The organism is Kribbella sp. NPDC023855, from assembly GCF_040639475.1.
Taxonomy (GTDB): domain Bacteria; phylum Actinomycetota; class Actinomycetes; order Propionibacteriales; family Kribbellaceae; genus Kribbella.
This window is the reverse complement of sequence record NZ_JBFAAA010000012.1, coordinates 56,416-169,156: the sequence shown is the minus strand read 5'-3', so window position 1 is coordinate 169,156 and position 112,741 is coordinate 56,416. Positions and strand designations below refer to the sequence as shown.

107 protein-coding genes, 1 tRNA gene and 1 pseudogene (2 of these 109 running past the window's edge) are annotated in these 112,741 nt (G+C 68.6%); 41 read left to right on the top strand and 68 right to left on the bottom strand.

Annotation, left to right across the window (positions count from 1 at the left end):
• The 4 genes in view from AB0F51_RS32360 to AB0F51_RS32345 are tightly spaced (at most 55 nt apart) and all read right to left on the bottom strand, a layout consistent with a single transcriptional unit that may run on beyond the window.
• Positions 1-189 carry the beginning of a MogA/MoaB family molybdenum cofactor biosynthesis protein gene (locus AB0F51_RS32360; protein WP_360285968.1) on the bottom strand. Its footprint begins 300 nt before the window's first position, so 189 of the gene's 489 nt are visible here — the first part of the coding sequence; the start codon lies at positions 187-189; its stop codon lies off the left edge, out of view.
• On the bottom strand, positions 186-668 hold the full coding sequence (moaC, locus tag AB0F51_RS32355) for a cyclic pyranopterin monophosphate synthase MoaC (RefSeq protein WP_360285967.1): 483 nt from the start codon (positions 666-668) through the stop codon (positions 186-188). Before moaC ends, AB0F51_RS32360 begins: the two co-directional genes overlap by 4 nt.
• A complete protein-coding gene (gene glp, locus AB0F51_RS32350; protein WP_360285965.1) occupies positions 665-1,891 on the bottom strand; it encodes a gephyrin-like molybdotransferase Glp in 1,227 nt (408 codons plus the stop codon). Before glp ends, moaC begins: the two co-directional genes overlap by 4 nt.
• Positions 1,892-1,946: 55 nt before the next feature.
• Complete coding sequence (locus AB0F51_RS32345) at positions 1,947-3,347, bottom strand: alpha/beta fold hydrolase (protein WP_360285963.1); 1,401 nt, start codon at positions 3,345-3,347, stop codon at positions 1,947-1,949.
• Positions 3,348-3,457: 110 nt separating this feature from the next.
• Between AB0F51_RS32345 and AB0F51_RS32340 the strand changes: the two genes are divergently transcribed.
• Entirely contained in the window at positions 3,458-4,528 is a 1,071-nt protein-coding gene (locus AB0F51_RS32340) for an ArsR family transcriptional regulator (RefSeq protein WP_360285962.1), read from the top strand.
• On the opposite strand, the gene AB0F51_RS32335 is transcribed toward AB0F51_RS32340, so the two are convergent.
• Both AB0F51_RS32335 and AB0F51_RS32330 read right to left on the bottom strand, forming a co-directional pair.
• The gene (locus AB0F51_RS32335) at positions 4,488-4,958 is read right to left on the bottom strand and encodes a GNAT family N-acetyltransferase (protein ID WP_360285960.1); all 471 of its coding nucleotides are present in this window, start codon (positions 4,956-4,958) and stop codon (positions 4,488-4,490) included. The two genes, AB0F51_RS32340 and AB0F51_RS32335, sit on opposite strands and share 41 nt — an antisense overlap.
• Positions 4,951-6,339 (bottom strand): UTP--glucose-1-phosphate uridylyltransferase, encoded by a 1,389-nt coding sequence (locus AB0F51_RS32330; protein ID WP_360285959.1) that lies wholly within the window; start codon positions 6,337-6,339, stop codon positions 4,951-4,953. Before AB0F51_RS32330 ends, AB0F51_RS32335 begins: the two co-directional genes overlap by 8 nt.
• A 125-nt stretch (positions 6,340-6,464) precedes the next feature.
• On the opposite strand from AB0F51_RS32330, the gene AB0F51_RS32325 reads away from it, so the two are divergent.
• Positions 6,465-7,022, top strand: a complete 558-nt coding sequence (locus AB0F51_RS32325; protein ID WP_360285957.1) for a 5-formyltetrahydrofolate cyclo-ligase — start codon at positions 6,465-6,467, stop codon at positions 7,020-7,022.
• 25 nt (positions 7,023-7,047) lie between these two features.
• Positions 7,048-8,121: a serine hydrolase domain-containing protein gene (locus AB0F51_RS32320; RefSeq protein ID WP_360285955.1), complete on the top strand. Its 1,074-nt coding sequence runs from the start codon at positions 7,048-7,050 to the stop codon at positions 8,119-8,121.
• A 47-nt stretch (positions 8,122-8,168) separates the two neighbouring features.
• Here AB0F51_RS32320 and AB0F51_RS32315 read toward each other — a convergent pair whose 3' ends face one another.
• The gene (locus AB0F51_RS32315) at positions 8,169-10,712 is read right to left on the bottom strand and encodes a penicillin acylase family protein (RefSeq protein ID WP_360285954.1); all 2,544 of its coding nucleotides are present in this window, start codon (positions 10,710-10,712) and stop codon (positions 8,169-8,171) included.
• A 98-nt stretch (positions 10,713-10,810) separates the two neighbouring features.
• Here AB0F51_RS32315 and AB0F51_RS32310 point away from each other — a divergent pair, with 98 nt between their 5' ends.
• The 4 genes from AB0F51_RS32310 to mscL all read left to right on the top strand — a co-directional run bounded on the left by AB0F51_RS32310 (position 10,811) and on the right by mscL (position 12,954).
• Positions 10,811-11,278, top strand: a complete 468-nt coding sequence (locus AB0F51_RS32310) for a DUF1203 domain-containing protein (protein ID WP_360285953.1) — start codon at positions 10,811-10,813, stop codon at positions 11,276-11,278.
• 98 nt (positions 11,279-11,376) lie between these two features.
• Entirely contained in the window at positions 11,377-11,724 is a 348-nt protein-coding gene (locus AB0F51_RS32305; RefSeq protein ID WP_360285951.1) for an FmdB family zinc ribbon protein, read from the top strand.
• 64 nt (positions 11,725-11,788) lie between these two features.
• Positions 11,789-12,412, top strand: coding sequence for an RcpC/CpaB family pilus assembly protein (locus tag AB0F51_RS32300; RefSeq protein ID WP_360285949.1), 624 nt, complete (start codon positions 11,789-11,791; stop codon positions 12,410-12,412).
• A gap of 137 nt (positions 12,413-12,549) precedes the next feature.
• Positions 12,550-12,954, top strand: coding sequence for a large conductance mechanosensitive channel protein MscL (mscL, locus tag AB0F51_RS32295; RefSeq protein WP_360285948.1), 405 nt, complete (start codon positions 12,550-12,552; stop codon positions 12,952-12,954).
• Between the two features lie 168 nt (positions 12,955-13,122).
• On the opposite strand, the gene AB0F51_RS32290 is transcribed toward mscL, so the two are convergent.
• The 4 genes from AB0F51_RS32290 to AB0F51_RS32275 form a co-directional block, all read right to left on the bottom strand.
• Positions 13,123-13,605, bottom strand: coding sequence for a GNAT family N-acetyltransferase (locus tag AB0F51_RS32290; protein WP_360285947.1), 483 nt, complete (start codon positions 13,603-13,605; stop codon positions 13,123-13,125).
• A gap of 408 nt (positions 13,606-14,013) precedes the next feature.
• Positions 14,014-14,331: a hypothetical protein gene (locus tag AB0F51_RS32285; RefSeq protein ID WP_360285946.1), complete on the bottom strand. Its 318-nt coding sequence runs from the start codon at positions 14,329-14,331 to the stop codon at positions 14,014-14,016.
• Positions 14,332-14,363: 32 nt separating this feature from the next.
• On the bottom strand, positions 14,364-14,498 hold the full coding sequence (locus AB0F51_RS32280; protein ID WP_360285945.1) for a hypothetical protein: 135 nt from the start codon (positions 14,496-14,498) through the stop codon (positions 14,364-14,366).
• 141 nt (positions 14,499-14,639) lie between these two features.
• The gene (locus AB0F51_RS32275) at positions 14,640-15,320 is read right to left on the bottom strand and encodes a hypothetical protein (protein WP_360285944.1); all 681 of its coding nucleotides are present in this window, start codon (positions 15,318-15,320) and stop codon (positions 14,640-14,642) included.
• Positions 15,321-15,545: 225 nt separating this feature from the next.
• On the opposite strand from AB0F51_RS32275, the gene AB0F51_RS32270 reads away from it, so the two are divergent.
• The 7 genes from AB0F51_RS32270 to smpB all read left to right on the top strand — a co-directional run bounded on the left by AB0F51_RS32270 (position 15,546) and on the right by smpB (position 21,296).
• Positions 15,546-16,151, top strand: coding sequence for a hypothetical protein (locus tag AB0F51_RS32270; RefSeq protein ID WP_360285943.1), 606 nt, complete (start codon positions 15,546-15,548; stop codon positions 16,149-16,151).
• Positions 16,152-16,736: 585 nt separating this feature from the next.
• Entirely contained in the window at positions 16,737-17,231 is a 495-nt protein-coding gene (locus tag AB0F51_RS32265) for a SigE family RNA polymerase sigma factor (RefSeq protein ID WP_360285942.1), read from the top strand.
• Entirely contained in the window at positions 17,228-17,830 is a 603-nt protein-coding gene (locus tag AB0F51_RS32260) for an META domain-containing protein (RefSeq protein WP_360285940.1), read from the top strand. The genes AB0F51_RS32265 and AB0F51_RS32260 overlap by 4 nt, the downstream gene beginning before the upstream one ends.
• Positions 17,831-17,973: 143 nt before the next feature.
• Positions 17,974-19,230 (top strand): S1 family peptidase, encoded by a 1,257-nt coding sequence (locus AB0F51_RS32255; protein WP_360285938.1) that lies wholly within the window; start codon positions 17,974-17,976, stop codon positions 19,228-19,230.
• 32 nt (positions 19,231-19,262) lie between these two features.
• Positions 19,263-19,335, top strand: a tRNA-Arg gene (locus tag AB0F51_RS32250).
• A 287-nt stretch (positions 19,336-19,622) separates the two neighbouring features.
• On the top strand, positions 19,623-20,426 hold the full coding sequence (locus AB0F51_RS32245) for a helix-turn-helix transcriptional regulator (RefSeq protein WP_360285937.1): 804 nt from the start codon (positions 19,623-19,625) through the stop codon (positions 20,424-20,426).
• A gap of 390 nt (positions 20,427-20,816) precedes the next feature.
• Positions 20,817-21,296: an SsrA-binding protein SmpB gene (smpB, locus tag AB0F51_RS32240; RefSeq protein WP_360285935.1), complete on the top strand. Its 480-nt coding sequence runs from the start codon at positions 20,817-20,819 to the stop codon at positions 21,294-21,296.
• Positions 21,297-21,365: 69 nt separating this feature from the next.
• Here smpB and AB0F51_RS32235 read toward each other — a convergent pair whose 3' ends face one another.
• The gene (locus AB0F51_RS32235) at positions 21,366-23,459 is read right to left on the bottom strand and encodes a hypothetical protein (protein WP_360285934.1); all 2,094 of its coding nucleotides are present in this window, start codon (positions 23,457-23,459) and stop codon (positions 21,366-21,368) included.
• A 159-nt stretch (positions 23,460-23,618) separates the two neighbouring features.
• On the opposite strand from AB0F51_RS32235, the gene AB0F51_RS32230 reads away from it, so the two are divergent.
• Positions 23,619-25,631, top strand: coding sequence for an AAA family ATPase (locus AB0F51_RS32230; protein ID WP_360285932.1), 2,013 nt, complete (start codon positions 23,619-23,621; stop codon positions 25,629-25,631).
• A gap of 59 nt (positions 25,632-25,690) precedes the next feature.
• Here the strand turns inward: AB0F51_RS32230 and AB0F51_RS32225 are convergent, their stop codons facing one another.
• On the bottom strand, positions 25,691-26,083 hold the full coding sequence (locus AB0F51_RS32225) for a hypothetical protein (protein WP_360285930.1): 393 nt from the start codon (positions 26,081-26,083) through the stop codon (positions 25,691-25,693).
• Positions 26,084-26,242: 159 nt separating this feature from the next.
• Here AB0F51_RS32225 and AB0F51_RS32220 point away from each other — a divergent pair, with 159 nt between their 5' ends.
• From AB0F51_RS32220 to AB0F51_RS32210, 3 genes are read left to right on the top strand one after another with little or no spacing between them, the layout of a single operon-like run.
• Positions 26,243-26,929 carry a PadR family transcriptional regulator gene (locus tag AB0F51_RS32220; RefSeq protein WP_360285929.1) on the top strand — a complete coding sequence of 229 codons (687 nt, stop codon included), beginning with the start codon at positions 26,243-26,245 and terminating at the stop codon, positions 26,927-26,929.
• Positions 26,926-27,381 (top strand): DUF1707 domain-containing protein, encoded by a 456-nt coding sequence (locus tag AB0F51_RS32215; protein ID WP_360285927.1) that lies wholly within the window; start codon positions 26,926-26,928, stop codon positions 27,379-27,381. Before AB0F51_RS32220 ends, AB0F51_RS32215 begins: the two co-directional genes overlap by 4 nt.
• Before the next feature lie 25 nt (positions 27,382-27,406).
• Positions 27,407-28,135 carry a DUF2993 domain-containing protein gene (locus tag AB0F51_RS32210; RefSeq protein ID WP_360285925.1) on the top strand — a complete coding sequence of 243 codons (729 nt, stop codon included), beginning with the start codon at positions 27,407-27,409 and terminating at the stop codon, positions 28,133-28,135.
• 10 nt (positions 28,136-28,145) lie between these two features.
• Here AB0F51_RS32210 and AB0F51_RS32205 read toward each other — a convergent pair whose 3' ends face one another.
• Positions 28,146-29,087, bottom strand: coding sequence for an alpha/beta hydrolase (locus tag AB0F51_RS32205; RefSeq protein ID WP_360285924.1), 942 nt, complete (start codon positions 29,085-29,087; stop codon positions 28,146-28,148).
• A gap of 79 nt (positions 29,088-29,166) precedes the next feature.
• Between AB0F51_RS32205 and AB0F51_RS32200 the strand changes: the two genes are divergently transcribed.
• Both AB0F51_RS32200 and AB0F51_RS32195 read left to right on the top strand, forming a co-directional pair.
• On the top strand, positions 29,167-31,860 hold the full coding sequence (locus tag AB0F51_RS32200) for an AAA family ATPase (RefSeq protein WP_360285922.1): 2,694 nt from the start codon (positions 29,167-29,169) through the stop codon (positions 31,858-31,860).
• A gap of 61 nt (positions 31,861-31,921) precedes the next feature.
• On the top strand, positions 31,922-32,200 hold the full coding sequence (locus AB0F51_RS32195; RefSeq protein WP_360285920.1) for a hypothetical protein: 279 nt from the start codon (positions 31,922-31,924) through the stop codon (positions 32,198-32,200).
• Here AB0F51_RS32195 and AB0F51_RS32190 read toward each other — a convergent pair.
• The 4 genes from AB0F51_RS32190 to AB0F51_RS32175 all read right to left on the bottom strand — a co-directional run bounded on the left by AB0F51_RS32190 (position 32,188) and on the right by AB0F51_RS32175 (position 38,831).
• Positions 32,188-32,946, bottom strand: coding sequence for an SDR family oxidoreductase (locus tag AB0F51_RS32190; RefSeq protein ID WP_360285919.1), 759 nt, complete (start codon positions 32,944-32,946; stop codon positions 32,188-32,190). The two genes, AB0F51_RS32195 and AB0F51_RS32190, sit on opposite strands and share 13 nt — an antisense overlap.
• A 104-nt stretch (positions 32,947-33,050) precedes the next feature.
• Positions 33,051-36,650: a CARDB domain-containing protein gene (locus AB0F51_RS32185; RefSeq protein ID WP_360285917.1), complete on the bottom strand. Its 3,600-nt coding sequence runs from the start codon at positions 36,648-36,650 to the stop codon at positions 33,051-33,053.
• A gap of 98 nt (positions 36,651-36,748) precedes the next feature.
• Positions 36,749-37,735, bottom strand: coding sequence for a hypothetical protein (locus tag AB0F51_RS32180; RefSeq protein WP_360285916.1), 987 nt, complete (start codon positions 37,733-37,735; stop codon positions 36,749-36,751).
• 268 nt (positions 37,736-38,003) lie between these two features.
• Positions 38,004-38,831: an SAM-dependent methyltransferase gene (locus AB0F51_RS32175; RefSeq protein ID WP_360285915.1), complete on the bottom strand. Its 828-nt coding sequence runs from the start codon at positions 38,829-38,831 to the stop codon at positions 38,004-38,006.
• A 267-nt stretch (positions 38,832-39,098) separates the two neighbouring features.
• On the opposite strand from AB0F51_RS32175, the gene AB0F51_RS32170 reads away from it, so the two are divergent.
• The 3 genes from AB0F51_RS32170 to AB0F51_RS32160 all read left to right on the top strand — a co-directional run bounded on the left by AB0F51_RS32170 (position 39,099) and on the right by AB0F51_RS32160 (position 41,179).
• Complete coding sequence (locus AB0F51_RS32170) at positions 39,099-39,671, top strand: RNA polymerase sigma factor (protein WP_360285913.1); 573 nt, start codon at positions 39,099-39,101, stop codon at positions 39,669-39,671.
• Complete coding sequence (locus AB0F51_RS32165; protein ID WP_360285911.1) at positions 39,668-40,573, top strand: hypothetical protein; 906 nt, start codon at positions 39,668-39,670, stop codon at positions 40,571-40,573. Before AB0F51_RS32170 ends, AB0F51_RS32165 begins: the two co-directional genes overlap by 4 nt.
• A gap of 66 nt (positions 40,574-40,639) precedes the next feature.
• The gene (locus tag AB0F51_RS32160) at positions 40,640-41,179 is read left to right on the top strand and encodes a dihydrofolate reductase family protein (protein WP_360285910.1); all 540 of its coding nucleotides are present in this window, start codon (positions 40,640-40,642) and stop codon (positions 41,177-41,179) included.
• A gap of 3 nt (positions 41,180-41,182) precedes the next feature.
• Here AB0F51_RS32160 and AB0F51_RS32155 read toward each other — a convergent pair whose 3' ends face one another.
• A complete protein-coding gene (locus tag AB0F51_RS32155; protein WP_360285909.1) occupies positions 41,183-41,551 on the bottom strand; it encodes a YciI family protein in 369 nt (122 codons plus the stop codon).
• Positions 41,552-41,636: 85 nt separating this feature from the next.
• Between AB0F51_RS32155 and AB0F51_RS32150 the strand changes: the two genes are divergently transcribed.
• Entirely contained in the window at positions 41,637-42,176 is a 540-nt protein-coding gene (locus AB0F51_RS32150; protein ID WP_360285908.1) for a GNAT family protein, read from the top strand.
• Here AB0F51_RS32150 and AB0F51_RS32145 read toward each other — a convergent pair.
• The gene (locus AB0F51_RS32145; RefSeq protein ID WP_360285907.1) at positions 42,156-42,929 is read right to left on the bottom strand and encodes a class I SAM-dependent methyltransferase; all 774 of its coding nucleotides are present in this window, start codon (positions 42,927-42,929) and stop codon (positions 42,156-42,158) included. The two genes, AB0F51_RS32150 and AB0F51_RS32145, sit on opposite strands and share 21 nt — an antisense overlap.
• 27 nt (positions 42,930-42,956) lie before the next feature.
• Entirely contained in the window at positions 42,957-44,396 is a 1,440-nt protein-coding gene (locus AB0F51_RS32140; protein WP_360285906.1) for an MFS transporter, read from the bottom strand.
• A gap of 106 nt (positions 44,397-44,502) precedes the next feature.
• Here AB0F51_RS32140 and AB0F51_RS32135 point away from each other — a divergent pair, with 106 nt between their 5' ends.
• The gene (locus AB0F51_RS32135; RefSeq protein ID WP_360285904.1) at positions 44,503-44,856 is read left to right on the top strand and encodes a helix-turn-helix transcriptional regulator; all 354 of its coding nucleotides are present in this window, start codon (positions 44,503-44,505) and stop codon (positions 44,854-44,856) included.
• A gap of 60 nt (positions 44,857-44,916) precedes the next feature.
• Here the strand turns inward: AB0F51_RS32135 and AB0F51_RS32130 are convergent, their stop codons facing one another.
• The 5 genes from AB0F51_RS32130 to AB0F51_RS32110 all read right to left on the bottom strand — a co-directional run bounded on the left by AB0F51_RS32130 (position 44,917) and on the right by AB0F51_RS32110 (position 53,130).
• Positions 44,917-45,393: a GNAT family N-acetyltransferase gene (locus AB0F51_RS32130; protein WP_360285902.1), complete on the bottom strand. Its 477-nt coding sequence runs from the start codon at positions 45,391-45,393 to the stop codon at positions 44,917-44,919.
• 50 nt (positions 45,394-45,443) lie between these two features.
• Positions 45,444-46,232, bottom strand: a complete 789-nt coding sequence (locus AB0F51_RS32125; protein ID WP_360285900.1) for a hypothetical protein — start codon at positions 46,230-46,232, stop codon at positions 45,444-45,446.
• Between the two features lie 110 nt (positions 46,233-46,342).
• On the bottom strand, positions 46,343-49,951 hold the full coding sequence (gene metH / locus AB0F51_RS32120; RefSeq protein WP_360285898.1) for a methionine synthase: 3,609 nt from the start codon (positions 49,949-49,951) through the stop codon (positions 46,343-46,345).
• A gap of 271 nt (positions 49,952-50,222) precedes the next feature.
• Complete coding sequence (locus AB0F51_RS32115) at positions 50,223-51,608, bottom strand: trypsin-like peptidase domain-containing protein (RefSeq protein ID WP_360285896.1); 1,386 nt, start codon at positions 51,606-51,608, stop codon at positions 50,223-50,225.
• A 112-nt stretch (positions 51,609-51,720) separates the two neighbouring features.
• The gene (locus AB0F51_RS32110; protein ID WP_360285894.1) at positions 51,721-53,130 is read right to left on the bottom strand and encodes a PLP-dependent aminotransferase family protein; all 1,410 of its coding nucleotides are present in this window, start codon (positions 53,128-53,130) and stop codon (positions 51,721-51,723) included.
• A gap of 75 nt (positions 53,131-53,205) precedes the next feature.
• Here AB0F51_RS32110 and AB0F51_RS32105 point away from each other — a divergent pair, with 75 nt between their 5' ends.
• Positions 53,206-54,492 carry an FAD-binding oxidoreductase gene (locus AB0F51_RS32105; RefSeq protein WP_360285892.1) on the top strand — a complete coding sequence of 429 codons (1,287 nt, stop codon included), beginning with the start codon at positions 53,206-53,208 and terminating at the stop codon, positions 54,490-54,492.
• On the opposite strand, the gene AB0F51_RS32100 is transcribed toward AB0F51_RS32105, so the two are convergent.
• Positions 54,476-55,030 carry a PadR family transcriptional regulator gene (locus AB0F51_RS32100; protein ID WP_360285890.1) on the bottom strand — a complete coding sequence of 185 codons (555 nt, stop codon included), beginning with the start codon at positions 55,028-55,030 and terminating at the stop codon, positions 54,476-54,478. The two genes, AB0F51_RS32105 and AB0F51_RS32100, sit on opposite strands and share 17 nt — an antisense overlap.
• Positions 55,031-55,132: 102 nt before the next feature.
• On the opposite strand from AB0F51_RS32100, the gene AB0F51_RS32095 reads away from it, so the two are divergent.
• On the top strand, positions 55,133-56,596 hold the full coding sequence (locus AB0F51_RS32095; protein ID WP_360285888.1) for an FAD-dependent oxidoreductase: 1,464 nt from the start codon (positions 55,133-55,135) through the stop codon (positions 56,594-56,596).
• On the opposite strand, the gene AB0F51_RS32090 is transcribed toward AB0F51_RS32095, so the two are convergent.
• Positions 56,547-57,515: a YafY family protein gene (locus AB0F51_RS32090; RefSeq protein ID WP_360285886.1), complete on the bottom strand. Its 969-nt coding sequence runs from the start codon at positions 57,513-57,515 to the stop codon at positions 56,547-56,549. The genes AB0F51_RS32095 and AB0F51_RS32090 overlap by 50 nt on opposite strands.
• Before the next feature lie 63 nt (positions 57,516-57,578).
• Here AB0F51_RS32090 and AB0F51_RS32085 point away from each other — a divergent pair, with 63 nt between their 5' ends.
• On the top strand, positions 57,579-58,721 hold the full coding sequence (locus AB0F51_RS32085; protein WP_360285884.1) for an epoxide hydrolase family protein: 1,143 nt from the start codon (positions 57,579-57,581) through the stop codon (positions 58,719-58,721).
• 47 nt (positions 58,722-58,768) lie between these two features.
• On the opposite strand, the gene AB0F51_RS32080 is transcribed toward AB0F51_RS32085, so the two are convergent.
• The 3 genes from AB0F51_RS32080 to AB0F51_RS32070 form a co-directional block, all read right to left on the bottom strand.
• Positions 58,769-59,176 (bottom strand): nitroreductase family deazaflavin-dependent oxidoreductase, encoded by a 408-nt coding sequence (locus AB0F51_RS32080; RefSeq protein WP_360285882.1) that lies wholly within the window; start codon positions 59,174-59,176, stop codon positions 58,769-58,771.
• An 87-nt stretch (positions 59,177-59,263) separates the two neighbouring features.
• Positions 59,264-60,172 carry a ribonuclease Z gene (locus AB0F51_RS32075; protein ID WP_360285880.1) on the bottom strand — a complete coding sequence of 303 codons (909 nt, stop codon included), beginning with the start codon at positions 60,170-60,172 and terminating at the stop codon, positions 59,264-59,266.
• Between the two features lie 4 nt (positions 60,173-60,176).
• Positions 60,177-61,169: a threonine/serine dehydratase gene (locus AB0F51_RS32070; RefSeq protein ID WP_360285878.1), complete on the bottom strand. Its 993-nt coding sequence runs from the start codon at positions 61,167-61,169 to the stop codon at positions 60,177-60,179.
• Positions 61,170-61,263: 94 nt separating this feature from the next.
• Here AB0F51_RS32070 and AB0F51_RS32065 point away from each other — a divergent pair, with 94 nt between their 5' ends.
• Together AB0F51_RS32065 and AB0F51_RS32060 are read left to right on the top strand one after the other, a co-directional pair.
• The gene (locus tag AB0F51_RS32065; RefSeq protein WP_360285876.1) at positions 61,264-62,133 is read left to right on the top strand and encodes an LLM class flavin-dependent oxidoreductase; all 870 of its coding nucleotides are present in this window, start codon (positions 61,264-61,266) and stop codon (positions 62,131-62,133) included.
• Positions 62,134-62,153: 20 nt separating this feature from the next.
• On the top strand, positions 62,154-63,260 hold the full coding sequence (locus tag AB0F51_RS32060; protein WP_360285874.1) for a GDSL-type esterase/lipase family protein: 1,107 nt from the start codon (positions 62,154-62,156) through the stop codon (positions 63,258-63,260).
• Here AB0F51_RS32060 and AB0F51_RS32055 read toward each other — a convergent pair.
• Both AB0F51_RS32055 and AB0F51_RS32050 read right to left on the bottom strand, forming a co-directional pair.
• Entirely contained in the window at positions 63,243-64,706 is a 1,464-nt protein-coding gene (locus AB0F51_RS32055) for a HAMP domain-containing sensor histidine kinase (protein WP_360285872.1), read from the bottom strand. The genes AB0F51_RS32060 and AB0F51_RS32055 overlap by 18 nt on opposite strands.
• A 28-nt stretch (positions 64,707-64,734) precedes the next feature.
• Positions 64,735-65,409, bottom strand: coding sequence for a response regulator transcription factor (locus AB0F51_RS32050; RefSeq protein WP_360285870.1), 675 nt, complete (start codon positions 65,407-65,409; stop codon positions 64,735-64,737).
• A 140-nt stretch (positions 65,410-65,549) separates the two neighbouring features.
• On the opposite strand from AB0F51_RS32050, the gene AB0F51_RS32045 reads away from it, so the two are divergent.
• Positions 65,550-66,896 (top strand): DUF2079 domain-containing protein, encoded by a 1,347-nt coding sequence (locus AB0F51_RS32045; RefSeq protein ID WP_360285868.1) that lies wholly within the window; start codon positions 65,550-65,552, stop codon positions 66,894-66,896.
• Here AB0F51_RS32045 and AB0F51_RS32040 read toward each other — a convergent pair.
• From AB0F51_RS32040 to AB0F51_RS32030, 3 genes are all read right to left on the bottom strand, one after another.
• Entirely contained in the window at positions 66,893-67,843 is a 951-nt protein-coding gene (locus tag AB0F51_RS32040) for a BtrH N-terminal domain-containing protein (protein WP_360285866.1), read from the bottom strand. The genes AB0F51_RS32045 and AB0F51_RS32040 overlap by 4 nt on opposite strands.
• Before the next feature lie 64 nt (positions 67,844-67,907).
• Positions 67,908-70,895, bottom strand: coding sequence for a glycine--tRNA ligase (locus AB0F51_RS32035; protein ID WP_360286078.1), 2,988 nt, complete (start codon positions 70,893-70,895; stop codon positions 67,908-67,910).
• Between the two features lie 56 nt (positions 70,896-70,951).
• Positions 70,952-71,488 carry a helix-turn-helix domain-containing protein gene (locus AB0F51_RS32030; RefSeq protein WP_360285864.1) on the bottom strand — a complete coding sequence of 179 codons (537 nt, stop codon included), beginning with the start codon at positions 71,486-71,488 and terminating at the stop codon, positions 70,952-70,954.
• Positions 71,489-71,577: 89 nt separating this feature from the next.
• Between AB0F51_RS32030 and AB0F51_RS32025 the strand changes: the two genes are divergently transcribed.
• The gene (locus tag AB0F51_RS32025; protein WP_360285863.1) at positions 71,578-72,477 is read left to right on the top strand and encodes a TIGR03564 family F420-dependent LLM class oxidoreductase; all 900 of its coding nucleotides are present in this window, start codon (positions 71,578-71,580) and stop codon (positions 72,475-72,477) included.
• Between the two features lie 121 nt (positions 72,478-72,598).
• The gene (locus tag AB0F51_RS32020; RefSeq protein ID WP_360285861.1) at positions 72,599-73,615 is read left to right on the top strand and encodes a class I SAM-dependent methyltransferase; all 1,017 of its coding nucleotides are present in this window, start codon (positions 72,599-72,601) and stop codon (positions 73,613-73,615) included.
• Here AB0F51_RS32020 and AB0F51_RS32015 read toward each other — a convergent pair.
• Positions 73,602-74,549 carry a LysR family transcriptional regulator gene (locus AB0F51_RS32015; RefSeq protein ID WP_360285859.1) on the bottom strand — a complete coding sequence of 316 codons (948 nt, stop codon included), beginning with the start codon at positions 74,547-74,549 and terminating at the stop codon, positions 73,602-73,604. The genes AB0F51_RS32020 and AB0F51_RS32015 overlap by 14 nt on opposite strands.
• Positions 74,550-74,633: 84 nt before the next feature.
• Here AB0F51_RS32015 and AB0F51_RS32010 point away from each other — a divergent pair, with 84 nt between their 5' ends.
• From AB0F51_RS32010 to AB0F51_RS32000, 3 genes are all read left to right on the top strand, one after another.
• Complete coding sequence (locus AB0F51_RS32010) at positions 74,634-75,809, top strand: MFS transporter (RefSeq protein ID WP_360285858.1); 1,176 nt, start codon at positions 74,634-74,636, stop codon at positions 75,807-75,809.
• A gap of 117 nt (positions 75,810-75,926) precedes the next feature.
• Positions 75,927-76,781: an alpha/beta hydrolase gene (locus AB0F51_RS32005; protein WP_360285856.1), complete on the top strand. Its 855-nt coding sequence runs from the start codon at positions 75,927-75,929 to the stop codon at positions 76,779-76,781.
• A 327-nt stretch (positions 76,782-77,108) separates the two neighbouring features.
• A complete protein-coding gene (locus AB0F51_RS32000) occupies positions 77,109-77,738 on the top strand; it encodes a superoxide dismutase (RefSeq protein ID WP_020390045.1) in 630 nt (209 codons plus the stop codon).
• A 1,035-nt stretch (positions 77,739-78,773) separates the two neighbouring features.
• Here the strand turns inward: AB0F51_RS32000 and AB0F51_RS31995 are convergent.
• From AB0F51_RS31995 to AB0F51_RS31970, 6 genes are all read right to left on the bottom strand, one after another.
• Entirely contained in the window at positions 78,774-79,220 is a 447-nt protein-coding gene (locus AB0F51_RS31995; protein ID WP_360285855.1) for a YdeI/OmpD-associated family protein, read from the bottom strand.
• A 1-nt stretch (position 79,221) separates the two neighbouring features.
• On the bottom strand, positions 79,222-80,013 hold the full coding sequence (locus AB0F51_RS31990; protein ID WP_360285853.1) for an alpha/beta hydrolase: 792 nt from the start codon (positions 80,011-80,013) through the stop codon (positions 79,222-79,224).
• Positions 80,010-80,786, bottom strand: a complete 777-nt coding sequence (locus tag AB0F51_RS31985) for an alpha/beta hydrolase (RefSeq protein WP_360285852.1) — start codon at positions 80,784-80,786, stop codon at positions 80,010-80,012. Before AB0F51_RS31985 ends, AB0F51_RS31990 begins: the two co-directional genes overlap by 4 nt.
• 94 nt (positions 80,787-80,880) lie before the next feature.
• The gene (locus tag AB0F51_RS31980) at positions 80,881-82,137 is read right to left on the bottom strand and encodes an RNA polymerase sigma factor (RefSeq protein WP_360285851.1); all 1,257 of its coding nucleotides are present in this window, start codon (positions 82,135-82,137) and stop codon (positions 80,881-80,883) included.
• A gap of 92 nt (positions 82,138-82,229) precedes the next feature.
• A complete protein-coding gene (locus tag AB0F51_RS31975; protein ID WP_360285849.1) occupies positions 82,230-82,607 on the bottom strand; it encodes a YciI family protein in 378 nt (125 codons plus the stop codon).
• A gap of 89 nt (positions 82,608-82,696) precedes the next feature.
• A complete protein-coding gene (locus AB0F51_RS31970; protein WP_360285848.1) occupies positions 82,697-83,527 on the bottom strand; it encodes an SDR family NAD(P)-dependent oxidoreductase in 831 nt (276 codons plus the stop codon).
• Between the two features lie 75 nt (positions 83,528-83,602).
• On the opposite strand from AB0F51_RS31970, the gene AB0F51_RS31965 reads away from it, so the two are divergent.
• Positions 83,603-84,229, top strand: a complete 627-nt coding sequence (locus tag AB0F51_RS31965; RefSeq protein ID WP_360285846.1) for a TetR family transcriptional regulator — start codon at positions 83,603-83,605, stop codon at positions 84,227-84,229.
• Between the two features lie 13 nt (positions 84,230-84,242).
• Here the strand turns inward: AB0F51_RS31965 and AB0F51_RS31960 are convergent, their stop codons facing one another.
• From AB0F51_RS31960 to AB0F51_RS31925, 8 genes and pseudogenes are all read right to left on the bottom strand, one after another.
• Positions 84,243-85,703 carry an LCP family protein gene (locus AB0F51_RS31960; RefSeq protein WP_360285845.1) on the bottom strand — a complete coding sequence of 487 codons (1,461 nt, stop codon included), beginning with the start codon at positions 85,701-85,703 and terminating at the stop codon, positions 84,243-84,245.
• Between the two features lie 17 nt (positions 85,704-85,720).
• Complete coding sequence (locus AB0F51_RS31955) at positions 85,721-86,005, bottom strand: hypothetical protein (RefSeq protein WP_360285844.1); 285 nt, start codon at positions 86,003-86,005, stop codon at positions 85,721-85,723.
• A 30-nt stretch (positions 86,006-86,035) separates the two neighbouring features.
• Positions 86,036-86,242: a hypothetical protein gene (locus tag AB0F51_RS31950; protein ID WP_360285843.1), complete on the bottom strand. Its 207-nt coding sequence runs from the start codon at positions 86,240-86,242 to the stop codon at positions 86,036-86,038.
• A gap of 211 nt (positions 86,243-86,453) precedes the next feature.
• Positions 86,454-86,720 (bottom strand): hypothetical protein, encoded by a 267-nt coding sequence (locus AB0F51_RS31945; RefSeq protein WP_360285841.1) that lies wholly within the window; start codon positions 86,718-86,720, stop codon positions 86,454-86,456.
• 38 nt (positions 86,721-86,758) lie between these two features.
• Positions 86,759-87,433: an SDR family oxidoreductase gene (locus tag AB0F51_RS31940; protein WP_360285840.1), complete on the bottom strand. Its 675-nt coding sequence runs from the start codon at positions 87,431-87,433 to the stop codon at positions 86,759-86,761.
• 25 nt (positions 87,434-87,458) lie between these two features.
• On the bottom strand, positions 87,459-88,340 hold the full coding sequence (locus AB0F51_RS31935) for a hypothetical protein (protein WP_360285839.1): 882 nt from the start codon (positions 88,338-88,340) through the stop codon (positions 87,459-87,461).
• A gap of 29 nt (positions 88,341-88,369) precedes the next feature.
• The gene (locus tag AB0F51_RS31930; RefSeq protein WP_360286077.1) at positions 88,370-89,044 is read right to left on the bottom strand and encodes a TetR/AcrR family transcriptional regulator; all 675 of its coding nucleotides are present in this window, start codon (positions 89,042-89,044) and stop codon (positions 88,370-88,372) included.
• Between the two features lie 492 nt (positions 89,045-89,536).
• Positions 89,537-89,632, bottom strand: a pseudogene (locus AB0F51_RS31925) (GntR family transcriptional regulator); the annotation flags it as partial.
• Between the two features lie 145 nt (positions 89,633-89,777).
• Between AB0F51_RS31925 and AB0F51_RS31920 the strand changes: the two are divergent.
• On the top strand, positions 89,778-90,974 hold the full coding sequence (locus tag AB0F51_RS31920; RefSeq protein WP_360285837.1) for an FAD-dependent monooxygenase: 1,197 nt from the start codon (positions 89,778-89,780) through the stop codon (positions 90,972-90,974).
• Here AB0F51_RS31920 and AB0F51_RS31915 read toward each other — a convergent pair.
• On the bottom strand, positions 90,943-91,575 hold the full coding sequence (locus AB0F51_RS31915; protein WP_360285836.1) for an HD domain-containing protein: 633 nt from the start codon (positions 91,573-91,575) through the stop codon (positions 90,943-90,945). The genes AB0F51_RS31920 and AB0F51_RS31915 overlap by 32 nt on opposite strands.
• A gap of 137 nt (positions 91,576-91,712) precedes the next feature.
• Between AB0F51_RS31915 and AB0F51_RS31910 the strand changes: the two genes are divergently transcribed.
• Positions 91,713-92,669, top strand: a complete 957-nt coding sequence (locus AB0F51_RS31910; protein ID WP_360285835.1) for a DJ-1/PfpI family protein — start codon at positions 91,713-91,715, stop codon at positions 92,667-92,669.
• Here the strand turns inward: AB0F51_RS31910 and AB0F51_RS31905 are convergent.
• The 3 genes from AB0F51_RS31905 to AB0F51_RS31895 all read right to left on the bottom strand — a co-directional run bounded on the left by AB0F51_RS31905 (position 92,666) and on the right by AB0F51_RS31895 (position 95,512).
• The gene (locus AB0F51_RS31905) at positions 92,666-93,253 is read right to left on the bottom strand and encodes a TetR/AcrR family transcriptional regulator (protein ID WP_360285834.1); all 588 of its coding nucleotides are present in this window, start codon (positions 93,251-93,253) and stop codon (positions 92,666-92,668) included. The genes AB0F51_RS31910 and AB0F51_RS31905 overlap by 4 nt on opposite strands.
• Complete coding sequence (locus AB0F51_RS31900) at positions 93,250-94,854, bottom strand: FAD-binding oxidoreductase (RefSeq protein ID WP_360285832.1); 1,605 nt, start codon at positions 94,852-94,854, stop codon at positions 93,250-93,252. Before AB0F51_RS31900 ends, AB0F51_RS31905 begins: the two co-directional genes overlap by 4 nt.
• A 67-nt stretch (positions 94,855-94,921) precedes the next feature.
• Positions 94,922-95,512: a TIGR03086 family metal-binding protein gene (locus AB0F51_RS31895; RefSeq protein ID WP_360285831.1), complete on the bottom strand. Its 591-nt coding sequence runs from the start codon at positions 95,510-95,512 to the stop codon at positions 94,922-94,924.
• Between the two features lie 130 nt (positions 95,513-95,642).
• On the opposite strand from AB0F51_RS31895, the gene AB0F51_RS31890 reads away from it, so the two are divergent.
• Positions 95,643-96,212 (top strand): HhH-GPD-type base excision DNA repair protein, encoded by a 570-nt coding sequence (locus AB0F51_RS31890; RefSeq protein ID WP_360285830.1) that lies wholly within the window; start codon positions 95,643-95,645, stop codon positions 96,210-96,212.
• Positions 96,213-97,034: 822 nt separating this feature from the next.
• On the opposite strand, the gene AB0F51_RS31885 is transcribed toward AB0F51_RS31890, so the two are convergent.
• The 13 genes from AB0F51_RS31885 to AB0F51_RS31825 all read right to left on the bottom strand — a co-directional run bounded on the left by AB0F51_RS31885 (position 97,035) and on the right by AB0F51_RS31825 (position 111,853).
• Positions 97,035-98,303, bottom strand: a complete 1,269-nt coding sequence (locus AB0F51_RS31885; RefSeq protein ID WP_360285829.1) for a YibE/F family protein — start codon at positions 98,301-98,303, stop codon at positions 97,035-97,037.
• A gap of 4 nt (positions 98,304-98,307) precedes the next feature.
• Entirely contained in the window at positions 98,308-99,231 is a 924-nt protein-coding gene (locus AB0F51_RS31880) for a hypothetical protein (RefSeq protein WP_360285827.1), read from the bottom strand.
• Positions 99,228-100,466 carry an MFS transporter gene (locus AB0F51_RS31875; protein WP_360285826.1) on the bottom strand — a complete coding sequence of 413 codons (1,239 nt, stop codon included), beginning with the start codon at positions 100,464-100,466 and terminating at the stop codon, positions 99,228-99,230. The genes AB0F51_RS31880 and AB0F51_RS31875 overlap by 4 nt, the downstream gene beginning before the upstream one ends.
• Positions 100,467-100,480: 14 nt before the next feature.
• Positions 100,481-101,767, bottom strand: coding sequence for a metallophosphoesterase (locus tag AB0F51_RS31870; RefSeq protein WP_360285825.1), 1,287 nt, complete (start codon positions 101,765-101,767; stop codon positions 100,481-100,483).
• 155 nt (positions 101,768-101,922) lie between these two features.
• Entirely contained in the window at positions 101,923-104,019 is a 2,097-nt protein-coding gene (locus tag AB0F51_RS31865) for an iron ABC transporter permease (protein ID WP_360285824.1), read from the bottom strand.
• Positions 104,016-104,990 (bottom strand): iron-siderophore ABC transporter substrate-binding protein, encoded by a 975-nt coding sequence (locus AB0F51_RS31860; protein ID WP_360285822.1) that lies wholly within the window; start codon positions 104,988-104,990, stop codon positions 104,016-104,018. Before AB0F51_RS31860 ends, AB0F51_RS31865 begins: the two co-directional genes overlap by 4 nt.
• Positions 104,991-105,010: 20 nt before the next feature.
• Complete coding sequence (locus AB0F51_RS31855) at positions 105,011-105,832, bottom strand: ABC transporter ATP-binding protein (protein WP_360285820.1); 822 nt, start codon at positions 105,830-105,832, stop codon at positions 105,011-105,013.
• 90 nt (positions 105,833-105,922) lie between these two features.
• Complete coding sequence (locus AB0F51_RS31850) at positions 105,923-107,932, bottom strand: NADPH-dependent 2,4-dienoyl-CoA reductase (RefSeq protein ID WP_360285819.1); 2,010 nt, start codon at positions 107,930-107,932, stop codon at positions 105,923-105,925.
• Positions 107,933-108,008: 76 nt separating this feature from the next.
• A complete protein-coding gene (locus AB0F51_RS31845) occupies positions 108,009-108,554 on the bottom strand; it encodes a PadR family transcriptional regulator (protein ID WP_360285817.1) in 546 nt (181 codons plus the stop codon).
• 103 nt (positions 108,555-108,657) lie between these two features.
• On the bottom strand, positions 108,658-109,251 hold the full coding sequence (locus tag AB0F51_RS31840) for a YdeI/OmpD-associated family protein (protein WP_360285816.1): 594 nt from the start codon (positions 109,249-109,251) through the stop codon (positions 108,658-108,660).
• 46 nt (positions 109,252-109,297) lie between these two features.
• Positions 109,298-109,783, bottom strand: a complete 486-nt coding sequence (locus AB0F51_RS31835) for a methylated-DNA--[protein]-cysteine S-methyltransferase (RefSeq protein ID WP_360285815.1) — start codon at positions 109,781-109,783, stop codon at positions 109,298-109,300.
• The gene (locus AB0F51_RS31830) at positions 109,780-110,343 is read right to left on the bottom strand and encodes a GNAT family N-acetyltransferase (protein ID WP_360285814.1); all 564 of its coding nucleotides are present in this window, start codon (positions 110,341-110,343) and stop codon (positions 109,780-109,782) included. Before AB0F51_RS31830 ends, AB0F51_RS31835 begins: the two co-directional genes overlap by 4 nt.
• Position 110,344: 1 nt before the next feature.
• Positions 110,345-111,853, bottom strand: a complete 1,509-nt coding sequence (locus AB0F51_RS31825) for an AlkA N-terminal domain-containing protein (RefSeq protein WP_360285812.1) — start codon at positions 111,851-111,853, stop codon at positions 110,345-110,347.
• Positions 111,854-112,034: 181 nt separating this feature from the next.
• On the opposite strand from AB0F51_RS31825, the gene AB0F51_RS31820 reads away from it, so the two are divergent.
• Positions 112,035-112,741, top strand: partial view of an SDR family oxidoreductase gene (locus tag AB0F51_RS31820; RefSeq protein WP_360285810.1) — the 5' portion only. It continues 34 nt past the right edge of the window; only the first 707 of its 741 coding nucleotides appear in the window; it begins with the start codon at positions 112,035-112,037; its stop codon lies beyond the right edge, outside the window.

Genomic DNA, 112,741 nt, shown 5'->3' with positions numbered 1-112,741 from the left:
CACGACGTCGTACCACGCGGAGACCGCTGCAGCCAGCGCCTCGCCGACAGGAGCCCCATCGGGCACGACCTGCGGCCCGTCGACGGTGAAGCCCCAGGTAGCGAGCCGTTCCGCGATCAGCGGTCCGGTGGTGTCCTCGTAGACACCAGCAGCAGCCCGGTTCGAGATGCTGACGACCAGAGCCTTCACGGCCGCTCCCAGTGCCCGGTCTTGCCGCCCTCTTTCAGCTCCACCCGTACGTCGGACAGCACCGCCGCCGGGTCGAGTGCCTTCACCATGTCGATGACCGTGAGTCCGGCCACGGCAACAGCGGTCAGCGCCTCCATCTCCACACCGGTCCGGTCGGTGGTCTTGACGGTGGCAGTGATCAGTACCGCGTCGTCCGCCACCTCTAGCTCGACCTTGGCCCCAGTGATGGCGATCGGGTGACACAGCGGCACGAGGTCGGGCGTTCGCTTCGCTCCCATGATCCCGGCGATCCGCGCGACGGCCAGCGCGTCACCCTTCGGTACGCCCTCGCCGCGCAGCGCGGCCACCACCTCGGCCGACACAAAAACCTTGCCTGAGGCAACAGCTCGGCGGGCACCGGCCGACTTCTCCGAGACGTCGACCATCCGGGCCGCGCCGGTGGAGTCCACGTGGGTGAGCCCCCCGGCAGGTTCGGTCATCCGGTCTCCTCGTCCAGCAGCCAGAGCTCCGCGTGGTCGCCGGCCCGGACGGCGGTGACGTCCTCGGGCACCACGATCAGCGCGTTCGACCGGCTCAACCCGCCGAGCAGGTGCGAGCCGTGCCCGCCGACTGTACTGGCCATCCAGCCCTCGTCGCCGGAGGTGGCCGCTGCCCGGACGAACTGCCGCCGCCCGGCCGGTGACGAGAAGCCGTCCAGTACGACGCCCTGGACCGTCGGCCGCCGGTACGGCATCGCCCCCATCAGCTTGCGCAGCGCGGGCCGCACGAACACCTCGAACGACACGTACGCCGAGACCGGGTTGCCCGGCAGCGTGAAGATCGGCACCTCGTCGTCACCCATCACCCCGAAGCCCTGCGGCTTGCCCGGCTGCATGGCGACCTCGGGGAAGTCGATGGTGCCGAGCTTGGTCAGCACCTCCTTGACCACGTCGTACACGCCCTTGCTGACGCCGCCGGAGGTGATCACCAGGTCGGCTCGGACCAGCTGGTCCGACAGCGTGTCCATGATCTTCTTGGGGTCGTCGTCCACGATGCCCACGCGGTACACGACAGCACCGGCCTGCCTGGCGGCCGCTGCCAGCGTGTAGCTGTTGGAGTCGTAGATCTGCCCGTCTCCCAGCCGCGTACCCGGCTCGCGGAGCTCTGCACCAGTAGAGACCACCACTACTCGCGGTCGCGGGCGCACAGACACCCGGGCCCTGCCCACTGCTGCCAGTACTGCGATCTGCCGCGGGCTCAGCACCGTGTCACGGTCCATCACCTTGTCACCGGCCTGCAGGTCCTCGCCGGCGCGGCGTACGGAGGCTCCTAATGCCGGCTCCCTGGCGATCCGTACGGTGGCGGCTCCCCCATCGGTCCACTCGACCGGTACGACGCTGTCGGCGCCGCGGGGCATCGGTGCGCCCGTCATGATCCGCACACACGTCCCCGGAGTCACCACGATCGGCTCACTGCGTCCGGCAGCGATCTCGCCGACCACTGGCAGGGTGATCGGGTTCTCCGGCGAAGCACCGGCCAGGTCACCCGCCTGTACGGCGTACCCGTCCATGGCGGAGTTGTCGAAGCCAGGGAGGCTCACTGGCGAGACAACATCCTCACAGAGCACCAGTCCGAGTGCCTCCATCAGCGGCTGCTCGAATGGCGGCAGCGGACTCACCCTGCCGAGTACTGCTTCCAGATGCTCGTCAACACTCCGTCTCACGCACTCGACTCTAGTCGCTGGGTGTCACGGCGCCCGACCACGCATCCCCTGTGGATCACCCCAGCAGGAACTCCGTGACGGTCTGCCGGACGGTGCCGGCCCCACTGACCTGCAGCGAGTGACCACCATCCGGTACTACGACCAGCCGCGACCCCGGGATGTCCCGGTGTGCCTCCTGCGCCCAGATCAGCGGCGTACCCAGGTCGCGCTCGCCGTGCAGCAGCAGAGCGTTGACGCCTCGCAGTGAGAGCCCGTGAACCTCACGGTCCTTGACCCTGGGCCAGTACTCGCACATCACCATCTCGCCGTTCCTCCGGGCCGTCTCGGCGTTGAACGGCCACAGCTGCGAAGGTGTCAGCTTGCTGACGGCCCGGTCGGCCTTGCGGGCCCTAGTGTGCTCAGGCGACTGCGCACCACCCCAAGGGAAGTCCAGGTCGAGACAGAGCGTCGACGCCTGAATTCCCTGGCTGTACTGCGATGCCGGTGCTTCGCTGAAGCTGTCGACCAGCGCGAAGAGCTGTTCCAGCCGGGTGCTGTCGCCGCCGGCCGCGGCATGTAGCGCCTCCGGAGCGAACAGGAATCGGGCCGGGTCGGCGTAGGCCATCATCGTGATGACCTCGAGCAGCTTCGGCCCGAGGGCCGGGTTCTGCCATACTACGGACGCCAGGTCAGCGGCAGGGTCGCCAGGGCAGTTGCGGCCGGGCGCGGCGCACACGTCGCGTAGTACTCGGGCGTACTCGCCGAAGGTCTCTGCCAGGTCGGCCTGGAAGGAATGGACGGGCACTGTCGAGTCGAGCACGAGGTGGGTGACCCGCGACCGGTGCGCGGCGGCGTACCGCTGGGCGGTGTAGGTGCCGTAGGAGACACCGTTGACGGCCCACTGCTCGACCTTGAGTGCTCGCCGCAGCTCTTCGAAGTCGGCAACGGAGTCTGTCGTCGCGTAGTGCTCACGGTCGGCGCCCAGCGTGGCAGCACACGCCAGTACTGCGGCCTTGGTCGGCACCCGGAGGTCCGTGCCGCCACGCTCGGCCTGGAGCTCGGGACAGTTCAGCGCGTTGGCGCCGGTACCCCGCTGGTCCAGCATCACGATGCGGTAGTCGTTGCGGATCCCCTCGAAGGCCTGCAGGACCCGCGGCGCTAGAACAGGGCCCGGCTGTCCAGGGCCGCCCGTCAGCATCAGCATGGTGCGCTTGGCCTGCGGATTGCCGGCCACAAGCACCGGCAGGTCCAGGGTCTTGCTCCGCGGGTCTCTGCGATCCAGCCGGACCGTCAGCTCCCCACACAGGTAGGCGGCCAGCTCAGGCTGCACACACTGGCTGAGCCCGCTCCACCCAGCACCGCCAACCTCAACCTCGCTGCCGGCCTGCGCTCTACTGCCGGCTTGCGCCGTGCTCCCGCCAAGCAAAAGGCAAGCGACCAGAGTGGTCGCCATCAACAGGGAGTGCGTACGGCGCATGGTGGACTCCAAACCGGTCGGGCGCTGGTGGCACAGCTCACCCCGGCCACGGCCCCGGCCGCCATCCATTCGAGACTTTCGAACTCTCGCGACCGCCCCCGTGACCAGCGATGATGACTAAGGTGATCCGGCTCGGCCTCAACGACCATCAGTTGTCCACCCTGCGGTTCACCGTGTCGCCGATGATGCACGTCGTCGAAGCCGTCCTGTGGATCCGACAGCGCCCTCACCAGCCGCCGACGTGGCTCCCCCAGCGCTGGTCGAGGGTCGCGCCTGCCAGCCGTGCACTGCTGCTCGACCTGATCGACCCCGCGACCCACTCCGTCCCGGACTTCCTCATCCCGCTCACCGACCAGTACCGCCCGGCCCCCGAGGCCGAGCTCGCTGCCATCGCCGCCACGCCGCTTGACGACCTGCGCGCCCACTTACGCCTGACCTACCGACTAGGGCCGGTCAACGAACACTTCGCCCGCAACCTGGGCGTAGTACCGGCTGTAGCGGACAAGTGGCGGAAGGAGCCGACAGCGCTGGTCGAAACGGCTTGGGCGGGCAACAGCGCGCCGCTACTGGATGCTGTTCAGCAGGCTTTGGCTGAAGCGTGGCAGGTTCTCCTTGCGCCCACCTGGCCAGTAATCCGGTCAGTGACCGAGACCGACGTCATGCACCGGCTGCAACTCGTGAAGACGACCGGTATGTCCTCTGCGGCCGTCGAACTCGTCGACGGCGAAGACTGGGACGGCCAGAGCGCACAGCTCGACTCTCCGCTAGAACTCGACCTGACGCGCACCGGCCGCCGCATAGTGCTGGCGCCCTCGGTACTGCTCGACCGCGGCCGGGCGATCATCATCTCCGGCGGCGACCTGTTGATCGGCTACCCGTGCCGAGGCCGCGCCGCCGTCATCGGACCTCACGCAACAGCCGACGCTCCCGAGGAGCCGCTGGCGGACGGCCTAGGCACTCGCCATCGCCTCATAGCCGCGTTGGAGGTCCCGCAGCCGGGACACAGCCTTGCTGCGCGTCTCGGCCTGTCCAAAGCCACCGTGTCCTATCACCTAGGACGCCTGCACAGCAGTGGCCTGGTGGAACGCCGCCGACTCGGCCGCGAGGTCTACTACGCCAGGACCCAAGCAGCAGAGCAACTCACGATGCCGCTTCGGGATGCGCGCCCCACACCATCCTGACGTCCGGCTCATGCTCCTCATTGGCAGCACCATCAGTACGCCGTACCTCCGTGAACCCGTGCCGCCGGTAGAACTCCTGTGCCCGGGTGTTGCTCTGGAACGTCCACAAGGCGAGTCCACCGGGTCGCAGGTCCTTCGCGAGGTCGACCAGGGTCGAGCCGATGCCCTGGCCTGCCACGTCCGGGTCGACGTACAGCTGGTCGAGGTCGTCGCCGTCCAGCGTCAGTACGGCGACGATCCGCCCGTCGTCCATCGCTACCCAGCTCTGCCCGTCCGGTAGCAGCACCTCGGCGAACCAGCCGCGGACCTGTTCCTCAGTGTGGACGGCCGGTGGCACCTGCGAACCCTCAGCATGCCGGGAGCGCCACCAAACCGCTGCGGCCTCGTCCGTGTCGTACGGCTCCATCGGCCGGATCCAGACATCATCCACGGAGCTCGGTCCCGTCGGGAATCTCCAGCCGTTCCCCGGCCGGTGCCGTCACCTCGACCTCGCCGAGCACCACCACGTCCTTGCCGAAGGCAACGTCACCGCGGACCTCGAGCCGGTCGGCCCGGACCAGTGACGGCGGGCCGGCCGGGAACCGGGCCTCGAAGTCGGCCAGGATCTTGAAGTAGTCCGGATCCAGGTCGACGTACGGCTCGTCGCCCTCGTGCGCGGTGGTCAGGTCGCCCGCCTCGTCCAGTTCGTACACGTCCGAGCGCAGTACCAGCAGGTCGTTGGTCGTCTTGACCGGCTTGAACCGGCTCCGGTCGACGACCACCGCCTGCGAGCCCTCGAAGGTCTCGATCGCCGTTCCCATCGCGGTCTCCAGCTGGATCACCTTCGGCGAGGAGGAGTCGGCCGGGTCGACGGTCTTGCGGTTGACGATGATCGGCAGCCCGAGGATGCCGTCGTGGCCGGCCATCAGTTCGGCGAGCCGGTCTAGGTCGATCCACAGGTTGTTCGTGTTGAACGTCCGGTGCCGGGTGATGTCCTGGAAGTACTGCGTGTCGTCGGCGTGCACCTGGGCGCTGTCGCGCAGGATCAGCCGCCCGTCGGACTTCCGGACGGCGACGTGGCCGCCCTTGCGGTCCGACCTGGTCCGGCGGCAGACCTCCATCCCGAACGGGACGTCGTGCTCGGCCATCCAGGCGGCGATCCGGCCGTCCGGGGTGGCGCCGAGGTTGTCGGCATTGGACACGAACGCGTGCCGGAAACCCTTCTCCCGGAGCGCGTCGAGGGTGCCCGAGGCAACCAGCGCGGTGAACAGGTCACCGTGACCGGGCGGGCACCAGGCCAGCTCCGGGTCGTCGGGCCACTCGGCCGGGGTCAGGTCGTCGGCGAGGAGCTTGGGCTCCATGTTCTGCTGGAAGTCGAGCGGGACACCGTCGACCGGCAGGCCGGAGTACTGGCTGAGGATCGCCCGCGACTGCTCCTTGGTGCGGAAGGAGTTCATCAGCACCAGCGGCAGCGGTACGTCGTACGCCTTGCGGGTGGCCAGGATCTGCCGGGCGATGATGTCGAGGAAGCTCAGCCCGTTCTTGACCGGCAGCGCCGACTTCGGCCCGGTCACGCCCATCGACGTGCCGAGGCCGCCGTTGAGCTTGATCACCACGGTCTCGGCGAGGGCGGCCCGCCGCGACTCCTGGTCGGGGTCGAGGTTGTCCAGGTGGGGCAGTTCACCCACCGGCTCGAGGTCGTCCTCCCGGATCGTGCCCTGCTGACCCGACTCGAGCAATCGGTAGTAGTGCGAGAAGACCTTGATCGCCACCTCGGCCGCACCGGCCGCGCGCATCTTCTCCTGTGCCTGCTGAAGTCCTGCCTCACTCATGTCCCAACCCTAGTGCGCCCTGTCACGCGGCGACGTTAACTACGTCACTCCGCGTCGCAGGAAACGCACGCTCCGGGGGCTCCCGCCTCGCCGGAAGGCTCAACCCCGGGGACTAGGCTCACGCTGTGTTCTCCCCGAAGGCGGCGATCCGCCAGGAGTTGTTGGCCGCCCGGCAACGGATGACCGTCCCGTCCGGTCCGGGGCTGCTGGCTGTCGCCCGAGAGCAGGCCGACGTACTGGCCGCTCGGCGAGTCGCGCTGTACATCTCGATGGGCACCGAGCCGCAGACCGGTCCGCTGATCGACTGGCTGCTCGCCTCCGGCCATGAGGTCCTCCTGCCGATCCTGTACGCCGACAACGACCTCGGCTGGGGTATCGCGCCAGGAGCAGCCGACCTGGTCCCCGGACGACTCGGCCTCTCGGAACCACCCGTCGACCTGGGAGCCGACGCCATCGGTACTGCGGAACTGGTGATCTGCCCTGCGCTGGCGGTCGACCGTCACGGCGTACGACTCGGGCGCGGCGGCGGTTCGTACGACCGGGCCCTCGCCCGAGTCACCCCCGGTACTCCGGTCTGGGCCGTCGTCCATGACTCCGAGATCGTCGACACGCTCCCGTCCGACCCGCACGACCAGCCGGTCCACGCTGCCCTCACCCCGACCCGGCTGGTCCCATTGCCTTAGCCTCCGGCCCTGCAAGGATGTCTCGATGATGCTCGATCAGCTGACCTCGTCCGTTGAGAGCGGTGCGCTGGCGGGTGCCGTCGCCCTGGTGAGCCGCGACGGCGAGACGCGGGTGGACGTGGTCGGCAGCCTCGCCTTCGGTGGCGCACCGATGCAGCGGGACAGCTTGTTCCGGGTGGCGTCCTTCTCGAAACCGATCGTCGCCGCGGCGACGATGAGCCTGGTGGAGTCGGGGCACCTGACGCTCGATGGTCCGGTCGGCGATCTGCTTCCGGAGCTTGCGTCGCCACGCGTACTGCGTCGTCCCGACGGACCGCTCGACGACACGGTGCCGGCCTCGCGGGCGATCACGGTGCGGGACCTGCTGACGTTCCGAATGGGGCTCGGCGAGTCGGACAACCCGGCGATTCGTGCCCGCGAAGAAGAACTCGAACTACATACCTTCGGTCCGCCGAAGCCGCGGCCGCCGCTGGAACCCGATGAGTGGATGAGGCGGCTCGGGACGCTGCCGTTGCAGTACCAGCCGGGTGAGCAGTGGATGTATGGGACGGGCTCGCAGGTGCTCGGAGTACTGATCGCGCGGGCGACGGGTCAGTCGCTCGAGTCAGTGTTGCGCGAGCGGATCTTCGAGCCGCTGGGGATGGCGGACACGGGGTTTACGGCTGGGGATTCTGGCCGGCTGACTACGGTGTACGTGGGCGAGGAGGAGTTCGACAGCGCTGGTTCCAGCCAGTGGCTGACTCCGCCGTCGTTTCCTGACGGGGCCGGCGGGTTGATCTCGACCGTGGACGACTTCCACGCGTTCGCCCAGATGATGCTTGCTGGGGGCAACGGAATTCTCTCGGCCGAGTCTGTGCGGCAGATGACCACGGACCAGCTGACCGCGGAGCAGCGAGCGGCGGCGGTTGGCTTCCTCGGACCCGACGCCGGCTGGGGTTTCGGGGTGTCGGTCGGTGGCGGGCGCTACGGCTGGGCCGGTGGGCTCGGCACGCTGTGGTCGACCGCGCCGGACCAGCGGACCGTCGTACTGCTGCTGACCCAACGAGCCATCTGGACCTGGCCGCCCGAACTCTTCTCGGCCTTCGAAGCCGCCTTCTAACCAGCTGCGCCCCCGGCCCGGCCGGCTCGAACTGGTGAACGGTTTGGCTAGTTCTCGGGTTTGGTGAAGGTGAGGGTGTGTTTGCGGTTCGCCTCGACCGCGCCGCGGGTGAACGCCCACGGCAGCGTCTCGCCGCGCACCCACAGTTTCGTCTGGTCGGTGTAGTTCGACATGAACGCGTGGCCGGAGACACCGGTCAGGTTGATCCAGCGCGACTTGTCGAAGTCGGCCAGGTCGACCACCATCCGCATCGACGGCGTCGCGGTCACCGCGTACCCCTCCGACGCGTCCCACGCGGTCGCGTTGACCAGTGAGGACCCGCCACCCAGCTCGTACGGGCCGCGGTTGAACAGCTTGTCCACCACGCCGATCCCCGACTTGCCGAGTGTCTGGTTGGTCAGCGTCAGCTTGTGCAATCGGCCCCACTGCCAGCCGGAGGGGTCGCGGGCCATCTTGGTGGTGATCTCCGCGCGGGCGTTGACGAGCGCCTCGCGGAGGATGTCGTCGCGACTTTCCCGCTGGGTGGTACCGAGGTTGTCCCACCACGTGCTGTTCGGCTGCGTGACCAACTTCCGCATCACCTCGAACCAGCGCGACCCGCCGTCCGGCCAGGTCTCCTTCGGCAGCTGGTCGTGGAAGGTGAGCTCGAGCAGGTTGCGCCAGACCACGTTGAAGTACGCCGCCGGCGCGGAGTCGGCCGGCTGGGTGAAGTCCCAGTTCCGCAGCGTGTCCTGGCCCTGCCGGTCGAACTCGTCGTTGATCTGGACGTGCAGCAGGTACGGGACGATCGCCTCGGCGTTGCGGTTCTTGGTGTCGAGCTGGATCGAGGCCATCGCGTTCGCGTCCAGCTTGCCCGCGGCGCGGATCCGCTCGAGGATCTGCTGTGACCGGTAGCCGTAGTCCCAGTTGTCGGTCAGGTGGAACGGGTAGGTCTTCGGCACAACCGCCTGGTTCGCCGTCACGATGATGCCGTCGTCCGGGTCGGCCTCGGTAGGCATCGCCTCGAAGGGGATGTAGCCCGTCCAGCGGTAGCGCGAGTCCCAGCCTGGGGCCGGCCAGTCGCCATTACCGCGGTTGCGGATCGGCACCTGGCCGGGCGCCTGATAACCGATGTGGCCCTCGCGGTCGGCGTACACGAGGTTCTGCGACGGCACCTCGAACTGGGCGGCGGCGGCCCGGAAGGCCTTCCAGTCCTGCGCCCGGTTGATCGCGAACAGCGCGTCGGCGGTCTTGCCCGGGGTCAGGGCGGTCCACTGCAGGGCGATGCCGTACGCCTCGGGGTTCTTCAGCCGTTCGCCCGCCAGCTTGCCGGCGTCGCGCGCGTCGTCGGAGATGTCGGAGACGATCGGGCCGTGCCGGGACTCCCGGACGACGATCGTCTCCTCCTCGTCCTGGCCGGCGACCTTGAACTTCTCCTCGCGCTTGACCAGCGGGCGGATCTTGTTGTCGAAGACGACGGCGTCCGGGCCGCTGAACTTCTCCAGGTAGAGGTCCATCACGTCCGGGTCGAGGTTGGTGAACCCCCAGGAGATCGCGCCGTTGTGGCCGATCACCACACCGGGCAGGCCGGAGAAGCTGAAGCCGGACACGTCGTACGGGCAGCGGGTGCCGACGTTGTTGCAGTGCAGGCCGACCTGGGTCCAGATCCCCGGCATCGTGGCGCCGAGGTGCGGGTCGTTGGCCAGCAGCGGCTTGCCGGTCGTGGTGTGTTCACCGGACACGACCCAGGAGTTCGAGCCGATCCCGTCGCCGCGGCCGAGCAGCTGCGGCAGTCCCTTCGCCACCTTGTCGACGCTGTCGAGCGACTTGAGCAGATCCGTAGTCAGCATCGCGCGCCGCGCCTCGGAGTCGACCGGGGCGGTGGTGAACGTGCCGCCCTTGGTCATCGCGGCGGTCGGGACGATCGGCTCGTTGCGGTCATACGGGTAGGGCGGGTAGAGGCTCTCGATATTGGTGGCCGGATACTTCGCCGCGAGCTTGGTCCGGGCGATCTCGTCGTTCATGTTGCCGCCGAGATCCCACGCCATCGCCTTCAGCCAGGCAAGCGAGTCGGCCGCTGTCCACGGCTCGGGACGGTAGTCCGGCCCATTGAGCTTCTTCAGCGACAGTACGGCGTACTCGAGGCTGAGGCCGGAGCCCGCGTGCGTGGCCAGGTAGGCGTTGACGCCGCGGGCGTAGTCGTCGAGGTACTGCCGGGTGGCCGGTGTGAGCAGGCCGAGCTCCTTCTCCGCGACCCGGCGCCAGCCCAGCGTGCGGACGAACTTGTCGGTCTCCAGCGCGTCCTTGCCGAACAGCTCGGCCAGCCGGCCGGAGGTGACGTGACGGCGGAAGTCCATCTCGAAGAAGCGGTCCTGAGCGTGCACGTACCCCTGCGCAGCGAACAGATCACCCGGCTTGTCGGCGTAGATCTGCGGGATGCCATTGCCGTCGCGGACCACCTCCACGTCCGCGTCCAGACCGGTCAGTTCGACCGTCCCGTCGTAGCTAGGGAAGGAATGGCGGACGACGAAGATGCCGGTCCCGGCCACCACCAGAAGCAAGGTGGCGATCGCGATTCCGGACACAATGATGACTCGCAGCAGGCGACGCACGGACCAAACTTAGAGAATGCGGCCGCCCACCCCAAATGCCGCTCCCCTGGACTGTGGACAACCACTCACATAATCGGCACCGTTCGCGTTCCACAGGCATGATCACCGAGCTTGAGTTCGTCCCGGTCCCGGCCGGCGACCTGGACCGGATCCGCTGCAACGGCCACGACGACCACGGCAACCCGCTGGTCGCCATGACCTCCGGAGCCGGCGCACCCTTGCGCTGCTGCCTGAGGCTGTCCCGTGGCGGCGAGCAGATCGCCCTCATCTCCTACCGTCCCTCAGAGCTGGGCGGCCCGTACGCCGAGACCGGGCCGGTCTTCGTCCACCGCGAGGCGTGCCCGGGCTTCACCGGCTCGTCCTTCCCCGCCGACTTCACCGACCGTCGGGCCGTACTGCGCCCGTACGACGCTGCCGGGCAGATGCTGGACGGGGTGCTGGCCGAGCCTGGTGAGAGCGAAGGAGAGCTCAAACGGCTCTTCGACGACCCTGCCGTCGCGCTGGTCCACGTCCGCAACGTGATCGCCGGCTGCTGGAACTTCTCGGTCCGGCGGAAAGCGGCCTAGACCGGCCGGCTCGGGGCCCGGAGTTGGAATACTTCGGGCCCGTGGCGCATTATTAGCAGTCGAGGAGTACGAGTGCCAGCGGACTGAAGGGGAATCACGTGCCGACGTACCAGTACCAGTGCACCGAGTGTGGTAACTCGCTCGAGGTCCGCCAGAGCTTCACCGATGACGCCCTGACGGTCTGCCCCGCGTGCGAGGGCACCTTGCGCAAGGTCTTCAACGCCGTCGGCGTGGTCTTCAAGGGCTCGGGCTTCTACCGCACCGACAGCCGCTCGTCGAACAGCAGCACGGTGTCGGCCAAGAGCGAGTCGTCGTCCTCCTCGGAGTCGTCCTCGTCCACCGCGGCGAAGTCGGATTCCGCGAAGTCCTCGGCCGGCTCGTCGTCGGGTTCGTCCTCGGCCGGCTCCTCGGGGTCGTCGTCGAGCAGCACGACCAGCGCCGCCTGAACTTTCCCGGATTCCCTTGTGGACAACGGGGGAACGGCGCTCGAAGGCTCGTACCTTCTCTGGCATGAGCCGACCAATTCTTCGTCATCTGCTGAAAGCCGTTCGCCGGCACCGCCGTCTCCTCGCGGGGGTGTCCGCTGCGGCAGCCGTGTACTGCGGCCTGACCGCCCTATCCCCGCCACCACCGCCCACCGTGGCCGTGCTGGCGGCGGCGCGCGACCTGTCTGGCGGCTCACCTCCGGCCGCGCGTGACCTCCGTACCGTGCGACTACCGACCGGGGTCGTGCCCGCCGGCGCGCTCCGTCCCGGTAGCGATCTGACGCGTCGCGTCCTGGCGGGACCGGTGCGCTCCGGTGAGCCACTCACCGACGCCCGCTTCCTCACGCCTGCCGCACTACCACCCGGCCAGTTCGCCTACCCCGTGCGCATCGACGACGCCGACCTCACCAGCCTCCTCCAGGTCGGCGACCAAATAGACCTGTACGCCGCTACGAGCACCCCCGGCGATGCCGCGACTCCGCTTGCCGACGGGGTGCGTGTGCTCGCACTACCCGCTGCCCGCGCGTCGACCACTGGAGCGTCCGGCGCCTTGGTCGTCATCGCAGCCGGTCGGGAGGTCATCGCCAGGATCGCCCAGGCCAGCGCCAACGCCCGGATCAGTTTCGCGCTGACTCCGGACACGAGCTGATCACCTGTCGGACACATCCGATAGCGATCGGTGACGTCGCGGCGCGCTTGCTCGCCATCCACCGGGCTGGGTCCTACTTTTGCGAGGTCAATCAGTCGAGGGTCCGCCCGGGCCCACATCCGTGGAGGCAACGCACCATGTTCGAGGGCTTCAAAAAGTTTCTGATGCGAGGCAACGTCCTCGATCTGGCCATCGCGGTGGTTATCGGCACGGCCTTCGCCACCGTGGTGAAGACCGTGGTCGACAACCTGGTCTCCCCGCTGATCGCCTCCCTCGGTGGCAGCAACGTGGACGGGCTGGCGTTCCACATCGTCAAGGGCAACGAAGCCTCGAAGGTCGACCTCGCCGCGATCATCAACGCCTTCGTGGTGTTCTTCCTGACCGCAGCGGTCGTGTACTTCGTCCTCGTCGTCCCGATGAAGAAGATCCAGGACCGCCGCGCCGCCCGGGCCGACACTCCCGAGGAAGACCCCGAGCCGCTCACCATGGACCAGGAACTCCTGATCGAGATCCGCGACGCCCTCCGCACCCGCCAGCAGTAACCCACCTGTTCGGGCACGGCCAGGCCTTCCCGTTACGACCAGACCTTCCCGGTACGACCCTTCCCGATACGACCAGGCCTTCCCGGCGCGACCAGCGTTTCTCGGCGCGCCAAGGGCTTTCCCGGTGCAGCCAGGCTTTCCCGGTGCAGCCAGGCTTTGCCGGTGCGACTAGGGAGTTGTTGGGTAGCGGAGCCAGGTGTAGTTGATCGGCTGGGGTTCGTTCCATTCGACGGCGAGGGCTTCGTCGACGGGGACGAAACCGACGCGCAGGTAGGTGCGGATGGCCGGTTCGTTGTCGGGACGGACACGCAGGAAGACATCGGCGTAACCGGAAGACAGTGCCGGTGCGAGCAGGGCACGGACGAACTCGGTGCCGATGCCCTTGCCGCGCAACTCGGGCGCGACGATGATCCGGGCGAGCTCGACCTCGTCCTCCTCGTCGTCGAGCCAGAGTTCGCCGTACGCGACCGGGGTTTCGCCGTCGAAGTACAGATAGGCCCGGATGTCGTCGGCGACCGTGCGCCAACTTGTCAGAAGGTCACCCGGAAACGGGTACTCCTCCCGCCCGGTCAGCAACGCCACTTCCTGCGCCGACCTCGCCCACCCGGCAACAGTCGCCGTGTACTCACTCGCAAACGACCGCAACTCCACCCGAACTCCTCTTCACTCACCAGCGACGCCACCGCATCGCCACCCCGCAACCACAGGTCAGCGCCCGCACCCGAGCCAACCACCAAGGACAACGGCAGCGTCAGTTGCCAGCTCCTTCGACGACGCCGGCCAGCGTCGCGACGAGGTCCTCTGCGTGCTGCGGGAAGTGGGGGCTAGGGGGCTCCGGACACCCGGGCAGTTCCACGCTTCCGGGGATCAACTCCAGCAGAGCATCGACCGTCTTCCCGTTGGTGGAACGGATTCTCCGGCACCGACGGAACGACGGCCACCGGAATATCCAGTAGAGCAAGCTCGTCGTCCCTGACTCCCCGCAAAGTCTCCGCGCTCAACAGCCCGTCGACTACATCCGCCGACGCACCTTGGGCGAGCAGACCCGCCCGCGTGCGCTCATCCACCACCGGATCCCCGCCCGTCGCAGGCCAAGCCAGCACGAGCCCCCTCAACCAACTGCGGATAGGCAAGCGCCAGCCGCACAGCCACCGGACAACCATTGGAGGTGCCGACCTTGGCGACTCGGTCACCAGGAAGCAACTTGCTCAGCGCCGCGACTTCCGCGCTCCAGCTATCAGCCTTAGGCGGACGATCGGGCGCAAACACCGTCAGCCCGCGCGCCTCCAGCCCGGCGACGACCCCCGGAGTACGCCAGAAGCGCTCCGCGTCCATCGAGTCCCACAACCCACCGTGAATCAGAAAGACCGTACTCATCGGGTCACAAACTCACCCAGCGGTCAGCGGGCTCAGTGGTGCGGAGGGACCTCGCGGAGGATGCGTTCGTCGTCGTCGCTGGTGTCGTTCTCGCCCCAGGTGCGGGCGTCGTCGTCCCGCGTCTGGTCCGGCAGCAGCGGCTCGTCGTCTTCGTACGGGCTCGTCATGCCTCCAGGCTACCGACTGCAAGAGAGGGTCCCGCGCCGGCTCCTGCGTTGTCGACCGCTCGTCGGAGCAGCCATCCACTCGGGCGATCCGGCCGAGCGACGGCGCGAAGTCGCGATCCGGGTGCTCAGCCCCGCTGTGGATCAGTCCTGGCCTGGGATCCGGGGCAGGTTCTTCTGCTGCGCTTCCAGTTGAGCCTGCTGCTCCCCCGGCTGCACCTGCGGCGCTGTTGCCGCCTGGACGAGTGGTGCGATGCCGGGCTCCTGCTGCCAGCGCTCGCCGAGCACACACCACGCGGTGAGCACGGACAGTGTCGGTAGCGCCAGGCCGCCGAGGCGCAACGGTTCGGCGTTCTGGAAGCCGAACGTCACCGTCCAGTTGGCCGGATCGGGATAGAACTCCTGGACCGCGTTGTAGTAGAAGCTCAACCAGCCCCGGGCCGGCAGGTGGCACATCAGCCGGTAGTTGGTCGCGATCAGCGGGACTTCCTGCAGGTCGCGCCACAGCACCTGGGTGTTCCGCCGGGCGGCCGCCTTCCGGCTCGCGTTGACCGCCGCGTTCGCCGCCATCATGCCGAGCACCATGCCCGGCTTGCCGATGAACAGCCCGCCGCTGGTGGTGTACGCGCCACTTCCGGCGTACAGGCGGGCGTAGTGCGCGGAGGACTGCAGGTAGGCGATCTCCCCTTGTTCCAGGACGATTCCGAACAACGTGAGCGGTTGCGGGGTGTTGCCCGCGATCAGCCAGCGGGCCCAGTCCTGACCCAGCTGCCATTCCTCGCGTTCGCGGCGAGCGAGCTCCGCCGCGTCCTTCCTCTTGCCCACGTCCGTCCTCCCAGTCGGGTACGCCGGTCCTCAGGTCACTCCGGTTGCCGCCAGATCATCCCATTGCCGCGGCCCGAACAGGTCGCACGCATTACAGAACTGCCACTTTTGGCACTCGATCCGCCTCGTGACCAGATAGACGCGCCGCCGTGACAGTTCTGCCACGACCAGTGAGATCCTCCTCGACCATGATGGTCTCCTTGCCCAACCCGGAAGGACCGAGTCGTGAGTGCATCAAGGACACGGGGCCTCATCGGGGCGACGCTCGTCGTGACAGTTCTCGGATTCACCGCCGCCTGCGGTGACGAGAGCCCAAGCGGCGCCGGCGCCCAGCCCAGCCAGACGCCGACCACCCCCGGCACAACGCCCACCCCCACCGCCACACCCAGCGGCAAACCGAGCATGGAATGCCCAGAGACCATCACTGCGATCCGTACCGCCGTCAACAAGGCTGTCTGGGGGAAGGGGACCGCCAAGTCCCTGTTCCAGCCGGTCAGCGTGACGATCTGCCAGTTCGAGCCGGACGCGACCGGCCAGGACTACGCCAGCGTCACCACCCAGCGCACCGCCAAACAGGCCACTGACCTGTTCGCCCTGGTGAACAGCGCGCCGCCGGTGGCGAAGAAGCCGGCCATGTGCACCAAGGAACTGGGCCCGACCTATGTTCTGCGGTTCACCGACAACGACCGCGGCGTGCTCTCGTTCACTGCTGAAGCGTTCGGTTGCCGCCAACTGGTGGCGACCTCGTTCGAAGGACAGGGCAAACCCGGCGAGCTCCCCGCGCCGCGGCAAGTCACCCCCGAGCTGATCAAGGCGCTCGGCCTACGCTGACCCTGCCCCGGACGCGCCCCCCGAAGCCGTCCGAGCCAGGGTCCCCCCACCCGCCTTGCGACACGCCCCCAGGGCCCCGCAAGGCGGGTGGCTAGGCCCACAACTACGCGGTGAGCTCCAGCCCCACACTCAAGCCGGGCCCCAGCTCCATCTCCCCCACCCTCGCGCCCACCGCCTGTCTCCCGCACCCAGTGGTGCTGGCGCCTGCCGCCTCCACGGCGCACCACGGTCCACGCATGAGCTGACCCTGGCCAATTCACGGCCCGTCCGGCCTCGCGACAAGCGCTCCCGCTAGCCGCACCTCGCCCCAGCCCACCCCGGCCTCGCCTTACCTAGGTCACCCCGTCGAGCCAGCCGCTGCCTCCTGCTGCACCCGCTTGGTCGACCCCTCGGGAACTTGCACCCACCCCGCCTCACCGCCGCCAGCGTGGTTCTCAGCCACCTGCTGATGGTTTGCCGAGCGCGGCCCACGTACCGGCGTACGGGCGGGTGAGATGGAACTGTGTGTGAATGTTTGCAGCACCCTGGGTAGCACAGTGCGTCTAATAGGTGTGAGGTGTTGTACGCCCAGCTGGGGAGTTGCGAGTGGAGTTCGAGGAGTACGCGTCCGCGCGCGGGCAGGAACTGGTGCGCCTCGGTTTCACCGTCTCCGGCGACTACCAGCGTGCCGAGGACCTGGCCCAGATCGCGCTGATGCAAGCGTTCCGGTCCTGGCGCAAGGTGCAGAAAGCCGACGACCCCCACCACTACGTACGCCGGATCCTGATCAACTCCTACCTGTCGATGACCCGCCGCCGGTCCTTCACCGAGGCTCCGGCGGCCGACCTCAGCACCGATCGCACGGTGCCGGATCCGGCCACCGACATCGTGAACTCCGACGACCTCTGGCGAGCCCTCGCCACGCTGTCGGCGCGGGAAAGGGTCGTCCTGGTACTGCGCTACTACCAGGACCTGGACGACCGCACGATCGCCGACCTGCTCGGCATCAAACCGTCCTCGGTGCGCGCGACCGCGAGCAGAGCCCTCGCCGCGCTCCGCAAGACGAGGCAGTCCCACCGTGTTGATGAGAGGTTGTCGTGAGCAAGACAGAGCTAGAGGAAGAACTGCGCGCCACGTTCGAACGCGCCGCAGCTTCCGTCCCGCCGGCCGCTGACCTGGCCGGCCGAGCCACCAGCGACGCGCACCACGCGCAGCGGCGTACCTGGCTTATCTCCGGTACTGCGGCCGCCGCGGTCGCGGTCATCGCAGTCGTCGGCTTCAGCCTGCACGACTCCTCGCAGCCGACCCCAGACGCGGCCGCGAGCAACCCACCGACTGCCGGCTCACCCACTCAGGCCCCTGCGGCGAACGCCCAGACAGTAACCGGTAGCTGGCGTCCACAGCGGCTCGCCGGCTTCACCAGCCTCAAGGCCGGGCGCCCCGAGGACCCGATCATCACCTTCAAGGCTGACGGCACCTGGGTCGGCTCCGACGGCTGCAACGCCCTCAGCGGTACGTATGCGATCGGGCAGCGCGGCGAGTTCACCAGCCAGTCGAACGGCCAGCGCCTGATCGGCTGCGACAACGTGCCGCACACGGCCGTACTGGCGGCGGCCAAACGGATCACCGCCGACACCACGAGCCTGGCTTTCTACGCGGCCGACGGGCGTGAAGTTGCGAGATACGCTCGCGCAGGGTAGTCGAATTTGCTTGCGTACGGTGATCGACTCTTGACTATGTGCAGTCCCTGACCGGACGATTGCGGAGGCCGTCCACCGATTGGGGAGCTTTAGTGCGACTCTCAGCTACTGTCCCGCTGCTCGCCCTTTGCTCCGTGTCACTGGTGACAGCCTCGGTGGCGGCCCTGCCGTCGACGGCCGCGCCGGGGACTGCAACAGCCACCACAAGAGCCGCCGTATGCAACCACGCGAACCCCACGGCGTCCTCCTCGAACGCAGCCCGGCTGGCCCAACCGGTCTCCGCCAGCGACCCGAGGCCGCTCGGCCAGGCGATCGGCGAGGGCGTGACGACCGCAGTACGGTCGATCGAGCCGCTTGACGCGACTGGGCGTCCCACGTCGGGGCTGCCGTACGGGCTCAGCCAGGGCATCGTCGGCGTACTGGGGTCGGCCGAGACCGGTTACAAGGTTGTCATCGACGACTCGGTGGCTGACGAGAAGAAGTACCAAGCCGCGGTCTCCAAGAACGTGCCGGCCGTTGGCCTGAAGATGCTGGGTTTAGAGCGCAGCTGCCGCTCCGCCCGCTCCATCGCCGACGCCTGGAACCAGGTCGGCGCCCGCTCGTGGGCCGATGCCGCGAAGAGCACGTACACCGTAGACCTGGATCCGGCGTCCGAGGAGATCGTGGTCGAGTACGACAAGGCCACCACGTCCGCCGCAGCGGTCGAGGCCCTGCAGTCGTTGGACGGCGTACGGGCCGTCGCCGGGTCAGCACAGCGGACCAGCCGGTTGAGCGACACCGCGAACGGCGGCCACTGGGGCGGCGCGCGGATCTCATCAGCAACCAAGAACTGCACGGCCGGCTTCTCGGTCATCAAGCGTTCCACGGGTCAGCGCGGCTCGGTCACGGCCGGCCACTGCGGCGGCAAGGGCACGTCTTGGCGCTCCGGGAGCAACTACTACGGCACCACGACGGTCCGGACGAACTACCCCGACTACGACCAGGCCCTGGTGACCGGCAGTTCGTACGGCTCCAAGATCTGGACCGACGGCCCCGGCGACACAGTGGACACCCGCACGGTGAAGAGCGCAGGCGACCCAGCCATCGGCGCATCGGTCTGCCAGTCCGGCTCCTTCAGTACGTCGCTGTGCGGCATCACCGTGAAGTCGCTCAGCGCGAAGTACTGCGATCCCGACGGCTGCACGACGTACGTCATCCGGGCCACCCGCGGCACCTCCGTAGTCATCATCGGCGGCGACTCCGGCGGCCCCCTGTACACCCGTTCCGGCTCCACCACCGCCACCATCCGAGGCATCACCTTCGCCGGCGCCGGCTGCACAGCCTCCCGCTGCACCACCCTGTACGCCGAACGCTACGCCTCCATAGCCGGCCACCTAGGCGTCACCGCAATCACCGGCTGACGTCCGCTACGCTTACCCCGGTCACATCGTGCGCCCCCGTAGCTCAGGGGATAGAGCGTCGGTTTCCTAAACCGTGCGTCGCAGGTTCGAATCCTGCCGGGGGCACCCACCAACTCGTACTACGTACAACCCACTGGTCGAGTTCTTCTCGGACACCTCGGCCCGCATCGGTCTGCTTGAGCCTGGCCTCGCAACCTACTCGGCGGCCTCTGCCGACGACAGTCATCGGGCCACGCGGATCAACGAGGAGTCGAGCGCCTCTCCCGCAGGTGATGCAACGATTGGGCATGACAGCAACATCCCAGATGAGTTCGATGATTCCCGCATCCACCCTGGTTACCGCCGAACGGCATGTGCTCTACCGCTTCGCACAGGCGGAACGGGAGGCGTAGATGACTGGGGTAGAGATCTGGGATCACATCAACGCCACCCTGGACGCGATCAAGTGGCCAGCTGTCGTCGCACTCGCCGGTTGGTTTCTACGGCGTGAACTAGCCGGCCTCGTCCGCAGGTTGTGGAAGATCGAGGCAGGTGGTGCGCGGGTCGAATTTGACGCCAAACAAGAGACACTGATGCTCGGCGCGGAGATCAGTGAGAGTGGCCAGCGCGTGATCGACAGCGCCATCGGTGGCGCGATCCGGGTTACGAGCTACGAAGGAGGGCTTGTCGACGGCGCAGTTACTGTCGACGAAGCTGAACTGGACGGCGGGCGCCCTGCCATCGGCTCTGCGCCAAGACCGGCGAGCGGTGAAGAGGCTCCTGCCAGCGGCGAGCAGCGGCCAGATCTTGGGAAGCTGCGAGATGATCTAGGCAGCCTTATCGAGGCATCGTTCCAGGCTGGCTTCATTGCCGCCATCGATGCCGAGTCTGCAAAAGGCATCCCCTCACCGAGTGTTCATTGGGTCGGTGCTGAGCCTCGAATCACCGGCTGGACGTTTGAGACGGGGAATTCGGCCTTTCGCGAACGACTCGGCAACCGCATGCGTCGAGCCCGCGAGAACGCGGGTATCACGCGCGGAGATGCCGGATGGACGATCCGAGCTTCGGAGTCGAAGATCAGCCGCATGGAGCTCGGCAGGACTCCCTTTAGGGAGCGGGACGTCGAAGACCTGCTCACTCTCTACGGCGTAACGGAAGATTCCGAGCGGGCGGAGCTCCTTCAACTGGCGCGAGTGGCAAGTGCTTTCGGTCGCTAGTAGAGGCCTCGGCTAGGCGAAGCGATGCCATCGGGCCCAAACTTCGGGACCGACTGTTAGCTCTCCGATTCGGCCGTGAGGCCACCGTCCTGCGGCACACACGCGGCCCGGCGTGGGAACAGCCGTGGGAACACACGGGTGACGACTACAGGTCCTGTACTCCGCAGTCCTCGCCTTGAGGACGTTAGGCCGGGGGCCGAGTAGGGCGGGGGCCGAGTAGGGCGGGGAGTTTGGCGAAGGTGGTGATGGTTGGGGCTGGCCAGACCGCCAGGGATCAGGGTGCTGACAGGTCCACGAGCGACGCACGTCGCATTGCCGCAACCTACCCATGCACGCGTGGGCCTTGCCTCGGTTTGGTCGTAGGTCGAGGTGTGGGGGCAGAATCGAGGGGTGAAGAAGCCCCAGATCGACCCTGTGGTTGCGCGGAACAAGAAGGCTGCTCATGACTACCAGTTGGGGGAGTCGTGGGAGGCGGGGATTGTGTTGCAGGGGATGGAGGTCAAGGCGCTTCGGGCTGGGCGGGCGTCGCCGGTGGGCGGGTTCGCGATGGTGGAGAACCGGGAGATCTGGTTGCACGGGGTGCACATTCCGCAGTACTCGCAGGCGCGGTGGTTCAACGACGGGTCGCGGCGGAAGCGGAAGTTGCTGTTGCACCGGGCTCAGATCGACAAGATCGAGCGGAAGGTCAACGAGAGCGGGCTGACGATCGTGCCGTTGACCCTTTATTTCAAGGACGGTCGGGCCAAGGTGGAGATCGCGCTGGGGCGCGGTAAGAAGACTTGGGACAAGCGGCATGCGCTCGCTGAGCGGGAGGCTACCCGAGAGGTTGAGCGTGCGGTCAGCCGCCGGCTGAAGGGCCGCCCGGACTGATTCACCGCTCCGCAGGAACGCCAGAAGCTCGGGGACATGAGCATCATGACCCCGAGCTTCGCGGCTGGGTTAGCGGCTGACGCCCAGGCCGTCGATCTGGACTGCCTTGCCTGTCGAGGTGACCTTCACGACCACGGTTCCGGTTCGGTAGGTGAAGGCGGGCAGGTCGATGACTGCCTTGTACTGCGTCCTGGCGGCGTACAGGTTGACGGCACCGACCGAGACGTTGTTGACGTAGATCCGGACCGTTCCGCACGTCGCGCACTTGGTGGCGACGAGAGCGGCGCGGCTCAGGATGGCGCCGGGCACGCTCACGTAGGCGCCCGTCTTGGTGGTGACCGTCGCCGTGCCGCGGTAGAACGCACTCCCCGTGGCGCGGGTCCAGCCGGTCGAGATGCTCAGGGACCGGTCGTCCAGCGGTACCGCCGCGCACTTGAGAGCGGACCAGGCGCCGATGTTTCCGGCTTTGTCGACGCCACGCACCTGGAAGCAGTGGTTGTAGCCCGGGGCCGCGCCGCTGAAGGTGACGGTCGTGCCGGTGACCTTCTGCCAGGTGGCCGGGTACTGCCAGGCGGCGTAGCGACCGTTGAACGCAGCCCGCGTCCAGCGGACCTGGTAGCTGGCGATACCTGCACCGGAGTCGGTGGCAGTCCAGGACACCGGGATAGTGCTCGCGAGCGTGAACGGCACCGCTGGTCCGCGCAGGGCGGCGACCGGGGCGGTCTGGTCGACCAGCCAGGTCTTGCTCGTCGTCGTGCTGCGGCCGCTGGGGTCGGTCACCGTGACCGCCAGCGTGTGGGTGCCCGGCTTCTGGGCCGGCACCTGCCAAGCTCCGGGCGCACAGGCCGTCGCCGGTCCGGCATCGATCCGGCAGCTGACGGTGAGGCCGCCGACAGCGTCGTCGGCATCAGCGACAGCGATGGTCGCCGTGGTCGAAGCCGTTGCTGTGATCGACGGTGCTGCGAGCACGACCGTCGGCGCCTGGTTCACGGAGTCGAACCAGACCGGGTCCGACAAACCAAGGTTGCTGAGCCCGTTGGCCGGCGACAGGCGCACCGGTTGCTGGCCGGGACCTGTGACGTACTCCGGTGCGCTGCCGCCTGATGCTCCCTCTCGGTTGGTCAGCCAGGCGAGTGTCTTGCCCTGCGGATCCCAGGCGGGTGCGAACCAGTTCCAACCGGCCAGCGGCTGAGGCGACCAGCGGACCGGGGTGACACCTTGCAGGTTAGTCACCACGACCTCCGCGTCGTGGGCGGCGTTCATGCGATGGAACGCCACCTGGCCGGTCCGCGAGACCGCAGGGTCGTGCCCGCCCTCGGTGCCGGCGAGGCTGGTGGTCGCGCCGGTCGCGACCCGAACCACCTTCAGCGGTTCCGTGGCGGGATCGGCCGTGCCGTCTCCCGGCTCGAGCACCAACGACTTGCCGTCCGGCGTCCAAGCGGGGGACGACGTGTTGCCCGCCCCCGTCACCGGTGCCGGGGTCGCATCGGGAGTAGTCGCGTCGACCAGATAGACGCTCGGAACACCGTCGTGCGTCGTACGCCGTACGAACGCGACGGACTTGCCGTCGGGCGAGTACGCCGGCTCGGAATCCCACAGACCTTGGGTGAGGGCCCGAATCGGTTTGCCTTCCGGGTCGGACAGCCACAGCGACGTACCGGCCGAATCGCGAACCGCCACGGCCAGGGTCCGGCGGTTCGGCGAGACGGCCGGTTCGCGGCCGAGGTCCGGTTTGATGGTCGCGCCGTTGGCGTTGCTCTGGGCAACCGAAGAGGCCGACACCAGCCAGCCGGTCACGTACTGCGTCCCGATCAGGTTGCGCGTCGGTACGACGACCGTCGCCTGCGACCACGCCGATTCGCCGTTGACCGTCCTGGTCACGCGATAGGTGTGCGTACCCGGGGTCTCGTTGCGCGAACCCCAACCGGTAAAGGTCGCACCAGGCTTCGGCACCAGAGTCTCGCCGACCACCTCCTCGACCTGGTACGCCGACTGCGCGTCGTACTTCCAGCTCAGCTCGACCTGGCCGCGACCCGGTTCGATCGCCGCGACGCCGAACGTGAAGTCCTCCGGCCGCGGCTCGGCAGCCTGCGCCGGCAACACGGACACCCCGATCAGCCCGGCCACCAGCACCAACGCTGCCGAAATCTTGGCGAAACTCATCTACCCCACCCCAGAACGCCTCGAGAAAGTCGGCAAAGCATAGCCGTGGGGCGGTACTGGTGGCTGGGAGTCGCCTGGTCGCGGATTAAAGTGAGGCTTCCAGGTAGGTGTCCGAGGGCGGAGAGGAAGTCTGTGGTTCAGGAGATCCGGAGGCCTCGCGTGCTCGATGTTCTTGGCGCTGACCAGCCGTGGGAAGTGCCGGACGGGTGGCTGGAAGGGGTTCGGGGGCGGCTGCGGGAGTGGGCCGACGACCCGGACGGGCTGCGACCGGGAGCCTTTCCGGACTTCGCCGACGGTACGCCGGCCGCGGTGTGGCTGGTGCATCAGGTCGCGCCGCTGCTCACCGGGTGGATTCCGGTGCTGCAGGGTCCGTACGCCGACATCTCCGCAGTACTGACTCGGGATTTCTATCGGCCGTCGGTTCGGTTCGCGGGTGCCGGGCATGTGGTTCGGGTCGGGCCGATTGACTGGCCACTGCTGGCGGTGAGCGGGGCCCGGGGCTTCAACGAAGCAGGGCGTTTGCAGGCGCTGCAGTTGTCGCGTGATGTGGTCAGCATGTTTGTCGGTGCTGAGCCGATGGCGGTTCGCGCGCAGGCGCTGACCGCTGCGTTCGACCGGGTGCTGGGTGACCGCGAGGCCGTCCGGATGCACACCGCGGCCGACTACGACACGATCCTTCAGTTCTGGCGCACCGCTGTGCTCAGCGATGCCGAGCGCGCAGTACTGCCGGAGCTTGGCGGCGCCACGGCAGCGTTGCATTACTCACTTGAATCCCTCCGGGACGCGCACGCCAAGCTGTCGGCGGTGCTCGCGGATGATGACGGGCTGGACTTCGCGAGGCTGCTGGCGCGGTTGATTCGGGCCACTGGGCTTAGCGGCCAGCCGGCAGCTGTAGGGCAGATCCTTGGCGTGGCTGGGTGGGACGTCGAGCATGCGCTCGCGGATCTGCGAGGTGCCTTTGACACGCAGGTCTGGCTGAAGCGCAACACCGAGTGGCTGGCGCGGGCGATCGGTCAGGATCAGCAGGTGCTGGCGCGGGCTTGGGCGGCTGCGGCGACTCGCGTGTCGGTCCATCTGGCCGGTGTGCTGGAGAAGGGGCCCTGGCCGGAGCCGGAGGTGCCCGATCTGGGTGCCTTCTTCCAGCTCCTCAACCGTGAGCGCCTCGCACCGGCAGAAACGACAGAAACCGTCGAACCTACGGTCATCACGCTGCCCGAGCTCCACCCCGCCGCGGAAACCCAGCCGACGCCCGAGCCTGCAGTCGAGACCACACCCGAGCCTGTACCGGATGAGCCGGAGCTGCCTGAGCCTGTGACGCCGGTCGACGACGCCCTGGCCGAGCTGGAGTCCCTGATCGGACTGGAGTCGATCAAGGAAGCGGTCCGCCGGATGGTCGCCGAGATCAAGACCAACCAGCGCCGCAAGGAGCTCGGCCTGCCGACGCAGGATCGCGCGCGGCACATGGTGTTCGTCGGCAAGCCCGGTACTGCGAAGACCACGATCGCCCGGTTGCTCGCGCGGATCTACCTGCAGCTCGGCGTACTCGAGAAGGGCCACGTGGTCGAGGTCGACCGGTCCGACCTGGTCGGATCCGGCGTCGGTACTACGGCTCCGCTGACGGCGGCCAAGTTCCGGGAGGCACTCGGCGGGGTGCTGTTCGTCGACGAGGCGTACACCCTGGTACCGGAGAACCAGCCGGGCGACTACGGTCTCGAAGCCGTTGCCACGTTGCTGAAAATGATGGAGGACCACCGCGACGATGTCGTGGTAATCGTGGCCGGATACCACCGCGAGATGCAGCGGTTCCTGGAGTCGAACCCCGGCCTGGCGTCGCGGTTCCCGAAGCTGCTGTCCTTCAACGAGTACGACACCGACCAGCTCGTCGACATCTTCGCGCTGCAGGCCCAGCAGAAGGGCATGATCCACACGCCCCAGGTGCTGGAGAAGGTCCGCCGGATCATCCCGGCCGCTCCCCGAGGCCATAACTTCGGCAACGGCCGCTTCATCCGCAACGTGCTCGAAGAGGCGATCTCCAACCAGGCAACGCGTCTGGCCCTGCGCGACCCGGACAGCCTGACCGAACGGGACCTGCGCGAAATCCTCCCCGAAGACGTCAAGCCGGCCGCGTCGATGCGCGCCGAGGACTACCTGCTCAACCGCCCAGGCACCTGACCGGACTGCCGATCGCTCCCGCCTGACAGCAGTTGCGGGAGCTGATCGGCAGGGATGGGTCAGCGGCCGGTGATGTCGCCGAGCTTGTCGGTGGCCTGGTTGCCGAGGTCTTCGGTGGGGACGTCGATGCCGGTGGTGCCGGCGAGGTGGTCGCCCGCGGCGTCGGCGTGGCCCTGGGCGGTTTCGCCTGCGTTCTGAGCGGTTTCACCGAGGCCCTCGGTGTACTGGGTTGCCTGGTCGCCGAGGCCTTCGGTGTACTGGGTTGCCTGGTCGGTGACGCCCTCGGTGTACTGCGTGGCCTGGTCGGCGACGCCGCCGACGTCCACGCCGGTCGCCTCGCTGATCTTGTCGGTGGCGCCGCTCAGGTCTATCCCGGTGGCCTCGGAGACCTTGCCGGTGGCGCCTTCCAGGAGTTCGGACGCCTTGTCCTTGAATTTGTCGAAGATGCTCATCGCGACCCTTCAGTCGTTCACGGCTAGGAGGGGAATCACCCACCGTAACAACCCCGGCCAAGTTTCCGTACCATCGCTCGCCCGCTCAGGGCCCTTGGGTGAAGCCACTTCCCGATATATCGTCGGAGTATCGTGATGGCTCGGTGAGGAGTGGTTGTGATGACGGGATCGGCGTACGTCGGCGGCTGGCACGGGTTCGGGCGTGCCTGCGCGGGGTTCGAGGAGATCAAGGAAGAGCTGCTGGCGGCGATGACCGGCCGGCGGACAGCGAAGGGGCAGCACCCGTTCGGCGGGCAGCATGCGTTCGGGGGCTGGGGAATGTTCGGCGGCCCCGGGTTCGGCGGGCCGCCACCGTGGGCCGGTGGGCCGCGGGGGTTCCGGGGTCCGAAGGCCCGTCGGGGCGACGTACGGGCGGCGATCCTCGCAGTACTGGCGGAGCAGCCGATGAATGGTTACCAGATCATTCAGGAGGTGGCTGAGCGCAGTGGTGGCGCTTGGAAGCCCAGCCCGGGGTCGATCTATCCGACCCTGCAACAGCTCGAGGACGAAGGGCTGGTGACGGCAGACGCCGCGACCGGGCGACGGACGTTCACCCTGACCGACGAGGGCCGGGCCTATGTCGCCGAGCACGCCGACGAAGTCTCGGCTCCTTGGGAAGCGATGTCGGCCCCGGCAGACGATGACGAGAACGGACTGAAGCCGGTCCTCGGGCAGGTGGCGACAGCGATGTGGCAGATCATGGCGACCGGCACGCCGGAGCAGCAGGCGAAGGCGCGGGAAGCCGTGATCACCTTGCGGCGCACGCTGTACTCCATCCTCGCCGACGATGAGCGGGACCAGTCATGAGCGAGCCTCTCCCTGTCATGGGCGGTTCACTACGCATCGGTGATGCCGAGCGCGACCAGGCCGTCTCTTCGCTGAGCGAGCACTTCGTGGCCGGACGGCTGACGCAGGAGGAGTTCGAGGAACGCAGCGACCGAGCGACCAGGGCCCGGTACGCCGATGAGGTCGAGCTCCTGTTCGCGGATCTCCCGGAGCTGACCCAGCAAGGGCCGAGGCATGCACGGACCCGTGTCGGCCCGCCGCCTCCACTCATGATGTTGCTGCCGGTCCTGACGGTCGGGCTGGTCGTGTCGGCCGTAGTACTGACTGCTCCCTGGATCCTGTGGATGCTGTTCTGGGTTGCCTTGTTCAGTGGAGCCCGTCGCCACAAGCACTGGCACCAGAGTCGCGGGCAGTGGGCTCCTGGCCACGGGCACTGGGCCCCAGGTCACGGGCAGGGCCCCAGCCGGGGTTAGGAGCGCCTCGCTAGGCTTCGCCAGCATGAGCTCCACGAAACCGCGTCGCGCGTTCCGGACGCTGCTCGTCATCCTGCTGGTGCTGGCGGGCCTGGGCGTCGCCGCTGACCGGGTCGGCGAGTCGCTCGCCGAGGACCGGCTGGCGACGGCCGCGGCCGACGAGGCTGCGCAGTACGACGTCCGCGCGGCCAACACGTCGGTGGAGATCGGCGGGTTCGGCTTCCTGCCGCAGGTGGCCAGGAGCAAGTTCGACAAGGTCACGCTCAGCATGCGCGAGCCGACCGTCGAGAAGATCGCCGCCGAGGACCTGACGGTCGAGATGCACAACATCCACGTACCGCGGGAGATGCTGACCGGGAACACGAGCGGGACCGTCACGGTGGACCAGGCCGATCTGAAGCTCCGCCTGTCCCCCGCGGCGCTGACCCGGCTCACCGCAAGGACCAGCGGCCTCGACGCTCTCAAGCTGCAGATCACCAACGGCAAGCTGGTGGCGCAGGCGACGGTGCGGGGTCTGAAGGCCTCCGCCGCGGTTCAGCCGGTGGCGCGCGACGGCCGGATCGGGCTCGTCGTCGACAAAGATGCCCTCGACAACATTCCGGCGCCACTGCGGGAGTCCGTCCGCTCCGTGCTGGCCCGCGGCATCGTCGTACCGCGGCTGCCGTTCAAAGCCTCGCTCCGGCAGATCGCCGTCGAGGGCCAGTCGATCGTCCTGACCGCCACCGCCGCCAACCTGGAACTCGCCGGAGCCTGAGCCTGAGCCGCTACGAGGCTTGCCGCTCAGCAAACGTCTCGATGGCCGCCGCGACCTCCCCCGGGTGGGAGATCGGCGTCAGATGGTTGGCCCCGGCAATGATCGTGGCCGCCGGCGCCCCAACCCGAGTCGCCGTCTCAGCCGCGTTCCCACCCTGGGTGTCGAACTCCCCGAACACCACCGACCGAGGCACCGGTACGCCGCGCAGCAACGCCAGCCGATCAGCCTGTACTGCGGGGATCCCGTCAGACGTCATCTCCCACACCGCCTTCTCCGCGCCCGGCTGACGGAACGGCCGAACCCACTGGTCGACCTCCATCGCCGGGCAGCCCGCTCCGCACGCGTCCTTGTAGATCCGCCGAAGCAGCCAGTCCGAGCCGAGCACCATCCGGTACAACGTGGTCCGGTACGGCGGAACGATCAGGTCCTGCGCGATCGAGCGTCCCTCGGGTAGCGGCAGCCCGTCACCGTCGAGGAACATCAGCCCACCGATCCGCTCAGGAGCCTCCAGCGTCGCTTCAGCCGCGATGCCTGCACCCAGCGAATGCCCGACGAGCATCGGCCGTGGTTGCCCGGGACCACCGAGCTGCATGGCGTCCATGAACCCCAGCAACTGGGCAGCAAGGTGTTCCACCGTGTACGGCGCCTTGCGCTCGCTGTACCCATACCCGGTGATGTCATAGGCGTAGACACGATGCCCCTTGGCCAGCAGAGGCGCCAGCAGCGACCACGTGTCGACCGACTCCGCCGAGCCGTGCACCAGCACTACCGGCGTACCGGTGGAGCCCCACGCCTCGTACCGAGTCTTGACGTCACCTGCCTGGACGAACTTCAACCCGTCCGGCGCCGGAGCGGTGCCAGCCGTGAAGGCGTTGTATGCCAACGACCCCATCGTGACGACCAGCAAGAACCCGACGATCACCAGGAGAGCCCGCCGCAGGAACCGTTTCACCAGCCAAGTCTGACCGACACGCCCGCGGCTACGGCGCACCGGCCTTCCCGAAGTACGGGTGAGGCGCGATGCTAAGCGGATGGGGATCGTTGGGCGGGGGCGGGAACTAGAGGCCTTGCGGGGCTGGCTGGAGCAAGCACGGGCCGGCCACGGCCGGGTGGTGATCTGCGGTGGTGAGGCAGGCATCGGCAAGACGCGGCTGGCGCAGGAGTTCGCCGGGAGCGCCTTGGCGACCGGTGCCACGGTGGTGTGGGGGCGGTGTGTAGAGGACGAAGGCGCACCGGCGTACTGGCCTTGGAGACAGGTGCTGAAGGGGCTGAAGGCCGATCACGTGCTGACAGGCGTGGCCGGCGACCGGTTTGGGCTGTTCGAGGCGATCACCGAGGCGGTCGAGGAGGCCGCCGGTCCCCAAGGACTGGTGATCCTGCTGGACGACATCCACCGCGCCGACGAGCCCTCCCTGCTGGTACTGCGGTATCTGGCCGGCCAAGTCGCCAACCTCCCGGTCCTCGTCGTCGCCACCTGCCGCCACGACGAGCGCCCGAAACTCCTGGCCGAGCTCCCCGCCGAGCGCCTCGACCTGCACGGGCTCGACCTCGATGCAGTCCGCGAACAGTTGCCCACAGCAACACCAGACCAGGTCGACCACGTCTATGCGATCACCGGCGGGAACCCGTTGTTCGTGACCGAGGTCGCGCGCGCGATCGCCGACGGCTCGTGGCATCCGGACCGGCCGCCACGGACCGTGCTCGACATCGTCGGCAGCAGACTCGATCGCGTCACCGGCGACTGCCGCCGGCTGGTGCAGGCAGCCGCGATCGTCGGCCGGGAGTTTCAGCTCGCCACCGTCGCCGCGGTCCTCGACCTCCCGGTGGAGCGCTGCCTGCCACTGGTCGACGAGGCCATCACCTTCGGCTTCCTCGACCAGAACCTGCGCTTCGTCCATGCCCTCACCCGCGACGCGGTCGAGGCATCGCTGAGCACCACCGATCGAGCCGCGCTGCACCGGAGCGTCGCCGAAGTACTGGAGCGGCAGTACGCCGGAAACCTGGCCGAGCACCTCGCCGACATCGCCCGGCACCGGGCCGAGCTGGCGCCGTACGGGGAAGGCGCGACGGCACAACACTGGCTGGTGCTCGCCGCCGAGGACGCGGTACGGCGACTGGCCTACGAGGAAGGTGTGCGGCTCTACCAGGCCGCGCTGGAGATCGCGCCGACACCGGCCGAGGAACGTTGCTCCAGGCAAGTAGCCCTCGGTCGCGCGGCTTATCTGGCCGGCGACCTACAGACCTGCGTGAAGGCGGCGACCGAAGCCGCGAAGGCCGCACACAACCCAGAACAAAAGGCCGAGGCCGCGCTCGTCCTCGAAGCGGTCCCCGACCCTGGCATCAATACCACCGCCAAACGACTGTGCGAAGAAGCCCTCGCCGCCGACGTGCACGACGCAACCAGGGCCAGGCTGCTCGCTCAGCGGAGTCATCTAGCCTTCTACGACGGCGAGCAGGAACGACTCGACAGCCTCAGCCTGGAAGCACTGGAACTGGCCCGTCGCACAAACGACGACCGCGCGCTGGCCGACGCCCTGCATGCCCGACAGGAAGCCTGTCCGGGACCATCAGGCCGCGCCGAACGATTGCTGCTGGCAACAGAGATGCTCGAACTCGCCCAGCGCACCGACAATCCCCGCGCCGCGATGTGGGGCGAGCTCTGGCGACTAGATGCTTTGATCGAAAGCGGAAGACTCGCGGCCGCGGCCGAGGAACTCCCCGCGCTCAAGGTCGCCGTCGACCGCGTCGGCGGTCCGGTCAGCGCCTGGCACCACGATCGCGTCGCCGCCTGCATCGCGCAGGCCCGCGGCCGGTACGCCGAGGCCGCGGTGATCGCCCGGCGCGGTTTCGAGCGGATGCGAGTCGTCGAGCCGGCCCCGGCGACAGGCGCCTACTTCGCCCTGCTCATCGCCATGGCCGGGCACGTCGGCACCCCCGATGCCACGATCGGCCAATCGTTCGACCCACCGCCGCGTTTCGCTACGATGGCCCACCTCTCCCGCGCCTACCTGCAGAGTTGCACCGGCCGCACCGAGGAGGCGGCAGCGTCGTACCGGCAGGCAGGTCCGCTCGAGACGTGGTCGCTGCCCGCCTTCTTCGTCATGCCCGGCTATGTGTACGCCGCGCTCGCCTGCGCGGGCATCGGCCGGTACGACGATCTGGCGGTGCTCCTCAAGCGGCTGGAACCCTTCCGGGGTGAACATGCCGTGGGCAACGGAGTCGCCTACCTCGGCCCCGTCGAACTGGCGTTGGGCCGTGGCGCCGCGGCACTGGGCCGGCTGGACGACGCGATCGAGGACCTGACCACCGCAGCCCACCAAGCCACTCGCGCGGGCGCACCGGGGTTCGTGGCCGAGGCGCACTACCACCTCGCACAGGCGCTCCGAGACCGCAACCGGCCGGGCGATCGAGCCCGGGCCGACGCCACTGCCCAGGACGCCGCCCGGCTGGCCGACTCACTGGGCATGACAGCCTTCCAGGACAAACCGCCGGGCAGTCACAAGCCTGTGCTCAGCACCCGCGAAGCCGAAGTCGCCACTCTGGTCGCCGACGGTCTCACCAACCGGCAGATCGCGGCCGAGCTGGTCATCTCCGAGCGCACCGCGCAGAACCACGTCCAGCACATCCTGACCAAACTCGGCTTCGCCACCCGCAGCCAGATCGCGACCTGGGCGGCGCGTGGCGGAATGAGTACCCCGATGAGTGATTCGGCGGATTCGCGCTAGCTCGCGGATTCGTAGCGTGACTCGTGTGGCCGAACCGGCCACCCGAGCAGAGGAGTCAGTCATGCAATGGATCGCAGTCGCCACCCCGCCGTTCAACTCGATCGAGCAGTTCGACCAGGTGATCGAGAACCTCGGGACCGAGCCGGAAGGCCTGGAAGCCCGCTACGTCGGATCCTCCGACGACGGCCTGCGCGTCGTCACCCTCTGGGAGTCGAAGGCGCACGCCGACCGCTTCATGGCCGAACGCCTCGGCCCGGCGCTGGCCAAGACCCTCGGGCCCGAACCGGCCGGCGCACCGACCGTCCTGGGGATCGACGTCGCCCGCACCTACACCCGCTGACCACTGGGGTCTTGCTCGAACAGCATGGCCGTCGTACCGGCGTCGACGAAGAGTTCGACGCCGGTGATGGCGCGTGCCTCCGTGGAGAGCAGGAACGCGACCGCGTTGCCGATGTCGATCGACTCGACGGCCGTCGGCAGCATCTGCCGGGTCGCGACGAACTCGTCCAGCAGATGAGCGTTGCCCCGACTCTCGACCGCACCGGGCTGAACGATGTTGCAGCGAATGCCGCGCCGTCCGTAGTCCTGCGCGATCCCCCGAGTCAGCGCAGTGAGAGCCGCCTTCGTCGCGGCGTAGAGGGTGAAGCTCGCCGCAGCGCCGGCCGCGTGCACCGAGCCGATGTTGACGATGCTCCCGCCGCCGTTCTCGAGCATGACCGGCAGCACTTCGCGGATGCACGTCCAGGGCCCGCGGTAGTTGATCGCATGCAACCGATCGAACTCCTCAGGCGTCGCCTCGGCCCCACCCTTCCGCAGCCCGACTCCAGCACTGTTGACCCAGGCATCGATCCGCCCGAACTCAGCCACAGCCGCCGCCACACACGCCCGTACCGACTCAACATCGGTGACATCAAGTGCCACCGGTACTGCGTTCCCGCCCGCCGCCCGCAACTCCTCGACCACGCCCTCGGCGGCCGCCAGGTCGAGGTCGGCAACCACCACGTCCCAGCCCTTGCCCACCAGCGCCCGGCAGATCCCGTTCCCGATCCGCGGCCCGCCCCCACCCGTCACCACACAAACCGACATCCCACACCCTTTCGCCGATGGTCTTCGTCATCCTGCCCGAGACCATCGGCGGAACAGCACAAGGCCTCCTGCCCCCGGGACGGGACAGGAGGCCTTGTTGCTCTTTACTGGCCGGTGAAGGTGAAGGTTGAGCCTGGTTCCTTGGTGATGTCGCCGTCGCGGGAGTTGGTGACGGTGACTCCTGTCAGTACTGCGTTGCCGCGGGCGCCGCCCATCGCGAGGATGCCGGAGCCGTTGTTGGACTTGTCGATCCGGACGTTCGTGATGGCGACGTTCGGCATCTCGCCGCCGCCCGTCTTGAACTGGATGCCGTCGTAGGTGGAGTCGACGATCTCGGTGTCGCGGATGGTGACGCCGGGGATCGGCAGGTTGGACGGGAACAAGGTGATCGCGCCGAACTCCTGGTCCTCGTTCCAGAACGCTCCCCCGCAGCGGTACAGGCCGTTGTTCGCGATCAGGGTCGTGCCGGAGAACGGCAACGGGTCGTGATCGGTGGCGAGCATGATGCCGGGGTAGTTCATCGTGTCGTAGATCAGGTTGTTCTCGATTTTGTTGCCGTAACCGCCGTAGATCGCGATGCCGTTCGCGCGCCAGGGCAGCTGGACGGTGTTGTTGGTGAACGCGTTGTCGTGGCCGATGTCGACCGACTGGTCCTTCACGTACTTGTTCGCCCAGACAGCCAGCGCGTCGTCACCGGTGGTCCGGAAGGACGAGTTGAACACCTTGGAGTTGCGCGAGCCGTTGCTGAAGTTGATGCCGTCGGCATAGGTGTTCCGCACCCGCATCCCGCTGAACTCGAGACCGTCCGCCGGACCCCACAGCTCGGGGATGTTGTCGTAGTCCCGGCCGACCCAGGCACCGACGTTGGCGTGCTCGATCCAGACGTTGCTGATCTTCGTCCCGGTCCCGAACCGGCCGTTCAGCGCGACGCCACCCTCGGCGTTGCCGTCACCGCCACGGATCCGGCCGGAGCCGAAGATCGCGATGTCCGAGATCTGCGTGAACTTGTCGATGTCGAATCCGAAGTTGCCTTCGTGCGGGTGGTTGATCCCGCCGGCGTTCTGCGGCTCGATGGTCGAGTAGAGCTGCGAGTGCCACATGCCCGCGCCGCGGATCGTGACGTTGCTGATCCCGACCTGGTTGAACTGACCCCGGTTGAGCGGGTCGTCGGTGAGGATCTTCTTCTCCTGCCGCCACTGCCCGGCCGGGATCCAGACGCAGGAGATCACGCCGTTCTGGTCGTCGGTGACCGCACGCTGGATCGCGTCCGCGTCATCGATCCCGTCACCGGCCACCGCCCCGTACTGCGTGATGCTGGTGCAGCCCGCAGGCTGGGTCGACGGTGCTGCCACTTGCTCGAGGTCGATCGTGTCGATGATGTAGAACGCCGCGGTGTCCCCCGCGTCGCGCTGCAACTTGAACTTCGTGCCCGGCGGGTAGGACTGCGCCAGCAGTGCGTGCGACTCGTCGAACAGCCGGCGCGCGTCGCCACCTGGCGTGTTCGTCAGTGCCTCGGGTCCGTCGCTGTTGCCGTAGAGCCAGCTGTGGCGCGACGACAGGGTGAGCTTCCGCGAGAAGGTCCCGTTGATGTAGAGGCTGATCGTCGCTTCCTGACCCTGGCCGTTGGGCGAGTCGGGGATCGAGTTGCGGACGACGATCGAGTTGGACTGGTTGGTCGAGGTGAACTCGACGAACTGCCCCTGGCTGGTCAGCCGGACCGAGGACCGGCCCGACGACTCGGTGGCGAAGTTGGTGTGGCCGAAGGTGCGCAGCTGGTCGGTGACCAGCAACGTGCCCTGGTAGTTCGCGGCCTCCGCTTCGTAGGAGACCCACGGGACCGCCGCGCCCCGGCCGACCACGATCGAGCGCGCCAGCGAGTTGTTGGTTTCGTTCGTCTCGGCGACGGCGTTCGTCGAATCTGCCGTCGCCGTGAGAGTCGCTCCACCATTGGTGGCGGTCCAGCTACCGCTGATGGCGACGTTGGCGGTGGCACCGGCGGCGATCGCTCCGGTGGCGCCGGTGAGAGTGGTGCTGCCGACCGTCAGCCGCGTAGTACTGGCTGCTGCTGTGGACGTGCCGCGGTTGTGGACGGCGACGGTGAAGGTGACCGGGGCTCCGACGGCCGGGTTCGGCGGGTTGGAGGTGATGCCGGTGACCTGCAGGTCGGGTCCGGGAGCCTGCGCAATCACCAGTTGCGTGGCCGCGGTGAAGGTGTTGTTGGTGTCGTTCTGCTCGACGATCGTGTTGGTCGGGTCGACCACCGCGGACACGCTGTAGGTGCCTTCGGCGCGGGTGCCGGCGCTGAACGAAACCGTGGCCGAGGCGCCGGCGGCGAGCGCGCCCACCGGAACGGTGCCGACGACGGTTCCGCCGAGGTTGAAGTTGAGGCTGGTCGCGCCGGCCGCTGCCGAGCCGGTGTTCTGGACGGTCGCGGAGAGCGTGATCGGCGTGCTTTCACTGGGTGAGGCGGGTGCCCAGGAGGCAGCAGTGACGACCAGGTCCGGGTTCGGCGCCGGCGTACCGATCACCTGCAACTCGGCAACCTGACCACCAGGTGCGCCGGTGTTGCTGAACACCTGCAGCCGTACGTCGGCGACGCGGCCACTGACCGGGATCTCGATGCTGTTGCCCGACGCCGGGTTGAAGTCGTAGTTGGCACGCGCCTTCAGGACCGTGAAGGCGGTGCCGCCCTGGTCCCGGCCGAGTACTTCGATGCTCTGTGTGCGCGGACCCCAGATCTGGTCGGGGTTGAGCTTGACGACGACCGAGCTGAGGTCGGCGTTGGAGCCAAGCTTGACGGTCAGTGTGGCCGGGAAGCCGTTGGACTCCCAGTAGGTGCCGGTGTTGTTGTCGTTGGCGTTGGTCGCGACGAAGTTGTGGATCGTGGAGGACGCCTCGATCGGCTTGCCGTTCGCGAGATTGGAGCCGTTCGCCTGACCGGCGCGACGGACCCGGTTGCTGTCACCGGACTCGTTGCCGGCGGCATCACGAGCGCGGACGTAGTACTCGACCGTCGCCGAGGCGGGCTGCGATTCGGTGAAGGTCAGCACGTTGCCGGCGACCGTGGTGACCGCGGCGTTGTTGCGGTAGACGGTGTAGCCGGTGACGCCGACGTTGTCGGTCGAAGCGTTCCAGGCAAGCCGGATCTGGCCCGAGGCCGGCTCGGTCAGCGTGAGGTTGCCCGGCGCCGTCGGTGCCTGGGTGTCTCCGCCGGTGTCGGGTCCGTGCAGCTCGAACTCGGACAGTTGGCCGGCTGCCCAGCCGGTGTTGCCGGTGATGTTGAGCCGGACGTAGCGAGTGGTCACCGCCGGGAAGGTGATGGTGACGGTGTTGTTGCTCGCCGGGGTGAAGTTGTAGCCGGCGCTCGCGACCAGGTCCGAGTACGTCGTACCGTCGCTGCTCGTTTGGACGGCCAGCGTCTGGGTTCGTGCGCCCCACGTGGCCGGCAGTTTCAGCACGACTCGGTCGACTGCCTTCGAGCTGCCGAGGTCGGCGCGGATCCACTGCGGGAAGGCGTTGTTGGTGCTCTCCCAGTACGAGTTCTGGTTACCGTCACCGGCGTTGCCGACCGGGTAGTCGCCCAGAGAGCTGTTGGCGGTCAGTGTTTTGGTCAGGACCGCCGTCGCGGCAGCGGAGGCGGCGGCCGGCACGAGGCCGATGACGATCAGGACGGCCGCGAGAAGGCCGCCGAGCATTCGTTTCATGGATGTCCTCAGGGCGGAGGGGGCGGATCTCAAAGTTGCATCATTTTGCAAGCTTTTTGCGAGACGGTACCAAAGATTGCAGTGCTCAGCGCGGTTCGTCAACGGCTCGTGGTCAGCCGGTGCCAGCTTGATTGGTGGCACCAGAGCGAGGTGGGGGCGAGATAGGGACGGAGCAGCGAGGTCAGGTAGGGGTCTGCCTGGTTGCGGAGTTCCGCGGTGGCGAGGTGGCGCGCGACGCCGGCCAGGAAGTCGGCCAACTGGATGCGGGGATCCGTGCGGGAGTCCAGCATCGTCAAGCCCAGCAGGGGTTCCGGGTTCGGCGAGACCGTCCGGAGCAGGGCGCCGACCTGCGCGACCCGGTACGGCGTGAGCGCACTTTGCTCGTCATGGAGGATCCGGACCGACGACCCATCTGCGCTCCACAGTCGCGCGGTTTCGAACAGCGCCGGGATCAGCGGTTCGAGCGGCGGCGGGACCGGGGAGCGGTCGTCGCGGAGCTCATTGAGCACGTGGAACAGCTGCGGCCGGGCATCGCGCAGCGGCTGGAGCAACGGATCGAGTCGCTCCGACCGCAGACCGTCGAGCGTCTGCAGGAAGCGAGCGACCCATGGCCCGTCGATCCCGCGGTAGCGCTTGTGGCGCATCATCGTGACGAAAGTGGCCAGGAAGGCGCGCCATCTCGCCGTACCGAAGACGACCGGTCCGGCCCGGTGCAGGGTGCGGGCGACCGGGCGCAGGTCGAGCGAGAGGCTCGTACCGGCGGCGTACGACGGGTCGCCGATGAGCAGGTCGACCAGTCTGGTCACGGTGAAGTAGGTCTTGTCGGTGAGATGCACGGTCGCTCGGCCGGAGAGAGTGCCGAGCAGCCACTCGACGGCGATGCGATGTCGCAGCAGTTGGCTGGCTTTGTACTCCCTGGCCGAGTAGCGGCGAAACCGGGTGCGGATCAGGTCGACGTACTCCGTCGCCGTCTCCTGGTCGAGGTTGAGACCGGCATGGGTGATGATTTCGAGCTCGGGATCGAGCATGTTGGAACCGGTGAATCCGGACTCGTCACAGGCGATCTCGAGATGTCGCGAGGACATGGGGCTCCCTGAGAAGGAAAGACTGCACGCTGGAGGGACCCGGCGCGGGGCAGGGTCGTCGATCACGCGAACGCTGGGTTGATCAGCGGCGGATCAGAAAGCGGCAGCAGCCTTCTCAGCAGACATGCCACCCATCATCGGCGGACCTACGTCAATCCGCCACCGGCTTTCAGGAAGATGCCGGGCGAGGAGCGCCGGCGAAGAGCGCGGGGTGAGGGGGTCCGGGTGAGGGGGTCCGGGTGAGGGGGTCCGGGTGAGGCGCGTCGGGTCAGGGTTTGCGGGCTAGGGCGGCGAGGATCAGGTGGGCGGCTCCGGTGGGGGCGGTGGCGGGGGCGGGCCACCAGTCGGTGAGGCTGACCAGGCCCGGGTCCTGGAGTTCCAGGCCGTCGAAGAGTGAGGCGATCTCGTCCGGCGTACGGAAGGTGACGCCCCTGAAGGCGAGTCGGAGTTTCTCCTCCACCCCGGTCGCGAACTCCGCGCCGCGGCTGCCGTCGCGCGGGTTGCACGGGTGGGTCAGTGCGAGGTACGAGCCGGACGGCAGCGCGTCGAGGTAGCCGGTCACGATCTCTCGCGCGCGCTTGGTCTCGCGCACGTGGTGCAGCACCAGGCACTGGATCACCGCGACCGGCCGGTCCAGATCGAGCGCGCCGGTGACGATCGGGTCGGCGAGCACCGCGGCCGGGTCGGTCAGGTCGCCGGCAGCGAAAAAGCTGTGCCGATCGTCGGCGAGCAGCGCCTGGCCGTGCCGGATCACGGTCGGATCCTTGTCGAGGTAGACGACGGTGGCCTGCGGGTTCACCCGCGCCGCGATCTCGTGCGTGTTGTCCGGGGTCGGCAGGCCGGACCCCAGGTCCAGGAACTGGACCACGGCCGCTTCGCGGAGCACCCGCTCGACCACCTCGGCCAGCCAGCGCCGGTTCGCCTGCAGCAGCGCGGGCATCTCCGGCGCGACCTTCAGCACCTGCTGGGCGAGCTGCCGGTCGACCTCGAAGTTGTCCTTGCCCCCCAGGAAGAGGTCGTAGACGCGTGCGTCGCTCGGCCGCTGCATATCGACGTCCGGCGCTCTTTCGCGCCGATCGCCAGCCCCCTGGTCCATCTCCACCGCCTGGAATCCGAAAATCGCAATTACCGGAGGCTATCGCAGCACTGCGCTCCGTACACGACGTCGGACCCTCGAACGGCGATCTGCCCCAACCTGCCCTGATCCCAAGGTTTCCGGCCCCGACCGGGAACCCTCCTGCGCGGGCCGACACAAAGAGACAGACCGGACAGGTGAACTGACCAACGAGAGGAACCTGATGCGTCAGGAAATGACCGGGCGGAGACGATGATCGGCCTGCAGGCGGGACAAGATGGGCGGACTATGACAGCCGGCAGCGATCGCTCTTTGTGGTTTCGCGCCGCCGAGGGTGACGCGGAGGCCTTCGGCCAGCTCTACGACCGGCATGCCCGGGCGATCTACAACTTCCTGTACCGCCGGACCGCGTCCTGGAGCGACGCCGAGGATCTCACCTCGGCGGTGTTCCTGCACGCCTGGCGCCGGCGGGCCGAGATCGAGCTGGACCGGGAATCAGCGCTGCCCTGGCTGATCCGTACGGCGGACTACACCGCCCGCAACGAGTGGCGCTCGAAGTCCCGCTACCGCCGCGCCCTCGCCGCCGCCCATCTGCTCGCGGACCACGAGCGGGATCACGCGGACGAGGTGGCCGGCCGGATCGATGACAACCAGCAGATCCGCCGGGCCAGAGCCGCCCTCCACAAACTACCCAAGCACGAGCAGGAGATCGTCGAGCTCTGCGTGTGGGCCGGGCTCGACCAGCAGGCGGCCGCCGTCGCCCTGGACGTCCCGCTCGGCACCGTCAAGTCCCGGCTTTCCCGGGCCCGTAAGCACCTGCGCGACCTCGCGCCCTTCCCAGCCGTGGAGAACCAGTCATGAACAACTCGCTGACCCCGCCCCCCGAGCACGACCTCCGCCCGGCCACCCGCGAGCGGCAGCGCGAGGAACTGATCGCGATCGTCGCGCACGAGGCGCATGAGGGCACACCCCGCCGCCGGTTGGTGCCGCTGGCCGCGGCCGCGGCAGTTCTCGTCCTGACCGCCGGCCTCGCGGTCGGCGTACCGGCTCTGCGGGGCGACGACGCTCAGCCGCCGGTCTCCGGGGCGGACAGCGGCGTCGCCAAGCCTGCCGTCGAGCCGCTGAGCGAAAAGGCCCAGGCCGCCTTTGCCACAAAGTGTGACCTCACCATTTCCCACCCAGGCAAGACGTTGCCAGAGCTCACGGGCCGCCCAACCCTGCCTCCGCGGAGCGCAAAGGGGCCCTTCACTGTGGTCGACGGCTTTCGATGGGTGACCCCTCCCGCCACTCTCCCGGTGACCAGCTGGGTCACGCTCCGCTACTCGGACTGGAGCGTGACCTGCGGCTTCGACCACAAGGGCCAGTTCGCCACCACCAACTTCAGCCCTCGCCAGAAAACCCTGAGGAACGCGCTGATGGGGGTCACTGACGGGACCTACACGCGAGAGGTGACCCGGATCACCGTCGCCGTTCACAATGGGGGCACGACCGAGGCAGTTCTGCGGAACGGCTTCTTCTACGCTGCTGCGGCGTCGGTGAAGAGGAACAACGTCTCCGTCAACGACCCCATGACCTACGTCGCGCGGGCGTACGATGCCGACGGCAAGCTGCTCTACACCAGCCCCCAGACCGACCCCGAAATGCAGACCGAGCTGAATTCCTGTTACACCGATCCCGAAGGCAAGCAGGTCGTCAACTTCGACATCTCGAAGCCGAAGCCTCCCGTCGACCAGTGCAAGCGCGGCCTCGCCTGGAACTGGTGACCTGGTCGCGATGAATCACCTCCGGCAGGATCGTCATGATGGGCCGACGACCTGCTGGAGGGAATCATGGCGAAGGTGCTCTACTCGGTGACGATGTCGCTGGACGGCTATATCGCGGGCCCGGGCGGGGACATGCAGTGGATGACCCCGTACCTCGGACCCAACCCGGAGATCGACGAGCTGGTCGGGCGGATCGGCTCGCTGCTGGTCGGGCGCCGGACCTTCGACGGTGACGACCCGAACAAGGGCGGTCCCGGCGAAGGTGAGGCGTTCGGCGGCGGGTGGAGCGGACCGCAGTACGTCGTCACTCACCGCGTGCCGGACAGCGCGCCCGCGGACCTGTACTTCGTCGACGACTTCGCCACCGCGTTGACACAGGCGAAGCAGGCCGCGGGCGACAAGTACGTGAACGTGCTCGGCGCCGACATCGCCAGGCAGTGTCTGGAGGCGGGCGAACTCGACGAGGTCCTGACCTGCATCGCACCGGTCATGCTCGGCGACGGCGTCCGCCTCTTCGACCACCCCGGCGGCCACACGGTTGCACTCGAGCGCATCAGCGCAACAGAGGTACCTCTCGCCACCAACCTCTGGTTCCGCGTTGCATGACTCTCAAAGATCGGTTGTGGTGGTGGACATGACCGGGCGGATCTCCACGGCGAGGCCGTCGATCCGGGTGGCGGGGAGGACATTGGCGAGTTCGAGCGCGCGGTCCAGGTTGTCCACGTCGACGAGGTAGTAGCCGCTCATGAACTCGTCCGCCGTCCGCGACGGGCCGGCCGACACCTTCGGCCGGCCGTTCTGGGTGCGGACGATCGTGCTCGTCGACGGGTCGGCCAGTGTTTCGGTGCCGATCAACTCCCCCGCCTCGGTGGCGATCCGCTGAAGCTCCCGGTGCCCGGCCTGCATCGCCTCGCGTTGCTCGGCAGTCAGTCGCTCCAGCGCCTCGGCGTTGACCTGCAGGACCAGCAAGTACCTCATCACTCCTCCGTCCCGGCCGCGCGTCGCGGCCCTCACCCCAAGGACGCAGCCGAACCGCCGTTCTTGACATCGCGATACTGGGTGGATGATCACCACCGCACGACTGTCGCTGCGCCACTTCCGGCCCGGGGACGCGGAAGCCTTCGCCGCCTACCGGTCGATTCCGGAGGTCGCCCGCTACCAGTCGTGGGATGCGCCGTTCAGCCTCGACGACGCCCGGACGACGGTGGCGAGCTTCGCGACCGGCGATCCGTTGGCGCCGGGCTGGTTCCAGTACGCGATCGACCTCGACGGGCAGCTGATCGGCGACATCGGGCTGAACACCGCCGACAACCTGATGCAGGCCGATCTCGGCTTCACCCTCGCACCGGCGTACCAGGGCAAGGGTTATGCGAGCGAGGCAGTCGGTGCGTTGCTCGAGCAGCTCTTCACCGAGCGCGAACTGCACCGCGTCTCGGCCGAGTGCGATGCCCGCAACGTCACGTCAGCGCGGTTGCTGCAACGCCTCGGCTTCCGGCAGGAGGGGTTCCGGCCGGAGTACAGCTGGTTCAAGAACGAGTGGACCGACGAACTGCTGTTCGGCTTGCTGCAAAGGGATTGGCGATCAGCTCGTAGCGCGGGCTGACCAGGCGCGGGCCGTGAGTTCGATGGATCCGTCCGGCTTGGCCGGCAGCCGCGACTCGAGCAGCGCGCGGATCGCCTCCTGGCTCTCGTCGTCGAGACCGCGCAGGTACGCCGGTGCGACGCCTTGGCCGCCGAGAAACGGCTTCCAGTACGCGTCGAACGACTCGAACACGGTCGGTACGACGATCGCGCCGGTGACGATGTCGGTGAAGCCTGCCTCGGCGAACATCCCCTCCAGCCCGGCGGGATTGTTGAACGGGAAGGTCCGGCCCTCGTCCAGGTCCCGATCCTGCGGGCGGACATCGCCGGCCGCGTCCCAGAAGTACTTCATCAACTGCATGCCCTCGGCATAGTCCCAGACGTAGACGGCGACGGTCTTGCTGATCGACCGCATCGTGCGCAGCGCCTCCACCCGTTCCGGGATGAAGTTGAGCACCAACCCCGAAACCACCACGTCGAAGCTCTCCCCGAGGTCGGCCAGTTGCGCTGCCGACCGCACCTCGAACCGCGCCCGCTCGTCAGTCACCGTACGCCGCGCGTACCCGACGAACCCCTCCGACGGATCGACCCCGACCACTTCGGCCGGCGCGGCCGAGGCGAGCACGGTGCTGGTCAACGCGCCCGTTCCGCACCCCACATCGAGCCACCTCAGACCGGCCGGCTGGTCGAGCTCCCGCACGAACTCCGCCGCGACCAGCCGGCTCCAGCGTCCGACGTACGACTCGTAGATCTCCCCCTGCGACCATTCGCTCATTCCCGCAGACTAAGGCCAGTTGCCCGCTCAAGGCAGGTTTTGCAGGTCCTTCGCGGCGAGTGGTCGCAGCGCCAGCGTGATCAGCAGACCCAGCGACATCACGGCCGCGCAGAGCAGCACGACCAGGAACCCGCCGTCCGCGATCGCGCCGCGCAGTGCATCACCGGTCTTCCCCTCGGTCGCACTGCCGGCGATGACCGTGAAAACGGCCAGCCCGATCGCGTTGCCGAGGTTCAGCGTGGTGGAGGCGATCCCGTTGGCGACTCCCTGCTCGGCGGCCGCGATCCCGGTGGACGAGGCGATCCACATCGCGGTCCAGACGATGCCCTGCCCGACCCCCATCACGACCAAGCCCGGCACCAGTACGCCGTACCCGGCCTGGTCGTCGAAGCCGAAGGCGAGGACGACGGTACCGACGGCTCCGCCCGCGAAGCCGATCAGCAAGGTGAGACGCGTGCCGATCCGGGTGGTCAGCCGTTCGCCGAGCTGGGTCCCGGCGGCGATCGCCAGAGACGGAACCAGGAAGCCCAGGCCGGTCTGCAGCGCGCTGAAGCCGTGCACCGTCTGCAGCAGGACGGTCAGGAAGTAGGGCAGCACCCCGAACGTCCCCATGAAGAGGAACGTGATGGTCATCCCGACGGTGAGACTGCGGTTGCGGAACAACCGGAACGGCATCAGCGGATCCAGGCTCCGCGACTCCACCAGCGCGAAGATCGCCAACGCGACCACCGACAACGCCAGCGCGGTCACGATCACCGGATCACCCCAGCCGAGCTCGGGACCCTCCACCAGGCCGAAGACGAGCAGCGTCGCACCGGCCGTGACGCTGAAGGCGCCCGGAAGATCGAACCGGCGGCCGACCGTGCGAGCCGGATCGCGCGGGATGACGGCCAGCGCCGCCAGCGCCACGATCCCGGCCAGCGGCACGTTCACGAAGAAGACGGCCGGCCAGCCGAAGTGCTCGGTGAGCAGACCTCCGAGCAGCGCCCCGAGCGTGAGGCCGCTGGCACCGGCACCACCCCAGACCGCAAGTGCCCGGTTCCGCCGCGGCCCTTCCTCGAACAGCGTGCTGACCAGGGCAAGCGTCGACGGCAGCAGCAGCGCGCCGCCAATGCCCTGCACTACCCGCGCCGCGATGATCACCTCGGCGCTGTTCGCCAGACCACCGGCCAGCGACGAAAGCGCATAGATCGTGAGCGCCAGCACGAACATCCGGCGCCTCCCCAGCAGATCGGCCGCCCGACCGCCGAAGAGCAGGAAACCACCGGCCAGTACGACGTACGCGCTGACCACCAGCTGCTGGGTCTGGCCGGGGAAGCCGAGGTCGCGGCCGATCTCGGGGAGTGCGACGAAAACGATGTTGAGGTCCAGCGAGAAGATCAACTGGGCCAAGGCGAGCAGCGTCAGCACCCAGCCGAGCCGTCGGGTGGCCGGTGGCGCGGCGGGCGGGATGGCGGTGGTTGTCACAGGCTTGCGCCCTTCCGTGAGTTCGATAGTACGAATACTCTCGTACATACGAACCGGCGAAGGCAAGCCGGGTTCAAAGGTTGGACTGTTTAGGTACAGTTGGACCATGAGCTACCGCCATCCCGACCGCGACCAGATCCGGATCGACGGCGTGCTGTCAGCGCTCGGCAGCCCGGTCCGGCTGGCGGTGATCCGGATCCTGAACAGCGGCGGCGATCACAACTGCACGACGGTGCTGACCGAGCTGGGGCTCTCGTCGAAGTCGACGATGACGCACCACTGGCGGGTGCTCCGCGAGAGCGGCGTGATCTGGCAGCGCCAGTCCGGCCGGGAGAACCTGCTCACCCTGCGCCGTGAAGACCTGGAGGCCCGCTACCCCGGCCTCCTCGACACCATCCTCGCCGGCACCGAGTGCGACGAAACAACCGAAGCCGCCAGACCCACGCAGCCGGCCAACTGACTCGTCGCTCCCGCCGGCCGTTCCTGGCTGACTTCGGGGCAGCGCCGCCGTCCGCGGTGCTCAGACCTTCTTGACGTAGCGGTGGCAAGGGACGGGGATGGAGCCGGTGTCCGTCGGGGCCGGGTAGTCGAATGCTTCCGCGTGCGTCCAGCCGCTGCGTTCGTAGAAGCGCCGGGCCCGATCGTTGCCGTTAGCAACCGCCAGCCAGGCCTCGTCGTACCCGTTCGCCTTCACCAGCCGCTCGGCCTCGGCCAGCAGCGCCGCCGCGACTCCCGTCCCGCGATGCTCCCTGGCGACGTAGACCTGCTCGGCCTCGTCGGCCACCACCATCACGAAGCCGGCAATCTGCTCACCGACCACCGCGACGGTGGTGTCCGGGATCTTGGCCGGCACCCGCTCCCAGAACGTCTCCTTGGTCCGGATCGCGACCAGCTCGTCCGGCACGTTGCCCAGATGGCCGTCGGGCCAGCCGGAGTACCAGATCGAGGCGATCGCATCGGCATCGCCCGCGGTGGCGGCGCGCAGGGTGACAGTCATCCCGTCACTGTAGACCTGGCCGGTTCGCAGTACCGGCCAGGTCGAGTGGGTCAGTCGTTGCGGTGGTCGGAGTAGACGCAGGTGGCGGTGCCGCTGCCGAGGGTTCGACCTGTGTACGGCGAGCTGACCGTCGCCCAGACCGTCTGCGACTGGTAGTAGCGGTCGGTGGCAGGACTGGAGAAGCCGACGTCGGTGATGGTGCCATTGACGGGAGTCACGATGTGCGTGGCCCACGTGAAGCGCTGCATGGTGAAGACGGGGTCGGTTGCCGAGGCCTGTGAGGTGGTACTGCGGTCCCACTTGATGTCCAGCCCCATCGGCTGCGCCTCGCCGTACTGCGCGCCGTCGAGCCGGGCGGTGATGGTTTGGGTGTCGTGGTCGCAGGTCAGCGTGACGGTGGTGTGACGGTCGTAGTTGCAGCTGGCGCTCCGGCTGGTCAGGATGCCACCAGCTGTGTCCTTCACCGTGGCGGTCACCTTCTCGGTGTAGAAGAGGTAGCCGCTGATCGGGAAGTCGCGGGTGTACCCGTTGACCGTCAGATCGCCGGTCGCGCTCGACTTGCCGGCGACCGTGATGACGCTACCCGTCGCCGGAATCTTGGCCGACGCGGTCGCCGTCGCGTAGTACCCCGACTCGACCTTGAACTCCACCTTCACCGCCGTGTTGGCGGGCACGCCGTACTGGCCGGTGACGCCGGTGGTGATCTTGTTCGTCCCCGCATCGCAGCTGATCCAAGCGTGAAACGAGGTACCGGCGGCGCTGGCCGGAGTACCGACGAGCAGGGCACCGAGCAGGCCGGCAACAGCTGCTAGCAACACAGACAGGCGGACAGGCTTCAAAGCTTCTCCTCAGGAACGGGCTCGCAGGCCAGATGCTCGAACCATCCCAGAGGTTCCCGGCGGCAACCAGCCGCCCCTGCCAAATTGCAGCTTCTTGCAACGCAGTGAAACTAGTCGGGCTCGTAGGCGAGGTTCGGGCGCAGCCAGCGCTCGATCTCCTCGAGCGGCAACCCGCGGCGTTCGGCATAGTCGGTGATCTGGTCCTTGCCGACCCGGCCGACGCTGAAGTACTTCGCTGCCGGGCTGGCGAAGATCAGGCCGCTGACCGCCGCGGCCGGCGTCATCGCGTACGAGTCGGTCAGGCCGAGGCCGAGCTTGTCCGCCTCGAGCAGGTCGAAGAGCAGCTTCTTCTCGCTGTGGTCCGGGCTCGCCGGGTAGCCGAGCGCCGGCCGGATGCCGCGGAACCGTTCCGCGTGCAGGTCTTCCAGCAGCGGCTCCGCGTCCGGCTCGAACCAACCCTTGCGCGCCTCCAGGTGGATCCACTCGGCGAACGCCTCGGCGAGCCGGTCGGCCAGCGCCTTCACCATGATCGCCTTGTAGTCGTCGTTCTGCGCCTCGTACTGCGCGGCCAGTTCCTCCGCACCGTGGATCGCCACGGCGAACCCACCCAGGTGGTCACCGGACGGGGCGATGTAGTCGGCCAGGCAACGGTTCTCGCGACCTGCGGGCTTCTCGGTCTGCTGCCGCAGCATCGGGAACGACACTCCCAGGTCGTCCAGCAGGATGTCGTCACCCTCGCTGTGCGCCCGCCAGTACGCGTAGGCGCCCTCGGCGGTGAACGACTTGTCGGCGACGATCTGGTCGAGCATCGCGTTCGCGTCGTCGAACAGCTCCCGCGCGACCGGCTGCTCCAGGATCGCCGGGTACTTGCCCTTCAGCTCCCAGGCCAGGAACAGGAACTGCCAGTCGATCATCGCGCGCAGCGTCTCCAGGTCGGGCGACACCCGCCGCAACCCGGTGAACTCCGGCACCGGGATTTCGCCGTAGTCGACCCGCTCCCGGTTCGCCCGCGCCGCCTCGATGGTCAGCAGCGGTTTGCGCTGCTTGTTGGCATGCTGCTCCCGCAGTACCTCCTGAGCCGCACGGTTGCTCACGGCAAGCTCTTCGGCGCGGTCGTTGTCGAGCAGGTCGGAGACCACGCCGACCACCCGCGAAGCGTCCAGCACGTGCACCGTCGTGTTGTCGTACGCCGGTGCGATCCGGACAGCCGTGTGCTGCTTCGACGTGGTCGCGCCGCCAACCAGCAAAGGAAGTTTGAGCCCGCGCCGGTTCATTTCGGCGGCGACGGCAACCATCTCGTCCAGCGACGGCGTGATCAGCCCGGACAGGCCGACGACGTCGGCACCCTCGGCGATCGCGGTGTCCAGGATCTTGGCGGCCGGCACCATCACGCCGAGGTCGATCACCTCGTAGTTGTTGCAGCCGAGCACGACGCCGACGATGTTCTTGCCGATGTCGTGCACGTCGCCCTTGACCGTGGCCAGCACGACCTTGCCCTGACCGCGGATCGCCTCCGCGCGGCCCTCTTGCCGGGCCAGCTCCTTCTCGGCCTCCATGAACGGTTCCAGGTAGGCCACCGAGCGCTTCATCACCCGCGCGCTCTTCACCACCTGCGGCAGGAACATCTTGCCCGCACCGAACAGGTCGCCGACGATCTTCATCCCGTCCATCAGCGGGCCCTCGATCACCTCGAGCGGCCGCTTGCGGGTCAGCCGGGCCTCTTCGGTGTCCTCCTCGATGAAGTCCACGATGCCGTGCACGAGCGCGTGCGACAGCCGCTCCTCAACGGTGCCCTCGCGCCAGGACAGGTCGACCTCGCGCCGGGTGCCCTTGCCCTTCACGTTCTCGGCGAAGCTGACCAGGCGGTCGGTCGCGTCGTCACGCCGGTCGAAGATGACGTCCTCGACCAGTTCCAGCAGGTCCGCCGGGATGTCCTGGTAGACCGCGAGCTGGCCGGCGTTCACGATTCCCATGTCCAGCCCGACCTTGCCAGCGTGGTACAGGAAGGCCGAGTGCATCGCCTCGCGGACGATGTCGTTACCGCGGAACGAGAACGACAGGTTGGAGATGCCGCCGCTGAGGTGGACGCCGGGACAGCGTTCCTTGATCAGCGGCAGCGCCTCGATGAAGTTCTTGGCGTAGCCGTTGTGCTCGGACATGCCGGTGGCGACGGCGAGCACGTTCGGGTCGAAGATGATGTCCTCGGCCGGGAACCCGATCTTCTGGGTGAGCAGGTCGTAGGCGCGGCCGCAGATCTCCACCTTGCGCTCGACCGTGTCGGCCTGACCCTGCTCGTCGAAGGCCATCACGACCACGCCCGCGCCGTAGTCGCGGATCCGCCGGGCCTGTTCGAGGAACTGCTCCTCGCCCTCCTTCAGGCTGATCGAGTTGACCACGCCCTTGCCCTGCACGCACTTGAGACCGGCCTCGAGCACCGACCAGCGGGAGCTGTCGATCATGATCGGGATCCGGGCCACCTCGGGCTCGGTGGCGACCAGGTTGAGGAAGGTGGTCATCGCCTCCTCGCTGTCGAGCAGGTCGGCGTCCATGTTCACGTCCAGCAGGTTCGCGCCGCCGCGGACCTGCTCCAGCGCGACGTCCAGCGCGGCCTGGTGGTCACCGGACTCGATCAGCCGGCGGAACCGGGCCGAGCCGGTCACGTTGGTCCGCTCGCCGATCATCACGAAGCCGGTGTCGGGGCCGATCGTGAACGGCTCCAGCCCGCTGAACCGGGTCTGCCCGGACGGCGCGACGACCTGCCGCGGCGGGAGACCCTGGACCGCCTTGGCGATCTGGGCGATGTGCGCCGGCGTCGTACCGCAGCAGCCGCCGACGATGTTGACCAGCCCGGACTCCGCGAACTCGCCGAGCATCCCGGCGGTCTCGTCCGGCGTCTCGTCGTACCCGCCGAAGGCGTTCGGCAGGCCCGCGTTCGGGTGGGTCGCGACGTAGGTGTCGGCGAAGCGGGCGAGGTCGGCGACGTGCGGACGCAGGTCGGCGGCACCGAGCGAGCAGTTCGCCCCGACCACCAGCGGGTTGGCATGCTCGATCGAGTTCCAGAACGCCTCGACCGTCTGCCCGGACAGCGTCCGCGCGGAGATGTCGACGAACAGCGAGATCCACAGCGGCACCTCGGGCGCCACCTCGCGGGCGGCGGCGATCGCGGCCTTGGCATTCAGCGTGTCGAAGATGGTCTCGATCAGCAGCAGGTCGACGCCACCCTCGGCGAGCGCGGAGATCTGCTCGGCGTACGCGTCCCGCACCTGCTCGAAGGACACCGCCCGGTACGCCGGGTCCTCCACCCGCGGCGACAGCGACAGGGTGACGTTCAGCGGGCCGACCGAGCCGGCCACGAACTTGCCACCGGCCTCCTCGGCCGCCTGGCGGGCCAGCCGGACGCCTTCCAGGTTCATCTCGCGCACCAGCGACTGCAGCCCGTAGTCGGCCTGGCCGATGCTGGTCGCGGTGAAGGTGTTCGTGGTGGTGATGTCCGCGCCGGCCTCGAGATACTGCCGGTGCACGTCCAGGATCAGGTCCGGACGCATCAGGTTGAGCAGGTCCGGGTCGCCTGCGACGTCGTGAGTGTGGTCGGTGAAGCGGTCGCCGCGATAGTCCTCCGGCGTCAGCTTCGCGTCCTGGAGCATGGTGCCCCAGGCACCGTCCAGGATCGCGATCCGCTGGTCCAGCAGGGTCCGCAACTCGGTCCGACGATCCGTCACCTTTCGGCCACCTCCAGAAGAGTTTCCGGAGGCGCCCTTACTCGGTCGAACCCAGACCGAGCGTGGCGGTGCCCTCCGGGCCCCGTCGCAGCGCCTCTCGACCTGGACCGCCATCTTACTGATCGAGACACCCGATGCCGAAACCCCCGCCCGAGTACTGAGACCGCCAACTACCCAGTGAGACGGCCCTCCGCTGCACCGAAGGGCCCGGGCTCTCCGAGGGGGTGGAGTGCGCCGGGCCCGTCGGGCGGTCCGCTGGGTGGGAGGGGGGTCAGCGGACCGGGCCGGTGGTTAGTTCGATGGTTTTGGAGTGGCGGTGGCCGGTCTGGTCGATCCAGGTGACCGAGACCTTGTCGCCGGGGTGGTGCTGGTCGAGCAGGGCCGAGAGGGCGTCGGGGGTGGTGACGGGCTTGCCTGCGAAGGCGGTGATCACGTCGCCTGGTTCGAGGCCGGCCTGGTCGGCCCTGCCGTTCGCGATCACGTCGTTGACGACCGCTCCGGCGGTGCCGTTGGCGTTCGCGAGCACCGAGATGCCGAGCATCGCCGAGCTGCCGAGGTGCACGTCCGCCGATGCGTTACCGGACTCGATCTGGTCGACGATCTCCATCGCCTGATTGATCGGTACGGCGTACCCGGTCGGCTCCTGGCCCTGCCCGTCACCCTGCCCTTGCCCGTCGGCGCCCTGCCCCTGCCCGTCGGCGCCTTGGCCGTTGCCCTGGTCACCGAAGCCGTTTCCGCCACCGAACCCGTTGCCGAAACCTGGGTTGTCGGGCGAGCCGTTGCCATCTCCGAAGGCGGTGAGGGCGGCGATCGCGGTGCTGGGCGCGCTGCTGTGGTTGATGTTCGGTTGGTAGGCGGTCTGCCCGGAAGGGCCGTTGCCGGGGTTGCTGTTGCCGGCGGCGGTGTCGACGCCGACGACCTCGCCGGATGCGTTGGCGAGCGGCCCGCCGGAGTCCCCGGCCTGGATGTTCGCGTCGGTCTGGATCAGCCCGGTCAGCTGCTCGGGATCGGCGCCGGACTCGTCGGTCGCGGTGATCGCCTGGTTGAGCGCCGTGACCTTGCCCGGCGCGTAGCTCGGCGTACCGCCGACGCCACCCGCATTGCCGATGCCGACAACCTGATCCCCGAGCGCCACCTTGGACGAGTCGCCGATCTTCGCCGTCTCCAGCCCGGAGGCGTCCTTCAGCTTCAGTACTGCGATGTCGTGCTTCGCGTCGTACCCGACCACGCTCGCCGAATAGGTCTTCCCGTTGCCGATGTCGGTCACCGAGATCTCGGTTGCGCCCTCGATCACGTGGTGGTTGGTGAGGATCTCACCGTCGGAGGTGAGCACGATCCCGGTCCCGGCCGCCCGAGCGCCCTCGAACCCGAGCACGGTGTTCACATCCACCAGCCCGGGCGAGACCTTCGCCGCCACCGCCGACGGATTCATCACCTGCGTCATCGTCGCGGTGTTCCGGTCCAGGTGCTGATCGATGCCCCAGGCAACAGAACCGGTGGCCACCACGGCCGCCAGTCCCAACGCCCCGATCACCATCGGCACCCGACTGCGCCGCCGCGGCGGCGGCTGAGGTCCCCACTGCGGCCCGTAACCGGGCGCCCCGTAGTACTGCCCGTACTGCGGTGCCCCGTACTGCGAGTACTGCTGCGGATCCATGTCCTTTGCCTCCTCAGCCCTTCCTGCCTGAGATCGAGTAGACCTCGGCAGTCTGAGAGGACCATCGGCCCAACCGATGAATCACCTGAGAAAACGGAGTGACCTAGCCCACCTACCGCCGTACCGCGGCCACCGCCTCGGCCAGCAGGTCGATGCCCTCGACAACCGCCTTCTCGGTCAGCCCGCCGTAGCCGAAGACCAGCCCTTCCCGACCACCGTCGACCCAGTAGGGCGCCAGCCCATAAACCCCCAGTCCCCGTTCGAGCGCCGCCCGCGTCACCTCCGCCTCGCTCAGATCCGGTGGCAACCAGGTCATCACGTGCAGGCCCGCCGACACCCCAATCGGCTGCAGATCCGGCACTTTCTCGGCCAGCCGCCCGACCAGCGTGTCCCGCAACACCCGGTACCGCGGCCGCATCCGTCGCAGATGCCGGTCGAACTCCCCACGCGCCACGAAGTCCGCGAAGGTCAGCTGGTCCAGCACCGACGACCCGCGATCGTCGACGAACTTCGCCTCAGCCATCGGTTCGACCAGCCAGTCCGGCAGGATCAGCCAACCCAGCCGCAGCCCCGGCGCGAGCGTCTTGCTCGCCGTCCCCGCATAGGCGACCCGATCCGGCGCCAGCCCCTGCATCGCCCCGATCGGCTCCCGGTCGTACCGGTACTCCGCGTCGTAGTCGTCCTCGATGACCAGGCCACCCCGCCGGTTCGCCCACTCGACCAGCGCCGTCCGCGTCGCCGCCGACGTCACCGCCCCGGTCGGGAACTGGTGCGCAGCCGTCACCAGTACGACGTCCGCCCCCGACCACTCAAGCGCCTCCATGTCCAGTCCGGTCGCCAGCACCGGTACTCCGACCGACTCCAGCCCGGCGGCAGCGGCGACGGCGCGGAGCTCGTTGTCGGACGGATCCTCGACCGCGAGCCTCCGGTAGCCGGCCGCGGCGAGCACCTGCAACAGCAGTCGCGAGCCCTGCGCGAACCCGTTGCAGATCAGCACGTTCTCAGCCACCGCCGATGTCCCGCGCACCCGGTTCAGGTAGTCGGACAACGCCTCGCGCAGCGCCACAGAGCCTCGGCCGTCCAGATAGGCCAGCGCCTCGTGCGGCGTCTCGTTGAGCACCTTCCGGATCGACCGCAACCAAGCCGCTCGGGGGAACTGGCTGACGTCAGGACGGCTGTACCGGAAGTCGATCCGCGGCGGGCCACTGGGTGACGGTTTCGCCTTGTCGGGTTGAGGAATCCGGGCCGCCGCCGGCGCGACCTGCGTATAGCCACCGGTCCGGCTGACAAGGTAGCCCTCGGCAACCAACTGCTGATACGCCTCGACCACTACTCCCCGGGACAGCCCGAGGTCGCTCGCCAGCGCACGGGTGGCCGGCAGCACCGTATCGGCGCGCAGCAGGCCCTGCCGGATCCGCTCCCGGATCCCACTCTCGAGTTGCTGGTGCAGCGGCACGCCACTGTCCCGGCGAAGCTCGACCAGCAGCTCGCCGGTACCGGAATTGGTCCTGGATCGGCTCATACAACTGGACCTTATCGGCGTACCGGTCTGCTGTCAGGGTGGTGAGCACCAGACGTTGAGAAGAGGAGCAGCCCGATGACCGCCACCGACACCCTGACCCTGCTGCACCCCGGCGACTCCGGCTACGACGAGGCGCGCACGGTGTGGAACGCGATGGTCGATCGCTACCCGGCCGCGATCGCCCGCTGCCGCAGTACGGCGGAGGTCGCTGCCGCCGTCCGGTACGCCCGGGCCAACGAGCTCGAGATCGCGGTCCGGTGCGGCGGGCACAGCATCGCCGGTCTCGCCGTTCCCGAAGGCGGCCTGATGATCGACCTGACCCCGATGGGCGCGGTCGAGGTCGATCCCCAAGCCAAGGTCGCCCACGTCCAAGGCGGCGCCCTCCTGGGCGAGCTCGACCGGGAAGCACAGAAGTACGGTCTCGCCACGACCGCCGGCAACGTCTCGCACACCGGCGTCGGCGGGCTCACCCTCGGCGGCGGCATGGGTTGGCTGGCGCGGCAGTTCGGCCTGGCCTGCGACAACGTCATCTCGTACGAACTGGTCACCGCCGACGGCGACGTGGTCACCGCCTCGGCGACCGAGAATCCGCAGCTGTTCTGGGGCCTGCGCGGTGGCGGCGGCAACTTCGGCATCGTCACCGAATTCGAGTTCCGCCTGCACCAGATCGGCACCCGGGCGATCGTCGCCAACTTCACCTACCCGACCGCCGAGGCCTTCCCCGTACTCCGGGCCTGGCGCGACCTCAACGCCTCGGCTCCCCGCCAGGCGACCTTCACAGCGCACATCGACGCCGACCAGGTCACCTTGGGTTTCGTCTGGGTCGGCCAGCCCGGCGACCCGGACGCCCTCATCGACGCGTTCCGGGGACTCGGCAACGCGACAAGCGAAAGCTTCGAGGAGATGCCTTATCTGACCCTGCAGAGCCAGGACGACAACATCCAGGGCCACCGCTACCGCCGGTACTGGAAGGGCCACTACTTCAAGGCACTTCCCGACGACGCGATCCGCGCGCTGCTGCGCAACCCCGGCATCGGCGCGAGTCTGCAGGCCTACGGCGGCGCGATCTCCGACGTACCGGACGAGGACTCCGCGTTCAGCCACCGGGACACGCTGTTCGAGTTCGTCACCGCCACCCGCTGGGAGGACCCGGCCGACGACGAGGACCGGATCGCCACCGTCCGCGCGTACGCGGCGACCCTCGACCAGTACGCCGGCGGCGGCTACCTCAACACCCTGAACGGCGAGAGCGTCAGCCGCGCCTTCCCACCCGCCAAGCTGGCCCGCCTCACCACTCTGAAGACCATCTGGGACCAGACCAACGTCTTCCACCTCAACCAGAACATCAAGCCCGCCGGCTAGTGCCTTCGCCCTCGACCCGCTCGGATCCATCGAGCTGTTCGAGGGCCCAGACGGCCCACTCGCGGACGGCCGGCAGCACGTACAGGGCCCGCTCGGCAGCGAGGCGGCCGACAGCCAGCGGGTCCGCGCGCCACTCCTCCCCTGCCTCGTCCAGCTGCGCGCGCAGCCGGGCGAGGTTGTCGTCCGTGTTGTCGATGTAGGCCCGCAGGAACGCCCGCGCGTCGTCCGGCTCGAGCGAGCCGATCAGGAACATCCGCAGCGCGGCAGCACTCCGGACGGTCTCCTCGGCCGGGTCCAGCATCCAGCGCCGCAGTTCGGCCCGCCCGGCCTGGGTGACCGCGTACGTTTTGCGGCCGCGGGACTGCTCCTCGACGACCTCGACCAGCCCGGCCTCGGTCATCCGGCGCAACTCCGGATAGATGTGGCTGTGCGACGCGTGCCAGGCCCACTGACCGATCTGCTCGAACGACTTCGTCAGCTCGTAGCCAGTAGCCGGTTTCTGATCCAGCAGACCGAGCAGCCCATGACGCAGCGACATGGCCCGACCGTACCACGACACATGTACGGATTGACATGTACATCTTGACACAAACCGCTCCCCTTGCGACCGTTGGAGCCCTCACCGAGGAAGGGAACGACGATGCTCGATGTGCTGATCGTGGGAGCTGGGCCGACCGGACTGACGCTGGCGATCGATCTGAGCCGGCGCGGCCTGGCCGTGCGGATCATCGACAAGTCGGCGGGGCCGCAGGAAGGTTCGCGGGGCTTCGGAGTGAAGCCGCGGACGCTGGAGATCTTCGACGATCTCGGCGTGGCCGGCGACTTCCTGGCGGCCGACCACTACACGGGGCGCACCAAGGTGCACATGGGTGGCGCTCTGCTCGCGGACTTCCGGATCAAGAGCCGGGCGCCGACGCCGGAGCGGCCGTATCCGAACTACGTCTCACTGCCCGAATGGAAGACCGAGGAGATCCTGCGCGGCCGGCTCGCGCAGTCCGGCGTGACGGTGGAGTTCGGGGTGGCGCTGACCAGCTTCGTGGACGAAGGCGACAGCGTGACGGTGCAACTCTCCGACGGGTCGCAGGCGACCGCGTCGTACCTGGTGGGGTGTGACGGCGGGCGCAGTACGGTGCGTAAGCAATTGGGGCTGGCATTCGAGGGCAGCACCACCGACGCGCGGGCGTTGCTCGCGGACGTCGACGTGTCGGGGCTGGAGGATGAAGACGCCGTGCACATCTGGGCCGGCGACGGCGCCATGATCGTGCTGCGGCCCTACGCTCCCGGACAGCCTTGGCAGGTGATCGCTTCGATCGGCGCGGACGAGGAGCCGTCGCTGGAACTGCTGCAGCGCTTTGCCCGCGAGCGGACCGGGCTGAGCACTCTCGAGCTCAGCAACCTGCGCTGGCTGTCCGTCTGGCGGTACAGCCTGCGGATCGTCGACCGGTACCGCGTCGGGCGGGTCTTCATCGCCGGCGACGCGGCGCACATCCACAGCCCGTTCGGCGCCTTCGGGATGAACACCGGCATCCAGGACGCCTACAACCTCGGCTGGAAACTCGCGTACGTCCTGCAGGGCAAGGCAAGTGAGGAGTTGCTGGACACCTACGAAACCGAGCGACTGCCCGTCGGCCGCGCAATTCTCGATGAGAGCGATCGTCGCTTCGCCGCCGCCACCGCACCGCCCCGCGTTCTCCGGCCGCTGCTGCGATTCCTGATCAAGCCGTTCCTGGTCCGGCTCAACGAACGCGGCCGGACCGACCACCCGTCGTACTACGAAAGCCCACTGACCCTCCCGAGCGTCAAACCCCGCTTCCGCCGTACTGCGCTCCGGGCCGGCGACAGCGCACCCCGAGGCGTCGACGCCGGGCCGGAGTTCACCGTCGTGGCGTTCGATCGCGAGGTGCCGGCCGGCCTGGAGCAGTTCGGGGACCAGGTCACAACGATCGTTGCCTCCGACAACCTTCGGCAGACCTGGGGAGTTGCCCAAGGCACCCTCGCGTTGATCCGGCCGGACGGCTATCTGGCCGCACTGACCACCGAGGCCGACGAACTCGTCACTCAGTTGGCGAACCTGTTGGCTCGGCGGGAGTTGTCGCGGCGCTGAGGCGAGCCATGAGGACCGGGATGTGGTCGATGAGTTCCTGGGGCGACTCGATGCGGAAGCCGATGCCGAGCAGGCCGACGTGGAGGAGCAGTTCGTCGAGGTTGTTGGCGCCGGTCGTGAACAGGCAACTCGTGTCGTCGATGGCCTCGACCGAGCCGATGGTAGGAGCGATGCGGTCGGCGATCACGGCCGCCGGCGCCTGCAGGACGAAGCGGGCCTGATGGCGATAGCCACCCCAGGCGACACCGCGAGTGGTGGAAGCCAGGTCGGGCGCCTCTCGCGGAGTGAATCGCGGGCCGGTCGGGATCCGCGGTTCCAGACGATCGAGACGGAAGGTTCGCCAGTCGTCGCGATCCAGGTCCCAGGCGACCAGGTACCACCTCCGGCCGGTGTGGACGAGGCGATGCGGTTCCGTCGTACGGACCGTGGAGGTGCCGTCGTGACTGCGGTAGTCGAAGCGGAGCCGCTGGTGGTCCCGGCAGGCCGTCGCGACCGCCATCACGACATCGGGTGACACCGCGGCGCCGAAGGTCGGCGTCACGGCCACCGACTGCAGCAGCCGGACCCGGTGCCGCAGCCGGGAAGGCAAGACCTTCTCGAGCTTCGTCAACGCGCGAACCGACGACTCCTCGATGCCCGCCACACTTCCGGTCGCGGCCGCGCGGAGTCCGATCGCGACGGCGACAGCCTCATCGTCATCGAGCAGCAGCGGCGGCAACGCGGCTCCGGCACCGAGCCGATAGCCGGCCACCCCCGGTACGGCGTCGACCGGGTAGCCGAGGTTGCGCAGCTTCTCGACATCGCGACGGACGGTCCGGACGCCGACACCCAACTGCTCGGCCAGCGCGGTACCGCTCCAGTCACGCGGCGACTGGAGCAGGGACAGCAGTTTGAGGAGCCGTGCGGAGGTTTCCAGCATGTTCGGAAGTCTGTCACCTGGTTAGGACTGAAGCTGACCTAGGTGGGTGACAGAGTCGGAGACATGAAGCCTTTCAGCATCGACATCCCGCAGAGCAAGCTCGACGACCTCAAGACCCGGCTCGACCAGGCTCGGCTGCCTGCTCCGCTGCCCGGTGACGACTGGGACACCGGCGTACCGGTCGGCTGGCTGAGCGAGCTTGTCGAGTACTGGCGCACGGAGTACGACTGGCGCGCGGCGGAGAAGCAGCTCAACGCCTACCCGCAGTTCCTCACCGAGATCGACGGGCAGCAGATCCACTTCCTGCACGTGAAGTCGGCCGAGCCGGACGCGCTGCCGCTGATCCTGACACACGGCTGGCCGGGGTCGGTGGTCGAGTTCCTGGACCTGATCGGCCCACTGACCGACCCGGTCGCGCACGGCGGCGACGCGGCCGACGCGTTCCACCTGGTCATCCCCTCGCTGCCCGGCTTCGCCTTCTCCGGCTCGGTCAGCGAGCCCGGCTGGACCAGAGCGCGGATCGGCAAGACCTGGGCCAAGCTCATGGAGCAACTGGGCTACGACCGGTACGGCGTACAGGGCGGCGACATCGGTGGAGCCGTCTCGCCGGAGGTGGCCCGGTCTGCGCCGGACCATGTCGTCGGGGTGCACGTGAACGGCGGACCGAACCTGCCCCCGATGCAGATGTCGGACGAGGAGATCGCCGAGCTGACTCCGCTGGAGCAGGACCGCGTCGCGCGGATCCAGGCGTTCATGCGGGAGGAGTTCGGCTACATCGCGATCCAGTCGACCCGGCCGCAGACGATCGCGTACGGGCTGGTCGACTCACCGGTCGGACAGCTGGCCTGGATCATGGACAAGTTCCGCGAGTGGACCCACCCGCGGCCGACCCTGCCCGACCAGATCATCGACCGGGACCGGCTGCTCACCAACGTGATGCTCTACTGGCTGACCGGAACGGCCGGCTCGGCGGCGTACGTCGGCTACGCGATGACCGAGTGGGGCGTGCAGCCGGAGAACTCGGGCGTCCCGACCGGCGTGATCGCGTTCGCGCACGACGTCTGCATCCGCAAGTACTCCGAGGGGCAGAACACCATCACGCGCTGGACCGACGTGGACCGCGGTGGCCACTTCGCGGCACTCGAGGAGCCGGAACTGCTGATGGCCGACGTCCGCGAGTTCTTCCGCGACCTGCGCCAGTCCTGAGAAACAGTTGCCGAGGGCACGCAGTACGGGTGCCCTCGGCACTGCTGTTACTGCCGCTCGAGGATGACGATCGGGATCTCCCGGTCGGTCTTCTTGGTGTACTCGTCGTAGTCCGGCCAGACCTCGACCATCAGCGGCCAGATCTTCGCCCGCTCCTCCGGCGAGGCGACGCGCGCCTTGGCGGCGAACCTGTCGGCCTTGATCTGCACCTTGACGTGCGGGTCGGCCTCCAGGTTGAGATGCCAGTTCGGATGCCGGGCCGCGCCGCCGTCCGAGGACACCACCGCGTAGCCGCCGTCGACCTCGCGGTAGATCAGCGCGTGCTTGCGCTCCTCGCCGGACTTGCGGCCGACCGTGCTCAGGATCAGGATCTTGCCGCCGCGGTCACCCCAGTCGTAACCCTCCGCGCCGTCGGTCTCCTCGTAGCGCTTCACGTGTTCCGCTCCGTACAGCATCAGAATCTCCTTGCATACGCGGGTAATAAAAGTTGTAACCATCATCGGGCACGCGGTGTTCCCCGTACCCAGCCGGGGGTAGCCCACTCAGCGGCGAGCCGGCACCGCCACCCGGGCCAGGTCGGCGGCGACCACGATCTCGCCGTCGAACTCGGCAGCGGCTTCCTGGTGGAAGAGCGCCGGGTCGCTGTAGCGCTGGGAGAAGTGGGTGAGCACGAGCTTGCGCACTCCGCACTCCTGGGCGACGCGGGCCGCCTGCCGTGCGGTCAGGTGGCCGAAGTTCCTGGCCAGCTGCGCTTCCGAGGACAGGAAGGTCGACTCGATCACCAGCAGATCGGCCTGGTCCGCGAGCCGGAAGACGCCGTCGCACAACCGGGTGTCCATCACGAACGCGAACCGTTGTCCCGGTCGCGGCTCGCTCACCTGCTCGATGGTGACCGTGCGCCCGTCGACGACCAGTGACCCGGCCTGTTGCAGCCGACCGATGGACGGCCCGCTCACGCCGTACCGGGCCAGCAGGTCGGGGAGCATCCGCCGGCCGTCCGGCTCGACGAGCTGGTAGCCGAACGACTCGATCGGGTGCTCCAGCCGGCGGGCCCAGAGCTGACCGAACGACCCGACCGAGAGCAGCCCGTCCTCCTCGACGGGCTCCTCCCGCAGCTCGGCCCGCTCGAAGAACGAAGCGGCGTACCGGAGTCTGGTGAAGTACTCCTGGCCCGACGCCGGATAGTGCGCGTGCACCGGATGCTGCACCTTGTCGAGGGACAGCCGCTGGATCACCCCCGGTACGCCGAGGCAGTGGTCGCCGTGGAAGTGCGTGACGCAGAGCCGGGTGATCGCGGTTGCCGGGACACCGGCGTACAGCATCTGCCGTTGGGTGCCTTCACCCGGATCGAAGAGGAAGCCTTCGGAGTCCCAGCGCAGGAAGTAGCCGTTCTGGTTCCGCTCCCGCGACGCCACCTGACTACTGGTGCCCAGCACAACCAGTTCTCGCACGGCGTCAGGCTAGTGCCTTGACGAGCGTGCTCGTGGAGATGTTTCCACCACAGGAGACGATCGCGACCCGCTTCCCCGCCAGCTCTGTACTACGGAGTCGCGCCGCCGCGATCGCCATCGCGGCCGAGCCTTCGATCAGTTGGTGCTCGGTGTCGATGACGATGCGCAGCGCGTCCTTGATCGCTTCCTCGCTGACCAGCACCCACTCGTCGACCAGTTCGCGGCACAGCTCGAACGTGATGCTGCCGGGTTCGACACTGCCCGCGGTGCCGTCCGCCAAGGTGTCCTGCCCGTCGACCTGGACGATCTCGCCCGCCTCGATCGACGCCGCCATCGCCGCGTCCACGGCCGGCGAGGCGCCGTACACCTTGACGTCCGGAAGGTGCCGCTTGAGCACCGCGGCGACTCCACTGACCAGGCCACCGCCGCCGACCGCGATCACCACGGCGTCGAGCTTCTCACCGGCCAGTTGCTCGAGGATCTCCACCCCGACGGTGCCCTGCCCGGCGATGATGTCCGGGTCGTTGTACGGCGAGACGTAGGTCAGCCCGTGCTCGTCGGCATACGCCCGCGCCACCGGTTCCAGCACGCCGGAATCGTTGCCCTCGGCACGGAGCTCCAGCCCGAACCGGCGCAGCGCGGCGACCTTGCTGGGCGACGCGTTCTCCGGCAGGTAGACGATGCCGCGGCCGCCGAGCGTGGCGAGCGCGTTGCCGACGCCGAGCGCGTGGTTGCCGGTCGACGCCGTCACCACTCCGCGCTCGCGCTGCTCGTCGGTCAGCGTCAGAATCTTCGCCATCGCCCCCCGCGCCTTGAACGAGCCGGTGCGCTGCAGATGCTCACACTTCACCAGCACCTCCGCGCCCAGCTCGTCGCTGAGGGCTCCGAACCGCTGCAGGGGCGTGGGCGGCAGGTGCGGCCGCAGCTGCAGGGCGACCTGCTCCGACCGGGCGGCGATGGCGGCGGGTGCCAGGTGCTCGCTGAGCTCTTGGGTCATGCCTGCCAGGCTATCCGGCGAGCGCTCTCAGGCCCGTGGGCACCGTCCTCCCGTGAGGCCGAAAAGTGTCGGTGGGGTCGGCGACCATGGAGCGATGACTGATCACTTGCGACTTGGACTCGTGTTTCCCCCGTCGATGCCGCCGGAGTCGATCAGAGCAGCCGCGCTTGCCGCGGAGACTGCCGGCCTGGACGACTTCTGGGTGTCGGAGGACTGTTTCAAGGAGAGCGCTGTGGCCGGCGCGGTGGCTGCTTTGGCTGCGACCGAGCGGGTGCGCGTCGGCATCGCGCTGTTGCCGGTGCCGCTGAGATCCGTCGCGCAGGCAGCCATGGAGCTCGCGACCATCGATCGGCTTTTCCCCGGCCGGTTCGTGGGCGGTATCGGGCACGGCGTACAGCTGTGGATGGAGCAAGCTGGGGTGCGCGCGGAGGCGCCGCTCACGTTGCTGCGGGAGTATGCGACGGCGCTGCGGCGATTGCTCGACGGCGAGGAGGTGACCGTGTCCGGGCGGTATGTGCGCTTGGAGGAGGTCACGCTGGCGTACCCGCCGTTGCAGTCCCCACCGCTGCTGATCGGCGCGGCCGGGCCTCGCTCCCTCACCGCGGCGGGCGAGCTCGGCACGGGCACGGTGCTTGCGCTCGGACTAGATGTGGCCACGGTGAAGGAGTCGACCGCGGCCACGCTCGCGAAGGCCGGGTCGGGGCATGAGGTGTACGCGAGCCTCATCGTCGCCACCGGGCCGGATGCGCGCGCCCGCGTCGACGCGGAGCTGGGCAACTACGGCATGCCGGGCGGGCCGGACGTCGGTGCGGCCGGCGACGCTCGCGCCATCGCCGACCGGATGCTCGACCTGGCGAGCGCCGGGGTGACGGGCATTTCTGTCCAGCCCTGCAGCGACGAGCCAGATCTCGACGCGTTCGCACACTTCCTGGGCTCGGAGGTGAGGCCGCTGCTGGCGCCCTGATCGTTATAGCCTGGTGCGCTGTGGGAACTCATCCGCTGTGGACCGGCTACCGCCATCGAACCGTGGACTCCGACGGCTGGATGACGTTCTGGCGACTGGACCCTCGCGAGCAGCCGTTCGAAGTCCACGACTGGCTCGGCCGGCCCGAGCGACCGGGACACCGCCTGTGGTCCCGCGCTGCCACGCCGGCCGGCGTACGGGCAACGTGGCGTACGTCGGCGACGTCGGTGACCCTGGAACTCCGGGCCTCACTGGACATCTACCAGGAGATCGCCCCCGTCGACTTCCTGGTCAACGGCGAACTCCACCAACGCTGCCCGGTCGAACCCGGCGAGCAGACGATCACGGTTCAGCTGCCGACCGCGTCCCCCACCCCGTCGGAGGAGTCGGCCGAGCTGCCGACCGCGTCCCCCACCCCATCGGGTGAGTCGGTCGAGCTGTCGACCGCGTCATCCACCCGATCGGCTGAGTCGATCGAGCTGCAGATCTGGTTGCCGCATGGTGGGGCGATCGGAGTACGGGAGGTGGTGTTCGACGGGGAGGCCGAGCCGATGCCGCCGGTCGGTCCCCGGTGGATCACCTACGGGAGCTCGATCACCCAGTGCACGGGTTCCTACGGCCCTTCCGAGACCTGGCCGGCGCTGGTCGCGAGACAGCACGGTTGGGACTTGGTCGCGCTCGGCCTCGCCGGCGAATGCCACCTCGACCCGATCGCGGCCCGCACCATCCGCGACACCCCCGCGCGCCTGATCTCGCTCTGCCTCGGCATCAACATCTACGGCGGCGAAACCTTCGGCGGCCGCACCCTCCCCGGCCAGGTCGAAGCGTTCCTCTCCACCGTCCGCGAGGGCCACCCACACACCCCGATCGTCGTCATCACCCCACTCACCGCCCCGAACCTCGAAGGCAAACCGAACGCCCTCGGCCTCACCCTCGACGACATCCGCGCCTGCGTCGAGCTCGGCGCCCGCACCCGCCGCGACCCCGACCTGCAACTGATCGACGGCCGCACCATCCTCACCACCGAGGAAGCCCAGACCCTGTACGCCGACGACGTCCACCCCAACGCCGACGGCTACCGCCTCATCGCGGAACGCCTGGCGCCTCTCCTAACCCTTCCCTTGTAACTCTGCTGTTCTGAGGGTCAGCGTCAGGCGAGCTCCGCCCTCGGGTGAGTCTGCGATGCGCAGCGAGCCGCCGTGCCGTACGGCGATCTCGTGGGCGATCGCGAGTCCCAGGCCGACCCCTCCGGCGTCCCGGCTTCTCGCTTCGTCCAGCCGGATGAACCGCTCGAACACTTGCTCGCGCGCCGGCACCGGAATCCCCGCTCCGTCGTCGTCCACGTGCACCAACACCTGATCGTCCTCCACCTCGACCCGCACGGTGACGACCAGCTTCGCGTGCCGTACGGCGTTGTCGACCAGGTTGCGCAGCAGTCGGTCGAGCTGGCGCGCATCGCCCAGCACGGCAGCAGATTCGACCGCCTCCACCGCCAGCCTCGGCCCGTCATCACCGAACCGCCGGCCGACGTGCCGCCTGACCAGTTCGGCGAGATCGACCCTCGTGCGGGCCGCCTCCTCCCCCGCGTCGAGCCGGGCGACCAGCAGGAGATCGTCGGCCAGCTCCTGCAGCCGGCGAGTGTCCTCGACCGCCGCATCGTTCACCGCCGTCCAGTCGGCCCGATCGGGATGTTCGCCCGCCACCTCCAGAGTCGCCCGCAGACTCGCGATCGGACTCCGCAGTTCGTGCGCCGCATCCGCGATGAAGCCGCGCTGTCGGTCGGCCGCCTTGTCCAGCCGGTCCAGTGTCTCGTTGAGCGTCAGAGCGAGTCGTGCCACCACATCACGGGTCGGCGGAACCGGCACCCGCTCGTGCAGGTTCCGCTCGCCGATCTCGGCGGCCCGCGCGCGAATCCGTTCCACCGGCCGCAACGCGAGCCGCGTCCCGAAGTACGCGCCGAGCATGATCAGCAGCACCGCGGCGGGCAGCGCGGGCCGGAGTACCCGATCAACCGACGCGACCGCATCCTCGGCCTCCAGCGGCGACACCAGCACGGAGATCGCCACGGTCCGGTCGGCGGCGATGGTGTTGCTCGGATAGATGTCGCGCATCGGCCTGACGATGGCCCTGACCTTGAGGTCCTGCCCGGCGAGCCGCCGATCCCGCTCGCATGCGGTCTCCGGCAGTGCTGCCGCGTCGCTTCCGCAGAGGTCCCTGGAGCCGTCATAGCGGCCGAGAACCACCCTGGTCTCGAACTCGCTCGCCCGCTGCCGTCCCCGTGCCGGCGCGGGCACGAGCGGTTTGGTGTACGTGTACCCGCGCAGGACCTCGCTCGTACTGGCGATCCAGCCAGTGCTGTCCACGATCTGGTAAAGAGGGTAGGTACCCCGCGTGTCCCGGGGTACCGGCCACCGGAGGCTGCGTTCCTGCTGAACGGTGAGGAGCATGGCGAGCACAGTCTCCCTCGCCTCCGTGTCGCTCAGCCGGTAGCGCTCGGTGTAGATCTCGTGCCGGATCCAGTAGGCGAAGCCGCCCGCCAGTACGGCGCTCAGCAGGCCCGCGACGACTGTCACGCGAGCGGCTGTCGACAGGCTGAAGCGGCTAGCCATCGCGGCCTGTCAGGCGGTAGCCCATGCCGCGGACCGTTTGCAGGCTGCGGCGGTCGAAGGGCTGGTCGATCTTGCGGCGCAGCGCGCTCACGTGGACCTCCACCACGTTCACCTCACCGTCGTAGTTGGCGTCCCAGACCTGCTCGAGAATCTCCTGTTTCGTCACCACCACGTCCCGCCGCCTGGCCAGGCATTCGAGGATCGCGAACTCGCGAGCGGTCAGCTCGATCGGCTGCTCACCGCGCCGGCAGGTCCGCGACGCCGGATCCACCACCAGGTCACCGACCTCCAGCGGAGCCGGTGGCGCCGACCCACGCCGCAGCAGGGCCCGCAGGCGAGCCACCAGTACGACGTACGAGAACGGCTTGGTCAGGTAGTCGTCGGCTCCGGTGTCGAGTCCCTCGGCCTCGTCGTACTCGCCGTCCTTGGCGGTCAGCATCATGATCGGTGTGGTGTCGCCGGACTGGCGGAGGCTGGCGCAGACCTTGAAGCCGTTCAGGCCGGGCAGCATCACGTCGAGGATGATCGCCGCGTAGTCGTTCTCCTCGGCGGCCCAGAGCCCGTCGACACCGGTGTACGCGACGTCGACGACGAAGCCGTGGGACTCCAGGCCCCACTTCACCGCCGCCGCGAGCCGACGCTCGTCCTCCACCAGCAAGATCCGCATCGGCTCAGGATGACACTGCCACAGGACCATCCTGAAGAACGCTTCAGGCTGAAGGGGTCTTCAGGCTCCTTCAGGATTCCTTGGGTGCCGCTCCCGCAGGCTGCCGACTCAGACAGCTTCGCCTCCTGGGGGACCACCACATGCGTTCACTCGCTCCGATCGCCGGCCGGCCGGCCAGGCCGTTGCCTGCCGCAACACTGGCCGGCTGTTTCGCGATCCTCTACACCTGGTTCGCGCTGATGCGGCACTGGGCCTACCGCTCCGGCGGTTTCGATCTCGGCATCTTCGACCAAGCGGTCCGCAGCTATGCGCACGGACGGCTGCCGGTGTCGACACTGCGCGATCCTCAACTGATCCTGCTCGGTGACCACTTCCATCCGATCCTGGTCGTGCTGGCACCCTTCTACCGGCTGTTCCCGCAGGCCGAGACGCTGCTGGTCGCGCAGGCGTTGTTGCTCGCGGCATCGACCTTTCCGATCACCCGGCTGGCCTGTGCCGTCCTGGGGACGCGAGCCGGGCTGGTGCTCGGGAGCTGCTACGGGTTGTCCTGGGGCCTGCTGAACGCGATCACGTTCGACTTCCACGAGATCGCGTTCGCCGTGCCGCTGGTGGCTTTCGCGTTGGTCGAGTGGTTGTCCGGCAGGCCGGGTCGAGCCGTCGCCATCGCCTCGGTACTGGTGCTCGTCAAAGAGGATCTCGGCCTGACCCTGGCCGCGCTGGGCGTACTGATCGCGTTGCGCCCGCAGACCCGGCGGCTCGGACTGCTCACTGCGGCGGGTGGCACGATCGCCTCGCTGACGGCGGTGTTCGTGGTCATCCCGGCGTTCAGTGCCTACGGCAACTATCGCTACCTGGGCGAGGGCGGTCTCAAGCCGCCGGATCCCGCACTGGCCGGACAGCTCTTCGATCCGGGCAAGCTGCATCTGGTCCTGCTGTTGCTGCTGCCGACGCTCTTCCTGGCCTTGCGGTCACCGCTGGTCCTGTTGCTCGTGCCCACGCTCGCATGGCGGCTCGGCAGCACCTACAACTTGTACTGGATCCCGACCTTCCACTACGACGCAGTACTGATGCCCGTGCTCTTCTGCGCCCTCGTGCACTCCTTGGCGCTACTCCGGCCGCGCATGGCCGGCCGCGCGGGACTCTGGACCCGGCAAGCGATCACCGGCGCACTGGCGGCCACCTGTCTGGCCCTGTTCGTCCAGTCCTCAGCAGCGGATGGGCCGGGTCATCGCCGGGCGTTCACCGCCTCCGCGGACCGCATGGCAGCTCTGATCCCCGACGACGCCACGGTCAGTACGACAGACACCATCGCCCCCCACCTGACGTCCCGGACCGACGTCTACCTGCTGAAAGCCCGCCACCAGACCGAGTGGACGCTGACACCGGCCACCGACCCGGACCACACCGCCTGGATCCGCCCGGGCGACGTGGTTGCCGAAGCCGACGGACTAGTTCTCCTGCACCATCGAGAGACTTCCGAACGCTAGAGCGCGCTGAGGGCCTGCATCGCCTCGCGTTCGATGCGTGCGAGGTCGTGGAGGATTGATGCGGTCTGGATGAGGTGCTGCGCGTCGCCGGATTCGCCTGCTTTCGCGACGAGTGCGGCCACCTCCGTCCAGAGCGTGGCCGCCTCGGCGTACAGGGTGTGGCCGGTACGCAGGTGGGTGTCGTCGAGGTGTTGGGTGCACTCGGCGAGGAAGTCGCGGTAGAGGTTGCGGAACAGGGCGCCGCCGGTGCCGGCCTTCTCCATCAGGAGGGCGGCTCGCGGCAGGTCCTCCGCCGGGTTGTCGGTGCGGTCCAGCCACTTCGGCACCTGCTTGGCGGTCTTGTCGATGCCGCGGTGGCCCAGGTTCGCGATGGGCGGGTTGAGGAAGGCGTGGGCGCAGGTCTTGATCGCCGGGATGATCCGGTCCGGTAGTGACGGCAGGCTGCTGGGTGCTGTGATGGTGAAGGAACGGTGCCTGGCGGTCATCGGGCCGCGCTCGGCCCTTGCCTTGGCCAGGCTGGCAAGGCTCGTCGAGACCCTTCCGCCCTGCTGCTCGGTGTCCACCAGGTAGGCGTTCTCTTCGTCGTAGCCGTACATGGCGACGACGTGCCCGCCGAAGTGCACCTTGGTGCTGAAGTAGTCGAGGTGATAGCTGTCGAGCTGAAGCCCGACCGGCCTCCCTGCGTCCAGCGGTGTCACCACGTTCTGCCAGGCCTTGCGCGCGGAGGATGTCTCCTCGACCTGCAACTCGAGCCCCAGTACGCCGGCCAGATTCTTCGTCAACTCGAACGGCTTGACCCGCCCGCCGAGAAACGGAAACCCCATCGCCTTGCTGTCCCAGTAGATAAAGGACAACCCACTCCCAAGCCCGAACACCATCGGCTCAGACAGCTCGATCCCCTCATGCCGCAGCAGAACCCCCAGCGCGGTCGTCTCACAGTGCTGCATCCACGCCCCTCAGCGTTTCGTACTCCGGCGTCCGCCCGCCGGGGTGCGGCGGGCGGACGCCGGATCAGTTTTCTTTTGTCAGGCTGGTGCCGAGAGCCTGCCAGTCGAGGACGGGGGCGGCCAGGTCGCGGATGGTGGCGAGCAGGCCGAGGCGGGCGGCGCGGACCTCGGGGTCTTCGGCCATCACCAGGATCTCCTCGAAGAAGTTGGTGATCGGCTCCACCAGCACCTCGGTCGCGGTGACGAACTCGCCGAGCGCCGTCGGCGCAGTACCGACCTTCTGCACCGCTTCGTGCAGCACCAGCTCGGCCGGCTCGGTCAGCTTGCTCGGGTCGTACTCCGCGACGACGTCGGCCGGCACGATCCGGCGGGCCCGCTGCAGTACTGCGACCAATTCCGCGAACCCTTCACTCGCCACCTGACGCTGCAACTCGGCCAGCGTCTCGTCGGCGGTCGCGGGCGCCTCGGCCAACGGCAGCACGGCCGCGACCTGCAAGTGGTCGTCACCGCGATCGATCAACTGCTGCTCGTAGCGCCGGATGGTGAACTCGGCAACCTCGGCCAGTGACGCCTCGGACACCTCGATGCCCTGGGCACCGATCTGCTCGGCCGCCGCGGCAAGCCCGGTCGACAACGTGATCGCCCGCAGTTCCGGGTGCTCGCGCAGAATCGCGACCACACCAGCGGCCGCACGCCGCAACGCGAACGGGTCGGAGCTACCGGTCGGCTTGGCGCCGATCGCGAACAACCCGGCCAGCAGGTCGAACCGGTCGGCCAATGCCAGCAGCGCACCCGGCGTGGTCGACGGCAGGGGGTCACCCGCCGACCGCGGCAACTCCATGTCGAAAAGCGCCTGGGCAACGGCTTCGGTCTCGCCACTGCGCCGCGCGTACTCACGCGCCATCGTGCCCGCCAGGCTGGTCAGCTCGACCACCATCTGCGAGCCGAGGTCGAACTTGGCCAGCTCCGCCGCCCGGTTCAGCGCGGTCAGGTCGTCGCCCTGAAGCTCGACCGTCGCCGCCAGCGACTTCGCCACCGCGGCGATGCGCCGGGCCCGCTGCGCCATCGAGCCCAGCCGCTCCTCGAAGGCGAGCTTGTCCAGACCTTCCTTCATCGCTTCCGGCGTGCTCTGCAGGTCGGCGCGCCAGAAGAACGCGGCGTCCTCGTAGCGGGCCCGCAGTACGCCCTCGTTGCCGTTGCGCACGGTGGCCTCGTCGACCGCACCGTTGGCGACGGCAACAAAATGCGGGAGCAGCTTGCCGTCGGCCGCGCGGACCGGCAGGTAGCGCTGGTGCTTGCGCATCACCGTGGTGAGGATCTCGGCCGGCAGGTCCAGGTAGTCGGCGGAGAAGTTGCCGAGGATCGCGGTCGGCTCCTCGACCAGGTTGACGATCTGGTCGATCAGCGCGGACTCGCCGTCGACGTCGATGCTGCCACCGACCTCGCCGGCGAGCTGCTGGGCGGCCTCGATGATGGTCGCGCGCCGCTTGGCCGGGTCGGCCTCGATGCCGTGGATCCGGAGCAGGTCGAGGTACCCCTCGGCGGCCGCGATCTCGACGATCGGCTGCGCGGCCGTCCGGTGCACGCGCGTCGTGCGGCCGGCCGCGAGCGTCGACACAGAGACCGGTACGACCTGGTCGCCGAGCAGCGCGACCAGCCAGCGAACCGGCCGGGTGAAGGACAGCTTGGAGTCGTTCCAGCGCATGTTCTTGTCCGAGCGCAGCCCGGTGACGATCTCGGCCAGTACGCCGCTCAGCACCTCGGCGGCACCGCGACCCGGGTCGGGCTTGGTCACCGCGACGTACTCGACACCGTCCACCTCGAGGTCGTGCAGCTCACTCGGGTCGACCTTCTGGCCGCGGGCGAACCCGGCGGCCGCCTTCGTGATGTTGCCCTCGGCATCGAAAGCCGCGGACTTGCGCGGGCCGCGGGAGACCTTCTCGGCATCCGGCTCACTCGCCTGGACCGCCGCCACGAACGCGACCACCCGGCGCGGTGTCGCGTACGTCGTGACCTCGCCATGGCCGAGCCGCGTCGCCGCCAGCTTCTCGGTCAGCGCGGCCTTGACCGCCGCGGCCGTCTTGGTGACCTCCGACGGCGGCATCTCCTCGGTACCGATCTCGAACAGCAGCTGCCGGGTGCCGCTCATCGCCGGGAACTCGGTCGGCGCCGGCGCCGCGACGGGCAGCTCGGCGACCCCGAGCGGGTGCTCCAGCTCGGTCCGCCGCTCGGCCCACAGCTGGGCGACTTCGCGGGCCAAGGTGCGCATCCGGCCGAACGCCTTCGCGCGTTCCGTCGTACTGACCGCGCCGCGGGCGTCGAGCACGTTGAAGGTGTGCGAGCAGCGCAGGACGTAGACGTGCGCGGGGACCGGCAGTCGCGCGTCGAGCATCCGGCGGGCCTCGCCGGCGTACTCCTCGAAGAGCCGCTTCTGGCTCTCGACGTCGGCGTCGTCGAGGTAGTACCGGCTCATCTCGTACTCCGCCTGGCCGAACGCCTCGCCGTACGAGATGCCCGGCGCGTAGGCGATGTCCTTGAAGTGCGAGACGCCCTGCAGCGCCATCATGATCCGCTCGATGCCGTAGGTGATCTCCACCGACACCGGGTCGAGCGTCATCCCGCCGGCCTGCTGGAAGTAGGTGAACTGGGTGATCTCCAGGCCGTCCAGCCAGACCTCCCAGCCCAGTCCCCACGAGCCGGTCGCCGGGTTGGCCCAATTGTCCTCGACGAACCGGACGTCGTGCGCGTCGATGTCGATGCCGAGGGCCTGGAGGCTGGACAGGAACAGCTCCTGCGGGTTGCCCGGGTCCGGCTTGAGCACCACCTGGAACTGGGTGTGCGTCTGCAGCCGGTTCGGGTTCTCGCCGTAGCGGGCATCGTCGGGGCGCACCGAGGGCTCGACGTACGCGACGCGCCACGGCTCGGGACCGAGCACCCGCAGGATGGTGGCCGGGTTCAGCGTGCCGGCTCCCACCTCGGTGTTGAACGGCTGCACCACCATGCAGCCGCGATCGGTCCAGTACTTCGTCAGCGCGAGCAGCGCGTCCTGCATGGTGAGCACGACAACAACCTCGGGTTCGGTCAGAATTCGGGGACGAGGGCCGCAGTCTATGAGACCGCCACCGGAGTCACACCACGGATTGCCAGCGCGACCAACCGGTGGGCCCGCGCGGTGTCACGTTCCGTGGTCAGTGAGATGGCGTTGACGAGACCGAGCAGGTCCTCGACGGTCGTCTCCGGATCGGCCGCCTGGTGGCGCTGGGCCCGGTCGAGGAGCTGCTGCCCGGCCTGGGTGATCCGGGCGTGAACCTCGGAACCTCGCTCGGCGCTCATCGCCAGGGCGGCGCCGAGCCCGCGGTTCCTGGTGGCGTGGTCGACCACGGCGTACAGCCAGGTCCGGAGCGCTTCGCCGGGATCGCTGTGGCCGAGAAGTTCGTCGGACTTGGCACAGACGGTGTCGATGCTGCTGTCGAACACCGCCTCGAGCATGGCAGCGCGGCCGCCGAAGTGCCGGTGCAGCGTGGCCGAGCCGACGCCCGCACGCCGCGCGATCTCCTCCATCGAGGCGTCCGCCCCCTGCTCGGAGACCACCTCGGCGGCAACCTGGACCAGCCGCTCGAAGTTCCGCCGGGCATCGGCTCGCATCCAGGCTCCAGGTTGCTAAGTGGGGTGGTCCCCCATATTGTACGGATGCTTAACCGGGGTGCCACCCCACTTAACTGCGGAGGTCTTGGATGAAGGTCGGTCTGGCGGTCGGCGACCTAAGCGGCGCGGCATCACTCGAGGAGGTCGTCGCGCAGGTGCGGGAGGCCGCGGACGGGTTCGCGACGGCATGGATCTCGCAGGCGCTGGGGGTCGACGCACTGACGGCGCTGGCCATCGCGGGGCGCGAGGTTGGCGGAATCGAGCTCGGTACTGCGGTAGTGCCCGTCGCCCAGCGCCATCCGCTGATGCTGGCCGGCCAGGCGCTGACCGTGCAGGCAGCCACCGGCAACCGCCTGACCCTCGGAATCGGCACCGGCATCGCAGCCATGGTCGGCGCCATGTACGGCCTCCCCACAGACCGCCCCCTCCTCCGAATGCGCGAATACCTCCAAGCACTACGCCCCCTCCTGGAGGGCGACTCAGTCGACTTCACCGGCCAAACCCTCACCGCGAGAGGCAGCATCCAATTGCCATCTCAGCAGCAGGCACCGCAGGTGCTGCTGGCGGCGTTGGGTCCGGGGATGCTTCGGGTGGCTGGTGAGTTGGCAGATGGGGTGGTGACCTGGATGACCGGGCCGAGGACGCTGACCGAGCACATCGTGCCGTCGGTCACCGCCGCGGCCACCGCTTCTGGACGGCCGGCACCTCGCGTGGTGGCTGGCCTAGCGGTTTGCGTCACCGACGACGCGGCCGAGGTGAGAGCGCGATTCGGTGCACAGTTCGCGATGGCCGGCCAGGTCCCGGAGTACCGGGCGATGCTCGAACGCGAAGGGGTCGACTCCCCGGCCGACCTCTTGATCGCCGGTTCGGAGGAGCAGGTCGCCACAGTGATCAAGCAACTCAACTCCACCGGCATAACAGACCTGATGCTCGCCCCCTTCGGAACTCCCAGCGAACAAAGCCGGACGACAGCTACGCTGGCCACATGACGACACCGATACACGCAGCCGTCGTTCTCTAATTCTCCGTTCCTGCTCACCGGCGCCGACCTCACTGGCCACCGGTCGAGCCACGCTGCCCGCATCAGGTCTCGACGTGCAGGAACGACGCATGAACTTCATCACCGTGGACGATCGACTGTCCGCATCCCAGGCCTCGCGCTTCATTGACCAGGGCAACCAACTGATCTGGCAAGGTGACTTCCAGAACGCCAAACAGTTGCTTGCCGCCCTCAAACGACGGAGAAAACCGTTCACTGCAAGGACATTCCAGCACTACCGCAACCACCAGGCCAACCAAGCGCGTCGACTCAACTCCCTGCTGATCCCACTGGAGGACCAGTACGTCGTACCGCTTCGCCGCGCACCCGACATCGCTCAACCGTGCGAGGAGGCGTACGGGCCGAGCACAGGCCCGCGGCTCCTCCCCCTCCGAGAGCTGCTCGGTGTGATCGGTGCGCACCAACTCCGCCGCACCGGCATCGCCATCCCTGCCCTGAAAGCACGAATCCATCCCCACTACGGAGTTTTCCCACCCACCAGACCCGAGTACGTCGAGCTGGTGGCAAGTCAGCCCTTGCCTGAGGCAACAGTTGCCTTCGACATCGGAACCGGCACAGGCGTGCTCGCCGCACTGCTCGCCACCCAGGGCGCCAAGGTGATCGCCACCGACACCAGCAGCCGTGCGATCACCTGCGCCCGCGACAACCTCGACCGGCTCGACCTGGCCGATCGAGTCGACCTCGTGCATGACGATCTGTTCCCGCCCGGCCGCGCGGATCTCGTCGTCTGCAACCCTCCCTGGATCCCGGCGCGCCCGATCTCTCTGCTCGACCAGGCCGTCTACGACGAGGACGGTCGGATGCTGCAGGGCTGGATCAACGGCCTCGCCGATCACCTCACCCCGAACGGCGAGGGCTGGCTGATCCTGTCCGACCTCGCCGAACACCTCGGCTTGCGCAGCCGCTCCGACCTCCTGGCCCAGTTCGCGCAGGCAAACCTGCGGGTCGCCGGGCGCGCGTCCGCAGTACCGAGGCATCGAAAAGCCAACAACCGCAGCGATCCGCTGCACTGGGCCAGGGCGAAGGAGGTGACCTCGCTCTGGCGGTTGAAGGTCATGAGGAGTTAGCGGACGCCTCTGGTTCTGGGAGCCACGCGCCGGGCGGGATGGCGAGCCAGTCGTCGCCCGCCAGCTCGTCGACCGCTGTGTTGAGCGCGTCGAGAGCGGGGTGGGTGAGGTCGGCTCGCCAGATCATCGACCACGGGTAGAGGACGACGGGGTCCACGACGGGTCGCAGTACCGCACCCGGGACCGGCGGCTGGGTGCTCATCGTCAGGATCGGGGAGCTCCGGTCGCGGATGTGCTGCGCGAGCTCGTCGGCGCCGCCCTCGACATGCGGATGCGCGAGCGTCCGATCGACGCCCCACGGCGCGAGTACCTGCAGGATCGCGTGATCCCAGGCCGGGGTCGCGTGGTTCCCAGCCCGGTAGCACAGTCCGGTCCTTCGCAGGGCCTGCAGCGGGATCTCGGCCAGCTCGCTGAGCGGGTGGCCTTCGGGGAGCAGGACGGCCAGGGATTCGTACCGCACGACACGCTGACGCAGACCTTCGGCCGGTCCGGGATGCCGGCCGAAGGTCACGTCGAGCCGGTCTGCCAGCAGCAGCGGTACGGCGGCCTCGGTCCCGGTGTGGAAGCGGACGAAGAACTCCAGCTCCGGCGCGATCCGCCGGGCAGCCGCGAGCACGAGCGTGGGCGTCAGCCCCGGGCCGACGACGTCGACGGTCATCGACGGGGCGAAGCCGCGCAACTCGTGCACGGTGAGGTCGTGCAGGCTGATCAACTCGCGCGCCCGGACGAGCAGCTTCTGACCGGACGGCGTCAGCTCGACGCGGCGGGTGGTTCGATCGAGCAGCCGGGCGCCGAGACGGTCCTCCAGGCGGCGGATGTCGCGGCTGAGGGCTTGTTGCGCGATGAAGAGGCGCTGGGCGGCGCGGCTGAAGTGGAGTTCCTCGGCCACGACGACGAAGTACCGGAGCAGGCGGATCTCCAGGTCGTCGGGCACGGCTCCTTATTAACACACCAGGTGTGTCAATAGTGGTCGAACAGGTGTTGGAGTTCACCTCCCGGCCTCCCGCATGGTCGAGCCATGGGAGCAAGAGGCTGGACAGCGAGCTGTTACTGGGCGACCGGCGTACTGAACGCTTTGTGGGGCGCGACCTTGCCGGCGACCGACGCACGGCTCGACCTCGGGCCCGGCCGGATCGGCGGGCTACTGATGGCGTTGGCCATCGGCGCACTGGTGGCGATGCCACTCGCCGGACGGGCCGCCGACCGATGGACCGGCAGGCGCCTGCTGCGCTGGGCGATGCCGGGTGCGGTGGTGGCGCTCGGGCTGACCGCCTTCGCACCGTCGGCCGGCGTACTGATGGTCACGGCCGTCGTGTTCGGGATGCTGTCGGGCGCCCTCAACGTCGCCCTCAGCCTGCAAGCGGTGAACGTCGAACGAACCACCGGCCGCCCGGTGATGGGCTCAATGCACGGCACCTGGACCCTAGGCGCCGTCCTAGGAGGAGCAGCCGTAACCACAGCCCTCCACCTCAACACCCCAGTCCAACCCCTCCTACTAACCGCCACCACCCTCCTACTCCCCACCACCCTCACCCTCACCCACAAACTCTCGCCCTTTGCAGCCGCAGCTCCAGCAACAAAGGCGGTGGCAGAGGAAGTCACTGGTGAGGTTCGGCGGGGGTGGGTGGTGGTGGGGTTGGGGGTGGTGGGGGCGGCTGGGTTTTTGACTGAGGGGGCGGCTACTGATTGGGCCGGGTTGCATGCGACTCGGGTGCTCGGGGCGGATCCCGCGATCGGTTCGCTTGTGTACACCGCGTTCTTCGTCGCGATGACCGTCGTACGGTTTGCCGGCGACCCGGTTCGTGCCCGGCTCGGGCCTGCTCTCACCATCAGGATTGCCGGCGCAACCGCCACCGCGGGGTACGGGCTGGTCCTGCTCTCGGGCGTCATCGAGACCTCCCCCGTCGGTACGGCGATGGTCGGCTGGGTACTCGCCGGCGCCGGCATGGCCGTCGTCTGGCCGGTCGTCGTCAGCACGCTCGGCACCTCCGGTGCATCCGCCCGGCGACTCTCGACCGTCACCACCATCAGCTACGGCGGCGGCCTGGTCGGTCCCGCTCTCATCGGCTCCGTCGCCAGCCACGCCGGTCTGCCGACCGCTCTCCTGATCCCGGCGGCGCTCGCGGTCCTCGTAGCCGCGGCAGCACCCGCCGTACTCAAGCTGACCGGCGGCACGCCGATCACCGTCAACTGACAAACCAAAGGTGGCCGGATCGATGATTCCGGCCGCCGGCGGGAGTCTCACCGGCAGATGGCTGAAGCACTACCTATCCACCACCGAAGCCAACCAAGCACCAATAAGGAGCACTCGATGAACCACACCGTGACCGCCCTGACCCTCGACGTCGACGACGCCCGCCTGTACTACGAAGTACGCGGCTCCGGCCCACTCGTCGTCCTGGCCGGAGCACCCATGGACGCCCGTTCGTTCGCACCCCTGGCCGACCTGCTGGCCGGCGACTACACCGTGCTGACCACCGACCCGCGCGGGATCAACCGCAGCCCGCTCGACAACCCCGACCAGAACTCGACCCCGCAGCAGCGGGCCGCCGACCTGGCCGCCATGATCGCCGAGGTCGGCGCCGGACCTGCCATCGCGTTCGGTTCGAGCGGCGGAGCGGTCAGCGTGCTCGCGCTCGCGCAGCACCACCCGGAGATGGTCAGCACCGTCATCGCCCACGAACCGCCGCTGCTGGACCTGCTCGACGACCGGACCGAGCAGTTCCGGCTGTCGGAGGACCTGCGCGCGACGTATCTGGCCGGCGACCCGATCGGCGCCTGGGGCAAGTTCTTCGCGCAGGCGAACATTTTCCTGCCCGAGGGCGCGCTCGAGGGCATGTTCGGCGGCGAGCGCGACCCGCAGTCGGTCGCGGACGAGCGGTTCTGGTTCGCGCACGAACTGGGTGGGAGCGTCAGCTGGCAGCCCGACATCGCCGCCTTGCGAGACGGTCCCGTCCACATCGTGGTCGGCATCGGCGAGGACTCGGCCGGCCAACTCTGCGAGCGCACCTCGACCGCGCTGGCCACCGAACTGGGCGTCACCCCGACCCGCTTCCCCGGCGGTCACACCGGCTTCGCCGAGGATGCCGAGGGTTTCGAGCCGGTACTGCGCGCAGTACTGGCCGATCGCCCGGACCTGCGCCACTCACAAACCTCCCTCGGGTGACGGCTGCCAGGCGTGGCACCGCTCACTGATCGGACCGCCAGGCCGGTTTGTGAGTGGCGCACGTCCGCCCTTCGTTGCGAGGCGGCCTACTGACCAGTGAGCGGACGGGGCAGACTAGGAGCGGTCGGGGTGGCTCAGCGGCCTCCCCGGCCGGGACTGGCCAGATCGGGTCGAGGCGGCACTGCGTGTCCTCTTGACCTCAACACTGGTTGAAGTTTGAAGGTAGACCTCGGAGGGTTGGTTGACCTGCGCCGGAATGGGCACAGGCGCCACATCGTCCGGATCTCGCAGAACACGGCCCTTCGGGGCCCTGACGAAGGAGCAGAGTTGACTACGTCGTACACGCTTCCGGACCTCGGCTACGACTACGGCGCGCTGGCGCCGCACATCGCCGGCGAGATCATGGAGCTGCACCACTCCAAGCACCACCAGACCTATGTGAACGGCCTGAACGACACCCTGGAGAAGCTGGCCGCGGCCCGCGAGAAGGGCGACTTCGGCTCGATCGTCGGGCTGGAGAAGACGCTCGCCTTCAACCTCGGCGGCCACGTCAACCACTCCATCTTCTGGAAGAACCTGTCCCCGGACGGCGGCGACAAGCCCGACGGCGAACTGGCCGCCGCGCTGGACGAGTCGTTCGGCTCGTTCGACGCCTTCCAGGCCCACTTCACCGCAGCCGCCACCACCATCCAGGGCTCCGGCTGGGCCATCCTCGGCTGGGACGCACTGCAGGGCCAGCTCCTGATCCACCAGCTCTACGACCAGCAGGGCAACCTGCCTGCCGGCCAGATCCCGATCGTGATGCTGGACATGTGGGAGCACGCCTTCTACCTGCAGTACAAGAACGTCAAGCCGGACTACGTCAAGGCCTGGTGGAACGTCGTCAACTGGGCCGACGCCCAGGCCCGCTTCGACGCAGCCCGCGCAAACGCCGGCGGCCTGATCACCGTCGCCTGACCCACCCCTGACCCGAAGAATCCCCGGCCGACCCGCCGGGGTTCTTCGGTCTCCGGTGGACCTGTTTGTCGAGTGCGTGCGGCTTGTTCCGGGCTCGTGACGCGGAGCGTCACCTCGCAATCAGTTGATGCGACCGCGGGCACCCGGAGATGGCTGCAGGGCAAGTGCAGGAGGCTTGTAGTAGGTGTGGCGCGGTCAGCGCGGTCGCTCCAGCCCGACACCGCCGACAGCAGAATCAGTAGCCACCGGCTCGCTCACTTCGGGCCTCCAGGCGCGAAGTGACGCGCAGCATCACGAGCCCGCACCAGCCACCGCAGGACTCAGCTAGAAACCGCCGGCCCGACCGCTCCCGCCGCTCAGCCACTTTGTGGATCCGCCCTGCCCGCATCGCACCTTCAGACCGCGAGGTGACGCGCAGCGTCACGAGCCCGAGCCGCCGCCGGCACCCGGCCGCGGCAGCACGCCAGCTGCTCAGCCGCTTGAAGATCCGCCCGGCCCGCCATCGCATCTACAAATGGCGATGTGACGCCCAGCGTCGCGAGTCCACTCGCCAGCCGCCGCTGGAGTCAGCTAGAAACCGCCGGCCCCCGACCGCTCCTCCCGCACACCCGCTTGCAGACCCCCCTTGCCCGCATCGCATCGTCAGACCGCGAGGTGACGCGCAGCGTCACGAGCCCGAGCCGCCGCTGGCACCTGCCCCGGCCATCTCATCTTCTGACAGCGAGGTGACGCTCAGCGTCACGAGCCCGTTCGCCAGCCGCCGCTGGACTCAGCTAGAGACCGCGGGCTCGGTAGCTCCTTCGGCTCGGCCGCTTTGTGATCCGCCTTGCCCGCATCGCATCGTCAGACCGCGAGGTGACGCGCAGCGTCACGAGCCCGAGCCGCCGCTGGCACCTGCCCCGGGCATCTCTTGTTCTGAAGGCGAGGTGACGCCTAGCGTCACGAGCCCGCACCAGCCACCGCTGGCACCTGCACCGGCCATCTCATCTTCTGACGGCGAGGTGACGCCCAGCGTCACGAGCCCGGGAGGACCGGTCAGCGTTGGCCTCGGCCTGAGGATAGGCGGGCTACTGCTTTGGTGATTCGGTTGGCGCGGGTTTCTGGCTTCTTCGCCTCTTCGATGCCCAGCACGAACCAACTCCGCTGGCTGTACGACAACCCGTCGAAGAACGCCCGCGCCTTCGGTTCCGCATCCAGCGCCGCCGCGAAGTCCGCCGGTACGTCAACCTCCCGCGGCTGGTCGTCAACCTCGAGCTCGACCTCGATCTCATCCCCCGCCGCCAACCCCGACGCCTCGCGGTGTTGGGCGCTCAGCGAGATCATGTACCGCCCACCCATCACCGCCACCGTGTTGCGATACCGATACCCGTTCACCGTCACCACCACCGGCGGCTTCTTCCCGCGCCCGAGCGCCTCAATCACCTCCGCCGGCACCTCGATCCCGGTCGTCGTCGTGCCGAGCAGCGTCGTCGTGAACCGCATCTCACCCTCCGAAGTACTCGGTCAGCACCGGCGCGATCGCAGCGGCCTTGAGCATGTGGTTCTGCCCCGCAATCTCCCGATACGAAGCACCCGGTACTGCGTCCGCGACGGCCCGCACCGAAGTCCGCATCCAAGCCGGACTCTTCCCACCACCCAAAACGAGCACCGGCACCTCGATCCCGGCCCACTGCGACCGATCGAGCGGCTGACCAAAAGCGTTCGGTCCAACCACCTCAGCGTCGTACCAAAGCGTGTGCGCGACCGCCTTCATCCCCTTCCAGGCCGGCATCAACTTCATCAGCGAGACAACAAAACCGGGCAGCCCGATCCCCTTGGTCATGAAGTACCGGATCGCATCCCCAGGCCGATCCGCCAACGCCCGCAACTCGCCAACCCACTCGCGCGGGATCGGTTTGCGACTCCCATCGACCACAAACGGCGCCTCGAAAACCGCCAGCTTGCTAATCGCCACCCCGGCCGCAGCGGCCCGCAACGCCAGCGCCGCCCCAGACGACGTCCCGTAGACGTACGCCGACCCACCAGCCGCCTCGATCACCGCGGCCAGATCCTCGATCTCCCGGTCCACCTCGTACTCCGCTGCGTCGCCGCTGTCCCCGCGCCCGCGCCGGTCGTAGTTGTAAACCGTGAACCCAGCAGCCAGCAGCGCCGCCAACTCCGGCATCGGCCCCTGCGCGCGACTGCACAACGCGCCATCGACCAGCACCACCGCAGGACCCTCACCAGCCCGGTCGTAAGCGATCGGCGTTCCATCTTTCGAGTCCACGGTGTTCATGACCAGAACTCCTTCAGAGCCGGTGCCAGTACTGCGGGGTCAACATTGTGCTGCTGCTCAGCCAGTACTACGTGACTTCCGTCCTCCAGCAAGTCGACCAGAGCCTTGTTGCTGGCAGTCATCCACGGCTGCGCCACGCTGCCGGTCAGCACGCAAGTCGGCTGATGAACCGCCTTCACCGCCTCGAACGGGATCGAGTAGTCGCCCATCACCGTCGCGTCGTACGCGAGGGTGTGCGCGATCGCCTCCTGCGCCGGCCACCAGGGCGACGCCTTCGCCTGCGCGACGAACTCGGCGGGCAGCCCGACCACCTCCGCCATGAAGTACTCCGCGGCCTTGTCGCGCCGGCCCTCCGCGACGAACGCGCGGTAGATCGACGCGGTGTCGGGGACCGGCCGGCCCTCGGCACCCTCGAGGAAGTACGGCGGCTCCCACAGGGCCAGGCGGTTCACCGGCCGGCCGGCCGCGGTCGCCAGCAACGCGAGCGCGGCGCCGGACGACGTACCGTAGACGTGTGCCGAGCCGCCCGCGACGGCGAGGATCGCGTCCAGGTCCTCGAACTCGCGCTCGACCGCGTAGACCTCGGCGTCATCGCTGTCGCCGCGGCCGCGCCGGTCGTAGTTGTAGACCGTGAAGTTCTGCGCCAGCAACGCGGCCAGCGGGGCGTTCGACATCCGGTCGACCGATCCGCCGCAGACCAGGACGACCGCTGGCCCGTCGCCGAGCCGGTCGTACGCGATCGAGGTGCCGTCGGCGGAGATGACCTTTTCCATGATGTGCTCCTTCGCAGCGGCCGATGCCTGTCATCTGGCCTCACTGCTGCGTCGGATGACCAGGGCGGAAATCGACACGGTCGCGAAAATACTTTCAGCAGGCCGCCGCGCGGTCGAGCAGCAGCGTCCGTTCGCGCTCGTTGCGGGTCAGCCCGGCCGCCTTCTCGAACTCGGCGCGCGCCTCGTCGAGCCGGTTGAGTTTGAACAGCAGGTCACCCCGGACGCTCGGCAACAGGTGGTAGTCCTTCAGCGATGGCTCGTCGGCCAGCGCATCCACCGCGACGAGCCCACGCTCGGGGCCGAACGCCATCGAGATCGCGACCGCCCGGTTGAGCTCGACCACCGGCGACGGGACGACCTGCGCCAGTACGGCGTACAGGCCGGCGATGCGCGCCCAGTCGGTGTCCTCGGCTTCGGCGGCTCTCGCGTGGCAGGCCGCGATGGCAGCCTGGAGCAGGTACGGCCCGGGGTTGCCTTCGAGGGCCCAGGCGCGGTCGATGCTTTCCAGGCCGCGGCGGATCAGCAGGCGGTCCCAGCGGCGGCGGTCCTGGTCGAGCAGGAGGACGGGCTCACCGTTCGGGCCGATCCGGGCGTTCGCGCGCGACGCCTGGATCTCCATCAGCGCGAGCAGGCCGTGGACTTCGGGCTCGGTCGGCATCAGTTCGGCGAGAAGCCGGCCGAGCCGCATCGCCTCGTTGCAGAGGGCCGGACGCATCCAGTCGTCACCGGCGGTCGCCGAGTAGCCCTCGTTGTAGATCAGGTAGATGACTTCGAGCACCGAGGAGAGCCGCGCGACCAGGTCGTCACCGGTCGGTACTTCGAACTGCACGTCGGCCTTGGCCAGGTTGCGTTTGGCCCGGACGATCCGCTGCGCGATGGTCGCCTCGGGGGCCAGGAAGGCACGGGCGATCTCGTCGGTCTTCAGGCCGCCGAGCAGCCGCAGGGTGAGCGAGACGCGCGCGTCGGTGGTGAGCACCGGGTGGCACGCGGTGAACACCAGGCGCAGCAGGTCGTCCTCGATGGTGTCCTCGAGGATCGCCTCGACGTCGTCTTCGACGCTCTCGCCGTCGATCTCCAGGTCGTGACCAAGCTCGGCGAGTTTGCGCTGGTACGTCTCCTTGCGCCGGATCAGGTCGATCGCGCGCCGCTTGGCGATCGCCATCAGCCAGGCACCCGGATTGTTCGGTACGCCGGACTCCGGCCACTGCTCCAGCGCCGCCACCAGCGCGTCCTGCGCGAGCTCCTCGGCCAGGCCGACGTCGCGCACGATCCGCGCCACCCCGGCGATGATCCGGGCCGACTCGATCCGCCAGACCGCGTCGATCGCCCCATGAGTCTCGGTAACCGTCACCCGACCGATAGAACAACACCCCCGCCCCAACCACAACCCCGGTTCCGGTTGCCGCAGTCACCTCTCGATGACCGCGGCCATCCGGAAACCGCTCAGTTCTGGAAGATGCCGGCGTCGGGGGCGAAGTCGGCCTCTTCGACGACCCGGCGGACCTCGACCTCGTCGTCGAGCGCCTCGGCCAGCCGGGCGGCCCACTCGATCGCCTCGTCCTTGGAGCGGACGTCGACGACGATGACGCCGCCGACCAGCTCCTTGGTCTCGGCGAACGGCCCGTCGGTGACCGTGCGCTTGCCACTGGCCACCTTCACCCGGGCGCCCAGCGAACTGCGGTGCACCCCTTCGGCGAACAGCAGCACCCCCGCCTTCGACAGGTCGTCGATGACCTTGCCGACGTTCTCGGCAACCTCCTGGCTCACCATCCGCCCGGCCTCGGTGTCGGCGTCGGCCTTGTTGATGATCATGTAACGCATCGCTGCAACTCCCTCGTCAATGGTGTCGACCCTTGTGATCTCACGTCGACCGGGTCAGCACCAGATCGACACCCCGCGAGGAATAGGTTTCAGCTCTCGGCGAGCACCTGGGAGGTCGCGTCGTACAGGCGGCGGGCATCCTCGGGGTCGAACATCGGGAGCGCCGGGTCGACGGGGCGGTCGATGGCCCGCAGGATCAGGCGCTCGGCCGGCTGATTGTCCAGTACGGCGATCGTGGAGCGCACGCTCTGCTCGGGCGCCTTGGCGAAGAGCGCCGCCAGCGTCTGGGCGGCCGCTCGGTACGGCTGCGGGAGGTGGTTGTTGCCGCTCTTCGTGTACGGCGGCCGCTGGAGCAGGAACTTGGTCCGGCCCTCGGGATGGTTGTTCACGTAGTGCACGCCGAGCAGGTCGTTCGCGCGGCCGGCCCGGACGGTGGCGCGGATCATGCTGTACTTGCGGGCGCTGTTGAGGTCGTCCCAGTAAACCGATCCCTTGAGCCCGGTCGCGCCGATGCTCGCAATGATCGGTCGCTCGCCCCGCTCGAGCAGTGGCGTCAGGCCGTAGCTGAGGATGAAGCGGCTGAGGTAGTAGAGCGTGAAGGTGCCCTCGTACCCGTCGGGCGTCTGGTGCCGTTTCGGGAACGGCAGCATCGCGGTCAGCACCAGCGCGTCGAGTGAGTCGTGGCGGGCCTCGATCTCCTTGATCACCCGGTGGTTCTCCGCGATCGACAACAGGTCTGCCTGGATGAACGCGGCTCGCTCCCGAGCGCCGGCGGGCAGCGCCGCAGCGTCGGCGAGTAAGCGCTCGCCGCGCGCCGCAGTACTGCCGGCGACTGTCACGCGGGCGCCTTGGCGCAGGTAGTGCAGGGCGATCGCGCGGCCCATGCCGGTCGTTCCACCGGCGATGAAGACGTCTTTCATCGGTGCTTCCCCTTGCCTGGAGAGATAAGTCATCGACCGATGACTTGGCTTCACTGTAGGCAGCCGCGGAGTACCATGTCAACGATCGATGACTTGGAGGCGACGGTGGCGCACAAGCGGGACCGGGAGGCGACCCGGGCGCGGTTGCTGGAGTGCGCGCGGCTGCGGTTCGCCCGCGACGGGTACGACGGCGCCAGCGTGCGCGACGTCGCCAGCGACGTCGGGGTCGACGCGGCCCTGGTGTTCCGGTACTTCGGGTCGAAGTCGAACCTGTTCGCCGAGGCGATGGCGGGTTCGTCGGAGCCCCTCGTCCTGCCGTCGGGGCCGGTCGAGGAGTTGCCAGGGAAGTTGCTGCAGCAACTCGTGTTCGAGGACTGGGCGGAGTACGCCGGGGAGCATCCACTGATCGCGATGCTGCGGTCGGCCGGTCACGAGGACATGCGCGACCGGGTTCGTCAGCAGGTCTGCGACGGGTATCTCGGCGCACTCGAGGAGCTTGCCGAGGGCAACGATGACGCGGCGCTGCGGACCGAGCTGTTCGGCGCTTGGCTGCTGGGCATTGGCATTCTGCGCACAGCGGTCGGCACTCCGGAGCTCACCAAGGCCGGCCTTGATGACCTGGCCCCGCATCTCGCTGCAGTGGCCACCGCGCTCTTCGGCCGCCCGGTCCCCGCACCGGCTGGGGATGACTCTGCTGGCTGATCGGGCGGGTTGATCAGTTGGGCTGGTCGCCGTTGGGGTTGTAGGCGCAGGCGTCGGCGAGGTCTTCGGTGGGAGCGGGCGGCGTGGCCTTGCCGGTGCCGGGTCGGGCGAGGGTCTTCGGCGACTTCGTGCTCGGTGTCTCCGACGGGGTCGCGCTCGGGGTCTCCGTCGGGGTAGTGGCCGGCTGCTCGTTCTTCGGGGCGAGTGCCGCGGCGACGGTCTTGCGCAGGCCCTCGTAGTCGGGGTGGAGGTACTTGAGGCGCAGCTTCGAGACGTCCAGGGACACGTTCGACACCGTGCCCGCCTTCACCTTCCTCGCCAGCTGGATCAACGCCGGCAACAGCTCCTGCGGGATGTCCGTCCGCAGCAGGTTCTTGCCCGCCTTCGCGACCGCCTGGTACTTCGTCGCCAGCGTCCGCGGGTCGGCGGCATCGACGATCGCCTTGATCGTGCACCGCTGCCGGATCTGCCGCTGGTCGTCGTCGGCGCCGTACCGGCCGCGGGCGAACCAGAGCGCGCGACGGCCGTCCAGATGCTGTTTCGGGCCGGGCTCGATCCACTGGCTGGGCGGGATGCCCGCGCTGCTGACGCCGCCCATCGCGACCCGCTCGTTGACGTTGACCGTGATCCCGCCGAGCGCGTCGACGATCTGGTCGAAGCCCTGCAGGTTGACCTGGAGGTAGTAGTCGAGCTTGAGCCCGACCGCCTCGCCCACCGACTGCTTCAGCACGTCGGCGCCCTCGTTGTCGGACGGGCCGAGGATGCCGGGATGCGCGTCCGGGATGTTCTGGTACATCGCGGTCAGCATCCACTCCAGCCGGCCTTCCAGGCTGAGCCCTTCCTTGCCGAACCCGTTCGGGTAGAACTTGTGCAGCGGCGAGTCCTTCGGGAACGGCATGAAGGTGAGCTGCCGCGGCATCGAGATCAGCGCGGTGTCGCCGGTCGCGGTGTCGATACTGGCGACGATCACGGTGTCGGTGCGGACGCCGACCCGGTCCTCGGCGTCGTCCCCGCCGAGCAGCAGCAGGTTGAGCCGCGGCCGGTTCTCCCACGGGTCCTTCACGTTGACCGTCTTCGGCCGGGTCGCGCTCTTGCTCTCCTCCTGCGAGACGAACACGTCCTGGACCAGGTCGCGCTGCGCCAGCACGCTCTGCACGGCGACCGCCGCGGGTGCGGTGACGGCGAAACACAGGATGCCCACGAACACCGCGCCGACCGCCCGTCCGCCAGGCGCGACAGTTGCCGGACGCAACAAACGGTGCGAGCCGACGATCACGGCGATCCAGGACAGCGCGATGACGCCGATCACCAGACTGGTGGCCAGCAACCGACTCGGTACGACGGCAGCCGCGAGCACCTCGTCCCGCCGGGTGAGCCCGACGTACACCCCAAGCCCGACCAGTCCGGCCGAGACCGTCAGCACGAACACACCCAGCCGCTTACGCCCACCAAGAATCAACCCAAGGCCGGGCACCAACGCACCTAGCAGCGTCAACCCCAACGCCCGTGGCACCGACCGAGCCCGCCGAGCCAACCGCTCAGCCGCCCCTCGATCCCACCCAACCCCGTCCCCCACAACTCCCCCGTCCCCCAGGCTCCCACCGTCACCAGTACCGACGCCGCCCCCACCGCCCCGGTTCCCACCACCCCCAGCGCCTTCGCCGCCTCCGCCCCGGTCCCCACCACCCCCAGCGCCTTCGCCGCCTCCGCCCCGGTCCCCACCACCCCCAGCGCCTCCGCCCGCGCCGCCTTGGCTCCCGCTATCACGGCCGCCACCGGCACCTGCCCTAGCGCCAACGGCGCGATTCAGGTCAGCGCCACTCGCCCCTCCAGCATCCGCGCCAGCAAGCCCGGCCACAAGGTCACCGGCCCGACCCGAGCCAACCGCCCCCCGGGCGTCACCCTCAACGTCGTTCCGAGCAGCCCGAGCCGCCTCGCGGGCGTCACCCCCAACGTCGTTCCGAGCAGCCCGAGCAGCCCGAGCCGCCTCGTCGGCATTGCCCCCAGCGCCACCGCTCTCACCATCGCGGCCGTCGACGGCCTGCTCCTGATCCCCGGACCCGACAGGAGGGTTCGTCCCAGCGGTGGCGGGCGTGCGGGGTTCTTGGGTGCGCTTTGCGCGGGAACGACGCCCCATGGACTCCCCTGTCGCCCGAAGGTTCCTGCGACCGGTACCCAAGCCGCACACTTCTTCAGACGCCGCGGACGCTCAAACGGTTTACCTTCAGCGGAAGTCCACCTGCCCCTGCGGCACCCGCGTCGGGTCCAGCGGCCGCAGCAGGCCGGCCGCGAACCACGCCTCGACCGACTTCGCCTCCTTCGGATTCGGCACGTACACGACCCGCGCCATCCAGTCGTCGGCGTTGTTCCGGCGCCACTCGAGGATCAGCCCCGGCCAGGGCCCGCGCTCGTACGCAGTACCGAGCACCCAGCAGTGCCGGCGGCGGTTGTCAGGCGGCGGCTCGCGCGGATAGCGCCTGTTGCTCCCCATGGATCAAGCATCGCACACACATTCGAATACAGCGCAAGTCAGACCGGCAGATGAGCGCCCGTCACGCCGGGAGTCTCGGCGAGCAGACGCAGTACGGTGGCGATCTGGGCCGGCGGCGTCCACTTCGAGGTGTCCGCCGACGGCATCTCACGCCGGTTCGCCGGGGTGTCGATGACGCCCGGCAGGATGGCGTTCACCCGCACGTTGTCCTTCTTGTACTCGACCGCCAGCGCGTCGACCAACGCGAGCACGCCCGCCTTCGAGGTGACGTAGCCGGCCGCTCCCGAGAACGGCTTCAGCGCCGCGCCACTCGACGTACAGGTGATCGATCCACCACCCGCGGCGACCAGCAGCGGCAGGACGGCCTGCGTCACCAGGTACGTCGGCCGAAGGTTGAGCGCGAACTGCGCCTCGAACTCCTCGATCGGCGTCTCATGCACCCGCCCGCCGGAAGCGAACCCGCCCACCAGATTCACCAACGCCCGCACCGGCGCACCCTCATCCGCACCAGCCACCCGCGCAACCTCCGCAGCACCCGCCGGATCAGCCAGATCCGCGACCACCGTCTGCAGCCCTTCAGCCTTCGGAAGCGCGCCCAGCGACTCCTCCGACCGCCCGGGCACGACGACCCGCCACCCCGCCCCCAAAAACTCCGCAGTCACCGCCGCCCCCAACGCCCCGGTGCCTCCAGCAACAACCACGGTCCCAGTCATCCCCGCAGCCTAATCGCCTCGCGCCTTACTCCGGGAGGGCGAGGGTTTGGCCGGCGGCTCGGGCTGCGGCGATGGTTTGGGAGAGGGTGTTTTTGAGGATGGCTGCTTCGTCGGCGAAGCCTTGTACTACGGAGGTGTCGCCGACTGGTTCGGTTCGGGCGAGGAGTTCGATGTAGCGGTCGCCGTCTTCGAGGGCGGCTTCGGCTCGCAGGGCCGCATCGGCGGAGCGGACGCGGTCGGCGTACCGCTCGAGTAGCTCGATCTTGCGTTTGATGGCGTCGACCGAGCGGCTGAGTGCGCGGCGTTGCGGGCCGAGCACGGCTTCCAGCTCGGCTGTCGCCATCCCGCTCGCCACTTCGCGCTGGCGGGCGCGGAGTACGGACTGCTCGTGCAGGATCTGGCCGATGTCCCAGAGCTGCTCCGGGAGGACGAGCTCGTTCTTCACGTCGTCGAGCAGGCCGCGTTGGGTGACTGTTGCCTCTAGCACCGATTTCACGGCGCGCTGGGCGCGGGCCAGCAACCGGGCGGACTCCTCGTCGAAATCCTCGGCCAGCAAGTACTTACCGTGCTGCAGCCGGACGGCCTTCTGACTGCGGTTCTCGACCGCGGAGCCGACAGCGACCGCGCCGGTGGTGACGACGGCGACCACTGCGAGCACGAGCGCGGACCAGGCGGCGACGGCCGTCGGCAGGGTCATCGCGAAGATGATCAGCGCGAGGATCCAGCCGCCGACACAGACCGCGAGCCAGACCAGCAACGAGCCGAAGGTCGCGGCCGGCTCGGTCGACCAGGAGGTCTGCCGTTTCGGCTTCGGCCGGCTCGCGGGCACGAAGAGCTCGGGCTTGCGCTCGAACAACCGGCGGACCTCCACCGGCACGTCCGGCGCGAACACCGGTTCCGGGCCCATCGCACCTCCTCGCGTCGTGCTGCCGATACTCAGCGTAGCGGCGTCCGCATCCTTTGCAGCTTCACGGCCAGCCCGTCGAGCACGATTCCCAGCCCGAACTCGAACAACTGGTCCAGCTCGTAGTCGAAGTCGAACTCCTCGGGGCCGAGCAGAGCGCGGAACCCGGCCAGATCCTGCTCGGCCACCATCGCCGCCAGCCGGTCCGCCTGGCCCTTCGCCCACTCGTCCGCCGTCATCCCGGTGTCCTGCTCGGCCTGCGCCTCCGGTTCGAGGTTGAGCGCGACGCCGCGGACGTAGCCGAACACGGTGATCGCGGCATACATGGAGGTCGCCGGGTCGACGCCGAAGCCCGCGACGGCACGCAGTACGGCGTCGGTGTGCGGCAGGAGGTTGGGCAGCATCTGCGGGCGTCCGAGGGTGACCGCGCTCGCGAGCCACAGATGAGCCCGGTACGCCGCCCACTGCTGCCGCGCGGCCGTCTCGATCCCGGCCCGCCAACTCGCCGGCCGCTGAGCCGGCAACGGAAACTCCCCGATCGCCGCATCCACCATCTGCAGCACCAGCGCCTCTTTACCCCCCACATACCGGTAGAGCGCCATAGTCGAAACCCCCAACTCCCCCGCCACCCGCCGCATCGACAACCCCGCCAACCCTTCCCGATCAGCAATCCCCACAGCAGCCCCCACCACCCCCTCCCGACTCAACCCCACTCCACCTGCCACCCCGTCAGAGCCGGGTGCGCTACCCGCACCCCGAGCGCGGAACGCGGAGCCTGCGCCGCGAGTGTGGAGCGCAGAACCAGGGGGGAAGACGCGGGCTCCGCCGGGCCCACCGCCGGCAACTCCCTCGCCCGCTCGCCCGGCTGGGCCGGCTGGGCCGGCCGCGCCGCCGGCGCCGCGAGTGTGGAGCGCAGAGCCTGGCGGGAAGGCATGGGCACCCGGCCCTCCGCTGGCGACGCCCCCGCCCACTCGCCCGGCGGAGCCGGCTGCGCCGCCGGTGTGGAGCGCGGAGCCGGGAGGGAAGGCGTGGGTGCCGACTGGTCCGCCGCTGCCAGCTCGGTTGCCGGACTGCCCGGGTGCGCCGGCCGCTCCGCTGCGGCCAATGCCGGCTGTTCCACCTGGGTGGCCGGCTGGGGCGACCACGGTGCCTACGCCGGGGACGGGTTGGGTTAGGCCTTCTTGGTGGAGGGTGGCTAGGACCTTGGTGGCTGTGGCCATGGCTATTCCGTGGGTGCGCACTAGTGCGCGGGTGGAGGGGATGCGGTCGCCTGGCTGGAGTTTTCCGGTGGCGATCAGGCGGCGGATCTCGGCGGCGATCTCCTGGTACGGCGCGGGCATGGGTTCCTCCGAACTAGTGCACCCCGACGGCGCACCCGTAGATCTGTGACTCTGTCACGTATACACCGTATGTGCACTACCCCCAGCGGAAGGAATCACCATGAAGATCCTCATCTCCGGCGCCGGTATCGCGGGTCCCGCGCTCGCCTTCTGGTTGCGGCGGGCCGGGTTCGAGCCGACCGTCGTCGAGCTCGCCGAAGCCCCGCGACCGGGCGGCCAGACCGTCGACGTCCGCGGGATCGCCCGTGAGGTGGTCGAGCGGATGGTCCTGATGCCCGCCGTCCTCGATCGCCGGATGCACGAACGCGGCCTTGCCTACGTCCGCGCCGACGGCCGCCGGACCGCCGCGATGCCGGCCGACTTCCTCGACGGGGCCGGCCCGGTCGCCGAGATCGAGATCCTCCGTGGCGACCTCTCGAAGATCCTGCTCGATGCCACCTCGACCGGCGTCGAGTACCTCTACGGTGACTCGATCACCCAGCTCGACCAGGACGACACCGGCGTACAGGTCACGTTCCGCAGCGGCGCCGAGCGTCGCTTCGACCTGGTGGTCGGCGCCGACGGCGTGCACTCGCGCGTCCGGTCGCTGGCGTTCGGCCCGGAGGCGCAGTACGTCGAACACCTCGGCGGCTACGGCTCGTTCTTCACCGTCAAGACTCCCGAGCCGCTCGACGGCTGGATGAAGATCCACTCGGCGCCGGGCGGCCGCTGGGTCGGGCTGCGGCCGGACCACGACCCGCAGTACGCGAAAGCCCTGCTCAGCTTCAGGTCTCCGCTGCTCCCCCGGCTCAAGCAGGCCGAGCAGAAGGACCTGCTCACCAAGACGTTCGCCGGCGTCGGCTGGCACGCCCCGTACCTGCTCGACGCGCTGCACGACGCGGACGACTTCTACTTCGACACCACCAGCCGCGTCGTCGTACCGGAGTGGTCGCGCGGCCGGATCGTCCTGCTGGGCGACGCCGGGTACTGCGGCTCACCACTGGCCGGCCACGGTACTGCGCTGTCGCTGGTCGGCGCCTACGTGCTGGCAGGCGAACTCGCGGCGTACGACGGCGACCACGCGCGCGCGTTCCCGGCGTACCAGCGAGAGCTGCAGCCGTACGTCGAGCAGCGGATGGAGTTGCCGCCTGGTGGGGTCAAGATGGCGATGCCGATGACCGCCCTGGGGATCCGGCTGCGCGACGCCTCGACCCGGCTGATGATGTCCCGCCCGTTCCGCCCCCTACTCGCCAAACTCGCCGCCACCCAGCCCGACGCCATCACCCTCAAGAGTCCGGCCACGACGAATCGAGGATGACGTCGACGAAGTTGGTCCGCTCGAAGCCCGGGACGAAACGGTCGAGCACGTCGGCCTTCACCGTGCCGAAGGTGCTCGCCGGGCGGTGCTCGAGGCCTTCGGTGAACGCTGCCAGGATGCGGTTCTTGAAGTCCGGCCGCGGATGCGCCGCGACCACCTCGGCCCGGGCTGCCGCGGAGATGGTGTCGAGGCCGAGACCGAGTACGTCCGCCTCGACCCCCGCCGTCACCAACGCGATCTCGGGCGCCAGGTGCCGCGGGATCTCCGGCGTGGTGTGCAGCGCGATCGCCGTCCACACCAACCGCGTCTCGCCGTCACCGATGCCGTGACCGCGCAGGAAGTCGGCGGCCGCGTCGGCGCCGTCGATCTCGAACCGCTGCATCGAGTCGCGGTAGCGGCTGGTCAGCCCGAGGTCGTGGAACATGGCGCCGACGTACAGCAGCTCCGGGTCGTACTTCAGCTCCTTCCCGTTCAGCGAGCCGAACAGGAACACCCGGCGGGAGTGGTCGTAGATCAGGTCGTCGGTGAGATCCCGGACGAGCTCGGTTGCCTCGGTGGCGAGCTTGCTGTCCGGGATGGCAATGCCTGCGATGCTGGACATCTGTCCTCCTAGTAGGTCGATCTCCAGCCTCACGGGCGAGCCGGTACGACGGTCGGCTGGTTCCGGACAGGGATCCCTCCGATCCGGACGACCGGGGAGGTGGGGTGGGGAAGGAATCAGCACCGCATACTCGTGACGTGCCTGATGTGCTGGTGGTCGTCTACGACGGAGTCCGGCTGCTCGACGTGACCGGACCGCTGGAGGTCTTCGCGGTCGCCAACGAGCAGGGCGGTGACTACCGATCCCGCCTGGCCTCGCCGGACGGGCAGGATGTCGTGGCGAACACCGGGACCAGGCTCGGCGTCGATCTCAGCCTGTCGGCAGCCGACGCGCGCGGCGCCACCCTCGTAGTACCGGGTGGACCCAACTGGCTGCACACCATCAGTGATGGCGGGCTGCTCGACCAGATCCGCCGCCTGGCCGGCCAGTCAGCCCGTACTGCGTCAGTCTGCGCGGGTGCCTTCGCCTTGGCGGCAGCCGGGTTGCTCGACGGCCGGCGGGCCACGACGCACTGGGAACTCGCGGACCAGCTGGCCCGGCGGTTCCCGCTGGTCGAGGTGGACAGCGACGCGATCTTCGTCCAGGACGGGCCGGTGATCACGTCGGCCGGGGTGACCTCGGGGATCGACCTCGCGCTCGCCCTGGTGGAGCGGGATCTGGGCGCGGCGACGGCGCGGCTGGTGGCCAAGCAGCTGGTGGTGTTCCTGCAACGGCCGGGTGGGCAGTCGCAGTTCAGCGTCCGGCTGAGCGCCGGTCAGGCGCGCAACGAACTGATCCGCAAGCTCCTGGACCGCATCACCGCCGAGCCGGCCGGTGACCACAGCCTGGAAAGTCTCTCCACCGCTGCCGGAGTCAGCGCCCGGCACCTGACCAGGCTGTTTCACGACGAGGTCGGCACCACGCCGGCGCGTTTCGTCGAGAAAGTCCGGGTGGAAGCCGCCCAGCAGTTGCTGGAGGCAACCACAGCTCCGCTGGACGTGATCGCCCGCCAGGTCGGTCTCGGCTCTCCCGAAACCCTCCGCCGGGCCTTTGCCCGCCTGCTCGACATCACCCCCGGCAGCTACCGAGCCCGCTTCCACACCACCGGCGTCTAACCCGAGGTGACGGCAGCGAACAGTCGCCGGCACCGATCGGTCATCTGCTGGGGCGTTTGGGTGGGGTGCTCGCTCCACCAGCTGATGGTGGTGGACACGATGCTGAACCAGAGCGCGAGCAGCAGCGACCGATCCTCGACATCGTTGCCCCCGGCAAGAACCTCGGCGACGCCTTCCGCGCCCATGGTGTTGAGGGCGTCCTGGTATCCACGGGCGACCGCGTAAGCCTCGCTCGGGCGAGGCAGGGTGCTGTCGTAGATGAGCTTCCAGTTCTGGGTGTGCCCGTCGAGAGCGTGGAAGATCGCGGTCAGGGTCGCGAGCGCCTTGCCTGGACCCGGTACGGTCTGGGCGGACGCGACCGCGTCGACGAGACTCCTGCCCGCCTGCTGGACGCAAGCTGCATGCAAGCCGTCGCGGGAGCCGAAGTACGTGTAGATGAGCGGCTTGGAGACTCCGGCGGCGGTAGCGATGTCGGTCAGCGAGGTGTAGGCGTACCCGCGGCTGCCGAACTCGGCGGTGGCGATCTCGAGGATCTGCTGTTCGCGTTGCTCGCGCGGGACACCTTTGGTGCCCGGCCGGCTCATCGGATCGGGTCGATCAGGACGCCCGGGTTGAGGATGCCGGCGGGGTCGAGGGCCGACTTCGCCGCGCGGAGGGCGACCGCGAACGGGTCGGGACGCTGGCGGTCGTACCAGGGGCGGTGATCACGGCCGACGGCATGGTGATGCGTGATCGTGGCGCCGTTGGCAGCCAGCGCTTCGGAGACGGCGAGCTTGATCTCGTCCCACTGCTCGACGGTCTGCCCCCACCGTCCGGCGGCATACACGCCGAAGTACGGCGCCGGCCCGTCGGGGTAGACGTGCGAGAAGCGGCAGCTGACCACCCCGACCGTCCCGGTGGCGGCGAACGCTGCCATCGCCGCGTTGAGGACGGCAGCGCGCAGGTCGTCGAAACGGTCCCAGGTACAGGCGGTTTCGAAGGTTTCCACGATCATCGACTGCGCGGCGAGCGCGTCGCGTTGATAGGGCATCCGCAGGAATGACGAGCGCCAGGTTTCGGCCGCGCCCGGCCGGGCAGCCTCGTCGGCCGCGTCAGTGACGCTGATCCCGTCGGGAGCTTGTCCGCCATGGTCGCGGCAGATGGTCTCGGCCCGGCGCATCGACTCTTCGACCGGATGATCGGCGGACTCGAACCCCAGCACCAGTACGCCGCCGGCGCTTTGAGTCCCGGCGTTCAGGAAGGCCTCGACCGGATCCAGCAACCGGCAGTTCGTCGGGAACAAGCCCGATTGCGCGATCGTGCGGGTGGCCGCGACCGCCTTGCCGTAGTCGTCGAACACCACGGATGCGCCGGCCCGCCAGCGCGGCCGGTCCTGAACCCGCATCCAGGCTTCGGTGATCACCCCGAGGATGCCCTCCGACCCCAGGAACATCCGGTCCGGCGACGGACCGGCCCCGGAGCCCGGCAGCCGGAGCGACTCACTGACTCCGACCGGGGTCGCCACCCGCATCGACTCGACCAAGTCGTCAATGTGGGTGTAGACCGTTGCATAGTGCCCGCCGGCCCGGGTGGCCAGCCAGCCGCCGAGCGTCGAGAACTCGAACGACTGCGGGAAGTGGCGCAAGGTCAGACCGGCGGGCCGCAGCCCTGCCTCCAGCGCCGGGCCGAGAATTCCCGCCTGGATGCGAGCCGCCCGGCTGGTCCGGTCGATCTCGATGACCTGGTCCAACCGTCCCAGGTCCAGCGAGACCGCACCCGCGTAGCCGGCGGAGTTCCGTGGCTCCACGCCGCCCACCACCGAGGTGCCCCCGCCGTACGGGATGAGCGCGATTCCAGCCGAACCGCACCAGTCGATGATGGCGAACACGTCCTGCTCGGTTTCCGGCCGTAGTACGAGATCCGGTACGTCGCTGACGCGGCCGAGCAGGTTGCGGACCACGTCCCGGAAGGCCTGCCCGCGTCCGTGCGCAACCCGATCGGCGATGTCCTGCGACGCCAGCGCGGCCAGCGGAGCAGGCGCCTGAATCCGGGACGCTGGGACCTCCAGCGAGGCCGTCGAGGGCGGCTCGTGCACCGTCAGGTCCGCGTCGGGGAGCAGCGCCGCCACGCGTTCGGTCAGCGCGGCTCGCTCGGCGCCGACCACCGCGTCCTCGACGTTCCCCCAGCCCCACCACGATCTCGTCACAGACCTACCCCCTCGAAACCGGATCGAGGAATTGACTCTACGGTAAATTACTGCAGAGTCAATTGACTCAGTCGAGGGGCGAGACCCAGTCGGGGTTGCGGCCGAGCAGGCCGAGCAGGGTGGCCAGGTCGGAGGCATTGCCAGGGGTTTTGACGCTGCGTTCGAAGGCGGCGCCGGGGCCGCGGGTGGAGTCGGTGTCGGGGATCCGGCGGGCCAGCGTGAGCGCCATCTCCACCATGTCCTGCGGTGGGTCGTACGGCGCGTCGATGGCGCGCGCCAGGTCCCACGCGTGCACCACGCAGTCCAACTGCCGGAAGGTCAGCGCGACCCGGCGCGGGAAGGTGCCGAACTCGCGGACCTCCATCGGCCGGTCCAGCGCGCCGCCATCGGCGAACGCCTCGGCGACGCGGACGTTCGAGCGGCGGTAGGCGCCCGCGGGGTTGTCGCCGAGCCGCCCGCCGGTCCAGACCTGGACCGGGGCCGAACCGTCGATCGCCGCCGCGGCGAAGCCTTCGTTCTCGCTGACGATGTGCCGCAGCAGGCCGTGCACCGTCCAGTCGGGGCAGGGGGTGGGGAACCACAGGTGCTCAGGGCGCACCTGCGTGACCACCTCGCCGAGTACCGTGCCGGCCCGCCGATCCAGATCCCGGATGTCCATCCGCGCTCCTCCCCGTCGTCCTGCCCTCGCTGAGCATAGGCCGCGATTCACCCGCCCGCCCGGCTTTCGGCGTGGATCGCCGCAGCCACACGGGTTAACCCTCGGCCCTGGTGGTGCGAGAATCGGCGGCATGGGCTTCCAGATCGCTAACGAACCGGCCGCCGACCAGGTCCTCGACGAGTATCCGTTCGCCGTCGTGGTCGGCATGATGCTGGACCAGCAGTACGGCATGGAGCACGCGTTCCGGGGTGGCTGGAAGGTGCTGAGCCGGTTCGGCAACCTCGACCCGGCCGCCATCGCCGCGGCCGAGCCGGAGGCGTTCAAGGAACTCTGCAGCCAACCGCCGGCCATTCACCGGTTCCCCGGCTCGATGTCGGCCCGGCTGCAGGAGCTGGCCGCGCTGGTCGAGTCGAAGTACGACGGTGACGTGACGCGACTGTGGACCGAGGCGACCACCGGGCAGGAGTTGTTCAAGCGGGTCCAGGAGCTGCCCGGTTTCGGCAAGCAGAAGGCGAAGATCTTCGTCGCCCTGCTGGCCAAACAGCTCGGCGTCCGCCCGCCCGGCTGGGAGGCCGTGGCCGGCGACTACGCCCTGGACGGCTACCGCTCGGTGGCCGACGTCGTCGACGCCGACTCACTCCTCAAGGTCCGTCAGTTCAAGCAAGAACAAAAAGCCGCCGCCAAACAAGCTGCCAGCTGACACGTCACCGCCATGCCGCCCACCACCACACACGGAGCGAGCGGTGACGCCGCGGCTGACAGTGTGCGGCTGGAGGAGGCGCTGGTTCGGGGGCCGTTCTGTGTGGCGTTGCGGTTGGCGGTGCGGGCCAGTGGGTTGAGTCTGGATCGGTTGCAGTTCAAGCTGCGCGAGCGCGGGACGCCGGTCAGCAAGACGGCGTTGAGTTATTGGCAGCATGGGCGCAATCAGCCTGAGCGTCCGGAGTCCCTGCGGGCGCTGAGCGCGATCGAGGAGATCCTCGGACTCGACAGCGGCGCGTTGGCCGCGTTGCTCGGTCCGCCGCGGCCGCGCGGGCGCTGGCTCGTCCAGAAGCCGGGCGCGCTGAGACCGGACCAGGCGTGGGCGCGTCCCGACGGGCTGGCCCGGGCGCTGCAGCGGATGGGGAGCAGTCTCGACGTGTTCCACCAGTTCGCTCAGCTCGGGCTCCATCTTCACCTGAGCGTCGACGCCGACCGGCGACTCGACTCGATCGGCCACCACCTGGTCGCCCGTGCCGACGTCGACGGTGTGGACCGCAAGATCGTCGCCTTCCGCAGCGACTCCAGTACGACCGAGCCGCTCAAGATCACCGGCACCCGCGGTTGCCGCGTCGGCCGGCAACGCCATGACGAGCCGACCGGCTTCACCACCTTCGAACTGCTCCTCGACCGTCCGCTCAGCGCAGGCGAACTCGCAGTACTGCACTACACCGTCCACACCAGCCTGCCGGACACGTGGCACAACCAGCGGGTCCAGCAGTCGTTACGCGACTTCTCCCTGCAGGTCTCGTTCGCCCCGTCGGTACTACCGGCCCGCGTCTGCCGCAGCTACCGCTCCACGGTCAGCGACAGCGGCCCCGTCACCGAGCTCTCCGTCGGCGCCAGCCACACCGCCGCCTTCGCCGTCCTCGACCCGGCGCCCGGCATCCACACCCTCGCCTGGGACTGGACCTGACCGCACCACAGCCGCGGCCAGCGCAGTAGTGATCGGTACTGCGGCCACAATCCCCAACCCGCCAACCAGAGCACGCACCACCTCGACAGCAACCCGCTCGGTCGACAGCACATAGCTCTCCGGCACCCCACTGATGCTGAACAACATCAGCATCGGCAGCGCAGCCCCGGCGTACGCAAGCACCAGCGTGTTGACCACAGCCGCCACATGCGCCCGCCCTACCCGCAGTCCCGCTCCGAAGAGCTCCCGCCGAGTGGCAGTCGGCTTGGCCGCGGACAGCTCCCACACCACGGCCGTCTGCGTGATGGCCACGTCATCCAGTACGCCGAGCGCTCCGATCACCAGTCCGGCGATCAGCAACCCCTTCACGTCCACACCAGGCACGTACGACGCCACCTCGGACGCGCCGTCCGCGCTGAGCCCGCTGATCCGGGTCAGCCGCAGGAACACCTCCCCCAGCACCGCGGTCAGCATCAGCGCGCCCATCGTCCCCAGCAACGCCACCGACGTATGCACGCTGATCCCATGCGTCAGGTACAACGCGAGCACCATGATCGCCGTACCGCCGACAACCGCCACCAGCAAGGGATCCGAGCCCGACAAGATGGCAGGCAGTACGAACTGCGTCAGCACCACCGCCGTCACCGCCAACGCCCCCAGCGCCGCAAGCCCGCGCCAGCGGGACAGCGCAATGACGGCTGCTGCGAACAGCCCGGCCAGCCACAGCAACGGCCGGCTGCGATCCTGATCGACGTACAGGTAGCGGTCTGCCGGGTCGGCTGCCTCGACCACCCCGAGCAGGATGCGCTGCCCGGTCTCTACCCGCGGTACGAGCGGATGCCTCACCGCGCGAGCAGTCACGACCGTCCCGGCGCCGTCGCCTCCCGTCAGCTTGACGGTCGCGCGGTCGCACTCGTCCGGCGCGAGCGGGCACGGCACGACCGCCGTCACCACTCCTTTGGCTTTCGCGCTCTGCAACGCATCGACCTCGAGGTCGCCACTCGGCCGCAGTACGACGAGCAGCACGACGGTCAACCCGAGTAGCGGCAGCAACAACCCGAGCACCAGCAGGCGAGTCCGTCGCCCTATCTGCCCGACCGGACCGTGATGTTGCCCCATCGCGCTACCAGGCCGCCGGTGACGAACCAGCGAGCAGCTTGCGTGGTTGCCCGCGCCCATCAGCCGGTACTGCGAACACCTGCGCCTGCTTGCCATAGGCAACCGTGTTGTCATTGAGCCAGGCAGGCTGGTCGTCGATGTGCGCTGTCTCGGCCAAGGCGGTGTCGGCGCCGGTCGCCAACGTCAGCACGTGCAGCCGCCACTGCTGGCCCGAGCGGAACTTGTACGCGATCCGCCCACCGTCCGGCGAGAGCGACGGACACTCGACGTTCTCCCGCAGCGCCGTCAGGGTCCGGTTCCGCAGATCGCCGCGCATCAGCCAGGTCTTCCGCTTCGACGCCATCGTCGCGTAGAACGTCACGTCGTCAGCGGCGAACGTCACACCCCAGTAGTTCACGTCCGCCGCCCGATACGGCTTCCCGTCGACGTACGCCGTGAAGTCCTCGAGCGACCCGTACTGCGTGTCACTCCGCAAGTCGTAGATCCCCGCCGTCGTGGAGAAGCCGCCGGCCGCGAGGTAGCTGTCTCCCGAACGGAACACCGTCCAGGCGGCGAGCCGACCAGATGGTGACACCCGCACGCGACTCGGATTCCCCCAGACCTGGACGGTCTTCTTCCCGGAGCCATCGATGAGGTCGACCTCGGACGCCATCGGTACTGCGGTCGCGCGCAGGCAGGCCATGGTGCCGCCGCTCGCATAGGCCCGTTGGCAGGTGGGTCCGGTGCCGACGATTGTGGTGTCATCGACTTGCCGGACTCGGTCGGTGCCTGGTTCGACGTACAGGATCGTGCCGGATCGGTCGAGTTGGATCCCGGTTTGCGCGGCGGCTGGTCGGGTGGCCGCGACCCGCCAGCCGAGGTAGCCGATGCCTGCGGCAACCACGACGGCGATCAAGGTGATGCCGGCAACGATCCTGCTGCGGCTCATCGGACCGGCTCCTGACGGCAGAGCCATGCGGCCGCGGCGATCGCCAGCGCGAGGGCGACGGCGAAGAGTGCAAAGGTCGCGTCCGGTTGGACCAGTGCGGCCATCGCGCCGAAGGCCAGGGCGCCGACAGCTCGCGCGACGGCCTGCGCCGTTTGGACTACTGCCATTCCGGTCGCGCGCACGGTTGCCGGGATCAACGGTCCGGCGTACGCCATCAGCACACCGTCGCTTGCTGCGTAGAAGAGTCCGTGGAGTAGCAGGATGACAGCCGCTGTCACCCGACCTTGTGCGTTGGCGGCGATGAGGAGGTATGCGGCTAGCAGCAAGCCGTGGCCGAGGAGGAAGAGCTTCCAGCGGCCGATGCGGTCGGCGAGTCGGCCGAGCGGGATGGCGGCGAGCATGAAGGTCAGCGCAGTACCGAGTGGCAGGAGCGGGAGGACTGCGGGTGGGAGGCCGGCTGTGCGTTGGACTGAGAAGTACAGGAACATGTCGCCGACGGTGACCAGGCCGAGGAGTCCGGCTGCGACGATCAGTCTGCGGAGTTGTGGTGCGGTGGCTGCGGCCAAGGCGGCTCGGATGCTGGTTGCTGCGCGGCTCACTGGGGTTCGCGGTTGGGTGACGAAGAAGACGAGGATCAGTACGCCGATTGCTGCCAGGCAGAAACTCGTACTGAAGACGACGTCGTAGCCGCCCGGGATCGCAGCGATGATCGCGAAACCGAGCAACGGACCGAGCAAGGCGCCGGCGGTGTCGAGCGCACGGTGGACGCCGAATGCGCGGCCGAGGTCCTCGACTGGTGTGGACAACGAGATGAGGGCGTCACGAGGTGCGGTGCGGATGCCTTTGCCCGCGCGGTCGACGGCGATCACCGAGCTCAGCCCGGACAGAGAGCCGCCGACCGCCGGCAGTCCGAGCTTGGTCACCGCGGACAGGCCGTACCCGGCGACCGCAACCGCCTTGGGCCGCCCCAACCGATCAGCCACATGCCCACCACCCAGCCGAAGCACCGCTGTCGCGCCGGTGTAAAGCGCATCCAACGCCCCCAACTGCAAAAACCCAAGCCCAAGCGCGTACATCAAATAGAGCGGAAGAATCGCCGTAACCATCTCAGCCGACGCATCCGTCGCCAGACTCACGAGCCCCAACGCAACAACCGTTCCGGACACCCGCCGCCCGGTTGTACGGGCGGCGGGCGCGGAGGGTTCAGCTGTGCGGGCGGTGTCTGCCGCTCGCATGTTGGAGAGGTACATCATTTCGGGTGGCAGGTGCCTTGGACCGTGTCCGTGAAGGTTCGGCCGGCTACTGGGACGAAGTCGGCTGTGTAGCCGGTGGCTGTGAGGGTTAGTTTGCCTACGCCGAAGGTGCTGTAGTTCTTCGCCTCGATCGTCGCGCGCGTGGTGCCGCCGGAGCCGTACAAGCCCTTGCCGCCGGTGCCGATCAGCAGTTGGCGTACTCCGTTGACAGTGTCGCGGGTGCCGTCCGGCTTCGACGGGGCGAAGCGGATGTAGTTGTGGTCATGCCCACTGATCACCAGGTCGGCCTTGTAGTCGTAGAGCGCCTGGAAGAAGGGCTGTACCGACGTGTTGTCGCTGTAGTTGCCGGCGGCAAAGCGGGAGTGATGCCAGTACGCCGCAGTACAGGGCTTGGTGCTCGCCGCGAGATCAGCGCGCAACCACTGGACCTGCGTGCTGGTGCTGGTCTTCGCGATGTTCGAGTTCAGCGCGACGAAGTGCCAGTCGCCGACATCGAAGCTGTAGTAGCCCTTGCTGCGATCACCGGCCCGGCCCGTGTTCTGACCGACACCGTTGAAGTAGTCGAAGTACCCGTTGGCGCCAGACGTGTAGTACTCGTGGTTGCCCGGCGTCGGGAAGGTCTTGCTCTTGAAGACGCCCCACTGCGGGTGGTACTTCGTGTTGAACTCCGACAACGTGCCACTGTCATAAGCGTTGTCGCCGGCGGTGATCACCGCGGTCGGGTTCATGTTCTCCACCACCGGCCGCGTCTGGTTGCAGGCCGAGCCGCAGATGTCACCAGCGGCCGCGACCACGACTGTTGCCAAGGTGCCAGCCTGGTAGGCGTCGACCCGATAGCTGCTGGCAGACGACGCGAAGCTCGGCGTCACCGTCACGCAGTTGCCCTGCAAAGCCCTGGTGTAGAAGGCTTTCCCCCACCAGTTGGTTGCCTTGAGCGTCGAACTCCCGCCACGCGACCCGGTGACAGTCACTGTGTCCTTACCCGTCAAACTCAGTTCCTTGAAACGGAGCCGAACCCATCGCGAGTCCGCGTCGGCGCAGATCTGCTGAGACCCAGCCTTCGCCGCGGCGGCGTTGACCGCCACCGTCTTGGCACCGGCTTCGGCGAGCTGGAGCTGCTCACCAGGAACGATCGTGTCCGGCTGTGGCTGCAGCGCCGCGGCGGCCGGCCGCGCGTCGCCGTACGAGACGGTGGCGACGGTGGTCAGACCGCCGGCCAGCAATCCGCCGGTGATCAGCGCCGCGATCGCAGTACGGCGGGAAGGTCTTTTCAGCACGCTCATGATTCCACCTCGGGGCGGTAGGGGGACCAGGCTTCGATGAACAGCAAAGTAGCGGGCTGAGCACAATCAGCAACCACCCCGGAACGCACGCAGCGATGTTCACTGAATGAACAACGCGTGAAGCCCCGCCCGGAGCCCGTCTTTTCCCCGACCGTTCAGAGTTTTACGGCGCGCGTCCGCCAGAGCAGATAGACGAAGTACGGAGCGCCGATCAAAGCCGTCAGCAGCCCCGCCGGGATCTGCGCCGGCGCCAGCAGCGTCCGCCCGAGGCTGTCCGCGACACTCACCAGTACTGCGCCCAGCAGCGCCGCGACCGGCAGCAACCGCGCATGCCGTGCACCCACCAGAGCCCGCGCAGCATGCGGAGCAACAAGGCCGACGAAACCCACGACCCCGATCGCCGAGACAGCGGCAGCCGTCATGAGCGCGGCGCCGCCCAGAGCGATCAGCCGGGTCCGCTCCAGCCGTACGCCGAGGATGCGCGGGATGTCGTCGTCCAGCGAGAGCAGGTCCAGCTCACGGCGAGCCCACACGATCACCGGCGTGAGGACCAGCAACGCGGCCGCGACCGGGATCACCTGCGGCAACGTCCGTCCGTAGGTGCTGCCGGACAGCCACGTCATCGCCAGGGCGATGTTCCACGGGTCGGCGTAGATGATGACGAAGGTGATGATCGCGGTCGTCGCCGACGAGACGCCGACCCCGATCAGCACCAACCGGTCCGAACTGAGCCCACCCCTCCAGGAGACCAGATAGACCAGCGCGAAGGTGGCCAGTGCCGACGCCGCGGCGACGCCGGACAGCAGCCAGATCCCGGCCGTCGGGACGGCCAGCAGGACGATGACGGCGCCGACTCCGGCACCACCGGTGCTGCCGAGGATGCCAGGCTCGGCCAGCGGGTTGCGGCAGACGGCCTGCACGGTGGCACCGGCGATCGCGAGCGCCGCCCCACACAGGACGGCCGACAGAACGCGGGGGAAGCGCTGGTCGAGCACGTAGGTGATCGCGCGGCCGGACCGGCCGTTGATCCAGTTGACGATGTCGCCCGTCCGCAGGAACGCGTCGCCCGCGAGCATCGCAAACACGAGCGCGCCAACGAGAAGGATGGTCAGCGTGCCGGTGACGATCCAGAACGTCCGCAAGGTCCGCAGCCCGCTGCCGCCACCACCGGCCTGTTGCCGGCTGGGACCGGAGTCGCGGAATCGGCGAGCCAGCCACACCAGCACAATCGCGCCGACGAGCATGGTCATGATGCCGGTCGGGATCTCCACCCCGGCCTGACCGCCGAGGATCGCCCGCAGTACGACGTCTGACGCGAGCACCACCAAGATGCCCGCCAGCCCTGAGAGCGGGAGCAGCACCCGGTGGCGCATCAGCCCGGGGACGAGCGGGGCGACCAACCGGACCAGCACCGGCGCGACCAGGCCGACGAATCCCACCGGACCTGCGACAGTGACCGCCGCGGCCGAGAGCAGCACCGTCACCAGGGTGATCAGCACACGGGTCCGACGAACCCGGACGCCGAGCACGGCGGCCGTGTCGTCGCCCAGGGCAAGGATGTCCAGCTTTGCCGCCAGCATCATCGCGCAAAAGATGCCAAGGGCAACGACCGGCGCCATCTGCTTGACCGCGTCGAGGTCGGTCTGCACCAGCGTGCCGCTCCCCCACGCGAACGTGCCGATCGTCTGTTCGCGGTACAGCAAGAGCAGCAGCGTGGTCAGCCCGGCCAGCGCCATCGCGACGGCCGACCCGGCCAGGATCAACCGCGTCGGGCCGGCAGTACCACCCGCCGACAGCCCCAGCACCAGTACTGCGGCCGCCAAGCCGCCGAGGAAGGCAACCCCGCCGGACGGGAGCGTCGGCAGTGAGATTCCGAAAGCGGCGAATACCACAACCGCCAGGTAGGCGCCCGCGTTCACGCCGAGCGTGTCCGGCGAGGCGAGCGGGTTGCGGGCGAGGGACTGGAGCCCGGCGCCCGCAACTCCCAGCGCCAACCCGACCAGTACTCCGGCCAGCAGCCGGGGCAGCCGCGACGCGACGAGCACGTTCGCGGAGTTGTCGGTGCCCTGGCCGATGGCCAGCCTGAGCAGGTCCCCGGCGTTCACCGAGGACGTGCCCTGCGTCAGGTGGATCGCCGCCAGCAGCACCAGCGCGACGAGTGCCACGGCGAACACGCCCACCACCCGCACCCGGCGTACCGGTTCCAGCGGCGCGGTGGTGACGTCCTGCCGCGGCGCGGTCAGCTGGGTCAAGAGGTGACTGCCTGCACCGTCGCGTCGATGAACTGCTCGGTCGACTTCGGCCCGCCGAACATCCAGATACCGTCCGCCAGCCGGTGCACGTTACCGCTCTTCACGAACGGCAGGTTCTTCCAGATCGCGTTCTTGGCCAGGTCCGCGCCGAACACGTCGCCGCCGTCGGTGTCGTTGGCGATGTAGAGGAACTCGCCGTCCTTGAGCTTGGTCAGGCCCTCGATGTCGGTCGAGGCCAGGCCGTAGTCCTTGTCCCCGGCACCGGTCCAGGCGTTCTTCATGCCCAGCTCGTTGGCAACCGCACCGAGCAGCGAACCCGACGTGTACATCCGGATCGAGATCGTACTGCCTTGCTTGTACCCGTCGGACATCGTGTACGGCGTACCGGCCTTGCCCGCGGCGGCGATCTTCTGCTTGCCCTCGGCAAGCTTCTTGTCGAAGTCGGCGAGCACCGTCCTGGCCTGGTCGGTCTTGCCGACGGCCTGGCCGATCAGCTCGACGATCGCCTTCATCTGCGGGATCGGGTTCTTCGCGTCGGCGCCGCGGACGACCAGGACCGGCGCCGCCTTCTCCATCTGCGCGATCGCGCTCGGCGACTCGTCGGTCGTGGTGATGATCAGGTCGGGGTTCAGCGCGACGATGGCGTCGACGCTGGACTCACCGCGGGTACCGACGTCCTTGACCGAGTCGTCGAGCTTCTCGGCGCTCACCCAGGCCTTGTACCCCTTGGTGTCGGCGACGCCGACCGGCATCACGCCGAGGGTGATCAGGCTCTCGACCACGCCCCACTCCAGGCCGACCACCTTGACGGCCGGCGCCTTGAGGTCGATCTTCTTGTTCCGCGCGTCGGTGACGGACACCGGCTGGGCGGTCGCACTGCTGTTCGCCTGCGGGGTGACGTTCTCGCTGGTACCGCAGGCGGTGAGAGCCAGTACCAGAACGGCAGCGGCCAGGGCGGTGACTCGTTTCATCAGGACCTCAGTCGGTTTGTTCAGTGGGTTTTGAGGAGGGGTCGGTGCAGATGCCTGCCGACCGGTTGGGTGCTGACCAGCCCGGTCGACGGGTCGGTGCTGACCTCGATGCGGATCCCGTAGGTCTCGGACAACGCGTCCGCCCGCAGTACTTCGGCCGGCGTACCGGTGGCGCGGATCGTGCCCTTGTCGAGCAGCGCGATCCGGTCCGCGACGGCGGCGGCCTGGTTCAGGTCGTGCAGCACGACGCCGACGGCAACGCCGTGGTCGTCGGCCAGGTCGCGCATCAGGTCGAGGATCTCGATCTGGTAGCGCAGGTCGAGAAAGGTGGTCGGCTCGTCGAGCAGCAGGACGCCGGTGTCCTGCGCCAGACAGGTGGCCAGCCAGACGCGCTGGAGCTCACCACCGGACAGTTCGTCCACGGCCCGCTCGGCCATCGCGGCGACACCGGTGACGCCCATCGCGTGGCTGATCGCCCGGTTGCCGTCGGGATCGTCGTGCCGCCAGCGCCCGCGGTACGGATGCCTGCCGTACCCGACGACGTCGCGCACACTGACCCCGTTCGGGGTCGGCCGCGACTGTGAGAGCAAGGTCACGCGGCGGGCGAACTCCTTGGACGACAAGGCAAGAGCCGAGTCACCGCCGGGGAACTCGATGTCCCCCGCGTCGGGCTTGTGCAACCGGGCCAGGGCACGCAGCAGCGTCGACTTGCCACTGCCGTTCGGGCCCACGAGCGCGGTGACAGCAGCAGGCGCGATCGCCAACGAGGCCCCGTCCACCACCTGCTTCCCGTGATACCCGAGACAAAGCCCAACCCCAGCCAGCCCCACAGACTCCCGCATGGCCCGAAGGATAGCCTCACCTTAACTACCAATGTCAGCCTCACAACCAGCAACCACCCGACTACAGTTCCGGCTGCATTTCGGCGCCCGTCAGAGGGTGGCGGCTAGTTCGGTGCCTTGGGCGATGGCTCGTTTGGCGTCTAGTTCGGTGGCTAGGGCGGCGCCGCCGATCAGGTGGGCGGTGGTTAGAGAAGCGGCTAGGTCGCGGACGGATTCTTGGCCGGCGCAGATGACGATGGTGTCTACCGGGAGGACTCGGGGGTTCTTGTGGTCGGGGCCGAAGGTGAGGTGGAGGCCTGCGTCGTCGATGCGTTCGTAGTTGACGCCGGTGAGTTGCTCCACCCGCTTGTTTTTCAGGGCCGCGCGGTGGACCCAGCCGGTGGTCTTGCCGAGGCCGGTGCCGATCTTGCCGGGCTTGCGCTGGAGCAGGAAGACCTGGCGGGGCGACGGTTCGGGGTGTGGCTCGGTGAGGGCGCCGGGGGCTGAGCGCGGGTCGGTGACACCCCATTCGGCCTTCCAGGCGGCGAGATCCAGGGTCGGGGAGTCCAGGGTGGTGAGGAACTCACTCACGTCCACACCGATGCCGCCGGCACCAATCACTGCGACCGACTTCCCGACCGGCCGGCCATGGCGGACGACGTCGACGTACGACAGGACCTTCTCGTGGTCGATGCCGGGAATCGACGGGATGCGCGGGACGACCCCGGTGGCGAGGATCACCTCGTCGAAGCCTGCCAGGTCCGCGGCGACGGCCCGGTGACCGAGATGTACCTTCACGCCGGTCAACTCGAGTCGGCGTTCGTAGTACCGGATGGTCTCGGCGAACTCTTCCTTGCCCGGGATCCGCCGGGCGATGCCGAACTGGCCGCCGATCTCGTTGTCGGCTTCGAACAACTCGACCTCGTGCCCACGTTCGGCCGCGGTCACCGCCGCGGACAGTCCCGCGGGGCCGGCGCCGACCACGGCGATCCGGCGGGTACGACGAGTCGGCAGGAGCACCAGTTCGGTTTCGCGAGCGGCTCGGGGGTTCACCATGCAGCTCGCCTTGCGCTTGGCGAAGACATGATCCAGGCAGGCCTGGTTGCAGGCGATGCAGACGTTGATCTCGTCCGCCCGGTTACTCGTTGCCTTGAGCACCCACTCCGGGTCGGCCAGGAACGGCCGGGCCATGCTGATCAGATCCGCGTCGCCGCGCGCCAGCACCTCTTCGCCGACCTGCGGCAGGTTGATCCGGTTCGAGGTCACCACCGGGATCTTCACGTGCGGCCGGAACGACGCCGTGATCGAGGTGAACGCCGCGCGCGGCACCGACGTGACGATGGTCGGCACCCGCGCCTCGTGCCAGCCGATCCCGGTGTTGATGATCGACGCCCCGGCCGCCTCGATCTCCTTGCCCAGCGCAACGACCTCGTCCCAGTCCTGCCCACCTTCGACCAGGTCGGCCATCGAGAGCCGGTAGATGATCAGGAAGTCCGGGCCGACTCGTTGCCTGATGCCCCGGACGATCTCGACGGCTAGCCGGCGCCGGTTCTCCGCGCTGCCACCCCAGCGATCCGTGCGCTTGTTGGTGCGCTCGGCAAGGAACTGGTTGATGAAGTACCCCTCGGACCCCATGATCTCGACCCCGTCGTACCCGCCCTCGCGAGCCAGCGCGGCGCAGTCGACGTACGCCGCGATCTGTCGCCAGACGCCGCGGTCCGACAGCGCTCGCGGTTTGAACGGGTTGATCGGCGCCTTCAGAGCCGACGCCGAGACGCTGAACGGGTGGTAGGCGTAGCGCCCCGCGTGCAGGATCTGCAGAGCGATCAACCCGCCCTCGGCATGCACAGCATCGGTGACCAGCCGGTGCCCGCGGGCTTCCCGGCGCGAGGTCAGCTTCGAGCCGAAAGGCGTCAGCCAGCCGGTCCGGTTCGGGGCGTAGCCGCCGGTGACGATCAGGCCGACGCCGCCGCGAGCCCGCTCGGCGAAGTACGCGGCGAGCTTGGGCAGGTCCTTGGCGCGGTCCTCGAGACCGGTGTGCATCGAGCCCATGATCACCCGGTTCTTCAGGGCGACGTGGCCGAGATCCAGCGGGGCCAGCAGGTGCGGGTACTCGCTCATGCCTTCGCCTCGCTGGCGCTCGGCTCCGGCACGAGCGAGAGCTCGGCTGTGTCATTTGTTCGCTCGCTACGCTCGCTCATGAGGTGCGCTCCGATCGCATCGCCTGAATGACTTCGTCGCACCAGGCCACGAAGGACTCCTCCGCCCGGATGCCTCCGCGCAGTACGAGGTATTGGTGCAGTTCACGGCCGTTGAGCTTGTCCGGCTTCGGGAAGTCGCGTCGCTGGATGCCGCGATAGACCTCCAGCCGAGTCGCATGGTGAGCCCGATGCCGCTCGACTTCCCGCAGTACTGCGGACGTGTCGCCAAGGGACGCCCCACGCAACTTCACCCCCAGCCCGTCGCGCAGGATCGCCGGCTCGACGGGCTCGGCCAGCCAGCGGGTGAGCTCCTCGCGGCCGGCGTCGGAAACCTCGTAGACCTTCTTGTCCGGGCGGCCGTCCTGCGCGATCTCCTGATGGGTCACCCAGCCGGCCTCGTCCATCCGGCGCAGGACCCGGTAGATCTGCTGATGGGTCGCCGGCCAGAAGTACCCGATCGACCGGTCGAAGCGGCGGGCCAGCTCGTAACCGGACCCGGCGCGCTCGGTCAGCGAGACGAGAATCGCGTGCTCAAGAGCCATGTGGCTGACCATACCTATGCAACGAGTTGCACTGCATCTGATTGCAACCCACCTCACACGCCACACCAGGAGGAACCGCTCATCGGGTTGGCTGAAATAGCTGTCAGCCGTGGTTCGCGCGTTGGTTGATCGCGGCGAGCTCGACGGTCTGAGTGATGCGGGTGCGGCGGGTTTCGGGGCGTTTGGCTAGGGCTATCCATTCGAGGATGCGGCGCTTGGAGGACGGCGGGAAGGCGGCGAAGTTCTCGGCGGCCTCCTCGGACCGGTCGAGCTCTGCCTGCAGGTCGGCGGGAATCACGCCGTTCTGTGCCTCAGCCAGGCAGTCCCAGGTGCCGGTACGCCGGGCGAGGTCGATCAACTCCTGACCGGGCGCCTCCATCAGACCAGCGGCGAGCAGTTTCTCGACGCGGTCGCGGTTGACCTGGCTCCAGGTACTGCGCGGATTGCGCGGTGTGAAGGTCTGGTAGGTGCTGGTGTCGTCGCGTCGCAGCGTCTTACTGTCGATCCACCCGAAGCAGAGCGCGTGCTCGACCGCCTCAGCCAGGTTGATGCCACCGCCATCGCGACGAACGATGACCCACACCGACCGCTCGGTCCGCCCGTTCTGCCGCAACCAGTCGCGCCACTCCTCGATTGTCGCCGGCTCGAACGCCTCGGCGTCGGTGACTACCTGCTTGGCCTTGACCTGTGTGCCCATGACAACAGCATGCACCCGATAAATGCTCACCCAATGAGCACTTTGTTCAGAAAAGTACGTCGGCCCGTTCGTGGTCGAGCAGGCGCTGCTTGCGGTCCAACCCGCCGCCGTACCCGGTCAGGCTGCCCGTCGACCCGATCACCCGGTGGCACGGCACGATGATGCTGACCGGGTTCTTGCCGTTGGCCAGCCCGACCGCTCGCGAAGCGCCCGGCACCAGACCGAGTGAGGCAGCGAGTTGCCCGTACGTCGTGACTTCGCCGTACGGGATGTCCTGCAACGCCTCCCACACGCGCTGCTGGAAAGGCGTGCCGGTCAGCTTGAGCGGTACGTCGAAGGTGGTGCGCTCCCCCGCGAAGTACTCCTTCAGCTGCTGCTCGACCTCCGGCAGGATCGAGTCGTCGCGCAACCCGAAGGTCTCCAGCGGCGGAAGATGCCGTTGCTTCTCCATGTAGAGGCCGGCCAGTTCGCCGGTGCCGGCCGCCACCACGGTGAGCGGCCCGATCGGGCTGTCGATCACCGTGTAGGTCACTGCGACGACTCCCACTGCGCGCGGGTGATCCGGTAGAGCACGTGCCGCTCCAGCCGATGGCCCGCGGGCAGCCGCGGGTGGTCGAAGTCCTCGGCGTGCGTCATCCCGATCCGCTCCATCACTCGCTGGGACGGCGTGTTCGTGGTGGCCGTGAACGAGACCAGCTCCTCCAGCCCGGCCGGCCCGAACGCGTACGCCAGCGACGCGCGGGCCGCCTCGGTCGCGTAACCGTTGCCCCAGGCATCCTTCGCCAGCCGCCAGCCGATCTCGACGGCCGGCAGGAAGTGCGCCTCGAAGCGCGGCACCGCCAGACCGGTGAAACCGATGAACTGCCCGGTCTCCTTGACCTCGACCGCCCACAACCCGAAGCCCCGCTCGGCGAACAACGCCTCGGTCCGCTCGATCAGGGCATCGCTCTCGGCCCGGGTGCTCAGCGCCGGAAAGTGCTCCATCACGACCGGGTCGGCGTTCATCGCCGCGAACGGTTCGTAGTCGCTGTCCTTCCACTGCCGCAGCAGCAGGCGGTCGGTGGTCAACTCGGGGCGCTGGTTCAGGGTCATCTCACTCCGCGATCTCGACGGCGGGAATCTTGTTGATGGCATGGTCGCCGGTGGCCCACAGGTACTGCACGGCGTACGCGCGCCACGGCCGCCAGGCCCGCGCGTGCTCCGTCAGCGCTTTGGGTGCCTCCGGCAACCCTAGCTCGCGGGCGGCGTACTTGATGCCCAGATCGCTGGCCACGAAGGCGTCCGGGTCACCGAGCGCGCGCATCGCGATCGACTCGACCGTCCACGGTCCGATGCCGGGCAACGCCGCGAGCTGCTCACGGGCCTTGTCCCAGTCGCTGCCGGCGCCGAGGTCGATCTCTCCCGCGGCCAGCGTGGCGATCAGCGTGGTCAGCGTCGTACGCCGGGACTTCGGAAAGGCGAGCGTCTCGGGGTCGAGCTCCGCCAGCGACTCCATCCGCGGGAACAAGTGCGTCAGGCCGCCACCCGGGTCGTCGATGGGATCGCCGTGCGACTGCACGAGCCGGCTCGCATGAGTCCGCGCCGCAGCCGTCGACACCTGCTGCCCGAGCACAGCCCGTACTGCGAACTCCTCGCCGTCGACCGTGTGCGGCACCCGTCGGCCCGGCGCCTTCTCGATCAGCGGCGCCAGCACGGGATCGGCGCGGAGCAGCTCGTCGACTGCGACCGGATCCGCGTCGAGGTCGAGCATCCGGCGGCAGCGGCTGATCGCGATCGCCAGGTCGCGCTGGTCGGTGAGCGACAACTGACAGGCGATGTGATCCGGCATCGGCCGCAGCGCGACCACGCCGTGCCCGTGCGGCAGCCGCAACGTCCGGCGATAGGCATCGCCACGCCACTCCTCGACGCCCGGCACTCCGGTCGCGATCAGGTGCCCGAACAGGTTGTCCGGCGTCAGCGGCTGGCGGAACGGGAGCCGCAGCGAGATCGTGCCGGGAGTGACGCTCGCGTTCGGGCGCTTGGCCCTGGCGCGCAGCTCGCTCGGCGACAGCGCGAAGACCTCCTGCACCGTCTCGTTGAACGTCCGCACACTCGAGAAGCCCGCCGCGAAAGCGACATCGGCCAGCAGCAGCGAACTGGTCTCGATCAGCAGCCGCGCGGTCTGGGCCCGCTGCGCCCGAGCGAGCGCGAGTGGCCCGGCACCGAGCTCGGCCTGCAACTGCCGCTGCACCTGGCGGACGCTGTAGCCGAGCTGGGCGGCCAGACCCGGTACGCCGTCGCGGTCGACCACGCCTTCGCCGATCAACCGCATCGCGCGCCCGACCAGGTCGGCCCGGTCGTTCCACTCGGGCGACCCCGGGCTGGCATCCGGCCGGCATCGCTTGCAGGCGCGGAACCCGGCCTGCTGGGCAGCCGCGGCACTCGGGTAGAACCGCATGTTCTCGACTTTGGGCGGCACCACCGGGCAGCTCGGCCGGCAGTAGATCTTGGTGGTCAGGACGGCGGTGAAGAACCAGCCGTCGAACCGCGCGTCCTTCGACTGGACCGCTCGCACGCACCGCTCGACGCATTCGTACACGTCCCCCAGCATCCCTGCCGCCACCGACACTTTCTAGCGGTTTTACGCCATCGAGGTGCTCAGCCCGTCGCAGCCTTGCCCGGCCAGTAGCGGAAATACGACCTCAGGACCCCGTGGCGCATTTCCGCGAGCCCGGCGGCTCCCGGGCGGGTCAACTGGAGTCAGTGAAGACCCCACAGGACAACGAGAAAGTGGTACTGAGCAAATGACTGAACTGACTGGCAAGCTGGCGCTGGTGACCGGCGGAAGCCGTGGGATCGGTGCGGCGGTGGCCGTCGCGCTGGCCGAGCGGGGCGCCGATGTGGCGATCACCTACAACAGTTCGCCGGACGACGCGGCCGCGGTGGTCAAGCAGATCGAGGCGGCCGGACGGCGCGGGTACGCGATCGAGGCCGACGCGGCTGATGCGACTGCGGTTGCCGCGGCGGTTACCCGCGCGCACGACGTACTGGGTGGGCTCGACCTGTTCGTCAACAACGCGGGGGTCGGGTCGGTGGGGATGGTCGATGACGTCGCGCTCGAGGAGCTCGACCGGGTCCTCGCGATCAACGTCCGCGGCCCGTACGTCGCGGCGCAGGCGGCGTCCCGCGTACTGGCCGACGGTGGCCGGATGATCCACATCGGCAGCTGCATCGCGGAGCGCAACACCGGGCCGGGGATGAGCCTGTACGCGATGAGCAAGTCGGCGGTGGTCGGGATGAACAAGGGCCTCGCGAGGGATCTCGGTCCCCGCGGCATCACCTCGAACGTCGTACAGCCCGGCCCGACCGACACCGCGATGAACCCGGCCGACGGCCCGTACGCCGAGGCGCAGCGCGCGCACCTGGCTCTCGACCGGTTCGGCAAGCCCGACGAGGTCGCCGCAGCCGTCGTCTATCTGGCCGGCCCTGCCGCCTCGTTCGTCACTGGCAC

Excerpts from the sequence above, each read along its gene's own strand:
- AB0F51_RS31935 (WP_360285839.1), bottom strand. The coding sequence starts at position 88,340 with ATGGGCCCGGAACCGGTGTTCGCGCCGGACGTGCCGGTGGAGGTCCGC.
- AB0F51_RS31840 (WP_360285816.1), bottom strand. The coding sequence starts at position 109,251 with ATGGGCACACAGGTCAAGGCCAAGCAGGTAGTCACCGACGCCGAGGCG.
- AB0F51_RS31885 (WP_360285829.1), bottom strand. The coding sequence starts at position 98,303 with ATGGGGCAACATCACGGTCCGGTCGGGCAGATAGGGCGACGGACTCGC.
- AB0F51_RS32110 (WP_360285894.1), bottom strand. The coding sequence starts at position 53,130 with ATGAGCCGATCCAGGACCAATTCCGGTACCGGCGAGCTGCTGGTCGAG.
- AB0F51_RS32045 (WP_360285868.1), top strand. The coding sequence starts at position 65,550 with ATGCGTTCACTCGCTCCGATCGCCGGCCGGCCGGCCAGGCCGTTGCCT.
- AB0F51_RS32210 (WP_360285925.1), top strand. The coding sequence starts at position 27,407 with ATGAGCTCCACGAAACCGCGTCGCGCGTTCCGGACGCTGCTCGTCATC.
- AB0F51_RS31970 (WP_360285848.1), bottom strand. The coding sequence starts at position 83,527 with ATGAAAGACGTCTTCATCGCCGGTGGAACGACCGGCATGGGCCGCGCG.
- AB0F51_RS32310 (WP_360285953.1), top strand. The coding sequence starts at position 10,811 with ATGATCACCGAGCTTGAGTTCGTCCCGGTCCCGGCCGGCGACCTGGAC.
- AB0F51_RS32005 (WP_360285856.1), top strand. The coding sequence starts at position 75,927 with ATGAACCACACCGTGACCGCCCTGACCCTCGACGTCGACGACGCCCGC.
- AB0F51_RS32345 (WP_360285963.1), bottom strand. The coding sequence starts at position 3,347 with ATGCGCCGTACGCACTCCCTGTTGATGGCGACCACTCTGGTCGCTTGC.
- AB0F51_RS32100 (WP_360285890.1), bottom strand. The coding sequence starts at position 55,030 with ATGTCGCTGCGTCATGGGCTGCTCGGTCTGCTGGATCAGAAACCGGCT.
- AB0F51_RS32040 (WP_360285866.1), bottom strand. The coding sequence starts at position 67,843 with ATGCAGCACTGTGAGACGACCGCGCTGGGGGTTCTGCTGCGGCATGAG.
- AB0F51_RS31975 (WP_360285849.1), bottom strand. The coding sequence starts at position 82,607 with ATGCGTTACATGATCATCAACAAGGCCGACGCCGACACCGAGGCCGGG.
- AB0F51_RS31920 (WP_360285837.1), top strand. The coding sequence starts at position 89,778 with ATGAAGATCCTCATCTCCGGCGCCGGTATCGCGGGTCCCGCGCTCGCC.
- AB0F51_RS32175 (WP_360285915.1), bottom strand. The coding sequence starts at position 38,831 with ATGGACCAGGGGGCTGGCGATCGGCGCGAAAGAGCGCCGGACGTCGAT.
- AB0F51_RS31860 (WP_360285822.1), bottom strand. The coding sequence starts at position 104,990 with ATGAAACGAGTCACCGCCCTGGCCGCTGCCGTTCTGGTACTGGCTCTC.
- AB0F51_RS32190 (WP_360285919.1), bottom strand. The coding sequence starts at position 32,946 with ATGTCGGTTTGTGTGGTGACGGGTGGGGGCGGGCCGCGGATCGGGAAC.
- AB0F51_RS31880 (WP_360285827.1), bottom strand. The coding sequence starts at position 99,231 with ATGAGCCGCAGCAGGATCGTTGCCGGCATCACCTTGATCGCCGTCGTG.
- AB0F51_RS32235 (WP_360285934.1), bottom strand. The coding sequence starts at position 23,459 with ATGAGTTTCGCCAAGATTTCGGCAGCGTTGGTGCTGGTGGCCGGGCTG.
- AB0F51_RS32170 (WP_360285913.1), top strand. The coding sequence starts at position 39,099 with ATGACAGCCGGCAGCGATCGCTCTTTGTGGTTTCGCGCCGCCGAGGGT.
- AB0F51_RS32165 (WP_360285911.1), top strand. The coding sequence starts at position 39,668 with ATGAACAACTCGCTGACCCCGCCCCCCGAGCACGACCTCCGCCCGGCC.
- AB0F51_RS31940 (WP_360285840.1), bottom strand. The coding sequence starts at position 87,433 with ATGACTGGGACCGTGGTTGTTGCTGGAGGCACCGGGGCGTTGGGGGCG.
- AB0F51_RS31995 (WP_360285855.1), bottom strand. The coding sequence starts at position 79,220 with ATGCGGTTCACGACGACGCTGCTCGGCACGACGACGACCGGGATCGAG.
- AB0F51_RS32115 (WP_360285896.1), bottom strand. The coding sequence starts at position 51,608 with ATGGATCCGCAGCAGTACTCGCAGTACGGGGCACCGCAGTACGGGCAG.
- AB0F51_RS32095 (WP_360285888.1), top strand. The coding sequence starts at position 55,133 with ATGCTCGATGTGCTGATCGTGGGAGCTGGGCCGACCGGACTGACGCTG.
- AB0F51_RS31895 (WP_360285831.1), bottom strand. The coding sequence starts at position 95,512 with ATGGACATCCGGGATCTGGATCGGCGGGCCGGCACGGTACTCGGCGAG.
- AB0F51_RS32130 (WP_360285902.1), bottom strand. The coding sequence starts at position 45,393 with ATGACTGTCACCCTGCGCGCCGCCACCGCGGGCGATGCCGATGCGATC.
- AB0F51_RS32200 (WP_360285922.1), top strand. The coding sequence starts at position 29,167 with ATGGGGATCGTTGGGCGGGGGCGGGAACTAGAGGCCTTGCGGGGCTGG.
- AB0F51_RS32245 (WP_360285937.1), top strand. The coding sequence starts at position 19,623 with ATGACTGGGGTAGAGATCTGGGATCACATCAACGCCACCCTGGACGCG.
- AB0F51_RS31855 (WP_360285820.1), bottom strand. The coding sequence starts at position 105,832 with ATGCGGGAGTCTGTGGGGCTGGCTGGGGTTGGGCTTTGTCTCGGGTAT.
- AB0F51_RS32155 (WP_360285909.1), bottom strand. The coding sequence starts at position 41,551 with ATGAGGTACTTGCTGGTCCTGCAGGTCAACGCCGAGGCGCTGGAGCGA.
- AB0F51_RS31985 (WP_360285852.1), bottom strand. The coding sequence starts at position 80,786 with ATGGAAAAGGTCATCTCCGCCGACGGCACCTCGATCGCGTACGACCGG.
- AB0F51_RS32330 (WP_360285959.1), bottom strand. The coding sequence starts at position 6,339 with ATGAGTGAGGCAGGACTTCAGCAGGCACAGGAGAAGATGCGCGCGGCC.
- AB0F51_RS31915 (WP_360285836.1), bottom strand. The coding sequence starts at position 91,575 with ATGTCCAGCATCGCAGGCATTGCCATCCCGGACAGCAAGCTCGCCACC.
- AB0F51_RS32180 (WP_360285916.1), bottom strand. The coding sequence starts at position 37,735 with ATGTCCTCGCGACATCTCGAGATCGCCTGTGACGAGTCCGGATTCACC.
- AB0F51_RS32090 (WP_360285886.1), bottom strand. The coding sequence starts at position 57,515 with ATGCTGGAAACCTCCGCACGGCTCCTCAAACTGCTGTCCCTGCTCCAG.
- AB0F51_RS32050 (WP_360285870.1), bottom strand. The coding sequence starts at position 65,409 with ATGCGGATCTTGCTGGTGGAGGACGAGCGTCGGCTCGCGGCGGCGGTG.
- AB0F51_RS32080 (WP_360285882.1), bottom strand. The coding sequence starts at position 59,176 with ATGCTGTACGGAGCGGAACACGTGAAGCGCTACGAGGAGACCGACGGC.
- AB0F51_RS32065 (WP_360285876.1), top strand. The coding sequence starts at position 61,264 with ATGACTGATCACTTGCGACTTGGACTCGTGTTTCCCCCGTCGATGCCG.
- AB0F51_RS32105 (WP_360285892.1), top strand. The coding sequence starts at position 53,206 with ATGACCGCCACCGACACCCTGACCCTGCTGCACCCCGGCGACTCCGGC.
- AB0F51_RS32320 (WP_360285955.1), top strand. The coding sequence starts at position 7,048 with ATGATGCTCGATCAGCTGACCTCGTCCGTTGAGAGCGGTGCGCTGGCG.
- AB0F51_RS32020 (WP_360285861.1), top strand. The coding sequence starts at position 72,599 with ATGAACTTCATCACCGTGGACGATCGACTGTCCGCATCCCAGGCCTCG.
- AB0F51_RS32215 (WP_360285927.1), top strand. The coding sequence starts at position 26,926 with ATGAGCGAGCCTCTCCCTGTCATGGGCGGTTCACTACGCATCGGTGAT.
- AB0F51_RS31990 (WP_360285853.1), bottom strand. The coding sequence starts at position 80,013 with ATGAACACCGTGGACTCGAAAGATGGAACGCCGATCGCTTACGACCGG.
- AB0F51_RS31850 (WP_360285819.1), bottom strand. The coding sequence starts at position 107,932 with ATGAGCGAGTACCCGCACCTGCTGGCCCCGCTGGATCTCGGCCACGTC.
- AB0F51_RS32220 (WP_360285929.1), top strand. The coding sequence starts at position 26,243 with ATGACGGGATCGGCGTACGTCGGCGGCTGGCACGGGTTCGGGCGTGCC.
- AB0F51_RS31870 (WP_360285825.1), bottom strand. The coding sequence starts at position 101,767 with ATGAGCGTGCTGAAAAGACCTTCCCGCCGTACTGCGATCGCGGCGCTG.
- AB0F51_RS32280 (WP_360285945.1), bottom strand. The coding sequence starts at position 14,498 with ATGACGAGCCCGTACGAAGACGACGAGCCGCTGCTGCCGGACCAGACG.
- AB0F51_RS32195 (WP_360285920.1), top strand. The coding sequence starts at position 31,922 with ATGCAATGGATCGCAGTCGCCACCCCGCCGTTCAACTCGATCGAGCAG.
- AB0F51_RS32025 (WP_360285863.1), top strand. The coding sequence starts at position 71,578 with ATGAAGGTCGGTCTGGCGGTCGGCGACCTAAGCGGCGCGGCATCACTC.
- AB0F51_RS32135 (WP_360285904.1), top strand. The coding sequence starts at position 44,503 with ATGAGCTACCGCCATCCCGACCGCGACCAGATCCGGATCGACGGCGTG.
- AB0F51_RS31965 (WP_360285846.1), top strand. The coding sequence starts at position 83,603 with ATGTCAACGATCGATGACTTGGAGGCGACGGTGGCGCACAAGCGGGAC.
- AB0F51_RS31905 (WP_360285834.1), bottom strand. The coding sequence starts at position 93,253 with ATGAGCCGGCCGGGCACCAAAGGTGTCCCGCGCGAGCAACGCGAACAG.
- moaC (WP_360285967.1), bottom strand. The coding sequence starts at position 668 with ATGACCGAACCTGCCGGGGGGCTCACCCACGTGGACTCCACCGGCGCG.
- AB0F51_RS31830 (WP_360285814.1), bottom strand. The coding sequence starts at position 110,343 with ATGACCCTGAACCAGCGCCCCGAGTTGACCACCGACCGCCTGCTGCTG.
- AB0F51_RS32150 (WP_360285908.1), top strand. The coding sequence starts at position 41,637 with ATGATCACCACCGCACGACTGTCGCTGCGCCACTTCCGGCCCGGGGAC.
- AB0F51_RS31945 (WP_360285841.1), bottom strand. The coding sequence starts at position 86,720 with ATGGGGAGCAACAGGCGCTATCCGCGCGAGCCGCCGCCTGACAACCGC.
- AB0F51_RS32340 (WP_360285962.1), top strand. The coding sequence starts at position 3,458 with ATGATGACTAAGGTGATCCGGCTCGGCCTCAACGACCATCAGTTGTCC.
- AB0F51_RS31890 (WP_360285830.1), top strand. The coding sequence starts at position 95,643 with ATGGGCTTCCAGATCGCTAACGAACCGGCCGCCGACCAGGTCCTCGAC.
- mscL (WP_360285948.1), top strand. The coding sequence starts at position 12,550 with ATGTTCGAGGGCTTCAAAAAGTTTCTGATGCGAGGCAACGTCCTCGAT.
- AB0F51_RS32085 (WP_360285884.1), top strand. The coding sequence starts at position 57,579 with ATGAAGCCTTTCAGCATCGACATCCCGCAGAGCAAGCTCGACGACCTC.
- AB0F51_RS32145 (WP_360285907.1), bottom strand. The coding sequence starts at position 42,929 with ATGAGCGAATGGTCGCAGGGGGAGATCTACGAGTCGTACGTCGGACGC.
- AB0F51_RS32285 (WP_360285946.1), bottom strand. The coding sequence starts at position 14,331 with ATGAGTACGGTCTTTCTGATTCACGGTGGGTTGTGGGACTCGATGGAC.
- AB0F51_RS32225 (WP_360285930.1), bottom strand. The coding sequence starts at position 26,083 with ATGAGCATCTTCGACAAATTCAAGGACAAGGCGTCCGAACTCCTGGAA.
- AB0F51_RS31845 (WP_360285817.1), bottom strand. The coding sequence starts at position 108,554 with ATGGCTCTTGAGCACGCGATTCTCGTCTCGCTGACCGAGCGCGCCGGG.
- AB0F51_RS32070 (WP_360285878.1), bottom strand. The coding sequence starts at position 61,169 with ATGACCCAAGAGCTCAGCGAGCACCTGGCACCCGCCGCCATCGCCGCC.
- AB0F51_RS32030 (WP_360285864.1), bottom strand. The coding sequence starts at position 71,488 with ATGCGAGCCGATGCCCGGCGGAACTTCGAGCGGCTGGTCCAGGTTGCC.
- AB0F51_RS32300 (WP_360285949.1), top strand. The coding sequence starts at position 11,789 with ATGAGCCGACCAATTCTTCGTCATCTGCTGAAAGCCGTTCGCCGGCAC.
- AB0F51_RS32010 (WP_360285858.1), top strand. The coding sequence starts at position 74,634 with ATGGGAGCAAGAGGCTGGACAGCGAGCTGTTACTGGGCGACCGGCGTA.
- AB0F51_RS32160 (WP_360285910.1), top strand. The coding sequence starts at position 40,640 with ATGGCGAAGGTGCTCTACTCGGTGACGATGTCGCTGGACGGCTATATC.
- AB0F51_RS31875 (WP_360285826.1), bottom strand. The coding sequence starts at position 100,466 with ATGCGAGCGGCAGACACCGCCCGCACAGCTGAACCCTCCGCGCCCGCC.
- AB0F51_RS32035 (WP_360286078.1), bottom strand. The coding sequence starts at position 70,895 with ATGCAGGACGCGCTGCTCGCGCTGACGAAGTACTGGACCGATCGCGGC.
- AB0F51_RS32185 (WP_360285917.1), bottom strand. The coding sequence starts at position 36,650 with ATGAAACGAATGCTCGGCGGCCTTCTCGCGGCCGTCCTGATCGTCATC.